The sequence below is a fragment of the Caballeronia glebae genome, from assembly GCF_001545035.1.
Classification (GTDB): Bacteria; Pseudomonadota; Gammaproteobacteria; order Burkholderiales; family Burkholderiaceae; genus Caballeronia; species Caballeronia glebae.
On sequence record NZ_FCOJ02000034.1, the window covers coordinates 1 to 80,875 of the forward strand.

The 80,875-nt window shown below is 60.1% G+C and carries 58 protein-coding genes and 9 pseudogenes; 37 read left to right on the top strand and 30 right to left on the bottom strand.

The window, feature by feature from the left end:
- Positions 1-427 precede the first annotated feature (427 nt).
- Positions 428-661, top strand: a pseudogene (locus AWB82_RS21905) (transposase domain-containing protein); the annotation flags it as partial.
- A 96-nt stretch (positions 662-757) separates the two neighbouring features.
- Here AWB82_RS21905 and AWB82_RS39210 read toward each other — a convergent pair.
- From AWB82_RS39210 to AWB82_RS21955, 11 genes and pseudogenes are all read right to left on the bottom strand, one after another.
- Positions 758-1,069 (bottom strand): hypothetical protein, encoded by a 312-nt coding sequence (locus AWB82_RS39210; RefSeq protein WP_143756810.1) that lies wholly within the window; start codon positions 1,067-1,069, stop codon positions 758-760.
- A gap of 330 nt (positions 1,070-1,399) precedes the next feature.
- Positions 1,400-1,864 (bottom strand): annotated as a pseudogene (locus AWB82_RS21915) (IS21 family transposase); the annotation flags it as partial.
- Between the two features lie 170 nt (positions 1,865-2,034).
- The gene (locus tag AWB82_RS21920; RefSeq protein WP_143756811.1) at positions 2,035-2,628 is read right to left on the bottom strand and encodes a hypothetical protein; all 594 of its coding nucleotides are present in this window, start codon (positions 2,626-2,628) and stop codon (positions 2,035-2,037) included.
- A 363-nt stretch (positions 2,629-2,991) separates the two neighbouring features.
- Complete coding sequence (locus tag AWB82_RS37695; protein ID WP_159462609.1) at positions 2,992-3,147, bottom strand: hypothetical protein; 156 nt, start codon at positions 3,145-3,147, stop codon at positions 2,992-2,994.
- A gap of 626 nt (positions 3,148-3,773) precedes the next feature.
- Positions 3,774-4,529, bottom strand: a complete 756-nt coding sequence (locus tag AWB82_RS21925) for a hypothetical protein (RefSeq protein WP_086970964.1) — start codon at positions 4,527-4,529, stop codon at positions 3,774-3,776.
- On the bottom strand, positions 4,516-5,442 hold the full coding sequence (locus AWB82_RS21930; RefSeq protein ID WP_159462610.1) for a type VI immunity family protein: 927 nt from the start codon (positions 5,440-5,442) through the stop codon (positions 4,516-4,518). Before AWB82_RS21930 ends, AWB82_RS21925 begins: the two co-directional genes overlap by 14 nt.
- A 14-nt stretch (positions 5,443-5,456) precedes the next feature.
- On the bottom strand, positions 5,457-6,416 hold the full coding sequence (locus AWB82_RS21935; protein WP_086970967.1) for a DUF4150 domain-containing protein: 960 nt from the start codon (positions 6,414-6,416) through the stop codon (positions 5,457-5,459).
- Positions 6,404-7,507, bottom strand: coding sequence for a beta-ketoacyl synthase N-terminal-like domain-containing protein (locus AWB82_RS21940; RefSeq protein WP_159462611.1), 1,104 nt, complete (start codon positions 7,505-7,507; stop codon positions 6,404-6,406). Before AWB82_RS21940 ends, AWB82_RS21935 begins: the two co-directional genes overlap by 13 nt.
- Positions 7,504-8,523: a DUF2169 family type VI secretion system accessory protein gene (locus AWB82_RS21945; protein ID WP_086970971.1), complete on the bottom strand. Its 1,020-nt coding sequence runs from the start codon at positions 8,521-8,523 to the stop codon at positions 7,504-7,506. Before AWB82_RS21945 ends, AWB82_RS21940 begins: the two co-directional genes overlap by 4 nt.
- A 266-nt stretch (positions 8,524-8,789) precedes the next feature.
- Entirely contained in the window at positions 8,790-9,995 is a 1,206-nt protein-coding gene (locus AWB82_RS21950; protein ID WP_159462612.1) for a TIGR02270 family protein, read from the bottom strand.
- Positions 9,996-10,090: 95 nt separating this feature from the next.
- A complete protein-coding gene (locus AWB82_RS21955) occupies positions 10,091-10,558 on the bottom strand; it encodes a DUF6484 domain-containing protein (RefSeq protein WP_086970975.1) in 468 nt (155 codons plus the stop codon).
- Positions 10,559-11,160: 602 nt separating this feature from the next.
- On the opposite strand from AWB82_RS21955, the gene AWB82_RS21960 reads away from it, so the two are divergent.
- The 3 genes from AWB82_RS21960 (at position 11,161) to AWB82_RS21970 (ending at position 15,593) form a co-directional block, all read left to right on the top strand.
- Positions 11,161-13,608 (top strand): glycoside hydrolase family 15 protein, encoded by a 2,448-nt coding sequence (locus AWB82_RS21960; protein WP_086970977.1) that lies wholly within the window; start codon positions 11,161-11,163, stop codon positions 13,606-13,608.
- Positions 13,609-14,272: 664 nt separating this feature from the next.
- Positions 14,273-14,860, top strand: a complete 588-nt coding sequence (locus AWB82_RS37700) for a hypothetical protein (RefSeq protein ID WP_159462613.1) — start codon at positions 14,273-14,275, stop codon at positions 14,858-14,860.
- Between the two features lie 367 nt (positions 14,861-15,227).
- Positions 15,228-15,593 carry a DUF1036 domain-containing protein gene (locus AWB82_RS21970; protein WP_159462614.1) on the top strand — a complete coding sequence of 122 codons (366 nt, stop codon included), beginning with the start codon at positions 15,228-15,230 and terminating at the stop codon, positions 15,591-15,593.
- A gap of 419 nt (positions 15,594-16,012) precedes the next feature.
- Here AWB82_RS21970 and AWB82_RS21975 read toward each other — a convergent pair whose 3' ends face one another.
- Both AWB82_RS21975 and AWB82_RS21980 read right to left on the bottom strand, forming a co-directional pair.
- Positions 16,013-16,240: a hypothetical protein gene (locus AWB82_RS21975; protein ID WP_143756815.1), complete on the bottom strand. Its 228-nt coding sequence runs from the start codon at positions 16,238-16,240 to the stop codon at positions 16,013-16,015.
- 386 nt (positions 16,241-16,626) lie between these two features.
- Positions 16,627-17,007, bottom strand: coding sequence for a hypothetical protein (locus AWB82_RS21980; RefSeq protein WP_086970983.1), 381 nt, complete (start codon positions 17,005-17,007; stop codon positions 16,627-16,629).
- 193 nt (positions 17,008-17,200) lie between these two features.
- On the opposite strand from AWB82_RS21980, the gene AWB82_RS21985 reads away from it, so the two are divergent.
- Positions 17,201-18,466 carry a trypsin-like serine peptidase gene (locus AWB82_RS21985; protein WP_235023397.1) on the top strand — a complete coding sequence of 422 codons (1,266 nt, stop codon included), beginning with the start codon at positions 17,201-17,203 and terminating at the stop codon, positions 18,464-18,466.
- Positions 18,467-20,031: 1,565 nt separating this feature from the next.
- Here the strand turns inward: AWB82_RS21985 and AWB82_RS21995 are convergent.
- From AWB82_RS21995 to AWB82_RS22005, 3 genes are read right to left on the bottom strand one after another with little or no spacing between them, the layout of a single operon-like run.
- Positions 20,032-22,164: a S8/S53 family peptidase gene (locus AWB82_RS21995; RefSeq protein ID WP_086970989.1), complete on the bottom strand. Its 2,133-nt coding sequence runs from the start codon at positions 22,162-22,164 to the stop codon at positions 20,032-20,034.
- Positions 22,165-22,173: 9 nt separating this feature from the next.
- A complete protein-coding gene (locus tag AWB82_RS22000) occupies positions 22,174-23,394 on the bottom strand; it encodes a phosphatase PAP2 family protein (protein WP_086970991.1) in 1,221 nt (406 codons plus the stop codon).
- A 56-nt stretch (positions 23,395-23,450) separates the two neighbouring features.
- Complete coding sequence (locus tag AWB82_RS22005) at positions 23,451-25,250, bottom strand: adenylate/guanylate cyclase domain-containing protein (protein ID WP_086970993.1); 1,800 nt, start codon at positions 25,248-25,250, stop codon at positions 23,451-23,453.
- An 813-nt stretch (positions 25,251-26,063) separates the two neighbouring features.
- Here AWB82_RS22005 and AWB82_RS22010 point away from each other — a divergent pair.
- Both AWB82_RS22010 and AWB82_RS37705 read left to right on the top strand, forming a co-directional pair.
- Positions 26,064-27,713: an ABC transporter substrate-binding protein gene (locus AWB82_RS22010; protein WP_086970995.1), complete on the top strand. Its 1,650-nt coding sequence runs from the start codon at positions 26,064-26,066 to the stop codon at positions 27,711-27,713.
- A 242-nt stretch (positions 27,714-27,955) separates the two neighbouring features.
- The gene (locus tag AWB82_RS37705; RefSeq protein WP_159462615.1) at positions 27,956-28,108 is read left to right on the top strand and encodes a hypothetical protein; all 153 of its coding nucleotides are present in this window, start codon (positions 27,956-27,958) and stop codon (positions 28,106-28,108) included.
- A 1,074-nt stretch (positions 28,109-29,182) separates the two neighbouring features.
- Here AWB82_RS37705 and AWB82_RS22020 read toward each other — a convergent pair.
- The 4 genes from AWB82_RS22020 to AWB82_RS22035 form a co-directional block, all read right to left on the bottom strand.
- Positions 29,183-29,386 (bottom strand): cold-shock protein, encoded by a 204-nt coding sequence (locus tag AWB82_RS22020; protein ID WP_086971064.1) that lies wholly within the window; start codon positions 29,384-29,386, stop codon positions 29,183-29,185.
- A gap of 326 nt (positions 29,387-29,712) precedes the next feature.
- On the bottom strand, positions 29,713-30,483 hold the full coding sequence (locus tag AWB82_RS22025) for a flagellar brake protein (RefSeq protein WP_086970999.1): 771 nt from the start codon (positions 30,481-30,483) through the stop codon (positions 29,713-29,715).
- A gap of 163 nt (positions 30,484-30,646) precedes the next feature.
- Entirely contained in the window at positions 30,647-31,201 is a 555-nt protein-coding gene (locus AWB82_RS22030; RefSeq protein WP_086971000.1) for a hypothetical protein, read from the bottom strand.
- 74 nt (positions 31,202-31,275) lie between these two features.
- The gene (locus AWB82_RS22035) at positions 31,276-31,587 is read right to left on the bottom strand and encodes a hypothetical protein (RefSeq protein WP_086971002.1); all 312 of its coding nucleotides are present in this window, start codon (positions 31,585-31,587) and stop codon (positions 31,276-31,278) included.
- A 174-nt stretch (positions 31,588-31,761) separates the two neighbouring features.
- On the opposite strand from AWB82_RS22035, the gene AWB82_RS22040 reads away from it, so the two are divergent.
- Positions 31,762-32,115 carry a hypothetical protein gene (locus AWB82_RS22040; RefSeq protein WP_086971004.1) on the top strand — a complete coding sequence of 118 codons (354 nt, stop codon included), beginning with the start codon at positions 31,762-31,764 and terminating at the stop codon, positions 32,113-32,115.
- A 292-nt stretch (positions 32,116-32,407) separates the two neighbouring features.
- Positions 32,408-34,504: a TonB-dependent receptor gene (locus AWB82_RS22045; RefSeq protein WP_159462616.1), complete on the top strand. Its 2,097-nt coding sequence runs from the start codon at positions 32,408-32,410 to the stop codon at positions 34,502-34,504.
- A gap of 742 nt (positions 34,505-35,246) precedes the next feature.
- Here AWB82_RS22045 and AWB82_RS22050 read toward each other — a convergent pair.
- Positions 35,247-36,239: pseudogene (locus AWB82_RS22050) on the bottom strand (IS91 family transposase); the annotation flags it as partial.
- A gap of 194 nt (positions 36,240-36,433) precedes the next feature.
- On the opposite strand from AWB82_RS22050, the gene AWB82_RS22055 reads away from it, so the two are divergent.
- Together AWB82_RS22055 and AWB82_RS38440 are read left to right on the top strand one after the other, a co-directional pair.
- Positions 36,434-37,681 (top strand): tyrosine-type recombinase/integrase, encoded by a 1,248-nt coding sequence (locus tag AWB82_RS22055; protein WP_200818174.1) that lies wholly within the window; start codon positions 36,434-36,436, stop codon positions 37,679-37,681.
- Entirely contained in the window at positions 37,678-39,000 is a 1,323-nt protein-coding gene (locus AWB82_RS38440; protein WP_086971010.1) for a tyrosine-type recombinase/integrase, read from the top strand. The genes AWB82_RS22055 and AWB82_RS38440 overlap by 4 nt, the downstream gene beginning before the upstream one ends.
- An 81-nt stretch (positions 39,001-39,081) precedes the next feature.
- Here the strand turns inward: AWB82_RS38440 and AWB82_RS22065 are convergent.
- The 5 genes and pseudogenes from AWB82_RS22065 to AWB82_RS22085 all read right to left on the bottom strand — a co-directional run.
- Positions 39,082-39,261: pseudogene (locus AWB82_RS22065) on the bottom strand (transposase zinc-binding domain-containing protein); the annotation flags it as partial.
- A gap of 20 nt (positions 39,262-39,281) precedes the next feature.
- Positions 39,282-40,156: pseudogene (locus AWB82_RS22070) on the bottom strand (tyrosine-type recombinase/integrase).
- A gap of 254 nt (positions 40,157-40,410) precedes the next feature.
- Positions 40,411-41,055, bottom strand: coding sequence for a trimeric intracellular cation channel family protein (locus tag AWB82_RS22075; RefSeq protein ID WP_086971012.1), 645 nt, complete (start codon positions 41,053-41,055; stop codon positions 40,411-40,413).
- Positions 41,052-42,320 (bottom strand): M20 family metallopeptidase, encoded by a 1,269-nt coding sequence (locus AWB82_RS22080; protein ID WP_086971013.1) that lies wholly within the window; start codon positions 42,318-42,320, stop codon positions 41,052-41,054. Before AWB82_RS22080 ends, AWB82_RS22075 begins: the two co-directional genes overlap by 4 nt.
- A 358-nt stretch (positions 42,321-42,678) precedes the next feature.
- A pseudogene (locus AWB82_RS22085) lies at positions 42,679-43,143 on the bottom strand (porin); the annotation flags it as partial.
- 52 nt (positions 43,144-43,195) lie between these two features.
- On the opposite strand from AWB82_RS22085, the gene AWB82_RS39010 reads away from it, so the two are divergent.
- From AWB82_RS39010 to AWB82_RS22190, 20 genes and pseudogenes are all read left to right on the top strand, one after another.
- A complete protein-coding gene (locus AWB82_RS39010) occupies positions 43,196-43,606 on the top strand; it encodes a hypothetical protein (RefSeq protein ID WP_086971016.1) in 411 nt (136 codons plus the stop codon).
- Positions 43,603-45,055: pseudogene (locus tag AWB82_RS22095) on the top strand (NAD-dependent succinate-semialdehyde dehydrogenase). The gene AWB82_RS39010 and the pseudogene AWB82_RS22095 overlap by 4 nt, the downstream one beginning before the upstream one ends.
- 79 nt (positions 45,056-45,134) lie before the next feature.
- The gene (locus AWB82_RS22100; protein ID WP_086971018.1) at positions 45,135-45,956 is read left to right on the top strand and encodes an HpcH/HpaI aldolase/citrate lyase family protein; all 822 of its coding nucleotides are present in this window, start codon (positions 45,135-45,137) and stop codon (positions 45,954-45,956) included.
- Between the two features lie 270 nt (positions 45,957-46,226).
- Positions 46,227-47,120: a LysR family transcriptional regulator gene (locus AWB82_RS22105; protein WP_086971020.1), complete on the top strand. Its 894-nt coding sequence runs from the start codon at positions 46,227-46,229 to the stop codon at positions 47,118-47,120.
- Positions 47,121-47,309: 189 nt separating this feature from the next.
- Complete coding sequence (locus tag AWB82_RS22110; RefSeq protein WP_086971022.1) at positions 47,310-48,632, top strand: MFS transporter; 1,323 nt, start codon at positions 47,310-47,312, stop codon at positions 48,630-48,632.
- Positions 48,633-48,663: 31 nt separating this feature from the next.
- Positions 48,664-49,704 carry an amidohydrolase family protein gene (locus tag AWB82_RS22115; RefSeq protein WP_086971024.1) on the top strand — a complete coding sequence of 347 codons (1,041 nt, stop codon included), beginning with the start codon at positions 48,664-48,666 and terminating at the stop codon, positions 49,702-49,704.
- Positions 49,701-50,369 carry an RraA family protein gene (locus tag AWB82_RS22120; protein WP_086971026.1) on the top strand — a complete coding sequence of 223 codons (669 nt, stop codon included), beginning with the start codon at positions 49,701-49,703 and terminating at the stop codon, positions 50,367-50,369. Before AWB82_RS22115 ends, AWB82_RS22120 begins: the two co-directional genes overlap by 4 nt.
- 78 nt (positions 50,370-50,447) lie before the next feature.
- Positions 50,448-50,852 (top strand): hypothetical protein, encoded by a 405-nt coding sequence (locus AWB82_RS22125; RefSeq protein WP_086971028.1) that lies wholly within the window; start codon positions 50,448-50,450, stop codon positions 50,850-50,852.
- A gap of 983 nt (positions 50,853-51,835) precedes the next feature.
- Positions 51,836-52,741 (top strand): LysR family transcriptional regulator, encoded by a 906-nt coding sequence (locus tag AWB82_RS22135; protein WP_086971029.1) that lies wholly within the window; start codon positions 51,836-51,838, stop codon positions 52,739-52,741.
- 118 nt (positions 52,742-52,859) lie between these two features.
- On the top strand, positions 52,860-54,050 hold the full coding sequence (locus tag AWB82_RS22140; RefSeq protein ID WP_086971031.1) for a CaiB/BaiF CoA transferase family protein: 1,191 nt from the start codon (positions 52,860-52,862) through the stop codon (positions 54,048-54,050).
- A gap of 11 nt (positions 54,051-54,061) precedes the next feature.
- Positions 54,062-55,030 carry a hydroxymethylglutaryl-CoA lyase gene (locus tag AWB82_RS22145; protein WP_086971033.1) on the top strand — a complete coding sequence of 323 codons (969 nt, stop codon included), beginning with the start codon at positions 54,062-54,064 and terminating at the stop codon, positions 55,028-55,030.
- A 1-nt stretch (position 55,031) separates the two neighbouring features.
- Positions 55,032-55,418 carry a VOC family protein gene (locus AWB82_RS22150; RefSeq protein ID WP_086971035.1) on the top strand — a complete coding sequence of 129 codons (387 nt, stop codon included), beginning with the start codon at positions 55,032-55,034 and terminating at the stop codon, positions 55,416-55,418.
- Positions 55,419-55,422: 4 nt separating this feature from the next.
- A complete protein-coding gene (locus AWB82_RS22155; RefSeq protein WP_086971037.1) occupies positions 55,423-56,436 on the top strand; it encodes an SMP-30/gluconolactonase/LRE family protein in 1,014 nt (337 codons plus the stop codon).
- A 71-nt stretch (positions 56,437-56,507) separates the two neighbouring features.
- On the top strand, positions 56,508-57,830 hold the full coding sequence (locus tag AWB82_RS22160) for an MFS transporter (protein ID WP_086971039.1): 1,323 nt from the start codon (positions 56,508-56,510) through the stop codon (positions 57,828-57,830).
- Positions 57,831-58,093: 263 nt separating this feature from the next.
- Complete coding sequence (locus AWB82_RS22165; RefSeq protein WP_086971041.1) at positions 58,094-59,407, top strand: dicarboxylate/amino acid:cation symporter; 1,314 nt, start codon at positions 58,094-58,096, stop codon at positions 59,405-59,407.
- A gap of 178 nt (positions 59,408-59,585) precedes the next feature.
- Positions 59,586-60,608, top strand: a complete 1,023-nt coding sequence (locus AWB82_RS22170) for a D-2-hydroxyacid dehydrogenase (RefSeq protein WP_086971042.1) — start codon at positions 59,586-59,588, stop codon at positions 60,606-60,608.
- Between the two features lie 70 nt (positions 60,609-60,678).
- Positions 60,679-61,605, top strand: a complete 927-nt coding sequence (locus tag AWB82_RS22175) for an NAD(P)-dependent oxidoreductase (protein ID WP_086971044.1) — start codon at positions 60,679-60,681, stop codon at positions 61,603-61,605.
- Between the two features lies 1 nt (position 61,606).
- Positions 61,607-63,301, top strand: a complete 1,695-nt coding sequence (locus AWB82_RS22180) for an IlvD/Edd family dehydratase (protein ID WP_086971045.1) — start codon at positions 61,607-61,609, stop codon at positions 63,299-63,301.
- Positions 63,302-63,331: 30 nt separating this feature from the next.
- A complete protein-coding gene (locus AWB82_RS22185; protein ID WP_086971047.1) occupies positions 63,332-64,672 on the top strand; it encodes an NAD(P)H-dependent oxidoreductase in 1,341 nt (446 codons plus the stop codon).
- 569 nt (positions 64,673-65,241) lie between these two features.
- Positions 65,242-66,456 (top strand): ABC transporter substrate-binding protein, encoded by a 1,215-nt coding sequence (locus AWB82_RS22190; RefSeq protein ID WP_086971048.1) that lies wholly within the window; start codon positions 65,242-65,244, stop codon positions 66,454-66,456.
- Between the two features lie 357 nt (positions 66,457-66,813).
- Here AWB82_RS22190 and AWB82_RS22195 read toward each other — a convergent pair whose 3' ends face one another.
- Positions 66,814-70,164 (bottom strand): ATP-binding protein, encoded by a 3,351-nt coding sequence (locus AWB82_RS22195; RefSeq protein WP_143756819.1) that lies wholly within the window; start codon positions 70,162-70,164, stop codon positions 66,814-66,816.
- A 538-nt stretch (positions 70,165-70,702) separates the two neighbouring features.
- Between AWB82_RS22195 and AWB82_RS22200 the strand changes: the two are divergent.
- Positions 70,703-72,000: pseudogene (locus tag AWB82_RS22200) on the top strand (IS4 family transposase).
- Between the two features lie 129 nt (positions 72,001-72,129).
- Here the strand turns inward: AWB82_RS22200 and AWB82_RS37710 are convergent.
- Positions 72,130-72,750, bottom strand: a complete 621-nt coding sequence (locus AWB82_RS37710; protein ID WP_159462617.1) for a hypothetical protein — start codon at positions 72,748-72,750, stop codon at positions 72,130-72,132.
- A gap of 90 nt (positions 72,751-72,840) precedes the next feature.
- Between AWB82_RS37710 and AWB82_RS22210 the strand changes: the two genes are divergently transcribed.
- The 3 genes and pseudogenes from AWB82_RS22210 to nhaA all read left to right on the top strand — a co-directional run bounded on the left by AWB82_RS22210 (position 72,841) and on the right by nhaA (position 76,710).
- Complete coding sequence (locus AWB82_RS22210) at positions 72,841-73,290, top strand: RidA family protein (RefSeq protein ID WP_086971051.1); 450 nt, start codon at positions 72,841-72,843, stop codon at positions 73,288-73,290.
- Between the two features lie 405 nt (positions 73,291-73,695).
- Entirely contained in the window at positions 73,696-74,868 is a 1,173-nt protein-coding gene (locus AWB82_RS22215) for an ABC transporter substrate-binding protein (protein WP_086971053.1), read from the top strand.
- 938 nt (positions 74,869-75,806) lie between these two features.
- Positions 75,807-76,710, top strand: a pseudogene (nhaA, locus tag AWB82_RS38450) (Na+/H+ antiporter NhaA).
- A gap of 82 nt (positions 76,711-76,792) precedes the next feature.
- Here the strand turns inward: nhaA and AWB82_RS22230 are convergent.
- Complete coding sequence (locus AWB82_RS22230; RefSeq protein ID WP_086971057.1) at positions 76,793-77,077, bottom strand: hypothetical protein; 285 nt, start codon at positions 77,075-77,077, stop codon at positions 76,793-76,795.
- A gap of 404 nt (positions 77,078-77,481) precedes the next feature.
- Between AWB82_RS22230 and AWB82_RS22235 the strand changes: the two genes are divergently transcribed.
- Positions 77,482-78,174: an alpha/beta hydrolase family protein gene (locus tag AWB82_RS22235; RefSeq protein ID WP_086971059.1), complete on the top strand. Its 693-nt coding sequence runs from the start codon at positions 77,482-77,484 to the stop codon at positions 78,172-78,174.
- A gap of 410 nt (positions 78,175-78,584) precedes the next feature.
- Here the strand turns inward: AWB82_RS22235 and pdxR are convergent, their stop codons facing one another.
- Entirely contained in the window at positions 78,585-80,330 is a 1,746-nt protein-coding gene (gene pdxR / locus AWB82_RS39350) for a MocR-like pyridoxine biosynthesis transcription factor PdxR (RefSeq protein ID WP_456061739.1), read from the bottom strand.
- Positions 80,331-80,460: 130 nt separating this feature from the next.
- Here pdxR and AWB82_RS22245 point away from each other — a divergent pair.
- Positions 80,461-80,875: FMN-dependent NADH-azoreductase (locus tag AWB82_RS22245; protein WP_200818178.1), on the top strand; the 415-nt coding region annotated here is incomplete at its 3' end.

Here is an 80,875-nt window from a genome sequence, read left to right on the forward strand (position 1 = left end):
AAGCAACATTCTCAGCTAAACCTCCACCGCCTCCAAATCCCCGCCTCGCCCCGAACACCAGTTTCGACCATAACTCCGACGATTGTTGACCTGCTGGAACGACGTTTGGCAGATTGCCCATTGCGTTTCTCCCGGACGTTGATGGAGCCGTCCTGGGAGTTTCCCCGCAAATGCCGATCGACCAGCAATTGATGCAGGTTATGCAGTGCAGCTACGGAAACTCTCGGTTCGCCGAGAACCATCGCCGAACATGTAGGGGCATCGAGCATCCACATCGCCATCAACTTGACTACGCCACCGTCCGTCTCCACGTGAACGACCGGGCTTCCGCCTCGATGCTCTACATCTCTGACTTTGACGCGACGCCTATATAGCGGATGCCAGCGATAATGAACTTCGACTTCCTGCCCGATATGGGCAGAATGAACGGGCAATAGCCACCAGCAGAAAGGTTTGGCTCTTCAGCGACACGGTCGCCGGAGCAAAAGCCAGCGCCGTCATCTACAGTCTCGTGCTTACATGCCGCGCGTGCAACGTCGAGCCATACGCGTACCTGCTTCACGTACTGACCCAACTGCCTCAACGAGCACAAGACGCCGACATAAGCGACCTACTGCCATTTCGGTTCATGCAGTCTCAGGTTCCGATCGACGCCGGCTGAGCAAAGAAAATCACACGCAAACGTCACGCTTCCACGCCAACAGATTTGCGGCGCTCGGCGAAATTCATGCGCGCGCCGGTGCGCTCAAATTAGCGCTTACAATTGTTCGAGTACCGCCAAGTCCTTGTCCGCATGCGGCAGGGCGATTCCGACCGCGACATCGCGCGCGGCGGCTTGATGGGACGCAAGAAGTTGACGACCGTGCGCCGGGAAGCCGAGGGGCTCGGATGGCTGGATCCGACACAGCCGTTGCCAGATGACGCCACGATCGCTGGCGTTTTCGGTCGCTCGCCGCACTTGCCGCACACCTGCGTGTCGACGGCCGAGCCGTTCCGTGAACAGATCCGCGACTGGGCGGCTGCGGGCGTCCAGGGCACCACCATCCACGCCGCCCTGCAACGCAATCACGGCTACACGGGCAGCTATGACGCCGTGAAGCGCATGCTGCGTCGTCTGGGTGCCGAGCGCAAGCCGGGGACCACAACGACGATCCTAGAGTTTCCTCCGTCGGACGCGGCGCAGGTCGACTTCGGCGCCGGCCCGGTGCTCACAAATGAATCCGGCCTTCCGCTCAAGACGTGGATCTTTGTGATGACGCTTTGCTGGTCGCGTCACCAGTACGCCGAGATCGTGCTCGACCAGACGGTAGAGACGTGGCTGGCCTGCCATCGGCGCGCCTTCGAATGGTTCGGCGGCTGTCCCGGCCGTGGCATATATGATTTTGTGGCCGGCCACAAAATCATATATGCCACGGCGCGGAATGCCGCCCCACGCCACGAACGCGTGGTAGTGAGCGTCGAACAGCATCTCGTGAGTTTGCAGAAGATAGGCACGCAGGAAGAACGCCCGGCTGTGACTGAGCTTGAACTGCGCAACCTGCAGTTTGGTGCGCTCGCCGTTGATCACGGCCCAGTCCTCGCTCCAGTCGAACTGGAATGCTTCACCGGGTGCAAAGGTCAGTGGCACAAAGGTGCCACGTGCTGCGCTCCTTGCCTGCTCCTGCTGCTCCTGTCGCCAGCGACGTGCAAAGGCGGCGACCCGGTCGTAGGAACCGGTGAACCCCAGCACAGTGAGGTCAGCGTGAATCTGCTTGAGGGTTCTGCGCTGCTTGCGCGGCCGGTTGGCTTCCGTCTTTAACCAGCCCGCGAGCTTCGCCGCAAATCCGTCGAGCTTGCTCGGGCTCTGCCGTTCCGCATAGGTGGGCACGACGGTGACGTTGCAGTTGCATTCATAGTTTCGAACACACCCGGATGGCGTGAGGCCGCGTCTACAACCTTCCAAAACCCTGTCTTCTTCTGACGAAGTTGGCTGCGAAATTTCTGGATCGTCAGCCGTCTCTGAACAACTTTGGACGATGCCATAGGTGCCCCCTGTCAGAATTCGTCTTTGAACTCGCTGGCGGTTCTCGCGACGTCGAGAATATTGTATTTCAAACCGTGCATCTCATTTCGTATGCCTTCCATATCTTCTCTAAACTCCTGTAAAGCGCCTTCATCCATTGCATCTGCGCTTTCAAAGGCGTTCTGAAGTACGATCCGAAATTTCGTGAAGTTTGCTGCCATAACCAGCGTCACTTGTACTATCTTCGATGGAAGGCGGCTAATATCAATCGAATTCAGCGTCCGTTCATAGCCGAGTATCTCCGGCATAACTTCGTATGCGTCTTTCTTAGCGATGATTTCCTGCTGAGTAGTCAATGTTTCAGTTAGGTAGTCCTGCCTCCCGACTGCCAGTTCGATGATCTTGACTACGGTTAGCAATCTTTCCCTATCCCTGCGAACCCGTCGCCTAAGTTCCTCATGCGCTGTCTTTCTTGCAGCCCAAACAGCGGTTCCGAAACCGCCTGCGACCGTGATGAAGGTAACTGCTACCAAACCCCAACCCGCCCAATCAGCGGGGGTTACCGGGAGAAAGCCCCGTTCAGCCACGGTACATGCCAATGGCACGGGATTTTGACCAAGCGCCACACACGGCATCCAATACAAGAGAAGTAAGGGTTTACGCACAACGACCCCCTTGCTAGGTAGTTGTTCTGCGAACCCATTATAGGCCGTGTAGAGCGAAGCCCAAGTCCGACAGTCAGGTCAGTCGGAACTACAGACGGTCTAGAACTTGTTCGCAAATAAATCCAGCTTCCCCGCAATGAAAGACTGCACTCCTTCGAGCTTGCCGCACATCACCTGCATCTCGAAGAAAAAACGCATGGAATGCGTCCGAATCCATTGACCTACGATTCCGCAACGGATAATCCAATAGCAACCTGAATAGTTCGAATGTTGATATGACTACAAGCGTGACATGAACTACCTCTGGTGGCCATAGATGGAGTTCTATTCAGGAAACCGCTTGTTCCATACCTTATAGAGGTCAGCGTACTGCGGATGATTTTTAATCAACTCGCGGAACATTGTCATTTTGGTCGTTCCAGCTTCGTCCCGGATCATTTTCAAGTTTTCTGAAAACATCTCATATTCGTAATCGCCCATCAATTCCGTCCTTTTGAACGCATTTTCTACACAAATTCTAAAGTTCGAAAATGATTTCCTGATAAGAATTACCGACCGGACTAGATCGGCTGGCAGCGACGTAGTACGGCCAGGATTCGACTCAGGCGAGCTCATTGGCAATGTTGGATCAGGTTGCAATGAATGGCGTTCAACGGAACGTAGTAGTGGCTTGTCGTGAAGCCATCGGACATCCGTGATTACGGCGGCGGAGCTGAGATCTTTAGACTGGAAGCGTCTCGTGATGCTGGATTCACCGAACCGCCAACAATCTGGACACCCTAGTCGATTGTCCCTTTGTGGCCGGGTTGAGGCAGTGCGCTCCGCAATCCGCTCGCCGGATACCAGCCATTGAGCAAGGGCGAACGAGACCGCGGCCAGCCAAACTGGACGACGACCTCAACCGGCCGTTGCTGGCCGAGATCGGCGGTGCGACCTCGGACGTTCGTCAGCTCTGCCTGCGACGCTCAGCGCCAAATCCGTTCTCGGTCCCACAATTGCTCCAAATTCGATAAAGGCAAGGCTGCCCGGCAAGCGAATGCGAAACGAACACGGAATTTTTTATGTCAATTCCGATGATGCGACCGCAGCGGACCGTCGCCGTCGAGTCACTCGATCTCGACGCTCTCTATCGGAACGCCGCGATCATGAAGCGTCTGCAGCATGTTCACCAGACAATAAAAGCCTGCGTCTGCTATCGATACGCGGCCGTATGCAGCGCCCAGGCCCGTCGAGACGATGCGTAGGTCGTCCTTGACCATCATGCTCGCGTGCCCTGGCCGATACGTGGCATCGGCAAACCCGCCGCGTATGGCGATGCCCTCCCAGGCTCGCCAGGCGATGCGAAAAGGCGCGAGCTTTTCCACGTCCTGCCGGTCCGCGAAGGTCACGTCGACAAGCACCTGCGGATCTTCAAATCCGTACTCGACAGTAAATGGATACGGCTCGAAGTCGCCAGGTAGTTCGCTGCCCACGGAGTCATGGCCAAGCGCAAGCTCGCCGCCGAGACGCAGTGAGGCGACCCCCCCCACTTCGCCGTACTGTGCGTGGATCAAGTTCTCGATCACGAGCAGGCATCCCGGGTCCACGTTGCGTCCAGCAAACGTCCACAGAAGTTCGGGGCGCGATTGAGAACCGGCGGGCGTCAGCAATTTCAGGAACGAGCTGGCAGGAACAAACGTCTGGCCCGCCATCGCACCCCACATGGCCGCGTCCGATAGGTCCCTAAAAACTTGATCGAAGCGGGTTCGGACATGATCAGGCGGGGCCGCGCCATCACGTAACGTGACTAATACCTGCAGGTCGCCGCCACGGCCGGCGAGGCAATGATCGATCTCCGTGACGAATGGTCTAGGAAAGCCCACGATTGCTCCACGGACTGGACGGCAAGTCATCGAACCGGGCGAGCCAGGCGGAGGCATCGAAATTGGGCTCACCGAAGGCGGACATGGACACCCGAGTGGGCTTGAGGAGACGTGCCACGTCGGGCAAACAGCCCAGATCGCGTGCCCCCCGGTTGACATCGCCAACCGGCGGAAGCTCGGCCCCTCGGATCAGCACGCCGCATTTCAGCTTGCGAAGTCCGCACTCGCGCAGTGCCTCGACGATTGTCTCGACACCGCCCAGGCGATCAATGAACCGTGGCCCGACGAAATTCAGCCAGTGCGCGGCGAACGTGCAGCCGCGCAACTTGTATCGAATAAGTGAATAGCACGGATCGAAACCGAGATATCGCGGAAGCCTCGCATGCACGCCAAGCTTCGCTTCCTGCATCGTTCCTTCTGTCCGCTTGAAGGCGAACCCCGCACTGGCGCTATCCGGTTCGATCGCCTCAATCAGTGTCTCGAAGAACGTGAGGAATTCTTCAATCGGACTGTCATCCAGCCAGGTTGCGGGCAGGTCCACACGCAGAAGGTTCGCCCATTCCCCCTCGATCTGCGCGTCCAGCGTGGACGCGGCGAGTGCCACGCCATATGCCCCCGGAACAGGGTCGGAGTCGTAGTCGATATGTGCGCCTTGGTGATCGGCCGGAAATGACTTCAGAAGCCGCAGATCCTTGTCGAGTTGGCGCTGCGTCCACGGTTTCCATCGGCCGTTCGCTGCTGAATACACCGACAGCGCGTTCGGTCCGACATAGGCAACGTAACGTTCGATACCCTCCGCCACGGCGTGCGCTATGTCATGCACAGAGCGATCGAAGTGAAAGAATCCGCATAGACCCGCGACGGCGAGCGGCCGATTATCGTGATCGACGACGGTAAGCTCAGACCAGTCCATTCCAGTTGACCCCCTTAGCATCCCGCGTTGTTGATGATGGCAGGTGGAAATTTTTCGTTATCGATTCCGAGTTGCTGACCCAACGCCACGAACTTGTCTAGCTGCGACGTGCCGTCCTTATATTTGGTCCATGTCGGGTAATCCTGATTGCCATCGCATATACTCCAAGTCTTGTCCTTTTTACGCCGGGAGCGCGTTCCCGCTGGACACCTGAATTTGAAGTCGAAAAGCTGCTTCGGATTGCCCTTCTCATCGAGCAACATCGCATCCGGCCAACAGCTTCGAGGGTTCGCCCTGCTGATATAGGATTGGAACCGCGTCATTTTTATTCGCGTAGCAGGCGGCTTGTATGGATTAGTGTACCCGCGCTCGGGCGCAAGCTGCTCGTGGCGTCCGGGGCCCGTCTTGTTCTTTCGCTTCTGGATTTCCTTGTCGCAACAATCGTGCTTTTGCGTGCCGAGTTCACGGCATGTCGACTGCTTGTTTGGTTGGACCTGCTTGTCGCACTTGCATGCGATTGCTTTCAGGATCTCCTCGAACGTCTGCGGCGACTGCTGGTTGCCAACGCAACCCGAGTTTGCGGGGCTTCCCCCATTGTTCGTCATCGCATCGCCCAAGAGCTGGATATTCTTACCCTCGGCTTTCACGGTCATCGATCCAGGTGCGATGAACTCGGTCTTGCCCTGTGTTTTGGACGAGACAATTCCGCCACCCGTTCCTTGGCTCGCGACGTCGGGCGAAGGCTGGCTCATGTAATGAGAGCCCTTGATCGCAACGGTGTTGCCTTCGATCTTCACAGTGGTCGTCGCATCTTTCAGCCGATCCGCGGATCGCCCCAAATTGGGCAATGGCGTCGGCACGAAGGGTGCGGGAGGCCCCGGCATCTTGCAGACGTTGGGCAAAGTCGCGGGAGCCTGATCGAAGCTGCCCTCAGTCACCGGCGTCTTCGGAGGATTGACCCCTACACTGACCATCGCGGCCTCCGCGCGTCGGCATCGAGTCCGAGCACGGCTGCCGCCCGGTAACCGTCATCCGAACTTGCCCAAAGCAATGGCGTCGGCCCCTTCTCATACCCTCGCTGCCCGGCGCAAATGGCAAGGACTGCGAACAGCACGCCGCTGGCCGCGCCCATGTCGCCCCAGCAACAGGCGGGACACTCGTAATCGTGCGCGTCGACAAACGCTTCCTGCGTTCTCAGCATCGTGTACAGGAGCTCTTCGTTTCTGTACCGTTCCCCGTTGATGTCGCAATACGTGGCGGTGACGAGCCGGCCATCGACGCAGCTTCCTCCGATCGCGGCACGCACCGCCGCGCTTAGGCCCTCGCCCACGCAGACGCGGCCGCAACGAATTGGATGGGGTTCCGTCGCGGTGGCGACCGCCATCACCGTGGCGAGGATGGGCAAGCCGCCGCGCTCGGCAAAGGAACGCGTGGCGAGCAGGCACGCTCCAGCGCCCTCGCCGGGCGGAAAACCGTTGCGGTTCTGGCCCGAGATCAGCGATCCCTCTCTGTCCAGCCATTCGAGCGTTTCCGCGCAGTGGTAGGAGTCGACGCCCGCGACCAAGCAGACGTCGCAGGCACCGCTCGCGATGTCCCGGGCCGCGAGGCGCAGCGCCATCAACGCGCTGGCATGGCCATGCTCGAGCAGAGCGATGCGGGATCGATCGAGCGCGAACGAGTGCGCGACCGACTCCGCGAGCATCTGGCCGATGGACTCGGGCAGACCGGGGCGCGACGCGGGCAGCGCGATGAAGCACCGCAGGCGCTGCGGCACGCCGTCGCCCAATGCTTCGACGACCGCTGGTTCCAGCATCGACCACATGCGTAGGCCAATCGGTGCATCCGCATCCATCGCGGCGTCGAGTGCGACGCGCATCGGTGCACCGGCCTTGTCGATCAAGAACGGATGCATGGCAACCGCTGACAGGCCGCCGCGCACGGCCGCCGCGGACGCAGCCGCGCTGAGTCCGAGCGGCGTGCGGGCGCCGATGGCGCACACGCACACTTCACGGGCCGGTTCTTGCCGCCAGACATGCGTGCGCGTCGTTGCATGCTCGGTGCTCAAAGGACCTCCTTCTCGGTGACGATGGTCCCATCGAGTTCGTCGACGCGATCGTTGCATACCAGCGAGGTCTGCCAGGTCATGATCACGCGGGGCACGTCCGGTTCGAGCAGGACGGTGCAGAGCCGGCCGCGATGCTCGATGCGCTCGCGTCCGATACGGGTTTCGAAGAACGGGTAGACGCGCGGCAAGCGAAACGAGAGCGATCCCGATGCGCTCAGGTTGAGCAAGCGCATCGGTTCACCGCCGCGCAGATACCCCTGCACCTGCTGATCGCCCGGCGCGCACTGGTGATATCGCGGGTCGAAGTCGGTTGCCCACAGCGGCGCACGGGTGCGTTGCCATTCGCCGTCGTACGTGCCGGCGAGTTCGCGGCGCGGCGACCACGCGCAGTCGACCGGACCGAAACCCGCCGGCGTCGGTCGATCCTTCCAGGAAGCGATGAGGCGATCGCCATATTCGAAGTTTGGCAATCGGGTTCCGTCGAGCCCGGCCAGGTTGCACACAAAACCGGTGCCCACTGGATTGCGGCTTTCCAGACGGTGATCGGCCAGATCAGACGCGGTGCGGTCCCAACCGCCGAAGGCTCGCTCGTACTCAAGAGGAATGCGCGAAAACGGGCGCGGCGTGCTCATCGCGATGCCCCGCATGACGGTCCGTTCCCACACTCGATCCCCGAACACTCTCAGGATTTTCCGGACCGGCCCCACAGCGAAGCCGACATCGACGCTCGCTACCGGCCTGCCGTTCGGCGCCCATGCATGGCCATTCACAACGATATCCGTAGCGGGCTTGAGTCCGAGGATGTCCGATTCGTAGATCAGACTGGATTCTCCGAACTTCCCTCGTGGCTGCGCGACGCGCAGAACGGATTCCTGCTTTTCAGCGAGCGACGTGGTTCCGTCGGCCAGAATGTCGAACGTGGCCTTGACGAGAACAAACCAGATCTTGTTCGCGTCCCGGTCCTGTACCCACGTCCGGTCCGCGGCATAAGAGGTGTGGTTGATGACCAGCCACATGCTGACACCCAGTTATTCGACTGTCGCTTCGGGGGAGCACGACTGGCCGGAAGCGTGCCCGATTTCTTCTGCCGAGGTCGACGCCGACGATGCACGGTTCGCGACATGTTGAATCGGCGATCAAGCGTCGAGAACCGGATCTTCCATGCGGCGTCGAGGCGTGCGGCTCTTCAGGGAAGACGAATGAACAGGGTCGAATTCAAAGTGAGCCTTACGTCATTCCTCGTTTTGGTCTACGACGGACCTGCCTGCGCATCAGGCGCGCGTTACGCCATGGCCTGCAATGCGCGCTTCTGACGCCACGCGGGCCCAGCACAGTTGAACAGTACGCTGCGCGGTTCGGCCAGGCGCAGCCGGGTAGCAGCCGCCGAGCGTTGCCGCTGGGTGCCGCTCCTCAAGACTTCGATGCATTGCGTCCTGGTTGGCGGCGCGCCCATCAGATGACACACGTTGCCCGGCATGCGCGCCTTGTTCGCCGCCCACCACGCATGCGCCTTGTCGGGATCGGGCCACGGCACGTCGTCGTCTTCGTCGTTCGTGTCGTCGTCATCCGCCATTGCGGAGGGCGGACATTCGAGCCTGAGCGCGCCAAGATCCGCGCCCGTGATGAGACTGAAGCTCTCACCCGCGAGCCGCGCGAAGCGCGCATCGCCCATTTGACCGATCAGCCATTGCACGTAACGCGGATCGCCAATGAAACCCATGGTGCGAATCGATCTGCGCGCGCCTTCCGGTCGTGCCGCGAGTCGTTCGAGCCAGCGACGCGCGTCCTCGGCCGGCAGACCCATCGCCGCGAGCGCGAGCGCAGCGTCGCCGCACGCCGATGCCGTAAGCGAGATATCGCGAACGACCGCGAGCGCCGCCCGCCGATCGCCGAGCATCAGCGCGGAGCAAGCAGCATGAAAACGACAGGACGCGTCGGGGTCGTCGAGATGGAGCAGACATGCGTCGAGCAGATCGACGCGGCCAATTTCGCCGACGCAACGCAGCGCGCGGGCCCGCAAGACGGCGTCTTCCGACATGAGCGCCGCGTCGAGACGACCTTTCGGATCCACGCGATGCTGCGCGCAAGCTGCGAGCCCGGTGAGTCGCGCGGCCGGATCATCGCTCGCGAGCAGCGTCGATACGACACCGGCGAGCCGGCTGGCGCTCACCCAGCCGAAGGCCGAATGGAGACCCGCGCGAGTATCGGGCACAGCCTCGCCGAGTCCGATCAGCCGCAGAATCGCCGGGATCGAGCGCCCCTCGATGCAGCAGATGGCCGCGGTAAACAGCTCTCCCTTGGCCGTGCGCTCGAGCGCCCGAATGCCCGCGCGCACGCCTTCGCTGCCCGCCACGGCGACGCCGTCGAGGTGTGCCGCGATGCGCTCGTCGAGTCGTGCGAGATCGGGAAGTCGCACATGCGGCGCGCGCACGAGGCGCGAGCGAATCCGCCGCAGCGCGGCGGCGTCCTCAACATGTTGCTCCAGCACGCGCAAAAGGACGCCACTTGCGCTGTCCGCGACCGGCTTGACCGGCGGTCGCCGACAGGGCGCGTGAGGCCACATCGAAGCCATGGCGACGCGCATTAGTTGATCTGCACCGATCCACCGATGATGCGATGGGTGCCGGACGCACTGCTAGATACGCTGGTTCCGCGTATCCGCACATATCCGTCGCGCGTGAGCGTGATGCTCGCCTTTCCGCAGCGCAGCACCAATTCCTCTTTCGCCGTCAGCACGAGTCGCCTGCCGTCGACGTCGACTTCGACTTGCGCGGGCGTATCGTCGAACGGCCAGGATTCGCCGCCGAGCAGACAGCCGATGATGATCGGACGTATCGGATCGCCTGCCTCGAACATCAGCGCGACCCGACGGCCGATGTGTAGGCCGCGCAGATCCGCGACCGTTCGTGCGACGAGCGCCGCGCCCGTCGGCTGGCCAGGGTAGAGGACCAGCGGGGAGGCATCGTCGGCATTGATTCCGACCAACTCTCCGATCCGCACGCCATCGATGGCCGGACAGGGGCCCTGGTCGAGAAAATCGCGTCCGCTCATAACAATCTCCTTTCGATTTGACTGTAAGACGAGCGACGCGGCATCAATTGCAAAGTCCATATTCCGCTTCTACGGCTTGTCCTGGCGATCGGTGTTCGACCGGTGCCAAAACACACGACATTCCAGCTCTTCGGAAAGCCAGTCCTGAAAGCCTTTCATCTTCGCCACATCCACCCGATGACTCAAGCAGGTTCAACTTACCCACTCACATTTCAGCCCGTCTAACCGGGGATCGAGGGCAATAACGGTGATTTCTATGCATCCACCGGATGGGATGCCTGTACCGGGCTGGGTCGGCCGGATGGCACGAAGGTGTAAGGTGCAGTGAGGTGACACTGAACGGCATGCATGCGCTGCCTTGAGTTGCGCAAGCACGAGCCCGTCTTCATTAAGGGCGAAGAAGCCGGCTACGTCGCGTCGAAAACTTCCCGAAGGGCCGAGCTTGGTGAGCTAGTTAGGTCACGACGTGGGCACGAAGGCCTTCGAAATCCACTCGTATCGTCTATGATCATTGGACGCGCTCGCAGCCGGTCTCCCGCCGGTTGGCCTGCTTCGCTCGCACGACGACGTGTTCCGCAGCCCCAACAATAAGGGAACAGACCATGGCAGAGCTACTTGACTCGAATCAGACTCCGGGCGCGCCGGGCAACCCACTAAGTTGGAGCCGCGCGGACAAAGACGCCGTCGGCACGGCGTACTCGCTTTCCAGCCAGGTCTGGTACACCTCGGCCGGCGGCGTTGTTACGGAGATCTACTTTCCGGATGTCGACACCCCTCAGGTTCGCGACTTCCAGTTCATTATCACCGACGGCGCGACCTTCTATCACGACGCGCAGAACGACTTCGACCACCAATGCGAGTGGCCCGACGCGCCTGCCCTATCCTTCCGAATTACATCTCGCGCGAGAGACCAGCCTTACGTCATCGTGCAGGACGTAATAGCCGAAAAGGGTTCGCCGTGCGTGTTGGTTCGCGTGACACTGCAAGGTGATCAGGCATTCCTCGACAAACTGCACATCTATGCGTTGCTGGCGCCTCACGTGGGCGGGTATGGCGCAGGCAACGTCGCGCACCGAGCCAGCACCGCGAATGGCGATCGTCTGGTCGCAACGCGCGGCAACTACTGGCTCGCAATGGGCGCGGACTGCGGGTTCGGTATGACGAGTTGCGGCTTCGTTGGTGTGAATGACGGCTGGACCGACATCATTGCCAACCGGCGCTTGCCGGTCTGGAATTACGACGCAGCAAAGGGCGGATACGTCGCGCTCACCGCGGAGATAGATCGCGCGGGAGAGAACCAGTTCGTGGTGGCGCTTGCGTTCTGCGTCGACGAGCCGACGGACATTACCGCCAGCACACCCAACAAGGCGCTGATCGCCGTTTCCGAGGCGCTGGCCTATCCCTTTGACGACCCTTCGAGCACATATAGCCACCGGGGCGTGTTCCTTGAAGGTTGGCACGGCGCGGTCGAAGCACCGTTTAAGCCCACGGCGGGCGTCACGAGCGACGGCGATGCGCTCTTCGAGCTGAGCCGCAACGTTTTGCTTGCGCATGAAGATAAGACGGCCAACGGCGCGTTCGTGGCGTCCCTCAGCATCCCGTGGGGCGAGATAGTGCGGGATCTCGCTGCCGGCTACCACATGGTTTGGCCACGGGATATGTGCCAAAGTGCGCTGGCATTGCTTGCCGCCGGCGCCCAAGATCCGCCCCTTCGCGGACTCATGTTTCTCGTTGCATCGCAATCGAAACATGGAAGCTTCCCGCAGAAATTTTTTATCGACGGGAACCCGTGGCTGCCAGACGCCAAGCAGCTCGATGAATACTCGTTTCCCATCATCCTCGCCTACCACCTGCGCGAGGCTAATCTGCTAGGCCAGTTCGATCCCGCCGCGATGGTATTAGCCGCAGCCGGCGCGTTGATCGCGAACGGTCCCATGACTACGCAGGAGCGTTGGGAAGAACAGGAAGGCTATTCCCCGTCGACACTCGCCACGAACATCGCCGCGTTGGTCTGTGCGGCACAATGGGCCGATGCTGCAACCGCTCAATTCCTTCTTGAGTATGCGGACTTTTTGGAAGCGCATCTTGAGCCATGGTGCGTGACCACGCAAGGCACACTCGTTCCTGGGATCACACAGCACTACATTCGGATCTTGCCGACCCACAACAGTGGCGGCTTCATTTTTCCGGAAGATCCGAACACCGCCACAATACAGATGCGAGGCTACGGCGGCCAAGCTAACACCGTCGTGGATGCAGGCTTCCTCGAACTCGTGCGCTATGGCGTTCGCGCCGCGAATGACCCAATCATCGTCGACTCTGTCAAGGTAGTCGATGCCGTCATAAGCAAAACGCTGCCACAAGGCCCGGCCTTCTATCGGTACAACCACGACCAATACGGCCAGGGGAATGACGGGCAGGCCTGGTACGACGGCGCGCCTTTCGGAAAGGGTCGCCCTTGGCCGCTACTCTCCGGGGAGCGCGGCCACTACGAACTCGCCGCCGGTGGCGATGCGACGACCTATCTCCGCGCGCTGGAGCAGTTCGCGGGGCCGCGCGGGTTGCTTCCCGAGCAAGTGTGGGATATGCCGGATCTGGCAAATACGAGCTTCGTGCTTGGAGGTCCGACCGGCTCAGCGATGCCGCTTGCGTGGGCGCACGCCGAATACATCAAGCTTGTCCGTTCCGTCTCTGACGGGCGCGTTTTCGACCGCCTCGATGTGGTGGCGGAGCGATATCAGGCTCAACCCGGTCAGCCGCCGCGTGCTCGCCGCGATATCGAAGTCTGGAACTTCGCCCGTCCGGTGCCGACTGTTGCCGCCGGAAAGACACTCCGCATCAACCTACCCTCGCCTTTTAGCCTCCACTGGTCGAGCGACGACTGGGCCACATCAAAAGACCAGGGAGCCACGCAGACGGCCGTCGGCATCTACTATGTAGATCTCGCAACACAAGCAGCTGAGGCCGGCACTTCGCGGGTATTCACTTTCTTTCTCGTCGACAAGCAGCGCTGGCAAGGAGCGAACTATTCCGTCGCCCTGCGCCCCTGAAATGGGGCGCTCGGCGATTCGCTACTTCATGACGGTTGCGCCCGATGCGCCGCTCGCAGAACTCTCCGCGGAAGCGCCTGATACGGGCTTATCGCGGAGCTGCTTCACCAATCCAGCGTCAGGTTTCTCGAGCTTCCCAAGCCGACCCTCAAGAGTCAGACAGGCGGGCTGTGCGAGCGTCTCATTCCTGGGCGACTTGAGACTTCTGGCAACACGGCAAGTTGTCACAGCTCGAGGCCTGCAAGTAACACATGGCATAATGCGCCGCACTCATCTTCACCAGATCAATATCGAATCGTCGGCCTTATGCTGAGCTGTTTCTGTCGGAAGCTGGGCTCCTTTCTGGGATTGCTAACAATCCTGATGGTGACGCTCGCGCCGATGGTTTCGCACGCACTGGCTGACGCACCTTCGACAACGGAGTCTCATCGATCGACCAGTCCCGCTTGAGCGTGACAATATACAGTAACCGCAGGGCGGCAGTGGCCACCACCAGCGTGCTCCGAGCTCGCTGCTCGACCTCGATCAGATGGATCTGATAAGAGCGAATCTCTTCAGAGCCTAGTAGCGCACGCGAGCGTCCACGAGATGTGACGTTGTGATCAGAGCTTCGATCCGCCGTCCACATGCAAGATATCGCCGGTGATCGAGCGCGCTTCGTCGGATGCTCGTTCACCGCGAGCAGGTTGTCGAACTGTTCGACTGTCGTTTCTTCAATTGTCGCCGAGCCGGACATGGCGGCGTGGGCAACCAGTATGTCGAGGCGGCCGCCGACGATCACGCGCGTCCGTTGCGCGAGCAGATGTCGACCCTGCGCAGCGTGCGGGTCGGCAGCAATCTTCTCGGACGTGCCTCCTGCTTGCTTCGCTATTGTCACGCCTGTATCGGCACGTTGAACCGATGGCTTTTTGCTTTGGGAACGTTTCTTTTGCTGCGAAATCCGCGCTCGCCTTCACGCGGAATGCGCACGGTCGGGCTGCCGCTTCGACGAGACCGTGCTTCGCATCCGCATTCGCAATTGCAATTGCAATTGCAATTGCAAGAATCCTCCTTTTGCTGCCCGATGGCTGCGCAATTCCCCTGTGCCAATCTCGCGCGGCACAGGACTCGAGCGCAGCACAACCTTGAGGAAGCGTCGGCTAGGTCCTTGCCTCACCGCTTCCTGCAGCACGCTGTCGAGTTGAACGCCGTGCGGGGCTGTCTGAGACAGACGCACCTCTCTTTCAAAATCATTCGCATGAGTTCGTTCTAGATGACGCGCGGTGAATTTGGAGCCCATTGAGGTTCCAGCAGAGTCGCTGTCGACACGGCAGCGCAGTCGGTGCAGGCTTCGCGGCGACGCGCAAACCGACTGAGTTTCGCCGCGGAACGCCGCATTGTCGATCTTTGCAATTCTGGCTCAGACCAAATCAATCGGGAGGTGCAGGCCATGTCATCACCGAAGTTACCAGCAGGCGACGAGCGCGTTTCCTTGGGACAAAAGTCGCAAGAGACGGGCGATGTCCTGATTCACAAATCGGGACAGGAAAGCGTCGCTGACTACGATGCGCGCCAAGCCGCGCCAAGCAAGAAGCACGCGCACAAACCTGTCGTACGCGACCATTCGAAGGGAGGCTCTCATGCTTAAGTTTGTCAATGCGACAACTCAGGATATCTGGGTGTCTTACATGTTTTATTCACCGGACGTGTGCTCGGACGAAGGCGGCAATTGGCAAGCGATTGGCTGGTATCACATGGCGCCCGGCGGCAGCACCGTTCCATACGCGAACGATCTCGATGACGTGCATAATCGCTACTGGTGTTACTACGCGGAGAATGCGGATCGAAGCGTGGTCTGGGCTGGTCCCTACTCAGTCTACGCCCCGGAAAACGGGGCCGCTTTCAACCGCTGCTACCAGATTGGAGACACGGCGTCGCGCATCATCGGCATGCGATTATTCGACGTCGGGGATAATGACAATTTCACCATGACGCTCACGCGGTAGTTCGGCTTCAGGCGGTTTGAGCGATCATCGGACGCTGCGGCATATCTCCTGCCGCAGCGGAAAAGCGATGGGTTTCGTCGCGCCAAGGCGACTTCGTGAATGATAGTGATATCGTGAGGATCGCCTACAGCACGAAGGAATATCATCTCGAGCGGCTGATCGATCGAGTTGCCTGGGTCGTGCATCTGTCCTTGGCGACAATAAGAATGAGTTCAATGCCGCCCATGAAAATGCGGCACAAGGAAAGTCCTTGAGTCTAGACATTGGCCGGCTAGCGCGCTCGATTGCCCGATGGTCTGAGCCCGCAAGGAAACTGCCATTCAGAGCTGCTAGCCAGCGGGGAGCGCTTTAAAAATTCTCGGATGCTTTTTACAATACGCCTCGGCTCGTCAGCAATATCGCGGGTGGCTGTGTTCTCCTTAGAATCGCGCGTGGCTCCGCTGCGTAGTACCATCATTCGCGAGCAATAAGCTGGCGAGGATCGTCGCAAGCAGGAACCGACCTAACGACGGATAGACACGAAGAACATCGACGGTAAAGGCCCTGCAATACAGAGAGAGGCCGTAGTGTCGCAGGAGTTCCATAGCCTGCCCGGGCACGCTCTGGCCTCCCAGCAGAATGTGCAGTTCGTCGAAGGCTTTGTCCATCATGGTTCCTTTTAGCGTCGCTTTCCTATGGGATCCGCTAAGAATTTTGCAGCCGATCATTTAGCCAGTTTCGACGACTTCGCCGACATACGGACATGAGCGCGTCGAACAGGTGACGAAGCTTTTACGCTCATAACGTGTAAAGGCGACGAACGTCGTCCGTGGACGTGAAGTCGCACCTCACGGAAGCGCGCGTTCGTTAGCATGCGCCACAATTAGACAGGCCTCGAAACATGGCATGCATTGCGTCTTGCACGCTCTCATTTCCTTCGAGAGAAACCCGGAGGTACTCGCTCTATTTACACGAATCTTTCAACATTCACGTGTGCGACTTTTATCGATAGACTTTTTTATGGGACATAACGCTTTCCGTACTGGGGTTGAAATTACTGGGAAACTTGTCTCAACTTTAGTTCGTTTGACGGCGGGATATCGGTCCCGCCGGAAGACGGCAAGGCATTGTCCGATTGTTGCGCGACGGGCGGCTCGGTATCTGGCAGCGGTAGCGGCAGATTCGCGGACACGTTCGCGCCAGCGGATCCTTCGCTGTTCGATCTGTCGCCAACGGGGAAAACAGGAGCGGGATCGGTTGCGGCGGACTCGCCGATTGCGGGCTGGTTGATGCTCGGGTCGGCGGTGCCGCCGCATCCGGCCAACGCGAACGTAAGCGTGGCTATCGCCGATGCGGCAAGCATCCCCATGCGCCAATGCGCAGGCCTAATTAAAAGCTCGTCTTCAGCGCGGCACGCGCTGACATCGTTCTTCATGGTGCTCTCCTTCGGTTTCGTTGAAGTGCGCTACAGCATCGAAGACGATGTTGCGGCCGCGATTTCGAAGGGGCGCGCTCATTTGTTTCGCTAATAAAGCACGCATTATTCAAATTCTGTCGGTACACGTCGTCCTCAATCCTGAGTGGCTCGACGCGATGCGCCCACATCGGCGTTCGCAGCGACTTACGACTTGATCTCGTTCGTCATCCGAGTCGGAGACTACCGAGATGCGCAGGTCGCCGCACGGCAACGCCTACTCGGCGTACGGTTGCGGCGGATGATTTCACGTTCGACCAAACAACAGGTGACGACGATGACAAAATTTGCTTTAAGAACGCCCGCCTTAGCCGCTACGATTGCCTTCGGCATGGCAACCAGCGCGTTCGCTCAACAGGTTCAGGTCCGTGGCGCGGTGGTGCAACTGACCGTGCCGGATACGGAATCCCAAGCCGCTCCCGACTCTAGTTTCGCCACCGTCAAGGCGATGGCGCTGCCACAAGCCGGGACCGCGCCGCCGACGGCGGCGGAGTCGGAGACTCAGGCGCCGAATGTGAACTTCGGCCCCATGGGCTCGTCCGCCGGCGCAACGGGAAGCGGGGTGCAGTCGCCCGTTCGGGTCGCGCCGGCATTGACCGGCGGAGCCCGCTCGCAGGACGCGCAGAGTCAAGAGTTCGGCACGTCGGGACAGCCTTTCAATACTTCGCGAGTCCTGACGCCGAGCACCTACGCGTTCAGCCCGACAGGCTGGCTGACTTTCAGCACGCCCAGCGGCGGATATCGATGCTCCGCGTCGCTCATCAAGCCAGGAGTTGTGGTGACTGCGGCTCACTGCGTCGCCCTCTTCGGCAGCAACAAGCTCTATTCGAACTGGAAGTTCGCGCCTGCGTATAACAACGGCACCGCTCCATATGGCGTCTGGGGCGTGAGCGGCGTCTGGCTGATGACTTCGTACTACAACGGCAGCGATTCATGCGCGCAGCGAGGCGTGATCTGTTCGAACGACCTCGCGGTTCTGAGGCTCACGCCGCAAAACGGGGCCTACCCCGGTTCGAGAACGGGATACTACGGCTACGCTTGGAACGGTTGGGGCCTAAACTCCGCAAAACAGTCGCTCCTAACTCAGCTCGGCTATCCGGCGGGACTCGATTACGGCGTGATCATGCAGCGCAACGATTCTCAGAGCTACGTTTCGGCGAGCCTTTCCAACAATACGATCATCGGTACGGCAATGAACGGGGGATCGAGCGGCGGGCCGTGGATCAACAACTTCGGCCCCGGTGGCGTGCGTAACGGCGTGCCTTACGGCTCGTACTCCGCCCGGGAAATCGTGACAGGCGTGACCAGCTGGGGCTATACCAACCCGAACGTCCTCCAGGCCGGCGCGTCGCCGTTCACGTCGAACAACATCGTGCCGCTCGTGAATGCGGCTTGCACCAACGCCGGAAACGCGTGCTGACGGATTGAAGGCGGCGTGAGAGGGTAATGCATATCGAAGAGGAGCGCGACCGCCCCGTTTGGGCAAGGCGCTGGATTCGTCCAGCACCTTGCTGTTTCACGTTCCACTATTGACCGGTCCGAAGATCGCGTTCGGGCGCGACCTGAACCGGCGACTGCTCACCGCTACCCGCGCTGCCCTCAGCGCTTCCCGTCGGGCCAGGATGGATCCCGGGTGCCAGCCCGCGCGATTGCGCCTCGGATGGAGGCTGGACGTTCGTGTGCGGAAGCGGCATCGGCTGCGCCTGCGAGAAATCGAGCCCCGCGTTCGACTGCGACGTCGGATTGGATGGCCTTACTCCGCCTGTCACGGATTGCACCTGCTGAGGAAAGGCATTGCCGGCGATGCCGAGCGCCATAAGCGCGAGCGACGCCGTTTTCCCTACAGAATTGAAAGAAGCCATTGTCATCACCTCACGGTTCTTCGAGGTCTCGGAGAGATGTGCTCCGCACCTCGATACTGCTCGCGACAACCCTAGCGTGCAATAGCGCCGGTTAAGTCACATGGGGCGTCTGAATTATCCGCCTGCGTCAAAGCGATGAACGGCGCCCAACGTTCCCGGGACGCTCGAATTGAAGGCATTTTCAGAAAGCCTCCAAAAAGGCGAACAACGGATCTGAAGTGTGTAGCATATCGGCGCGACGCAGCTCGCCTCAGATTGTTGTCAAACATGAGCAAGGAGATCGGCCAGTTGGTGGGCCAAGCCCGCTAGAAAAGGATCGATGACGAAAACCACTACGGTGCCGTCGCCTCTCACGGGGCTGAGCAGTGGAAAGTGTATGGGCTCGATAAACCGAAGGAACACCCTTACGTCGCAGGGGTCGAACGCCTTATTTCGGCTGTCTAACTGTCCAATCGTGTTCAATCGTCGGTTCTGTACGCGACGGGAACCGACCTGTATTTGTATCTCCCGCGTAGGCGCTGGGTTGGTCGTCGCGCGCGACGGCTGTCAATTTCCGGTCAATATTGTGGAAGAGCGACATGTCATGCTGACGCAGTCCATATCCACCGCGCCCTTGACAATGTTGAAGCGAAGCGTTTACGGCCTCACGGATCATACGACGAAATGGTTGCCGCGATCGATTTCTCGCTGCAGGGGATCCGATCGCCTTATGGCCGCCCGTGGTGCTACGTATCACCATCTGAGCTGCGATTCTGAAGGAGAGGCAGTGCCTGCCGCGCATGCGCCGCGATTATAAAGTCGAAAGACTCTCCACTTGCCGGGCTGGCCCACACGGTTCATCGAGACCCTCCTGAGCCCGTGCTCGCTCGATTCGGTGAGCCCCGTGCGCACCAATCCGATGAGCCGCACCTTTTGCGACGATGGTAGGTGCGGGATTGTTCACGTGTTCCAGGCACACGATCCATTGAGACTCATGCGTGCGAGAGTCGTTGTCCGAATCGATTGCAACGTGATACTGGCCGTGCCGGGCACACTTTCGCTGTGCATGACCTCCACGCGCGACAACCGATCCAATCGCAACGCAACCTGACCGAAGCGACCAAAAAGACGCAAAAATCGGCATTCAATCATCCTCGATGCCGCACTTATCCGATGCGACATTGCCTGCACCCACGTTCTCCTCCGCGTTGCGGCGTCGCTGTTCGTCTGCGTCGAGCAGGCGGTTATCTGCGGTTGCGATGCCATTGGCGAACGTCTGCCGCTTCGCACGGCCGCGCGAACCGTCGCGGATGTTCGTCGGTGCCATGTTGGGCGCGAACGGACCGCCTGGCACCGCGCTCATGCGCAGGATTTGCGGCGCGGCGGCGCTCGTCCCTTCGAACGGAATGGACGAACTGCTGCGCGTACCGGCGGCCATCACGCCCTTGCGAACGATGGAGCGGTCGGACACGGCCGCGACACTTGGCGCGGCCTGAAAAGACGGATCGCGATGCTGATCGAAGCCCGTCGACGAATACGGCGCGGTCGCCTCGCCGTCTCGCTGATAGCCACCGACGACGCAAGGCTTCGCCCCTGTCGCGATGGAACTGAGCGTGCCCTCGCGACGAATCCAGCTCGCGGGCGACGCGCCGTCGTAGTCCTGCTGCGCCGTGTAGGGGTCGAAGCGCACGTAGTCGTCGTCGTCGAAACGCGACTGGCGGCCGCGCGGCGGAAAGCCATCGGGCGTCTCGTTGCGTTGTACCCACGCTTGCACGGTGACCTGATTCGCGCCGGTATTGGTGAGTTGGATCATCCAGTCGCCGTGAGGCGCGGGCTGCCGCTTTGGGTCGCGCGTCATCGTGGGCGCGAGCGCGACGAGAATCATCGGCGCGGCGCCACGCGCTCCAACGCCGCGATGCACGACCGTGCACAGGCATCTTCCCTGATGCGTCCACGTTCCGACATGCCGAAATGCGATGACGCCGCTCGCCGCGCCGCCCGTTGCTACGGCTTCCGGATCCACATTCGCGGCGCCCGGTGGCACGACGTTCACCTTGATCGTCGCCGGGTCCGCGTCTCCGGGGAGCCAGATCTCGACGAAGCTCGGCGTCAGGCATTCGGGCATCACGCGCCAACGCAGCGTTTTCGTCTTGCCCGCGTCCATCGTCAGCGTGCCATGACAGCGGTCGAGATTGCTGTTGCCGGCAGGAAGGACGATCGAGCACGCGTTGGTGTCGGCGAGTTCGTCCATCGCCTCTTCCAGCATCGAGCTACCGTCATGCGGTCCCGCGAAATAGCCGTAGCTCATATTGATGAACGCCCGGCAATCCGCGCCCGCTATATCCTGCGCGCGCGTGATGATGTAGCGGAACGCGTCCAGCGCTTGCGCGTCGAGCCAGAGGCCGGATGTATCGCGCACGGTCCGCCCGGGCTGGCGGAATTGCACGGCGATCAGGGCGGCGATGGGTGCGGGCACTGCGCTGCCGTCCGGCAAAGGCGGCGGCGGACGCAGCGGATGAGCGCCTGCCGCGAGATCCAGCGTCGCCGTGCCATGCGCCCAACGCCGCGCGACCGACGTGTTGCCCGCCGCGAGATACACCGCATCTTCGTCGATCGCGCCGCCCAGAGCCGCGTTCGTCATAAGCTTGCGCATTTCGGCTTCGAGCATCTCGCGCCCGTAGCCGAGACCGGCCGCAGAGTTGTCGGGATCATCCTGATTCCAGAAGCACCGCACGCGCGACGCCGCGCCTCCCGCGTCGGCATAAAAATGCTGATGGGCAAACGCGATCCCGTCATCGCAGACGCCCACCACGGCCTTGCCGAAAGCGGTGTTCTGCGACGCCGATGCGCGTTGCCGCTGGTCGGACGTATTGACGGCATCACCGCGAAGCGGCTCGCCGGCGAGCACCGGCGTAGCAAGCGTGAAGCGTTCGATCATTCCGTTCAGCTCGACGTCCAGATGTTCGAGAAACGCGAGCGTGACGAAGGCCGTGCAGAAGCGGGTCGCCTCCAGTCCTGCCGGCGGATAGCGATAGAGTTCCGACATCCAGATCCAGTCCTTGCCCGAGGCGATATTGGCGAGGTCCCACGCCCTCGCGACATTCCGTTTCGCTTCAATGGCGATCGGCACGAATCCCGCAGGCATGCCGCCGAGCTCGTCGAAATGCGTCGCGACCGCCCAAACGAGATACGGATCGAGGCGCGGCAACGCCAGCACGGCAGCGTGCGCGGGCGGCAGCCACGCCGCGGCGGTATCCACTTCCCAGACCGGAGCCATGCTGCCTCCCTACGCGCGGTTAGCCTTCAGGCTATTGCCGTTCCACTCGTTCGTGGCCTGTTTCCAGAGCCACGCGAGCATCCGCGAACCATCGCGCGTCTGCCTCGGCTCGTCGATCTCGATGTGCTGATAGTTCGGCACGGCTTTGGGTGAGTTCGCCGGAGGCGGTCCGAACGTGCCTTGCCATTCGAGCGGCTCCTGGTCGGAGAAGTCCTTCGTGCCATCGAAGTTCTCACCCCTAAAAACGCGCGGCACGTAGGTCTTCCGAACCGTCCCGATATCGCAGCGATGCACGAAATACTCGGCGAGCGTCGTGCCGAGCAGGTGTCCCGCCGCCGTGTCCACGGGGAAGTGCACGCCCGCGATGGTCCGGTTGACCGCGACGCGCCGCGCCTGCGCGTAGAGCTGCGTGCGCAGCATGTTCGACTGCACCGCGCCGCCCGAGAGGGATTCCTTTCGAAGATCATCGAAGAACTTGGCCATTACGCCCGCGACGATGTACGCCTGAGTCGAATGGCCGCTCGGCAGCGAGCCATGGCCCGGCGTAGGGATCATCGGCTGAACCTGCGGCGAATAGTCAATCGCGCGGCTGCATGCGAGCGCGTGCTTGAAACGCATCTCCACGGCAATCGCGAAGCGCACCACTGTGCTCAGCAGTTCCAGCGTCTTCGGCGTGCGTTGCGGGCTCAGGAAGAGAATCGTGCCCCAGAACTGCGTCTGCGGGCCCATCTGCAGTAAGGTTTCGTTCGCGCGCTCGCCGCGGAGGTCGGAATAGCGGTCCATGAAGATCAGCTGATCCTCGAAGACTTTCGTACCCGGCCGATGCATCTCGACGACAGGCAGCGGCCCGTCGAACGACGGCTCCGTCCCGTTGGCGTCCATCGTGGCGGCGCGGTGCCACAGCGACACGCCCTTGCGGTCGGGCGACAACGTGAATGCCAGATTCGATATCAGCTCGAAATCGAACACGTTCGCACGCACCCAGTCGTCCCAGCGCCAGAGCTGACCGTTATCGTCGAGATGGTCGATGCCGTCGTTCTCTTCGCTGCCGATTTCGAAGACGTTCTTGTTCCACGGACCGCAAATGCCGTCGCGGTGGCCGATTAGAGCATTCGTCTGCGCTTCGAAGTCGCCGAGGATGTCGCCCGCGCTGCCCACTCCGCCGACGCCCCCTACCCCCCCTACTCCTCCCACGCCGCCTACGCCACCCACACCGCCGAGAGTCGTCATTCGTTCACCTCTTTGCTTTTATTGAGGGGTGCCTCCGGAACAATCGCGCGCCGGCGCTAATGCAGGGGCAATCCGGCGCGCCGCAGCGCGTCCGACCAAATCCGCCCCGTTTCGAATGCGGCGCTCGGCGAGCGTTCGAGAAAACCGTGCACCGTGAGTTGTGGCTCGATCGCAAGCACCTTGTTGATCGTCAGCCGGGCGTCATCGACGAGGCCAAGTTCGGCTTGCGCGATGGCGAGTGCGCGCAGCGTCGATGTGTTGTTCGGACTATTGCGCAACGAGTGTCTGGCGAGTTCGATCACGCGCTCGTACTGACGCGCCGAGAGCGCCGCCGTCGCGCAGAGCGACTCATAGAAGCTGCGCAGCGGATCAAGCGGCGAAAGCGCGAGCGCGCGCCCCGTCGATGCGACGGCTTCCTCCCCTTCGCCCCTGAACGCATGCAGCGTGCCCTTGAGCAGCCACGCGAGCGAGTCGTTCGGGTTGATTTCAAGCGCACGTTCGTAGCAGCTTTCGCCGGCATCGAGCTGCTTCAGCAGATTCGTGCGCACGAAGCCCTCGATCGCCAGCGCCATCGACGAGCGCGAATCGGCATCGAGCGCGCGCCGCGCGCAGGCGAGCGCGGAATGGGCCTCGCCGATCCGGTCCGTCGTCCAGCCGCGGTTAAAACGCAGAACGTGCCACTTCGCGAGCCACGCATACGGCGCCGACTGACGGCGCGCGCGGTCCGCGAGCACGTCGAGCATCTGGCCCGCGCGCTCGAATTCGTCACGCGCGCCGCGATGCATGAGCGCGATGGAACTCAGGAGCAAAGTCGAACTTTCGAGCGTCGGCAACGCCTGGCTGCGTGTGCGGTCCAGTTCGTGCGCGACGATCGCCGTGCACACCGCGGTATGGATGCGCGCGACGAGCGCACTTTCTCCGCCGACCACGGCTTCGATTCTGTCGCCGAGCGTTTCCGCCCAGACCACGGATTCGAGCTTCGCGTCGGCCAGTTCGACCGAAAGCACGATCTTGCCTCCGCACGTCCGATACGCGCCCGAGAGCACGTAGCACGCACCGAGCAGCACGCCCGCCTGCGACGCGCTCGTGTATTGGTCGCGCAACATGCTCGTCGAGAGACGCGAGATCACACGGAGTTCATCGCTGCCCGAAAGACCGGCGATGATGTCGTCGGCGAGAATTTCGCCCAGCACGTCGTGGTCCGCTTCGCGAGCGCGCGACGCAAACGGGATCACCGCGATCGATGGCCGCAGCACGCCGCCGCCCGTCGCATTGGGCGCAATCACCGGTTGCGGTCCCGGGCCGCCGAGCCGGTATGCATGCACCGGCTGGGCGAGATGCCGCAGATGACATTCGCCGAGATCCTCGATACATGAATCGAACACGCCAGCGAGCCGCTCCTGCACGGATGCCGAGATGACGATCTCACCGGGCCCCGCGAGGTTGTAGAGGCGCGCCGCCAGATTCACGCCGCGCCCATAGACATCGCGCTCGTCGGCGAAGAGTTCGGTTTCGTGGAGGCTCTCGCGCAGCATGAGGGGCTCGGCGCGCGTCTCGCTGTCACCGCTCGCGCCCGCGCTCAGCCGGCAGGCTTCCTGGATCTCGAGTGCGCAGCGCGCGGCGGGCAACGCATGCTCGAACAGCATCATGAGGCCGTCGCCCTCGGTGCGGATCAGGCGGCCGTGATGGCCAGGCACGATGCAGCCTTCGATCCGCGCGCGCAAATTGCGCCAGCGCGCGGCGGTGCCCGCCTCGTCGGCTTCCGCCAGCCGGCACGACTCGACGAGATCGGCGAAGAGAATCGTGCGCACGAGTCGTTGCAATACATTGGACGTATCGGCGAGTTCCACATTCATGTGACAAGGCCCGATTGATGGCCGCTTCCGTTCCTAGGAACCGAAGTTCCATGCTCCCACCGTCATCGCAACAATCGCAATAGGACGGCAGTCCCCGGATATCGCGCGGCGTCTTGATGACGATTGGAATGGGCCGCGACGCCCGGCATCTTTTACTTGCGCCGGATGTTTCGGGTGACGAAATGTACGACGCCAAACATAACGTAGTCATTGCGTTAGCGAATAGCAAGTCGGCATTGCATGTCGATGTGATCCGCCGCCGTTTGGGCTGCTTGTTCCAATTTTCCCGCGGTCGCGCGCGTATGAGGCGCACCAGAAAGAGGCGAGCTTATCGAGTGCCGGAGCAGGAGTCCGAAACGATACGAATGTTGCAATTGGCGTCAAAAGACGCGGCGCGCTTGCACTCGTCATCAATGTAAAAGGGCTGGGCAATCGGTGGCCCGTGCTAAAGGCGCTGCTTCACAGCACCGGATGCATCGATGTTCCATTAACCCTCTGATTTCGCTGTTGATCACACGAATGAGCCGCCGATCTCCTTCGTGCGCCTCGATTCTTTAAACGCCGTAAAAACCATCGAGCGATGCGTGGCAAACGCGGCCTCGTCGATATCAGCCTCACGCGATTCGCTCGTCGCGCGTCGCGCGCGGGCAACATCCCTTCTTTCACTGCCACAACTCGAACGTTCGTCATGCGAATTGGAAGTAATGGTGCGATGACGCACACACATGTATCATCCGTGCGGCATCGGCGTTGTATGCGTTTGCTTTGCTGCCTATACTGCGTTCGCCATCAGAGATGCTGCGAGGCACGCATATGACCGGCAAGGACTCGCCCGCGCGACGCGCGATACACCTTCTCGTTTCCGTCGCGATGCTCTTTATCCTTGGCTGCCTCGCCGGTAGCGGCGCGGCACGCGATGCGCACGCCGACATGCCGGCGAAGGGTCTCGTCTACTGCTCGGAAGCCAGTCCGGCGGGCTTCGACGAGGCGCAGTTCACGTCGTCCGTCGAAGCCAGCGCGGCGGGCTATACGGTGTACAACCGACTCGTGGAATTCGACCGCGAGAATGGCGATATCGAACCCGGCCTCGCCGAGAGCTGGGAACGCGCAGCCGACGGTCTCCAGTACACCTTCCATTTGCGCCGCGGCGTCAGATTTCATACGACCAAAGACTTTACGCCGACGCGCGAATTCAATGCCGACGACGTCGTTTTCACATTTGAACGCATGCGCGATCCGGAGCATCCTTTCCGCCGCGCGTACCCCGTCTCTTTTCCGTATTTCCGCGATCTCGGGCTTGCAACGAATGTCCAGCGCGTCGAGGCGCTCGATCCGCATACGGTGCGCTTCACACTGGCGCGAATTGATGGCCCGTTCATGCAAAAGATGGCGATGCCGTTCGCGTCGATCCTCTCGCGCGAATACGCCGACAAGCTTCTCGCATCGGGGAAGGCGAGCGACATCAACTGGCATCCTGTCGGCACGGGACCGTTCGTGTTTCGCGAGTACACGAAGGACGCGACGATCAGCTTCGACGGAAATGTCGACTATTGGAAACCGGACGTCGTCAAACTGAAGTGGCTGAAGTTCGACATCACCACGGATCCCGCGGTACGCCTGCAAAAACTCAGGGCTGGCGAATGCCAGGTGATGAGCTATCCGCGTCCCGCGGATATTGCGTCCATCAAGACCGACGCCCGCATTCGGCCCATGAATCAAGCCGGCTTCAATCTGGGCTATCTCGCCTACAACACGGCGAAAGCGCCGCTAGACGACGTGCGGGTACGCCGCGCGCTCGATATGTCGATCGACAAGCACGCGATTCTCGCCGCGGTTTATCAGGGCACGGGGATCGTCGCGATCAATCCGATGCCGCCGATGCAATGGGGTTATGACTTCGGCATCAGGGATGCGCCCTTCGATCCGGCGCGCGCGAAGGCTCTACTCGCGGAAGCAGGTCATGGCGATGGTCTGAATCTTAAGCTGTGGGCCATGCCGGTATCGCGGCCCTATAATCCGAACGCGCGACTCATGGCGGAGATGATCCAGGCGGACTGGGCGAAGATCGGCGTGCAGGCTCAAATCGTCACCTACGAAATGGGCGAATACGTGCGGCGCGCCCGCAATGGCGAGCATGATGCGCTGCTCATCGGCTGGAGCGGTGACTACGGTGACCCGGACGACTGGCTCGGCGTGCTGCTGGGCTGCGATTCCGTGAAAGGCAGCAACTTCACGAAATGGTGCTACAAGCCGTACGACGATCTCATCAAGCAAGCGCGCGAGACGCTCGACATCGATGCGCGTACCGCGCAGTATTCCCGCGCGCAGCAGATTTTCAAGGAGCAGGTTCCGTTCACGCCCATCGCGCATGCGGTTGTGTATCAGCCGGTCACGCGCAATGTTTCGGGCTTCAGGATCGACCGCTTCGGGATGACGCGCTTCTGGGGCGTCAGCATCGAATAAAAGCCGGGGGCGCTCTCGGGGACCGCCGTCTCTTTTTGCTTAGGCCTCTCGACAGAATGTGAAAAAACTATTCGGATCCGCACACGCGACGCAGACACACCCGCTTTGCCGAATAGATCAAGATCGCTTACAACACCTTTCACAATGATCTGCTCGGACTATCCTGAGAGCGGTCCAGGCATGTGGTGAATCGCTTGCCAAAGCCACCCCTGAGGTCGAGGCGTCGCAAGCGGAAGCCTGCGTTGAGCGCGGTCGTGCTCGCGGGACTGGTCATGTCGTGGTCGCTGCCCGTGCTGCACCCCGCGCAATGGCTTCTCGATGCGCGCGAGCCGTTCGCGAGCGGCTTCATCGACGCGGCGGTCCTCACCGCGCGACAGATGTTCCGGACCGTCTAAAGCAAGGTCGTCCGCATGGGCACGTCGCAGCGTCGAACCCCAACCGCCCTCCCTTGGAACTTGGATCCTTGGGATCCATCACCTGCTTCTGAATTTGACCGTCCGCAACAAGTGCATACAAGTTGTCTCGCACGTCACTGGCCGAAGCCCGCCGCGACGAGTGTGTGCTTACTCGTCGCGGTGCGATGATATAGCAGTCGCCGAGCTTCGCTGACACGGTCGCCGCGGTCTAAGCATAAAGCGCTGGTTCCTGGATCCCCTAACTTCAGATCGGTCTGCTCAGGGCCGCGTTCGATGTCCGCGGCGTCCCGGTATTAGCGCTCAAGAAAGGTTTTCTTTCGCGGCCGGAGGTGGCTTGGAGATGTAGAGGACACCCACTTCCGCTCAGTTGCGCCTCGGTAAGGGCCATTGAGGCTCGGTGGGCACCGATGGATTCGATAGTCGACCAGCGAATTCGAGGCATCCTGCGTAGACGATCTATGTTGACACCACTGCGTGCTTCACGAACCGGAGGTCAACTTGAAATTCGCGCCTCGGCGATAGAGGCACCGCTCGTCCTTCACCTCGTCGTCGTACTTTCCTGGGCCGTATTTGTCGGATTACAACTGCATGATTGGCCAACGCTAGTGCTAAAGCTGAGGCGCAAGGCTTTGCTGCAGTCGTCGTCGCGCATCATGAGCCGACAGCGGCATGAAGTGCTCGCCGGCTTTAGCATATTCACGGGGCGGGGCGTACTAGCCCGCGCGAGTTGCGTGATCAGCCAAGCGGGACAACAGCCGCTCGAGTCGTGAACGTTGTGAGGGTACTAGTCCTGGCGTCGCGCACGCCTTGACGACGCGATTGCGCCAATAAGTTCGACCGAATAAGGAGTTTGCCGCGTCTGCGGTGAGAACGCGCTCGAGATGCTCGATTTCGGTGTCAAGATTTCTAGGCGTGAAGCTGGTCAGTGCGCGAAATGCTGGTGTCATATTGTTATAGATCTCTCAGGTTCATCCTTGCGACGGGGCCCCGAACAACTTTCCGTCGTACCGCTGGAACAGCCGTGCTGGTGCCCGCCGTTGTGTGGGCGTTAGCTCACTGCGGCTGGATATTTGCCGCCTGCTTGCCTTTCGGTCCTTGTTTAATCTCGAAGCTCACCTTCTGGTTTTCCGCCAGTGACTTAAAACCTTCGGTCCGAATCTCGGAGAAGTGCGCGAACAGGTCATCGCCTCCGTCGTCCGGCGTGATAAACCCATAACCCTTTGCGTCGTTAAACCACTTCACAGTCCCTGTTGCCATGCTCGTCCCGTACAAAAGAAAAATGGTGATTGACGAGAATAGCAGCGCCCGGTGCGTCGCGGTATGACGTTTAGCAAATATATTTATCATTTTGATAACGGTAAGGAAATATCTTCCGGCACGATCGATCGTCCCGCGTTTGGCCCGAGATCCTCCGATGTTAGCCGCGAGGCGTGGCCGTCCTTCGTCACGGCATCTCCAATGTCGCCGCTTCACTCGGCCTCACCCGAAAAGACAAGCAGCGAGCCATCCACCGCGACTTGCGTCGTTTCGCGACGCTGATAACGAATTGGTGCGATTGAGACTAAAGCGCGGCGCATGCCGTATCAATCGCGCGCCGCGCGCTCCTTGCGGCGCGTCTCCAGCACCGTGATAGCACGCTGGAGCACGCGCTCCGCACTCGCCTTCAGGTTGAGGAACCGGCAGCCCAGAATGGTCCGATGCTCGCCCGTTGGAGTGACCATCTTCCGGGTTGCGACGACCTCCAGATCGACTAACACGACGCCGAGCCCGCCCACCTGAAGTTTTACGTCGTTCCAGACGGTCCCCGCCGCGAGCCTTTCGAAGCGTGCGTCCCGCGCACGCAGCGCCATGCCGCCGAGCGAAAGGTCGTGCAGTTCGAACCGGAACGCGGCGCCCGCTCCGTCGACTCCGCTCGCGACGAACGGGTCGAACATGGGCGTATCGACGCGATGGAAATCCCGGCGCTGCACGTAATGAAGCAGCGCGGGAAACGGCACTTCGAATGCCGGACGCCCTTCGAACGTCACGACCACGGCGCCGCCCGTCACGAAATGCGTCCGGATGCCCGAAGGCTGGCTGCGGAACGTGAGCTCGTCCGCATCGACCAGCGCGCGGTTGTCCCGCGCCGTGCTGCCGAAATCGAAGAGAAAACGCGCGCGGCGCGAATCGACGTCGAGCAGTTGCGCGACGAACTGCGTGTCGCCGAACTCGACTATTAGGAAATCGCGGCGCGCAAGCGACGCCCGCAGGCATACCGCGATCTGCAGCGTATGCCGCTGCGCATAGCGGTCGTCGGTCTCCCACGCATTCGTTGTCGAGGTGCTTGCTCCGCTCAGGGTAGGTTCGGCAATCATCGTGGTGTCGTTATTCTGCCGGGCGGCCTCCCGGCGTATCGCTCTCTTTGCTATATCTTATCAAATTGATAATCTAATGTACGAACATCACGTGGATAATCATCCTGAATCTTGAAACGAGCGACGCCCCTGGGACGACGGGGTTCATCAATGATCTGGCCGGCTACCCGTTTCCGGGCCGCGGCACCGGCAGAAAATGCAGCAGCGCCTTGAGCGTGTAAATGACGATGACGGTTCCCGCCAGATCGCCGACGAACATCGCGAAAAATCTCGACGTGATGTTCTGCGCGTCGCCCTGAAGATAGAACCAGATGTTGTGCAGCAATGAACCGGCGATCGCGTACGCGACTGTCAGGATCATCAGCCTGCCCGCCGTCAGATTCGACAGCGATGCGTTCAGCCCGTAGGTCTCGCGCGCCAGGCGATAGACCGCATAAGGCGCGGCCGTCGCGATGATGCCGCCGACGAACGACCGCACCGGGTCATTGGGAAAGAAATAGAAGAAGTCGACGACCCAGCTCGCGAGCAGCAGTCCGAGCGCGCCGTCCGCGCCGAGCAGAAGCGTGCTGAGCAGACGGATGCCAGCGGGAAGATAGACCCAGTTCACCCCGCGCACGAACTCGGAATGAACGAAGATTTCCTGGTTGAGCCAGAGCGAACCGACGAAAAACAGCGCCGTCCCGACGACGGAACATAAACGAAGCAGAAACGAAGACATTGGCGTGGCGAGCCAGTAAGCGGCGGAGTATCTTACCGCAGCGCTCATCCGGCCTCACGGGCGGGCAACAAACGTTATGGCCGCGCCTTGCCAAGAGCCCCGCTGTCCGCGTGCGCGTCGGCTGGCGGAAGCTCGCCGTAGCTCGCAGCGGGATCGAGCTGTGCGGCGATTCGCTCCAGCTCAGCGAGCAGCGAGCGCAGCCCTTTCTGCTGGAGCGGCGCGACGGCCGGGGCGTGCCGCAGCTCTTCGATGCGCTCGCGCCAGTACGACACCGGCCACGCGGCGCTTCGATGCCAGTGGCGTGAACGGATCATCCTCGCCAGATGATCGATTTCCTGCTCGATGAAAGTCGGTGTGATGTAAGTGATATCGCGTCGTTGAGCCACGCTCGTGCCCCCGATAGCGGCTCGGGCAAGAGAAAGATCGATGTCTTCGCCAGGCCTTCGCTGTGTGAACTATCTTATCACTTACTTATCACCCTGATAAATACTTGGGCCGCTCTCATAATTCGATTTTCGCCGATGCTATGATGAACGCCGTTCTCATTCAATCGATTCTTCATGGCCAAAAAGCGCGTCTTCGATGCTTATTTTCGCTTCCTGAATCTCGCTCAGGCTGTCCAGGCTTTGCCCTCCGTACCGAAGCTCGATGCCGCCGAGGAACGCTTGCTGGAAGCACTCACAGCGTCCTGGCATGCGGGTCATACGCTGACGGTCACGGAGACGATGGCCCTTTCGGTGGCGGGCGCGCCCGCCACCGTGCATCGCAAGCTGACGAACCTGAGGAACCAGGGTCTCGTGTCCGTCGACGAGAGCAGCGACGATCTGCGCGTCAAGACCGTGGTGCCGACGCGCAAGGCGCTCGACTACTTTGAAAAGCTGGCGGCGTGTCTCGAAGAGGCCAAGAAGCGTTGAACGTCGCGGGACGCCATATCACGAACATCGGCAACGAACGTTATAATTCGTCGCTTTCCCGCGCCATGGCGCAGTAAATTTTTCCACCAGGTCGTATTCCCATCGGAGAGCGGGGACGGCCGGCAGTGTCCGACAGCCTCCGCAGCAATCGCAGGCGTTGTGCTGCACCCAGTCTGCGATTGTCATGTCCGTCCCGCGTTTCGAGGTCGCATCCTGCCGTCGTGCTTCGACGGCCGCGCGTCGTGTCCGTGTCGTTTTCGTTGGCGCGTTCGGGGCTTGCGTCCTTCCATCGTTGAGCGCGTGGGCCGCCGAAAGCGATCCGGCCGCGCAACAGCTCACCCCGATCATCGTCAAGGCCGAAAGGCAGCCCGCCCCCGAGCAGCGCACGCCGATCGCCATGAGCGTCTATGGCGATGCCTTCATCGAAAGCACCGGCGTCAGCGATATCAAGTCCCTCGCCACGATCGCGCCCGACCTCAACTATGCGCAGGTGCAAACCGTCGTGCCGGTGCTCACGATTCGCGGCATCTCGAGCCGCGACACGACCGAGATCGGCGACCCGTCGGTGGTCGTCGTGACGGACGGAAGCTCGAACAATCGGCCGTATGCGCTGAGCGGCACGCTCTACGATCTCGATCACATTTCCGTGCTGCGCGGTCCGCAAGGCACGCTGTACGGGCGCAACGCGGTGGGCGGCATCGTCGATATCGTGACGGCGAAGCCTTCGAGGGCATTCGAGGGCCGCGCATCAATCGATGTCGGCAACTACGCCGCGCGCAATCTGGAAGCGATGGTGAACGTCCCCGTGAACGACGTGCTCCAGTTTCGCGTGGCCGCGATCTCGCGCCGGCATGACGGCTACGTGAACAACGCGCCGCAGGCCGACGGCGACGACGAAGATACGCGCTCGGGACGTCTGTCCGTCGCGCTCGAACCGGCTTCGCATCTGCGCATGCTGTTCACCGCGCAGCAGACGACATTGAAGGGCGTCGAGCCGGTTTCGCTCGACATTCCCTATCTCTACGACGCGAACGGCAATCTCTCGCACGACAAGCCGCCCTTCCCCACCGATCCGCGCACCTTCACCTATGCGACCGCGCAATCGCAGAGCATCGAAGACACGGTCGCGCGCTGGAGCATCGCGTACGACTTCCCGGGTGTCGAACTCAGCTACACGGGCAGCTACGACAACCTCACCTGGCGTCATGCCGCCGACAGCAGCCCGAGCTTCGCCGACCCGGTTTCGTATCGCCAGAACGAGTTTCCGAAGACGCAGACGCACGAAGTGCGCGTGAGTTCGCTGGGCGATGGAAGATGGTCGTGGCAGGCGGGCGTGTCGTACTTCCAAGAGTCTTCGTCGCTGTACAGCGCAAACGAGTCGCCGTTCGATGGCGGCGTCTTTCTGCCCACGCTCGCGTTCGCCTACGGCATTCGCACGACCTCGACTGCGGCGTATGGCCAGTCGTCGTACTGGGTGACCGACAAGATCAGGCTGACCGCCGGCATGCGCGTCACGCACGATGAAAAGAGCCGCGATGGCGAGTACTTCTTCGCGAACTCGAGCGAGCCGCCATTCGACTATACGCACGTGCCGCAGAACGACTCGGGCTCGTGGTCGAAGCCGACCGTCCACCTCGCGGCCGAGTACGCGCCGACCTCGGCGTTGATGAACTACGTGCGCTACGACACCGGCTACAAGTCGGGCGGCTTCTCATCGTCGGGATCATATGCGCCGGAGACGTTGAGAGGCATCGAGATCGGCACGAAGTCGATATGGAACGCGCAGCGCGTGCAGATCAACGCGAGCGTGTTCGACTACGATTACTCGGGCCAGCAGATCGCCCAGCTCGTGCCGTTCGCGGACGGGCGCGTGGGCACGAAGATCGTCAATGCTGGACGCACGCGCATCTACGGCGCGGATGCGGATATTCGCGCGCTGATCGATCCGGTCGGGCTCGTGACGTTGTCGGTGGCGTGGCTGCACGCGCGCTTCACCGATTTCGCCGTCGATGACGGCAGCGGCCAGAACGTGCAGCTGGCCGGCAACGCGCCGCCGCAAAGCCCAGTTTTCACCATCGGGTTCGGGCTCGAACATGCGTGGACCACGGACGCAGGAAAGATCATCGGCCGCGTGAACGCGAAGTTTCAAACGGGCCAGCACTTCACGATCTACAACTATGGCGACGATTATCAGAAGCCGTATCTGAACGCTGACCTGTCGGCGACCTGGATGCCGAACCGCAAGAACGTGGAGCTGATGGCGTACGTGCGCAACGTGACCAACCAGCGTATCTTTACGGCCGCCGAGGAATACGCGTTCGACGACTCGTATCGCTACGCGTTCGCGGCGCCGCGTACATTCGGCGTAAAGGCCACATATTACTGGTGATCGTCGAAGGACTTCTCGACCAAAGGCCGTCCGAGAAGAGTGCTCATGGACCGTTCTTGCGCCCGTGACACGGCTCGATGCCAGAACTTGAAAGGCCGTTTTCCGTGACGAAGCAATTTTTGAACGAAGCGCACGTCGGCCATCCGGCGGCGTCTGGCGATGAACAGCACTCCTGTCCCACGGACCGTGTGACGCAAAATCCATAGCTGCGTTAGTCGCACGGACCGCACGCGCATCGGCGTGTGGCTCACATTCAGTTCGGTCTTGACTGAAACTCGGCCTTTGCGGTCGTTCGGCGCGACCGCGTTGAACGTCAGCAGTATCGCGCGTTGCGGACATCTACAGCACCACATAGCGGCGTGTCTGTTTTAGGCATCCGCCAACTCACACTTTCGTTTAGGTTTGTTCGACGCCTGCCCTCGACCAAAGGCTCACGAGCCAACGATAACGCGTGTGGGCAGGCGTTGAATAAACCTCGAGGAAGGAAACCGCGGAGTGATCCGAGGCGGCCAGCGTCTTCGCTATGGTGATTGATCAGTCTGTCCGGCGTGTGTTGCAGGTCGACGTCGAGCGATGCGAGCACTGGAAGAGACGTCGATGTGGGACGGGAGGCGATGCGGCGTTCGCTTGGGAGTTCGGGATCCGGCTATACAGGTGTGTATGAAGTCGAAGGCGCAACCGTCCACTCTTCGGCCGCGTTGACGCAAAGCCGACGATTGGACGCTAGATAGGAGCGCGACATTCATTGCCGTGTTCCCTCCGGTGGAGCGCGAATTGGTACGGTGCGCGTCAGAATGTCGATGACGAGCATCGGGGCTCCGCAGTGCCGACAGATGAAGGTCGGTTGATCAACGACGGCCGCTTCGTGCGGTGATGAGCTGAGTTTGGGCGCAACGCCGAGCAGCGTGCGAATCTTCGCCAGGTTGGCGCGGCGCACCGGGTTGGCGAGCAGTCCATAGTGGCGAATTCGATGGAAGCCGGTAGGCAACACATGGAGCAGAAAGCGGCGCATGAATTCGCCGGGCTCGAGCGTCATGACCTTGTGGCGGGTGCGACCGTTCTCGCGGTAGTCCTTCCAACGGAAGCTCACGCCACGCTCGTCGAAGGCGAGCAAGCGCTGGTTGGAGATGGCGACGCGATGTGTATAGCGTGAGAGGTACGCGAGCACCGCTTCAGGGCCCGCGAACGGACGCTTGGCATACACGAACCATTCCGAGGCGCGCAGCGGCGCGAGCCACTGCGCGAAAGCCGCTCGGTCAGCGAGCTGCGCGTACTCGCTAAAGAACTGAAGCAGTCCACGCTGATGCGCATCAGTGAGCGCTTCAAGGAAGCGCCTGCGGAACAGGCGCGAGAGCACACGCACGGGCGAGAAGAAGCCATGCCGACAAGCGATCCATCGTTCACCATTGGCTGACAGGCCGCCGCCCGGGACAATGCCGTGCACGTGCGGATGATGCGTGAGCGCTGAGCCCCATGTGTGCAGCACGAGCGTGGCGCCAATGTCGGCGCCTAGGTGTCTGGGGTCCGCCGCGATGGTGCGTAGCGTCTCGGCCGCGATGTCGAACAGCAGCCCGTAGATGACGCGCTTGTTATACCAGGCGATCGCACTGATCGGTGCGGGAAGCGTGAAGACGACGTGATAGTACTCGACCGGCAGCAGATCAGCCTCGCGCGCTTCGAGCCAGCGGCGTGCGGCACTGGCCTGACACTTCGGGCAATGGCGATTCCGACACGTAATGGAGTTCACCCCATTACCTGCCTTATGGGAAGTTCTGTCTAACGGGGAGCGGCAGAGCCGGTTCGGCGCGAAACCTACCGGCTGTATCTGGTTTTGTATCTGACCCGTCGCCATTTAACAACCCATAAAATCGTGCTGCTCCTTTGCTATGGTGGTTTGGCCTTCCCAGGCAACCCTCATAGGAGGATGTGATGCTCGACACCTACCTGGTAGCACCCAAAACCTTGAAACGCCTGCGCTCGGGACCCAGCGGAGTCTTCATCGATGACTTTGCTGACGCGCTCGAACGAGACGGATACTCTGCGACCAGTGCTATACGTTATCTGCGAGCTGCCGACCATCTCGGTCGCTTCATGCTGGCACATGGCGGTACGCTGGTTGATACTGGTCCACAAACCCCGGAAAACTTCTTTCGTCATCTACCAACTTGTACTTGCCCGGAAGTAAAAGGTGGCAGGACCGGCCACCACGTCTATTTCGGCGCCAAACGCTTTCGGGAATACCTGATCGAGATCGGCGTCTGCCAAGGCGACAAGCCCTCGATTGCAGAAATTCGAGAGCCGGCAATCGTGGATGATTTCCGGCGATGGTTGCGAAAGCACCGGGGTGCGAAGGAGCCAACCATTCGGCTCTACTGTCGTGATGCCGCAGTGATCCTGAAAGTGCTCGGCGATGACACCAGCCAGTGGGATCCGAAGCAAATACGCACGTTTCTGCTAAACAGTGCTTGCAGTTGTGGTGCCAGTACAGCTGAAAAGCGGGTCACCAGCGCGCGCGCCTTCTTACGCTACCTCGGTGTTCACGATCTGTGTCGGCCGGGTCTCGATCAGGCGGTTCCGTCGTTGGCGCATTGGCGCCTGGCGTCACTGCCAAGGTGTCTGAGCGCTGACGAAGTTGACCGCCTGATCGCCGCATGCGATGACGATTCACGCAGGCGTCTTCGCGACCGTGCGATCGTCCTCCTGCTTGTGCGACTTGGGGTTCGTGCTGGTGACCTGGCGAACCTTCGCTTCAGCGATATAGAGTGGAACTCCGGAACGCTACGTGTCTTGGGAAAGGGGCGCTATGAAGTTCGCCTTCCGCTGCCGCAGGATGCAGGCGAGGCACTTCTGCGGTATCTCGAATCGCGACCTCAGCTTGCCGGCAGCGACCATGTCTTTGTTAGAAACATCGCACCCGTCAAGCCGTACATCTCAGGCGATGGCATATCTTCGGTAGTGAAGCGCGCACTAAAACGGGCCGGGGTGAGCTCGCCCGCCAAAGGCGCACATCTGCTGCGCCACACGGCGGCGACTGAGATGTTGCGCCACGGGCTTCCTCTCGAGCAGATTGGTCTGATCCTGAGGCATCGCGGCATTGATACCACGGCGTATTACGCCAAGGTCGACGTAGCGCTGCTCAGCCAAATCGCTCAGCCATGGCCGGAGGTGGCGAAATGATGCCGGCCGTGGAGTCCTATCTTGCCGCGCGGCGTGCCGCTGGATTCAAACTGCTTAGCGCAGACTACCTGTTGCGCAGTTTCGCGTGCTTTGCTGTCAAACGCGGTGAAATGCACGTTTGCGCGCAGACAGCAATCGACTGGGCCGGCGAGGCGGCGTCGGTGGCCCAGCGCGACGCAAGGCTAAAGACCGTCTGTCGGTTCGCCCGGTATGTGCGTATGGAAGATCAGGACCATGAACTACCACCCGCCCGGCACTTTAGTTACCGAAAGACGCGTCGCGTTCCGTTCATCTACACGTGCGCCGATATCGAGCGCTTGATCAACACAGCCTTGCAATCGGGCCCTCGCGGCACGTTGCAACCACAAACGTATGCGACATTAATTGCCCTGCTGGTAGCCACGGGCATCCGGATCTCGGAGGCCCTGAACCTGCGCCTTGCCGACATGACTTCCGAAGGACTGCTCATTCGAAAGAGTAAATTCCAGAAGACCCGTATGGTTCCACTGCACGAGACAGCGGTGGCGGGTATGCAGAGGTATTTAGCACTGCGGCGACAAGCCTGCTCGGGTGACGACCATGTGTTCGTTGATAACGACGGACACGCGCTCAGATACACGGTTACTTATTGGATGTTCCAGAAGCTGCTGAAGTTCGCCGGCATCGGCATCACTCACAACGGCCACCGAGCCCGCTTGCATGAGCTCAGACACACGTTCGCCGTCAGGGCACTGGAGGCAAGCCCGGAAGGCCGAGACTGGGTTGGGCGCCACATGTTGGCCCTTGCGACCTACGGCGGCCTGCGTGTATCGGAGCTGACGGGATTGCAAATCGCCGATGTTGTACTCTCGTCGATGAGCATCCGTGTTCACGGCAAAGGTCGGCGGGAGCGCGCGTTGCCCCTGTGGAAGACGACCGCTAACGCGTTGCGTGCCTGGATGGTGGTACGGGGAACTGTCGCAGTACCGGAACTGTTCGTTAATGCACGGGGCGAAGCGATGAGCCGTTGGGGTTTCGCGTATGTCCTTAAATGCCACACAGCAATGGCCAGTCATAAGTGCCCCTCGCTGTCGAAAAAGCAGGTATCACCGCACGTCCTGAGACATACCTGTGCAATGATAGTACTACGAAGCACACAAGATATCAGAAAGGTGTCCCTGTGGCTCGGGCATAGCGATCTGGCGACCACTGAAATCTACACTCGCGCAGATCCAACTGAGAAGCTCGAAGCCCTCAACGCGATCGTCCCGCTGCATTTGCGCAGGGGTTCGTTCCGGCCGTCCGATAAGGTAATCGCCATGCTCAGGGCCAAGCTTTAATGGAGAGATGAACGGGCGCGGAGTTCGCTCCGTGCTCGCTCAGGGGGTGCATTCTCCCCATAGGAAAACACTTCCCATAAGACATGAGTTATAGGCGATCTCGGTTCGTGCACAGCCCGAACAGCGCAACACATGCCCACCCAGCGCCGCGCTGCGGCACTGTTCGATGGCCGACATCACCTTCAACTGCCCCAGGCTCAGTGCTACCGTGCGTCGCCACGTGGCCCCGCAGGCGCGGAAGATGTCCGCGACCTCCACCATCGGGTCTGACCGCGCGTATGTTACTCGGTACGCAGGCGCTCCAGCGGGCTGACGACTTCGTGCAGCAAATCGGTGGCGACCTGGGCGTAAAGCGCTGTCGTTTCAAGCTTCTTATGGCCAAGCAGCACTTGAATCACACGGATATCTACCTTCTGTTCGAGCAGGTGCGTGGCAAAACTGTGGCGCAGCGTATGCTCGATACGCGCTTGTCGATTTGTGCAGCTTCGGCCGCAGCGCGAATCGCGCGATTCAGTTGCCGTGGAGTCAGCGGGTCGACCGGATCGAGTCCCGGGAATAACCAGCCGCCATCGGGCATCTTGCCTTGGGCGCGCGCCACGCGCCACCAGACTCGCAAGCGCTCGAGCAGCACCGGTGAGAGCATCGCGTAGCGATCCTTACGGCCCTTGCCCTGTTCGACGCGCAGCGTCATGCGCTGGCTATCGATGTCGCCCACTTTGAGCGCGACCACTTCGCCGGCACGCAACCCTGTGCCGTAAGCCAGCGACAACGCCGTCTGATGCTTTAAATTTCCGGTTGCCGCGATCAGTCGCCGGACCTCGTCGGGGCTAAGAATAACCGGCAGTATGCGCGGCACACGCACTGGCTGCATTCGAGCCATCAGCTCTGGTTTCTGAAGCGTGATCTCGAAGAAAAACTTCAACCCAGTGATCGCGGCATTGAGGGAGACGGGCGATGTTCCGCGATCGACCAAATACAACTGGTAGTTTCGCAGGTCTTCGACAGTCGCCGTGTCAGGCGAGCGCTTAAGATATCGGGCGAACTCACGCACAATGCGCAAGTAGCCCGCTTGAGTATTGGGAGAAAGCTGGCGCATGCGCATGTCGTCCGTCATGCGCTGACGCAGCGGGCTGACGCCCGGTTGAGTGGAGGTCATGATGCGGCTCCGTTGAGGAACGAGGCGGATTGCCCCGATCATCAACATACGGAATCGCGCTGCTCCCCTCTCAAAGCCCGCCAAGTCGGGCCGTAGCCCCTACCGCGCGAGCGGTTTCGTTCATCGGATGTTAATCGTCACGCACGCAACCGCTAACGACGGCTGGTTCCCGGTGCACATCGAGATCGGGTGGACGTCGCCTGAAGCGCTCGTACGCCGCAGCGGCCCGTACAGGTCGCCGTGCCGCGACACGCCTATTCGTCGTCGCGAATCACACTGGCGCCTTGCCGACGAAACACCGGCAATCGCCAGCCGAAACGAAGCGAGGCGAGCCGAATGGCGACGCACAGGAACGTGGCCAGCCATGGCGTCCACCATTGCGTCCAGTGCGCGTAGGAGAATAAAACCTGCGCACTCGCGCCGACAAGCGCGGCCGATGCATAGATTTCGCGATCCAGGATGGCCGGCAGACGAGAAAGCGCAATGTCACGCATGACGCCGCCACCGACCGCGCTCACGATCCCCAGCAAAATAGCGAGCTCCGCGTTATGCCCAAAGCTCAGGGTCTTTTGCGCACCGGCCACCGCGAACAGGCCGAGCCCGATCGCATCGAAGAAAAGGACGGGCTGTCGCAGACGGCGCACGGGAGCGTACGCGAGAATCGCGATCACGGACGCGAGCAGCGCAGCCGCCAGATAACGCCAGTTCGAAAGCCCCGCAGGCGGAATCGCGCCGATGCAGACATCGCGCACGATTCCGCCACCGCACGCCACCATGAAGGCGACGGAGACGATGCCGAACAGGTCGAGTCGCCTTTGCCGCGCGGCGACGGCTCCGCTGATGGCGAATGCGAATGTCCCGATCAGATCGAGCGCGAGATAGGCGGCGTGCGAATTCACGCCGATACGTCTCCCTTGCTCAGCCACGCTCCCGCCGCGCATAGCATTGCCTCCAGGCCCGTACGCAGCGTCCCGTCGAGCACCGGAGCGAACTTCGGCGAATGGTTGCTTGGAATCTCGTTGAGCTTTTTCTCTTCCACCGCCTTCTGGAACAAGTCTGGATCCGTCCCCCCAATGAACCAGAATGCATAGGGCACGCCCCATTCGCGTCCGAACACGCTGAAGTCCTCGCTTGCCGCGGCCGGCGGAGTTTCGTAGGCACGCTCGCCAAAGTGTGTTTCGAAAGCTTTGCGCACGCGCTCGCTCGTCTGGGCGTCGTTTATCGTCAGCGGGTAGCTCGAAAGCGTCGTGAACTCAGGCTCGCGTGGCGCATTGGAGGCTGTGCATTCCGCACAGCAAATGCGGCGAATTGCGCCGAGCATGTACTCACGCACGTCTTCGTCGAAAGTGCGCATGTTTAGCTTGAGCGTCGCGTCGTCGGGAATGATGTTTTCTTTCGTGCCCGCTTGCAATGCGCCAATGGTCAGGACAGCGCTGTCGCGCGGTGAGATTTCACGTGAGACGATAGTCTGCAGACGCAGCGTCGTTGAAGCCGCCATGATGACCGGGTCGATGGAAGTTTGTGGCTGTGAACCGTGCGAGCCGCGACCGAAGAGCTTGACCTTGAGACTGTCGCCTGCAGAGAGAATCGTGCCGCTTCGATACCCCACGGTGCCAGCAGCGCCCACCATCACGTGCTGCCCGAATATCACGTCGGGTTTCGGAAAACGCGTCGTCATGCCGTCGTCGATCATGCTGCGCGCGCCACGCGCCACTTCCTCGCCGGGCTGAAAGACCGCCATCAGCGTACCGCGCCAGCCATCACGATGCTCGGCCATCAGACGCGCGATACCCAAGAGCCACGTCACGTGCATGTCGTGTCCGCACGAATGCGCGACACCTCCCTCGACGCCCTCCTCATCTTTGGCTCTCACGGTGCTCGCGTACGGCAACCCCGTGGCTTCGGCCATCGGCAGCGCGTCCATGTCCGCGCGCAGCATCACGATTGGCCCGTCACCGTTGCGCAGAACGGCCACGACGCCCGTCACGCCGACTTCGCGCGTGACTTCGTAGCCGAGCTTTTCTGCGTAATTCGCAACGATTTCCGCAGTACGGACTTCCTGCATCGACAATTCCGGATGCTGATGCAGATCCTTGTAGATCGCCTCGAGTTCGGGTAGCAGCGAGTCGATGGACGATGCCATCCCCTTGATCAGTGTCGACATCGACGACCTCCGTAATGACTATGGCGCGCGCCGCGGCGGCCGCGGCAGCATCCCCTCCTGACAAGTGGCATCCCGCGAGCCATCAATCTGCCTACAGCGGCAAGACGGTAGAAGGGCACAAAGGAACCGTAGTCTCTGTAGCGGAAAACCGGCAAGGATTTGTTAGCGAAGAAATGCGCGATACTGGCCCTCAGTGCCCGAGGGGCTCCGACTCGGAGCGGCGTCCCCGAGAAACCTCGACGGGCCACCCGGCGTCAAGATTGCGGGGCGTTCAGGATTTGACCGCCACGTGACCTGCTCATGCCTCGCCGCGCCGTCGGCCAACCGTACCCCGCCTCACCCCTGCCGCTCATCGCACTTAGAACTTGTGGCGAATCGCGAAGCGCAGCGCTGCCTGTCGATCGGTGCTGGAAGGTGTGATCTGACTGATCGACGCCACCGCCGGATTTCCGGTCGAATCGGTCCCGTTCGCCTTTTGATAGACGCCCACCATATAAATGTCCGTGCGCTTGGAGAGGAAGTAATCGACGCCCAGCGCGCCCTGGTGATACCTTGCACTGCTCGCCCCGTCCACTCCGCTGCTCTTGGTAAAGACGTATGCGGCGCCAAGCAGCAGCGCGGGAGTCAGTTGATATCTGAAGTTGACTTCGGCGTTGTTCAACGTGGCGGTTCCGGCGATGCCTGTTAAAGGCGCGGGGCCCGAGGTCGTGTCACCGAGCCCCTTGAATTTCGTGTTGGAGTAGGTCGCGCCGATCGTCGCCGCACCGAAGGTGTACGAAGCACCCGCACCGATCACCTGCAACGTGTGCGCCGAAGCATATCCCACGCCTTCGATGCCGGTCCAATGGCGACAGCGCATTACCCCCGACAGCATCATGCTGTTCCGGTACTCCGCTCTGACGTTCAATGGTCATCGGATCCACTACGACCAGCAGTATGCACATGACGTGGAGGGTTACAAGAACCTCGTGGTACACGGACCTTTGACGGCAACTTTACTGCAAGATTTTGCACAAGACTGCCTGCCGGATTCAAGGCTTGCAAAATTCGAATTCAAGGGTGTGAGCCCCCTTTTTTGCAACGAGACGCTGGAACTTCAGGCCCAAATGGATGAGGACGACCCTGACCGTTTGAACATGCGCGTACTGAATCAAAGCGGCGTGCTCGCGATGACTGCCATCGCGCATCTGGATGCGGATACGACGCACAAAGCAATGTACTCGCGGCCCCGATCCACGAAAGGGCCGTCGCCTCGGTACGATCCAAAGGATGGAGCAAGGCAATGAACCTGACCTGCCCTAGCTTGTTTGAACAATCGACGTATGTCGGCGGAACGTGGATCGAAGCGACCTCCCAGCCAAACGACACCGTCGTCAATCCGGCGAACGGCGAGCCGGTCGGCCGCGTGCCGCGTCTGACTGCAGCTCAGGCAAACGATGCGGTCAGCCACGCCGCGACGGCGTACGACGAATGGCGCGAGTGGAGCGGACGCGAACGCGCGTGCGTGTTGCGCGAATGGGCGCAGGTCGTGAAGACGATTCGCGACGACCTTGCGATCATCCTCAGCTCCGAGCAGGGCAAGCCGATCCACGAGGCACGCGCCGAAATCGCGCAGGCGGCAAACTACATCGAGTGGTTCTCGGAGGAATCACGGCGCATCTACGGCGACAACATGCCCGCCGTGCGGCGCAGTCAGCGCGTTCACGTGATCAGGCCGCCGGTCGGCGTATGCGCGGCGATCACGTCGTGGACGTTTCCTTCGTCGATGGTCGCGCGCAAGGTCGGTGCCGCGCTCGCCGCCGGGTGCACGGTCGTGCTGAAGCCGTCGTCGCAGGCGCCTTTCTCCGCGCTTGCGCTCTGCGTGCTCGCGGAAAACGCGGGTCTGCCGCGCGGCGTGTTCTCAGTGTTGACGGGCGACGATGCGACACTCGTCAAAGCGCTCGTCGACAGCCCTCAGGTCAGGAAAGTCTCGTTCACCGGCAGCATCGCAGCGGGCAAGAAGCTGATGGCGCGCTGCGCGGACACGGTCAAGAAAGTGTCGCTGGAGCTCGGCGCGAGTTCGCCGTTCATCGTCTTCGACGACCCGATCTCGACCTCGCCGTTTCCGGCGCGGTCGCGGCGCGCTTTCGCCACACGGGCCAGGCGGCGATGTGCGCGAACCGCTTCCTGATTCAGGACCGCGTGCACGACGAGTTCGTGCGACGGCTCGCCGGCAAGGTGAAGGCGCTGAAAGTCGGCGACGGCATGCGCGACGATTCGCAGGTCGGCCCGCTCATCGACGGCGCCGCGCTTGCGCGCATCAAGGCAATGGTGGCGCAGGCGGTCGGCGCGGGCGCGAAAGTGGTGGCGGGCGGGCAGCGCCATCCGGCGGGCGCGAACTTCTATCAGCCGACGGTACTGACCGATGCCGTCCCTTCGATGGAGATTTGCGGCGACGAAATACTTGGCCCGGTCGCGAGCGTAATGCGCTTCAGCGACGAAGCCGAAGCGCTGCGCCTGGCGAATCAGCCGCGCACGGGGCTGGCCGCGTACTTCTATACGTCCGATCTGAACCGCTCGTTTCGCGTGGTAGAGGCGCTGGAATGCGGGGCGGTCGGCGTCAACGAGACGCTCGTGTTCAACGAGGCGCGCCGTTCGGCGGCGTGAAGGAATCGGGGATGGGGCGGGAAGGCTCACGCTATGGCGTCGAGGAATATCTCAGCATCAAACATATCTGTTTTGGCAATGTGCACTAGCTAGTCATCGTCGCTAGATCGCCATTTGCTATCACCACACATTCGTGTTGTACCACTTATATTCCAAACGGAGAATCAGATGTCAAATGCCAGGAGGCCGCACTACAGGTCGCTTTTGTTCGTGCCCGGCAGTCAGCCGGAACGCTTCAACAAAGCCATCAACAGTGGAGATGCAGTTGTCATCGATCTCGAGGATGCGGTAGGACCCGGTGCTAAAGCCGATGCTCGTCGCGCGGTGGCGGCATGGCTGACGCCCGAGAGCAGGGTTTTGCTTCGCGTGAACGGCAACGGCACGGCGTGGTTCGCAGAAGATGCCAAAATCGCCAAGCTCCCCGGGGTTGCGGGCATCGTATTGCCGAAGTCTCAAAGCGCCGCCGACGTGGTGGCGTTAGTCTCGCTGACGAAAGCAAAGATACCGATTTTCCCATTGATTGAAACGGCACAAGGCATATGGAACGCATTGGAGATCGCAAGAGCACCATTCGTGCAGCAACTTGTCTTTGGTACCCTCGATTTCATTGCAGACATGGGCATTGAATCGGATGGCGAAGAGCTGGATCCCTATCGTGCACAGTTGGTGACGATCTCGCGGATCGCTGGCATTGAGGCGCCGGTTGATGGCGTGACCGCAGCCATAGACGACGTTGATCGCCTGATCACTGAGACAATGAATGGTAAACGGCGTGGAGTTGGTGGAAAGCTGTGTATTCATCCCAAACAGGTTCCACTCGTGAATCAATGCTATGCCCCATCCGAAATCGACGTCGCGTGGGCTACAAGAGTCCTGGAGGCATCAACAAACGCGCACGGAGCGGCGATATCAATCGACGGAAAAATGGTCGACAAGCCAGTGGTGCTGCGCGCGCAGCAAATTGTTCAGTTAGCGCGCATGCCACTGTAATTATCTGGCTCCGAATGGCAGCGCGGAAGCAGTCGCTCCGGCTGCAAAAAACAACAGCACGCCGAAGTCCACAACGCCCATTGCTTGAGAGGCCACGCAGCCTTGATCTGGTGGCACCGTGGACGACCCGCAGAGCATCCCTCGAGCTCGCGGAGCCTTATCGGCACCCAGCCTTATGACATCATTACATTCCCGGAACCTCAAACGGTGTGCATTGCCCCCGAGTGGAGTGCTGACGCGCGCCGCTTACTGAACGCCAGGAACGTCGACATGAATTTCAGGTCCTTGCAGTGCTTCGTCATCCTCGCCGAGGAACTGAACTTCAGTCGCGCGGCTGAGCGGCTGCATATCGCGCAACCCGCATTGAGCCAACAGATCCGCCTGCTGGAAGACCGGCTCGGCACTCAGCTCGTCGATCGCGCCAGGCGACCTCTGCGACTCACCGAAGCGGGCCACTATTTCTGCACCGAGGCGCGCCAACTTCTTGGATCGTGGGAGCAGGCGAGCCTGGGCGCACACGAAATCGGCATTGGTCGGCGCGGCTGGCTTTCGATCGGCTTTACTCGATCCGCTATGTATAGCATCCTGCCTCCCGCACTCAAGGCTTTTCATCACGCCTATCCCCAGGTCGAGTTGAAGCTCTTCGAATTGCTGACGGAGGAACAGGCTGACGCGCTGCGCGACATGCGCATCCACGTCGGCATCGGACGGCAGCCGGTCGCGATTCCTGGTTGCACGTCGTACCCGCTCTTGCGTGAGCATATAGTCGTCGCACTTGCGCCCGATCATCCCTTGGCAGCGCACAAAAAGGTGCGCGTCGATGAACTCGCCGACACGCCACTCATCCTTTACCCGAAGCATCATAACGCCCAGTTTAAGCGGACCGTCCAGTCGCTATATCGCGACGCGGGCGTGACGCCGTTCGTCGCGCATCAGGCCTACGAAATCCAGACGGCGATCGCGCTCGTCGCCGCCGGGCTCGGCGTGACGTTCGTCGGCGAGTCGGTGGCGCGGCATGGGCGCACGGACGTCGTGTTTCGCCATCTCTCGGGGCCGGGCGCCTGGTCGACGCTAGCCGCAACGTTTCGCACAATCGATGATTCGCCCCATCTGCATGCTTTTCTAGGCTGCCTTCCCGCGCCGCTCGGCGACGCTGCACTATAGGAAAAGACTTATAGAAGAATAAGGAACTCGTCTTGGACGTGGGCCGCTCCAATTCTTATCATCGGTTTCATGCTTCGAACAGGCTCGCCATGTATGCACGGCCGTTCTGAGCAAGCGGGCGGCGAAGGCCGTTTGTAAAGCGCGGGCCCCAAAGCTCTCGCGACCCGACGAAAAGAACGTGGAGACGGCATGACCCCTTTCAACGAAGCAGCAACAATGCGAAAAGTGTACGGGCGGCTGATGCCCCTGCTCTTCGCGATGATGTTTTTCAACTACCTCGACCGGATCAACATCGGCTTCGCAGCGCTTGACATGAACAAGGCACTGGGTTTCAGCCCCGCCGTGTTCGGCTTTGCAGGCAGCATCTTTTTTGTCGGCTACATGCTGCTCGAAGTGCCGAGTAACCTTCTGCTTCATCGTGTGGGGGCGCGCCGTTGGATCGCCCGCATTTTGCTGACCTGGGGTGCGGTGGCCGCCGTCACCGCGTTCGTCTTCAACGACAAGAGCTTCTATGTCCTGCGCTTTCTGCTGGGTGTGATGGAAGCTGGCTTCTTGCCGGGCGTCGCGGTCTACCTGACAAAATGGTTTCCCGAGCGCTACCGAGCGCGCGCGGTGGGTGGTTACATTATCGCGGGCTCGTTTTCGGCGGTGCTCGGCGGTCCGATTTCGACCGCGCTGATGACTTACGCGAATGGCGTCTTCGGCCTGCAGGGATGGCAATGGATGTTCATCCTCGAAGGCGTCCCAGCGATGCTGCTCGGCCTGCTCACGCTGCGCATCATGACGGAGCGCCCGGCCGATGCCGACTGGCTCGCTGACGACGAAAAGCAATGGCTCGAGTCGACGCTCGCGGCAGAGCGTGAAGCGGTCGGCGGCAACGCGCATTTCCCGCTTCTTCGTATAGCCAGCGACATCCGCGTTTGGAGCCTCGCTTGTCTTTTTGGCTGCGCACTGGTCGGCATATATGGCCTATTTCTTTGGCTGCCGCAGATCGTCAAGAGCCTCGGTCAGCTGAGCAACATTGAGGTTGGCTTTCTCTCAGCGGCGCCGCCGCTGCTCGGAGTGCTGGGCACATTCATCATCAGTCGGAGTTCGGACCGCACTGGCGACCGCAAGAAACACCTCGCGTTTGTCTATGGAATGAGCGCCATCGCGATCGCAGGTAGTGCGTATGCGCCGAATCCTATCGTCGCGTACGCGCTGCTGTGCGTGACCGGCCTCTTCATCTACGCGGGCAACCCGCTCTTCTGGAGCCTCGCCTCGTCGTTCAGAACCGGCGCGGCGGGTGCGGCGACGATCGCGCTAATCAATACGATCGCTCAGTTTGGCGGGCTCGTCGGGCCGTGGAGTATCGGCCTCGTGCGCGGCGCAACGGGAAATTTCAAGCTCGCGTTGTTGACCATCGCCGCGTTTCTCGTTGTGGCGACGGTGATCGCGCTCGTGATGCGCGTGAAGCCCGCCAACGATGAAGCCGCAATGCTTTCCGCGACAGATCCGGCAGCGCACACCTAAACAAGCACGCAACGACACTGGAATTTACGACATGATTATTGATTGCCACGGTCACTACACCACGTCTCCGCCGCAGCACGAAGCGTGGCGCGCGAAACAGATCGCTGCGCTCAAGGACGGCACCTCGCCGCCGCCGCGCCCGCCCATCACCGACGAAGAAATCCGCGAAAGCATCGAGGGCGGCCAACTTCGCATCCAACGCGAGCGCGGCACTGATCTCACGATCTTTTCGCCACGCGCTGCGAGTATGGGGCATCACCTCGCGACCGCTGAAGCAAACGCGGCCTGGTCGAGTGAATGCAACGACCTTGTGCATCGCGTGTGCGCGCTCTTTCCGCGCAACTTCGTAGGCGTGTGCCAATTGCCACAGGCACCGGGCGTCCCGCCCGAAAACTGCATTGCAGAGTTGCGGCGCTGCGTGCAAGAACTTGGTTTTATTGGCTGCAACCTGAATCCGGACCCTTCTGGCGGCCACTGGTCGGGACTGCCGCTGACCGACCGCTCGTGGTATCCGCTCTATGAAGCGATGGTCGAGCTTGACGTGCCGGCAATGGTCCACGTTTCGTCGTCATGCAATCCGAATTTCCACGCGACCGGCGCCCATTACATCAACGGCGACACTTCAGCGTTCATGCAGTTGCTGACGGCCGATCTATTCGCGGATTTCCCGACGCTCAAGTTGATCATCCCGCATGGCGGAGGTGCGGTGCCCTACCACTGGGGACGCTATCGGGGACTTGCGCAGGACATGAACCGGCCGCTACTCAGCGAGTATCTGCTGAAAAACGTGTTCTTCGACACCTGCGTCTACCACCAGCCAGGTGCCGAGCTGCTCGCCAAGGTGATTCCGGCCGAGAACATCCTGTTCGCTTCCGAGACGATCGGCGCCGTGCAGGGCATTGACCCGGAGACCGGTCATTTTTACGATGACACGCGTCGCTACATCGACGCCATTCCATGGCTTAACGGCGCGGAGCGCCAGAAAATCTACGAAGACAACGCCCGTGCGGTGTATGGACGACTGTCCGGACAAATCGAACGTCAACGATCAATAGAAGGAGCGACCTTATGAATCCGGCAGGATGGCGGGAACACGAATCGGCTGCGCAGGCGAGCACCGCGACGCTCGACGCCTTGCGCGAACTCGCGGTATCGCTTTTGAGCGACAACATGGCCCGTGTGAGCGGCACGACAGGCTTGCGCCCTTTTCACCGACCGAAGCCGATGGCTGGAACAGCCGTCACGGTCCGCACGCGTGGCGGCGACAACCTTGCGATCCATCGCGCGTTCGACTATTGCCGCCCGGGCGACGTGCTAGTGATTGATGGTGCGGGCGAACTCACTCAGGCACTGATGGGCGACATCATGGCCAGCTTCGCCGAACACCTCGGCGTGCAAGGCCTCGTAATCGACGGCGCCATCCGCGATGTCGGCGCCCTTAGCCAGCGGGATTTTCCGGTGTACGCACGCGGCGTCACGCATCGCGGACCGTACAAGAACGGGCCAGGAGAAATCAACGTGCCCGTGACGGTCGGTGGAATGGTAGTGTTTCCGGGAGACATCATCGTCGGCGATGAGGACGGCGTTCTCGCTATCGCGCCCACGGATGTACAAGCGGTAATTGAAGGCGCTCGCCGGCAGGCGAGAAAAGAAGCCGCGGCGCTGCAATCGATTGCGGAGGGGCGCTTCGACCGTTCGTGGGTGGCCGCGCAGCGCGACCGAATGATGAACGGCTGACGGCTTGCAGAAGGCAGTGGGCTCGCGCATCATGGCGCATTCGCTTCTCGGCTTCTACTTTGAAATCGACTGATCGTCATGTCATTTGACTGCCTGGACGCAACGGCTCTCATCGACCTCGCGCGACGCGCGGAATCGAAAGCGCCCGTCCCTTGCGCCTGTACAAAGACGCCGCTTGACGGCTGGCAATCCCAGCCGCTGTCTCTCGACGAAACGCAGCTCCGTGAGATCGGCACGCTGATGCTGAAGGACGAACTGGAGCCCACGTTTGCCGAATATCTGCCCGGCAAGACCAATTACTGGTCGGCCGATGCACCTATCGCCCCGCGCTACTTTCCGTACAACCGCTGCGCCGTGTGGGAATGTTCCGTTTGCGGGCGTCTCTACCTTCGCTACACGGAAGGCGGCGGCTATTTCGTCGATCGCAGAATCCGGGCGGTGCATGGGGCCCTGATTGAGGACATTCCTCGCCCTGAATCCTGAACAAAGTCGGAAGCGGGACAGGAGTTCGACGCGTAAGTCGTACGATTCGTCAACTAATGAGAGAGTTTTCGACTTTGCAGAAAACAGAAGCACTTCCCCAGCGGGACAGCATTCATGGGATTCACGTGGGAAGTGCTCGGCTGCATCCACGCGCGCGAATTCGTAAGCAGTCTAAAGACGGGGGCCTTCCGTCGCGCGAGGAGTTTCTCAGAGGACACGTGCCCATGTTCGACGACGTGGGGACGCGTGTACTGAACGAACAGGACGATTTGCGCAACCGCCCGCCTGGTGGTTGGTCGCAAGCGGGATGGTCGGCGAAAGTATGAAGAAGCGGCCAAGTGGGAACTGATACAAGCGTGTTCGAAGCCAGCGGTGTCAATAGCGCGGATAGCCGCGGCGAACAGGATCAATCCAACCTGATCGGGATCATGTTCCACCCGCAAGTGTTGTCCTTGTGCTCGCTTATGTGGGAAGGTAGCGGCGATCAACGGCCTGTCCCTTTGGTAGCCGCAGACCATCGGGGGCTTCGGGCTTATCAATACCCAGGCGGGCTGGGTGAACGCAGTAGCGCTTGTGATCGCGTCCGTCGCGATGATCTATGGAGTGCTCTGGACGGAAAGCGAGAACGCGTTTGGATTCTGCGTTGCCGCTCGCGTTGTCGGCCCTTGCGCTTGCCGCCTGCACGATGAGTACACAACTTGTGCTCGAGGTAATCTGTCTCATCTTGACACTCGTTGGCACGTAGGCGTTCATGGGCCCGTTCTGGCTTGGCCCACCCCCCGAGCGCCCTGTCGCATCGGCGTGATTCACGAAACTATCGGCAGCTTCGCCATTGCGCTCACGCTTCGAGTGGTCGCTAGCTGTTTGCTTGTCGCCATCGAACAGACGTCCGATCTCAACGCGTCACGCCTGAGCGGTTCTGCCTTACAGTGTCGATACGTGGCGTGCGGCGCGCGCCCTCCGTCCGCTCGTGTAGTCACATCATGCCAAACTACTTTCAATACGATCTTCAGTCACTGCGCCTTTTCATCGTCGTTGCTGAAGTCGGCAGCCTGACAAAAGCAGCCGATCGCACGAACATGACCCTTTCGGCGGTCAGCAAGCGGATTGCCGAGCTTGAAAGCAGCACCGGGTGCATGCTTCTTGTGCGGCAGCCACGTGGCGTCGAGCTAACGGCTGCCGGCAAGGGTCTTCTGGCACACGCGCGGCAAGTTATCGAGCGCGTCAACCGCATGGCGACCGAAATGAGCGACTACGCGGTCGGTGTACGCGGCCATGTCCGCATGTGGGCAAATACCTCGGCAATCGTGCAGTTCCTCCCGCGTGATGTACGCGAGTTCCTTTCACAAAATCCCAGCGTCAAGATTTCGCTAGAAGAACGCCTCAGTGGAGAGATCGTTGCGGCAATTGCCAACGGCGACGCCGATCTTGGCGTCTTTGCAGACAATGTTGCTGCACCGGGTATCGAAAAAGCCGCGTATCACCGGGACAGACTTGTTCTATTGGTACCGAACGATCATCCGCTCGCTGCGCTCGAAGAAGTTTCCTTCGGCGATACGCTGGATTTTGAGTTTGTCGGTCTTAATGAGGGCAGTTCTCTGCTTGCGAGGCTGCTCGAAGCCGCCTACAGCGCTGAGCGCACACTCAAAGTTCGCATTCAGGTAAGCAGTTTCGATGGCATTTGCCGGATGATCGAGCAGGGCCTTGGGATTGGCGTACTGCCAGAAGTTGCGGTCCGCAATGAGATCCTGGCGGCAGGCCTACGCCCGGTGCGTCTTACTGACCGCTGGGCTGACCGCACCTTGTGGGTGGGCACCCGTTCGCGAAGCGCCCTATCGCCCGAAGCCGCACGGTTATTCGATTTCATGTCCGGTACGAAGCACGCCTGATAGGGTTTTCCCCACGCTTTCTTGCGGGGAAAGGGTCATTGAAAATTCAATGATTATCAAGAAGTGTGGTTTGTCGCAAAGTGAGGCATCAAGAAACGATGCTTCACAGGAGACAACCATGACGAAGCCACTTCAGGGCATCCGCGTGCTCGAAATGGGTCAGCTCATCGCTGGGCCATTTGCAGGAAAGATGCTCGCTGAATTCGGCGCGCAGGTCACCAAAGTCGAACCCCCGGTTACGGGCGATCCCTTGCGCAAATGGCGTCTCCTTCACGAAGGAACGTCGGTATGGTGGGCAGCACAGTCGCGCAACAAAGAATCGCTGACGCTTGATCTTCGCTCCCCGGAAGGACAGGACGTTATTCGCAAGCTCGTCGCAGACAGCGACGTACTCATTGAGAATTTCCGGCCGGGCACGCTCGAAGGCTGGGGCCTTGGCTGGGATGAATTGCATGCGCGGAACCCTGGTCTCATCATGCTGCGCGTATCGGGCTACGGTCAGACGGGACCTTACCGTGATCGTCCAGGCTTTGGCGTCGTCGCGGAAGCAATGGGCGGCTTGCGTCATCTGAGTGGCGAGCCAGGCCGCACGCCTGTGCGGGTGGGTATTTCAATTGGCGACTCGCTTTCCGCCCTGCACGGCGTGATCGGCATTTTGCTCGCGCTGCGGCACCGTGATCAGAACGGCGGAGAAGGCCAAATGATCGACGTCGCTCTCTATGAGTCGGTTTTCAACATGATGGAAAGCCTTCTCCCGGAATACTCGACATTCGGCACAGTACGTCAGCCGGCCGGCAGCAGTCTGCCGGGCATCGCGCCCTCGAACGCTTACCGCTGCTCCGACGGCAAATATGCGCTGATCGCCGGCAACGGTGACAGCATTTTCCGACGCCTCATGGACCTGATCGGACGCCGCGATCTCGGCGAAGATCCCGCGCTCGCGCAGAACGACGGTCGCGTGAAGAGCGTCGAGCGCATCGATGCGGCGATCGCTGAATGGACAAGCACTCAGACGCTCGAAAACGTCCTCGCCGCGCTCAATGAAGCACGCATCCCCGCGGGGAAGATTTACGACGTCGCGGACATTGCAGACGACCCTCACTACCGTGCGCGCGACATGATCCTTGAGACACAGCTGCCGGATGGCACGCCCGTGAAGGTGCCGGGCGTGGTACCGAAGCTGAGCGCAACGCCCGGTACGGTCGATACGTTGGCACCGACGCTTGGCGAGCATACGGACACAGTTCTCGGGCGGATCGGGATTGACACCCAAACCCGCGACGCCTGGCGCGCGCGCGGCATCATTTGAAGGAGCGTGCCATGAGCGGCAGCAAGCGTATCTATATTCACGAAGTCGCGACTCGAGACGGCTTTCAAAATGAAGCACAATTTGTCGACACCGATGCGAAGATCGCCTTGATCGATCGTCTGAGCGCATGCGGGTACGCCAAGATCGAAATCACCTCGTTCACCTCCCCGAAAGCCATTCCCGCGTTGCGTGATGCCGAAGCAGTGATGCACGGCATCGCCAGACACGATCGTGTTGTTTATACAGTTCTCGTGCCCAACATCAAGGGCGCCGAACGTGCATTGTCGTGCGGCGTGGATGAAGTCAACCTCGTGATGTCGGTAAGCGAGAGTCACAACCGCACGAATTTGCGCATGAACCGCGAGCAGTCGTTCGCGCAACTGCGCGATGTAATCAGCGTTGTAAAGCAGACTAACGTGGCCATCAATGTCTCCCTTTCTACAGCGATGGGCTGTCCGATGGAAGGCGACATCGCACAGGCAGAGGTTCTCGACTGGATGCAGCGCTTTGCTGATCTGGGCGTCCATGGCGTTACGCTTTGCGATACCACGGGCATGGCCTTTCCTTCACAAGTTGGCGCGCTGTGCGCGGCCGCCACAAAGCGCTTCTCCACGTTGGATCTCACTTTACATTTCCACAACACCCGCGGTATGGCACTCGCGAATACGCTGGCCGCCCTGGATGCGGGGATCGATAGGTTTGATGCTTCACTCGGCGGCCTTGGCGGCTGCCCGTACGCACCCGGTGCGACGGGAAATGTTTGCACCGAAGAGCTGGTGCATATGCTGGAACTGGATGGTTACGATACGCGCGTCGATTTAAAGGCTTTGCTCTCTGCGTCGGCTTTGCTTCCGAGCCTCATTGGCCACGACGTGCCAAGCCAATTGCTGAAATCTGGACAGCGACTTGACCTGCACGCCATCCCCTGCGTCTCAAGTGACGGCCTTCCAGAGCAACGTGCCTTTGCTGAGAAAGCGTGAAATGCCGCTTATCGATCACCTTGACCATCTTGTGATGACCTGCATCGACGTACGTACTACGACTCGCTTTTACGTCGAAGTCCTCCAAATGCAGGTGGAAACATTCGGCGAAGGACGCACGGCCCTGCGCTTTGGCGACCAGAAGATTAACTTGCACCAGCGAGGCGCTGAGTTCGCACCAAGGGCGCATCTTCCCGTCCCCGGAGCGCTTGATCTTTGCTTCATGGCCGCGGTACCGCTCGTGGATGTTGTTACTCATCTAAAGCGCTGTAATTGGCCAATTGTTGAGGGCCCCGTCATTCGCACGGGAGCCACAAAAAAGATCCGGTCGATCTACGTTCGCGACCCGGATTTAAACCTTGTTGAAATTTCCGTACCGATCGAGTGAAGCGATGGAACACTACCCTCTTTCCCGTGACTTCCAAGTGACGTTCGACGATTTGCGAGTCGTGGCACGAGGCCTGACGCGGCCGGAATGCGTTCTTGCGCTCGACAACGACACCTTAATTGCAGCGCACGGCGCGGGCGGCTATTCAGTCGTGACCTCAGACGGCGCCGTCTCCCATCGCCTGATCGATTCCGAGACCAACTTCGCTCGCACCTATGTGCCCAACGGGATCGCGCTTGCACAGGACGGCCGAGTGCTTTTCGCCGATCTTGGGAAAACCCACGGCGGACTTTTTTCCGTTGACCGTCGCGGCCAGATGGACACCGTGCTGGACGCGGTCGACGGAGTGCCACTTCCGCCAAGCAACTTCTTGACCGAAGATGAATATCGTGTGCTCTGGTTCACCGTCAGCACCCGCAAAATCCCCCGAAGCCAAGCTTGGAATCACGAAGTTACCGACGGCTTCATTGGCGTGATCGATGCTGCGGGGGCCCGCATCGTGGCAGACGGCCTCGGCTACACAAATGAAGTCGCGATTTCTCCAGATCGACGATGGCTCTATGTCAACGAGACGTACGCTCAACGCGTGAGCCGTTTTCCGCTTCTCGGCACTCCGACTGCTCCGGTACTTGGGACTCGCGAGACAGTAGCGACGCTGAACGGGGCAGATCTTCCCGACGGGCTTGCATTCGATGTGCACGGTGGACTGTGGCTGACATGTATCGCAAGTAACCGCGTGTTGCTTGTGCGCCCAGATGGCGATGTCCAAATCATCCTCGCCGACACCGACTACGACCACGCCCGGCTAGTCGCTCGACGCGCGCGCGAGGCGACGCTACAGCATGCAGACATGCAGACGGCTGGAAAGTCCCGTCTCGGTAACGTATCCAGCATCGCGTTCGGAGGTCGCTCGATGTGCACCGCCTACCTCGGCTGTCTCCTCGACGACTGCATCCGCTCATTCGAGAGCCCGGTCGCCGGCCTTCCATTGCCTCACCGAACGCGCCGCGTTGCCTGAAAGTACATAACCATTGATCGCAAAAGCCCGAGAGCGTAGCCGATCCCACACTGACTTCGCAGGAGACAGGCATGACAGACATTGAATCGCGGACCATGCGCAAAATTTTGCGCCGCTTTGCCCCCCTTCTAACCATCTGCTTCGTAGTTGCCTTTTTGGATCGCGTGAATGTCGGTTTCGCCGCTCTTACGATGAACCGTGACCTCGGACTTTCCGCTTCTGCTTTCGGTCTTGCAGCGGGGCTATTCTTCGTCAGCTATTTTGTTTTCGAAGTTCCTTCGAACATCTTGCTCGAGCGGGTCGGAGCGCGGCGCTGGATTGCTCGCATCATGTTCACATGGGGTTTGTGCTCGGCAGCAACTGCCTTTGTGCAAGGCGAGTGGTCTTTCTACGTTGTGCGGGTGCTGCTTGGCGCGGCAGAAGCCGGTTTCTTTCCAGGCGTTGTGTTCTTCCTTACGCTGTGGGTCCCAGCGACCTATCGCGCCCGCGTGATCGGCCGCTTCATGGCCGCGATGCCGCTCGCTAGCGTGATTGGCTCGCCCCTGTCAGGCTATTTAATGAGCCTTCACGGATGGCTCGGCCTTGCGGGCTGGCAGATCATGTTTCTCCTCGAGGCGGTGCCCTCACTCGTGCTCGCTCTTGTGGTACTGCGCGTGTTGCGCGATTCACCGAAGGATGCCGAATGGCTTGACGATAGCGAGCGAGCCTGGCTTGAGTCAACGCTTGCTGATGAACGCCAGAATCGCGTGACTGCTGTGGAACATGGCGTGTTGAATTTGTTAAAGAGCCCGGTGATCCTGTTCACCGCCGCTGCTTACTTCGGCGTAACAGGTTTCAACTATGGGCTGAGTTTTTTCCTGCCTCAGATCGTTCGAGCTTTTGACCTCAGCATCCAGCAAGTCGGATTCGTTAGCGCGCTTCCCTTTATCGCTGGTGCTATCGGGATGATCGTCGTGGGCCGTCATTCAGATCGCACTAACGAGCGCCGCTACCATCTACTGCTTCCTCTTGCCTTGGCAGTGATCGGTCTTGCGGGATCGACGCTTGTGACAGCCCCTGTGGGAAAGCTTGCGTTACTGTGCCTTGCTGCTTTTGGCGTTTTCTCTGCTCTGCCTGTTTTTTGGGTTGTCGCACCGCGTCTTCTTGGACCGGCAGCAGCGGCAGCGGGTATTGCGTTGATCAACTCGCTTGGCAACCTGTCAGGATTTGTTAATCCCTATGCAGTGGGATTGATTAAAGATGCAACCGGAAGTTTTAACGGCGGCCTTCAACTCATCGCCGCTTTTGGAACGCTTGCGTTGATTATTCTGTTCTTCGTTACAACGCGCATCGCAAAAAGAGACAGAGGTGAGCATTCCGCCTCATCGTCTGTCCCATATAAGACCGAAAGCTAGAGCAAACGCATCCTTAGAGCAAGCCCCCGCGCATTGTAAGCACAACGGCTATTCAGCAGAGCCTCTCGCGCGGCATTCTGGGATTAAGCGAATGCCGGTAGATCTTGTCGCTGCCAGCGCTGCGCAGCGCGGGGATGAACGCATTCTAAAGGCGCGAATGACCATTTAGGTTTTGACGTAAGTTGCCTAAGTAATCACCCCGACGTGGCAAGCGGAGCATAAGCCGACCCACACTTAATCAAGCATTATCGAAGGAGACAGTAATGACTATTTCCACCTCTGTGTCGGCCGCGCCCGAGCCTGTGGTACAGCCACGCAAGCGCTGGTATCGCCACCTCTACGTGCAGGTTCTGATTGCTGTAATCATCGGCATTCTGCTGGGGCATTTCTATCCGTCGGTCGGCACAGCGATGAAGCCGCTCGGCGACAACTTTCTTAAGCTGATCAAGCTGATGGTTGCGCCGCTGATCTTCTGCACAGTGGTTCATGGCATCGCCAGCATGAGTGATATCAAGGCTGTCGGCCGCGTGGGCGTGAAGTCGCTGATTTATTTTGAGGTGATGACGACGTTGGCGCTCGCAATTGGGCTAATCGCGGTCAACTTGATGAAGCCTGGTACGGGGATGCACATCGATCCGAGCACTCTTGATGTCTCTTCCATTGCAGCCTACACAAAAGCCGCCCACGATCAGACCGTCACGGGATTCCTTTCGCACATCATTCCATCGACAGTCTTCGGAGCGTTCGCAGAGGGCGACATTCTCCAGGTCCTATTCATTTCGATAATCTTTGCGTTCGGTCTGCAGATGCTCGGCGAGCGCGGAAAACCGCTTCTTTCGGTGATCGATGCAGGCGCGAATACTTTCTTCAACATGGTGCGCATCGTAATGTACGTCTCGCCCATCGGTGCATTTGGGGCGATCGCGTTCACGATCGGAAAGTACGGTGTGACATCGCTTGCTTCCTACGGACAGCTTCTGTTTACATACTACACGACGGGCGTGATTTTTGTGGTCGTCGTACTCGGCTTGGTCTGTCGGCTTGCTGGCTTCAGCCTGTTCGCCTTTCTTCGGTACATCCGGGAAGAATTGCTGATCGTTCTGGGGACCTCGTCGTCTGAGTCTGCGCTACCCCGCTTGATGTTGAAGCTAGAAAGGCTTGGATGCGAAAAGTCCGTCGTCGGGCTCGTTGTTCCGGCAGGGTACTCGTTCAATCTGGACGGGAGCTGCATCAATATGACGGTACTTGCGATGTTCATTGCGCAGGCGACGGACAGCGCCTTGAGCCTTGGACATCAAATAACCCTCTTAGTGGTGCTGCTGCTTACTTCGAAGGGTGCGGCAAGCGTCAGCGGGGGAGCCTTTATTGTGCTCGCAGCTACGCTCAGCTCCGTGCCCGGCATACCGGTCGCAGGTCTCGTCCTCGTTCTTGGCGTGTATCGCTTCATTTCTGAGGGCGGTGCGATCATCAATGTCATTGGCAACGGAATCGCGACGATCGTCGTTGCGAAGTGGGAAAAAGCTCTCGATAAAGATGTGTTTCGTACACAGCTAGCGCAAGGACCTGGTGACGATTGAACCGCCATGTGCCGGACTTGATCCGGCACGCCATTACCGGACCGGTGCCCTGAACCTCGAAGGCCTAGCGCCCACGCAACCTCTCCTTCTCATAGCGTAGCAAGATCGCCAATAAAACCGCTTCGTCGTCTCAATAGTCGATGCACATATCTGAACAAAACAGAGTCTTGGAATAAACATGCGTCCTCAATCTGCTTCACTTAAAGTAGTCTTTCTTGACCGTTCAACTATCCCTGCCTCGACAAAACTTAAGGAACTACCATTTCCCCACGCCTTAGAGGTGTTCGAATCGACCGCTCCCGATCAGTTGCTGGACCGGATTAGCGACGCGGACATAGTTATCACTAACAAAGTGAAATTGAACGGAGAAGCACTGAAGCAAGCGAAAAACTTGAGATTGATTGCGATAGCCGCAACCGGGACCGACAATGTTGATCTTGGGACCTGCAATGAGATGGGAATAGCGGCATGCAACGTGCGGGAATACGCGGGTCACACTGTTCCGGAACACACCTTTGCTTTAATTTTTGCACTTCGTCGAAGCTTGGTTGCATACCGAACAGCCGTGCAAGCGGGTCGTTGGCAAGAGTCGGGGCAGTTTTGCTTTTTTGATTTTCCTATCAAAGATCTGGCTGGGTCCACACTGGGCATCATTGGGGATGGGGTCCTAGGAAAGGCGACCGCAGCAATTGGAAGGTCGCTTGGACTGAATGTCTTATTCGCCGCGTTCAAAGGTCGCGATGACATGGGCATGCTCTATACCCCCTTCGAGAGGGTCCTCGAGGAATCAGACATCATCACGCTTCATTGCCCGCTCAATAGCGAGACACGCGACCTTATTAGCGACGCCGAATTCGCAAAGATGAAGCGGCAACCCCTGCTGATCAATACGGCGCGTGGCGGGCTCGTCAATGAAGCGGCACTAGTCAAAGCCCTCAAATCCAACACCGTCTCTGGTGCAGGGTTCGACGTGGTTACCGAAGAACCACTTCCGGCTGGCAATCCACTGCACGAGGTGCTTGACCACCCCAGCTTCATCCTAACTCCTCACGTTGCGTGGGCGAGTGAGCAGGCTATTCAAACCTTGGCCGACCAACTCATGGATAAGATTGCGGCCTTCGTACGCGGCGCGCCTTCCAATATCGTCAATAGGCCACGCCTACAAGCTGTAGAGAGCGTGCAAGTGGGTGGCGACCGATGAACACCCATTTGGGCCACTTCCGCCTCACAACTTGTACCCCCATAAATGACATATCGGAATGGACTGAATTATGACATCCCAGGAATCTAAGCGCACGATTGTGGGCTTCATCGGGCTCGGCCAGATGGGTAAGCCGATGGCCTTGCGTCTTCTTAACGCGGATACCGAATTGCGCGTGACGTCGAAAATACAAGATGCCTATGCTGAGTTACAGGCTGCCGGCGCCACGACTGTCGATTCGCTCGCCGGCCTCTCAGACGCCGAAATCGTGTTGCTGAGTTTGCCTGGCACCGCGGCCGTCCTCGAAGTCCTATTTGGCGATGGAGGCCTAGCGAGCAAGCTGCGGCCCGGCTCTATTGTCGTAGATACCAGCACGATGGAGCACGGCGCAACTCTAGATATCCACTCCCGCCTGGCGTCGGCAAACATACGCTTTCTCGATGCTCCCGTTTCCGGGATGCAATCGCGCGCCGAAGACGGTTCATTGACCGTTATGTGTGGTGGTTCGCTGGAAGTTTTTGAAACAGTGCATCCGTGGCTCGCGCGCATGGGTAACAACGTCCTCTACATGGGCGAGGCTGGCAGTGGCCAGCTAACAAAACTAGTCAATCAGTTGCTCTTCGATATCAACTGCGCGGCGCTTGCTGAAATCCTTCCCATGTCGCGACGCATGGGCCTTGACCCGGAAAAGATCGCGTCTGTTATCAACAGCGGTACCGGACGAAGTTACGCATCGGAGTTCTTCCTTCCCCGAATCTTGAGCCGCCATTTCAGCGATGGCTACCCGCTCCAAGCGGCCTACAAGGACCTTGTCAGCGCGGCTGAATTAGGCGCGCGCCATTGCATCCCGATGCCCGTGCTTGCCGCAGCAACAGCAACTTACCAGATGAGCCTTTTAACCGGCAACCAAGCCACCGATAAGGGTTCGATGACACGATTTTTTGAAGACATGCTGGGCGTGCAATTTAGCGCCGCAGCTTCTCACACGGAGAAATAAGATGGCTGAAACACTTGGCCTTGACAATGGGCTGACCAACTACGGCGACCGCGATTTTGCTCGTTACCTGCGCCGCTCGATGGCGCACTCGATGGGCATCTCTTCAGAACTTCTCGCGCGTCCCGTGATCGGCATCGCTGCGTCCCCTAGCGACTTCAACAACTGCCATCGCTACATGCCTCAACTCGTAGAGGCCGTTTCACGTGGCGTCCTTGCTGCGGGTGGTCTGCCTCGCATGTTCCCGACCGTATCGCTAGGCGAAGTGTTCCTCAATCCGACCAGTATGGTGTACCGCAACCTGATGTCGATGGACGTCGAAGAGATGGTGCGGGCGCAGCCTATGGATGCAGTCGTGCTGATTGGCGGCTGCGACAAGACCGTCCCCGCTCAACTCATGGGGGCCGCCTCGGCGAACCGTCCGGCAATCCAACTGGTGACTGGCCCAATGTCCACGGGCCGGCACAAGGGAGAGCGCCTGGGCGCGTGTACGGACTGTCGCCGCTTCTGGGGTAAGTTTCGCGCCGGTGAGATCGATGCGGCCGAAATTCAGCTTGTAGAAACGCGTCTGGCCACTACCGCCGGAACCTGCGCCGTCATGGGCACGGCAAGTACGATGGCGTGCATCGCGGAGGCTTTGGGTATGTCGTTACCGGGAACGGCGGCAATACCTGCGGTCGATTCGCAACGTTTGGTCGCTGCCGAAGAGAGCGGCAAAGCCGCGGTGCGCCTCGCACGTTCGCCCATTCTGCCGTCGCAGATCATTACGGAGCAGTCCGTCGAAAATGCGTTCCGCGTGCTGATGGCGTTGGGTGGCTCGACTAACGCCATTATTCACCTTACAGCGGTTGCTGGCCGACTCGGCATTCGCATTAGTCCGCAACGTCTGAACGAAATTTCCGACGAAACTCCGGTTTTGGTCGACCTTAAACCGGTTGGCGAAGGCTACATGGAAGATTTTCATGCGGCCGGAGGTATGGGGGCCGTGCTCCGAGAACTGCGTCCATTGTTGAATCTCGACTGCTTGACAATTGACGGCCGCACGCTTAAAGAACGGCTGGATGAGCGAGCTGGCTGGGTTGACCGGAAGGTCATCCGCGCCTTCACAGATCCTGTGAGCGATGTCGGCGGGCTTATTTCCCTGCACGGCAGCCTTGCACCTGACGGCGCCATCTTCAAACGCGCCGCTGCCACGCCCGCTCTCTTCGAGAAGGAAGGCCGCGCTGTGGTATTTGAAAGTCTCGAAGATCTGTCAGAGCGCGTGGATTCGCCAGACCTCGACGTCACCGCGGATGACATCTTAGTGTTGAAGAATGCTGGGCCGCTGGCTTCCGGCATGCCGGAAGCCGGCTACTTGCCCATCCCGTCGAAGCTTGCCAAGGCTGGCGTCAAGGACATGGTGCGCATCTCAGATGCGCGCATGAGCGGGACCGCCTATGGAACCATCGTTTTGCATGTCTCTCCGGAAGCCGCCGCCGGGGGTCCACTCGAAGCGGTTCGTAACGGAGACCGAATTCGGCTCTCAGTGTCGAAAAAGACAATCGATTTGCTCGTTGAGCCGGCCGAAATCGCGCGTCGGTTAGTAGAGCGTAAGCCTCACCCACAGAAGCGCGGCGGATATCAGGAACTGTATCAACGCACGGTGACGCAAGCGCCTGAGGGGTGCGACCTCGACTTCCTCGCCCAGCCTCGTAGCTAACGCCTTTTCCTTAAAGGAGATAAATTCCTTATGAACTTCCATTCGCAATTACTCGCCCGCGCCGAGCAGGGAAATCCCATCCGGGTGGGTCTCATTGGCGCAGGAAAATTCGGTTCGATGTACCTGGCTCAGGTCCCACGAACACCAGGCGTGCATATGGTCGGCATCGCTGATCTAGCTCCCGCAAACGCCCACGCCGCTTTGGCGCGCGTCGGCTGGGAGGCAGACCGTGCGCAAGCATCGTCGCTCGACGACGCCGTTCGCTCGGGAAAGACGCACGTCGGTGACGACTGGCAAGCGTTGGTGGCCCATCCAGGTGTCGATATCATCATTGAGTGCACGGGCAATCCAATTGCTGCAGTTGACCACTGCTTAGCCGCGTTTAAACACGGCAAGCATGTTATCAACGTGACGGTAGAGGCAGATGCGTTCTGCGGGCCCTTGCTAGCACATCGCGCCCGCGAGGCCGTTGTCGTGTACTCGCTTGCTTACGGTGACCAGCCTGGTTTGGCTTGTGAGCTTGTCGACTGGGCGAAGACCTGTGGTTTTCCCATTATTGCGGCTGGGCGAGGCCATAAGTGGCTTCCGAAATTCCGCGAATCGACGCCTGATACGGTCTGGGACCATTGGGGCGTGACAGCAGAGCAGGCTCGTATCGGAGGCATGAACCCGAAGATGTTCAATGCCTTTCTCGATGGTTCAAAACCAGCTATCGAAAGCACGGCAATCGCAAATGCCACGGGACTCCAGGTGCAGGCCGAAGGCATTACCTTCGCGCCTGCTTCAGTCGAACAGATTCCCACGGTTATGCGGCTCAAGTCCGATGGGGGGGTACTGTCTGCTAAGGGCGTGGTCGACGTGGTGTCCTCATTGAACACCGACGGTACGTCCGTAGGCTATGACATCCGCAAGGGCGTGTGGGTCTGTGTCGAAGCCCCTAATGACTATATCCAGCGATGCTTCAAGGAGTATCAGGTATTCACTGACCCCGACGGCCGCTGCATGGTGCAGTACAAGAAGTGGCACCTCATCGGACTGGAACTTGGAATTTCGGTAGCCAGCGTGGGATTGCGTCGAGAGCCCACCGGAGTGGCCCAGCATTTCAATGCGGATGTCGTTGCCACGGCAAAGCGGAACCTGAAGGCGGGTGAACTGCTTGATGGCGAAGGCGGTTACACGGTCTTCGGGAAGCTGTCTCCTGCCAAGGTGTCGCTTGAGGTCGGTAGTTTGCCTCTTGGCCTTGCCCATCATCTGAAGCTGCGTCGTGACGTTGCGAAGGACCAGTCGCTCACGTGGGACGACGTCGTCATTGACGAGGAACAACCGGCATATCGCGTACGCAAAGAGATGGAGGCGCTGTTCCAGAAGTAAATGGCTCCCGGTGCTAGAGCCGGGATCGCGACGCCGCGTCCCGGCGAAGGCTCCGCCGCATAAAAGTCAGCATCATACGAATAATGATGCGAAGCGAAAAATCGATTGCTGAGCGTGAGGCAAGACTCAATCTTCCGGTGATGACAAGCGCTTGTTCCTCCGTCCGTTTCCGAAGTGATGCGGTCGTTCCAACGGCCGACGAGCGTGCTTGACGAATGGCCGCTGGTGGCCGGTCCTGTCCTCCCGCAAAATGCGCAACCCGCCCGGCGTCCATACAATCGAAAGGGGCACTTACTTAGCGATGCCGTGCTACGGCGCCGGATACAACCTGTGCATGATTCTCAGGAGGCTGCGGTCTTATTACGCCCTCATCCTTGTGATATTTTATCGCGCCTTCGACGCGTTGCACGCAAACAATTAAAAAACATAGTTTAGCCGGCACTGCGTTACGCAACGATGCTCGTCACGTCGGCCCCGCGAACGTCGGTCCTGAATATTCAATTTGTCGTCACGCCTGATTACCTCTAGATTGCCTCTGGTAATTGCAAGTGAAGAAACAGGAGACAGGAATGAAAAGGACTGTACTCGCACGGCTGACCACACTATGTTTCGCGGCAGCGACCAGCGTCGCGCTGACGGTCGGTAGCGCGCAAGCTGCGGACGAGGCGGTCAAGATCGGCTATATCACAGACTTGTCGGGTCTGTACGCGGACATCGACGGCCCCGGTGGTCTCGAAGCGGTCAAAATGGCGATCGCCGACTTCGGCGGCAAGGTCAACGGTAAGCTGATCGAACTGGTCTACGCAGATCACCAGAACAAGGCCGACATCGCCGCTTCGCGTGCGCGTGAATGGTTCGATCGCGACGGCGTCGATATGCTGCTCGGCGGTACGAATTCGGCGGCGGGTTTGTCGATGAGCCAGGTGGCGGGGGAAAAGCACAAGGTCTACATCAACGTGGGCGCGGGTGCGGATACGCTGACCAACGAACAATGCACGCCGTACTCGATCCACTATGCGTACGACACCACGGCGCTTGCCAACGGCACGGGTTCGGCGGTGACGAAGCAGGGCGGCAAGACCTGGTATTTCCTGACTGCGGACACTGCGTTCGGCAAGGCGCTTGAAACGGCGACCTCGCATGTCGTGAAGGCGAACGGCGGACAGGTGATCGGCGAAGTGCGCCATCCGGTGTCGGCGTCGGACTTCTCGTCGTTCCTGCTGCAGGCGCAAGCATCCAAGGCGCAGATTCTCGGTCTCGCCAACGCGGGCGGCGACACAGTCAACTCGATCAAGGCGGCTAAGGAATTCGGCATCCAGAAGACCATGAAGATCGCCGCATTGCTGGTGTTCATCGACAATATCCACAGCCTGGGTCTGGAAACCACGCAAGGTCTGGTGCTGACTGACAGCTGGTACTGGAACAAGGACGCTCGGACGCGCGGTTGGGCACAGCGTTACCTCGACAAAACAAAGAAGATGCCGTCGAGCCTTCAGGCCGCCGACTACTCGGCGATCACGACCTATCTGAAGGCCGTGCAAGCTGTCGGCTCGACCGACTCTGACAAGATCATGACACAGTTGCGCAAGCAGAAGATCGACGACTTTTACGCGAAGGGCTACATCCGTCGGGATGGCAGCATGATCCACGACATGTACCTGATGCAGGTGAAGACGCCGGCGGAATCAAAAGAGCCGTGGGACTACTACAAGATCACCGCGACCATCCCAGGCGAGCAGGCCTTCACGACCAAGGCGCAAACGCGCTGCGCGTTGTGGAATTAAGCTTGAGTTTAAGTAAGCGTTTGGTTCTCAATGCGTGGCGACATGGAATTTAGCGTCACGCAGACGGATCGACGGCCTTACGTTTCTCGTGCCGCGCGCGACCGGTGGTTGACCGGCGCGCCGGCACTTACGGCAGAGCTGCTCCACATGGTGCAGGCGCCTAAGAAGCGGTGAGCAGGTCGGCGTTGTGAAGGCAGGCGATTCGAGGCAATCGTCCGTTCCGTGCCAAATCCGGCGCTTTGCGAGGTCCGCGTCGGGCGTGCAGCTTCCCTGGCTTGTCGGATCGACCGCCTGCGGCTCATTGCCAGAAAGTTGCGACGCAATCCTGACACGGTGGTTTTCAGTGGTGCCGCTCGATCAAAGTTCGTCGAGCAGTGCCCGCGCGTCAATCAGATCGCGTGTGTCGAACCCCTCGGTGAACCAGCCGAAAACGGAAGCGAGTACGCCCCGTGCCTCCGCACGCCTGCCTTGTTCCCGCTGCAGACGCGCGAGGCTGGTTGCGACGCGCAATTCGGACGACTTCGCCTGCTGGCGACGAGCGATCGCAAGGGCATCGGTGAAACAGGCCTCAACCAGACCCGTCGGCTGCTGCGCGCGCAGCCGTAGCTCGCCCTCGAGCTGATGGAGTTCCGCTTCGAACAGGTGTATATCCGTGCGTGCGATTTCCTCATATCCCGTCTTCAGGATCTGCAAGCCGGTGTCCGGATCACCGAGACGGCCGTGTATTTCCGCGAGTACGCAGAGGTGATGCGGCCGGTGGAATACGGCGCCCAACGCATCCAGTTCCGCCGCCCCCTGACGGACGCACGTTACGCCTTCATCGAGACGTCCCGCTTCGGCAGCCGCCCAGCCGCATGCAATCAGACCGTAGCCCCGCCACATCGGCATGTCATGCTCGGCCGCGAGGGTCCTCGCGGCCTCTCCATAGCGCCGCGCTGCGGACTCATCGCGTAGGAATTGGGCGAGTTCGGCTCCGGCATGGCAGAGAAGGTGGCCCGTGGTATTTGCATGCCGCAGCTCCGCAGCTCGCCGCGATCCTTCGGCCGCCGTCCGCCTCGCTTGGTCGACATATCCCAGCTTCCATAGCACGAGGGCCAGCAGGGAAAGTCCGGAGGCGCAAGGGTCGGTGATGCATTGAGCGGCGAGGCCGCCATCGCGCTCGGCCACGTAGAGTGCGGGGATTGCCTCGAATTCCAGGCGAGCCTCGTCAAGCGCGCCGAGTTGCATCAGCGCAGTACCCTTCGCCCGGTGAGCGAGCAGCCGGTCCACGGGGTCCCGTCCGCCTGCCGCGGCCCGCTCACAGCGCTCCGCGAGATCCAGCGCCATTCGCGTTTGACCTCGAACGATGCGATTGCTATAGAGACCGAAGAGCGTACGCACCAGGCGCCCCGTTTCGCCAAGGCGTTCACATATCTCGCCGGCCCGTTCATACGCCGCTGCGACGGCCGGGTCACTCCAGGCTGACAATGCAATCAGCGGCGTGCCGATCGCAAGCTGAAAATCAAGTTCCGCGCGATCGCGCTCGATTGACGCAGGCAAACCGGCCAGCGCGCGAAGACCGCTGCGAAGATGGCTGACTGCCTCCCGGTCCGCGGAGCGGCCTGCGGCACGGCGCCCCGCCTCCAGCCAATAGCGCATCGCCGCTGCGGGCTCGCCCGCCTCCGTCAAATGGTGTGCAAGCAGTTCGGGGGTCCGCTCGGCGAGTTCCGGGAAGGTTTCCTCAAGTGTGCACGCCACCGCGGCATGGAGTCGTCTCCGCTGCTCTCGCAGTAGCGTACCGTATGCAACGTCGCGTACCAGCGCGTGCTTAAAGTAATAGCTGAGCTCTGCGCCATCGCCTCGCCTGAATGCCAGTCCGACGTCGACGAGACGCTCGACCGCCGCCGCCAGACTCCCTTCGTCCAGATCCGCCACGGCGGCCAGTAACTCGTAGGAGAATTCACGACCGATCACCGCACCTGCCTGTGCGGTGATCCTGGTCGCTGCGTCGAGCCGATCGAGCCGCGCCATCAACGAGGCGTGCAGAGTTGCTGGAACCGTCATCGCGGCCAGTGGCACTGCGCTAACGGTGTTGCTCGCGGCTGTCTCGAGCAGCGCCTTCGTAAGCTCTTCCACGAACAATGGGATCCCGTCCGTGCGTTCGACAACCTCGGCGACGAGCGCGTCAGACAGTGCGATGCCTCTTGTGATTTGCCGTGCGAGTTCGGCAGCCTCCCTGCTGTTGAAGCGCTGGAGCCTTACGTCCTCCACGTGCGGTTGATCGGTCCAGGGCGCCTTGAATTCAGACCGGCAGGTGATCAGCAGCAGAAGCGGCAAGCGGGCCGCGGATTCGACGGCGAGACGCAGCAGTTCGAGCGAGCTTGGATCGATCCAGTGCACATCCTCGAAGACCATGAGGACCGGCCGTCGATTCGATAACCGCTCGATCCATCGCATTAGCGCTTCGAACGTCCGTGCCCTTTTCTGATCGGAGACGAGCCGCGAGCCGTCGCGATCCTCGGGGCGCAGAGATAGCAAGTCGGCGATGAGCGTCAAGTCCTCCGGGCGCGGCGAGGTCGGCGCCAACAGCGCCTGCAGTTTGTCCAAACGCTCGCCCGGCGGATCGCCACGAACAAAGCCCGCCATACGCTCCAGTTGCGCGATGACCGGCAGCAGGGGACTATCCTCGTGACCCGGCGAGCAGAAGTAGCGCAAACAGGCGTACGGCTTCTCACCGAGGCCATCCATCACGGCCGCCACGAGACGCGACTTGCCGATGCCAGCCTCGCCCGACAGTACGACAACGCTACCCTCGCCGCCCCGCGCCCTTTCCCAGCGACGTAACAGCAGGGCCGTCTCCTCCTCGCGACCGACCAGCGTGGGAGGCTTGGTGTGCAACGCCTCGAACCGACTCGCGACCGAGCCGCGCCCGAGCACGCGGTACGCCCGTATCGGCTCTACGAAACCTTTAACCTCAACCGCCCCAAGGTCTATGCACTCGAAGAGGTCGCCGACCAAACGGTGCGTCGCATCCGCGATCACGACGCTGTCAGGCTCGGCCAATGCCTGAAGTCGAGCTGCCAGATTCGGAGTTTGTCCGAGGACGACTGCGCGCCGCTGTGTGGGGCCACTACCGAGCACGTCGCCCACCACCACCAGCCCGGTCGCAATTCCGACGCGGATCCGCAACGCCGTCCCGTCCACCATTTCCAGCCCGCCGACCACCGCGACTGACTCAAGTCCGGCGTGAATCGCACGCTCGGGATCGTCCTCGTGAGCCTGCGGGTAGCCAAAATAGGCAAGAACGCCATCGCCCAAAAATTGGGCGACGAACCCACCGACTCGTTCGATAACCGCCGCAATGCGGCTTTCATAGACGGCAATCAATTCGCGGTAATCCTCCGCGTCGAGTCGGGTCGAAAGGGCTGTAGAACCGACCAGGTCAACGAACGCCACCGTGAGGTAACGCCGCTCGGCGCACGGCGCTCCGGATGCGAGATCTTCGCCATACGCGAAAGGTGCAGCGCTATTTTCAGAAAGACCTTCGTCCCGCGACCGAAGTGTGTGCGTCGCCCGCAGCATCCGCCGGCGATCGCCGAGCGACAAGCCAAGCCCCTTCAGGTCGGCGTCCGTCAGATCAGGCAAGACGTCGAGACTGATGTCGTTACTGCGAAAGATCGTTGTGTATCGGTCCAGGCCATGACGGCCCAACCAATCCTCAAGGTCCACACACCCCTCTCTCAAGGCCGCGATGGTCGAAAGCTCAAGCTACTGCCACAGGAACCCCCCGACACCAGTAAGTGTAGTTGACGCGACATGCAGTCGTGTCGGTGCGGTGTTGCGCAGTTCGTAGTCGGCGCTAGCGGTTTCCGCGGTTTTCTCCCGCGATGGAACCGCCTGCCCCTTAAAGCGAAGCGGGCGGCATAAGCGGCACGTTATGACGCCACGCCTTCGTCACCGTGAGGGTGGCGCGAGCAGCAGTTTCAACGGCGAGTGAAAACGCAACGCTCCTTCGCGAATCGAATGGCCGATCTCCGGGCGGAGCCGAGTTCCGAACGCCCGAACGACAAAGTGCTCGAATGACCCTTCATGGCCGGTTGCCGAAGATCGCAGTAAGCGCGCCGCGTCTCCGGCCACCTTGGCCCGAACTTACCGACTCGACCCTAACGACCCCTTCAGCCACAGTTGTCTACCACTGCTACGAGTAGTATGCCTGCCGTTGGCAAGTTCCCCGTATCACGTCAAGCGCCTGCACGGCGGGCCGTGAGTGATCGAAGCTCAGGAGCCGGCCGATCTGCGACGGTTGGCCGAGCATCTTCCCTACGAGTGGATCAAACGTGCGGTCCAGGCAACCGGCACAGCCAGCATCCGGCGGCGCCGTGCGCCGGCTGAGCAGGTCGTATGGCTAGTCATCGCGCTGGCGATGTACCGGCACTGGTCGATCAGTGAAGTACTCGACAGTCTCGATCTGGCCTTGCCCGACGAGGCAGCGCCATTTGTCAGCAAGAGCGCCGTGGCGCAGGCGCGCCAACGGGTTGGCGAGGCGCCGATGGCGTGGCTGTTCGAGCAGACGGCACCGGCGTGGACCACTCAGGACGCGGCTCATCATGCGTTCAAGGGCTTAAGTCTTTGGGCGAAGGACGGCACCACGTTGCGCGTACCCGACAGTGCGGCCAACCGTGAGCGCTTTGGCGCGCAAGGTTATGCCAGCGGCAAGGTGGCCAGTTATCCGCAGGTGCGCGCCGTGACGCTCACCGCCATTCCGACGCATCTGGTCGCCGATATCAATTTCGGTCGCTATGACACCAACGAAATGATCTACGCCAAAAGCCTGCTGCCGCAGATTCCGCAAGCCTCGCTGACGGTGTTCGACAAGGGCTTGGCTGCTGAAATAATGTGTGGTCTGACGATGAACGCGTCCAATCGCCACTTCCTGATTCCGACCAAAGCGAATACTGCTGGGAAGTGGTCTCGGGTACTGCTGGCGATGCGACGGTGCGCATGCGCGTCTCGCCGCAGGCGCGCAAAAAGTGGCCGGCTTTGCCCGAATTCTGGAATGCGCGAGCGATCCGAACTATCGACGCGCGTGGACGCGAACGCGTGCTGTTGACTTCCCTCAGAGATCGGCGACGCTTCAAACCCGCCGATATCGTGGCCTGTTACGAGCGCCGCTGGCAGATCGAAACCAGTTACGGGGAGCTCAAGCAATCGATGCTGGTTCGGAGTTGACCTTGCGCAGCCGCACCGTCGAAGGCGTGTATCAGGAGATATGGGGTGCGCTGATCGCCTAACCTGATTCGCCGTGAGATCGCCTGCGCCGCATGGGAGGCGAAACTCGCACCGACCGACATTAGCTTCGTGCGCGCCCTCCATACCATTCAGCACGAACTCATGTGGGCCGCTCTTACGCCGGCCTATGCAAAGTTGCCTGCATGCCTTCGGCGCCTGCGCGAACGGCTCAAGTCTCTTCCAAACGAAAAACGACCCGGGCGCGCATGCGACCGGGTCGTCAAATCCCGCCCTTCACGTTACTCCGTTCGGTACCTTAGAAAAAACCTTAACTGAACGGCATTACCACCCAGGCAGGCTCTTCATCCTCGGTCTGCTCGTGGCGGAAAGCGAGGCCCTTCAGGCGCTGCCCCGCAGCTAGATAAAAGAAAGGCTCCGCGACAATGGCCATACCTGAGCGCGTGGCTAACGGCAGCAGAGCCAACCGCCTTGATGAGACATGCCGTAGCTGCCGGCATCACCCGCGCCATCGCCGAACGAACTTGCGCCGCCCACGCTCGGTGCCGCAATCGTCATGCGCGCGGCCGGCGCGCGGTCGACGCTGCGGTTCTGGACGTTGATCTGAACGGCGAGAAGTTGTATCCGGTGGCCGATGCGCTGGCTTTGCGGGACATCCGTTTCATTTTCCCGACGAGCTATGACATCGATGCCGTGGCCGAAGGCCATCGACACTATCCGCGTTGCCAGAAGCCATTTGATCACCAAGCAATCTTGAAGGCACTGAACGGATAACGCGAACGAAGCGCCACACGGACCGTGCGGCATAATCGGATCGCTTCCTTCAATCGCTATCAGTATGGGTGACGTTCCGGTCGAGTGGCCGGGTACCTGACCCAACACAGTAGCGCTTTGAAGACCTGCAATTGCCGTTGTTTTGGTTACGCCGGATGCCTGAACTTCAATGTCTCCGTGCCGCTGGATGACAGATTGTGGCCGATGTCCGCCGTTCCGATACAGAACTGATTGGGGTATTCGCTGACCACCATTTGCTTTCTTTGGGTTCGGTTGACTAGTCGCCAGAATCACCTACTATTCCTTGTAGTCACGCGAGGTCATGAACTAAGGGCCGTTCGACGTTCTTTACTGCCAGACAATCTCGAAGCGAGGAGCGCGATCATGTCAACAGCTCGTGCGCGGCTGACTGTACTCGTGTGCCTTGCCGGATTTGCCGCTGCCTGCGCGGGACCTGAAAGTCACCAGTCGACACGAAGCGTTGTGTTGCCTGCCGGAGCGATCCAAGGAGCGACTCCATATTCGCCCGGTATACGCGTAGGCAACCTTATCTATGTGTCGGGACAGGTTTCGGGCGATGTGGGACCCGACATTCGTCTTCAAACAGATCTTGTTCTCAAGAAGGTCCAGGCCATCGTTGAGGCCGCTGGATCCTCAATGGCAAACGTCGACAAATGTACGGTTTTTCTCACCCGCCAAGCGGATTTCGCGGCCATGAACGAGGCTTGGCACAACACATTCCCGTCGAATTCACCGGCCCGCTCGACGGTCATCGTTGCGGCACTTCCGCGCCCCGAGTTTCTCATCGAACTCGAGTGCATAGCTCACACATAGGAAATGTGGGCGATGGGCCATCGTCAGTGACATCTGCGACAGCCGATTCTCCGCTGCTGCGCATGCGGCGATAGAACTTTCGCCAGATTGACGCGTCCCCGCTGACCCGACTCGCGCAACTCATCGACATGGAGGCGCTGGCCTGGTTGCCGCTGCGCTTCAACGGATCGGCCGTCTGAATTCGATTGCTCGACGCCTGCCAGCAAGGCGTGGGCGAACTAGCATGGAGAAAGACCGCGCGATGCGCACGTTCGACGCCCTTCAGAATCCTGGTTCAGGGTGGCGTGCTTCGCTGGCGTGAGACGCGGAGTAGAAACCCCGCGCAGGTAAAAGTACCTGGAGGCCGCGATGTACCTGAGAGCACCTGTGCTTCCTCTGCTTGGGATTGCGACGACTGTCTGCGCAATGCTGATGAACAGCGACGCTCGCGCAGCTGGCGATGCAGTGACCATCGCATTCCTCACGGACTTTTCGGGGCTGTACTCCGAGGGCGATGGCCAGGGCGGCCTCGAGGCCATTCGGATGGCCATTGCCGATTTCGGCGGCCAAGTCAACGGCATTCCGATCAGGGTGCTGTATGCAGACCATCAGAACAAGGCCGATATCGCGGCATCGGTCGCGCGGCAATGGATAGATCGAGACAGTGTCAATGTGATCATCGGCGGGACGAATTCGGCAACCGCACTTTCCACCAATCAGATCGCCGGAGAAAAGAAAATTCCCTACATCAACGTAGGAGCCGGCGCGGATACGCTGACCAATGAGCAATGCACGCCTTATACGGTTCACTACGCGTACGACACGATGGCCCTTGCGAAAGGAACCGCTTCGGCAGTGCTCAAACGGGGCGGGAAAACATGGTATTTCCTCACGGCCGACTATGCGTTCGGCAAGGCGCTCGAGAAAAACGCCTCTGATGTCGTGAACGCAAATGGCGGACACGTGCTGGGAGCGGTTCATCATCCGCTTTCCGCGTCGGACTTTTCTTCGTTTCTCGTTCAGGCACAGCAATCGAAAGCTCAGGTCCTTGGACTCGCGAACGCGGGCGGCGATGCTGTCAACGCAATCAAGGCTGCGAATCAGTTCGGCGTGACCAAAACAATGACGCTGGCCGCGCTGCTCGTCTTCATTAATGACATCAACAGTTTGGGTCTTGCGACGGCGCAACACCTCGTGCTGACGGATAGCTGGTACTGGAACAAGGATGCACAAACACGCAAGTGGTCGCAACGCTACTTTGAGAAAATGAACAGGATGCCGTCGAGTCTGCAGGCTGCGGACTACTCGGCAACGACGACCTATCTGAAGGCAGTGCAGGCTGTCGGCTCGACGAACCCGCCCGCGGTCATGACTCAGCTAAAGAAACAGCAGATCGACGACGTCTATGCGAAAGGGTATATCCGCGAAGATGGCAGCATGATTCACAACATGTACCTGATGCAGGTGAAAACGCCGGACGAATCGAAGCAGCCGTGGGACTACTACAATATCCTCGAAACGATTCCTGGTGAAGAGGCATTCGGCAGCAAAGCCGAGTCTCGCTGCGTGTTATGGAAAAAAACAGTTGGCTCCGACTGACCTCACGCTTGGTCCTCTATCGAGCCGCGCTGGGCAACTGACGTCCCGCTCGCGTTGGCGGCTGCTTCGCATTCGTCGGCATGGAAGTCCGCTGTCAGACTCGAAACGGTCGCGTGGAAGGTAGCGCGACGATGACGGCGACTAGCCGTAACTGGCCGCGTGCTGGCCCGCGGTCGATCGTCTTATGCGTCAGCCCTCAGCGATCGGCGTTCTGCCATCGCGGCGAGTCAGCGACGCGATCGCTCGGACCTACAAGATGGCAACGCATTGATTCAAATGTGTCGAACCATCGTCAATTGCAAGCCGGCGGACTACGATCACTTGATCGGGCAGAGCTTCGAGGATGATTTCATCGAGAATGGAGATGCGCGACCACAACACGAGCAGTACGCAGGGAAACAGATTCCCGGACGGGCGGCGCTGCACTTCCGTCGTGGAGTTCGAACGCAATACGATAAACCTCTTCATGTCCCTTTGGCAGCTGAGTATGGCCCCAAATTGTTGCTTTCATCCTTGTGCGCCGTGAAAATGTTTCTCGCAACACAAGCAATCGAGGTGCCGCAATGCGCTACCCGCACCTCTCACCGAAGTCGAATCGACACGCGGGTGTCGTAGGACGGACGTCGGGCGCGGGTTCTCCCGTAATGGCGGCGGCGAGCGCGATACGGGTTATCGAATACACTCGGGACCTTCGACACGGAACTTTGCCGCCGATGTTTAGCCGATCGAATACGAAAAAATGGGTGTCGACGCTGCACGTGCACTAACATCGTTCAATGCAGCGACACTGCCGGAATCACTCAGTTCATGGCGCCGGCCTATCTTCGAAAGTTGTTTGCGTACCCCCGAAGGGGCACCGAATGGATGAGTCGCTTCCTAAGGCAACAAACGGCATCTCTGACTTCCTCAAACTGGAATCTGCGGGCGGCTTGCTGCTCATGGCCGCAGCGGTCCTCGCGCTGATCTGCAGCAACTCGCCAATCCGGCACGCCTATGACGATCTACTCAAGATCCCTGTCGAGCTGCGCTTTGGATCGTTCGTCCTTGCCAAGCCGCTTCTGCTCTGGATCAACGATGGGTTGATGGCCATTTTTTCTTGTTGATCGGGCTGGAGGTAAAGCGGGAAGTCATCCAAGGAGAATTGTCCACTCCCGCGCAGGTAGTCCTACCCATTGCTGCCGGCTTGGGCGGAATGTTGGTCCCGGCACTTATTTATGTCCTTATAAATCGTGGGGATAGCACGGCCTTGAACGGCTGGGCGATCCCCACGGTTACCGACATTGCCTTTGCGCTCGGCATTCTGTCTCTCCTCGGCAATCGGGTCCCCGCGTCGTTGAAGATTTTCTTGACTGCGGTGGCGATTGCCGACGACCTGGGCGCAATCGTCATCATTGCGCTGTTCTATACCGCTGACCTTTCCCTCCCGATGCTGTTCTTGGCGGCCGTAGCCATTGCGACGCTGATCGTTTTGAATTGGCAGAAAATCACGCGGATCGCGCCTTACATGATCGTTGGCGTGATCCTATGGTTTTCGTTTTGAAGTCCGGTGTTCATGCGACCCTCGCCGGCGTCGCGACCGCTTTCGCCGTCCCCCTAAAGGCAACGGACACCCGCTGCCACGCTCCGCTGCACCGGCTTGAACACAGCCTTCACCCTTGGGTGACCTTTGCCATATTGCCCATTTTCGCCTTCACTAATGCTGGAGTTTCCTTCGGCGACATTTCACCTACGGCGCCAGCTGAGCCGTTGCCTCGCTGTCCGGCATTACGGGTTATCTGCTACTCAGAGTCGGGTCGGAGCATTCGAGGACGAACTCGTAGCGGCCTTTGGGCGCACGTGTAGCTCCTGCAAAGCAGCGAACCAACTCCCAAATCAGAACGCCAAGCTACCCGGACAGCGGTGGTCGAAGAGTAGCAGTATCTGTTTAATTGCATCCCTGATTATTCGCTGTCTTAACGCACGTCTTGCCGCTTGGGCTCTTGTATATGCCCTTACCATTTTTGGTCTTGGCTTCTCCGCCCTTGCTCGTCTGGGTTGTGGTGACGCCGCCCGAATCCTTCTCAGACTTCCACCCGGTCCCCGTATTGCTGTTATAGCCGCCGGCTTTCTGCCCGTTGTCGCACACTGTGCGCCCGGTGGCGCTTGTTCTGCACTCGGCGAACACATTAGCAGAAAGTACTACACATGCCATCAGCACCATGATTTTCATAGTCGTCTCCGGACGTGGTCGGCACAAGACGTTGATTGGCGTGTGCGTGGCTGAATGGTAGTGCATCGCCGACGTTGACTGGATTAAAAGAGAGGGCCGCCGGTAGCGCCGCGCCTGCGAGCACCATTCGCTCGCACGGTTCCGCCTTGGCAATCCTCGTGCGGCAAGCTCCACCGACAGGAGTCAGTTGCGGTGTCGAAAGTCGGTGCAAACGGTTCGCTTGTTACGACAATGGCGACGGCACCATTCAATGCGATCGCGCCGTTCACGATGGGCGCGCGCTCCATGGATCGGCCGGGAAACTCCACCTGCCCAGTGCTTTGCCGGAGGTCGCCACGAACGCTCTCCGATGCCCCAGTGATGCAGAATGGGCGCAAAGGCCACAACGACACGACCTGAATACGATGGACGACCCAGAATCGCTTTCCCTGGCACTGCCCGACGGCACTAAGGTCTCTGCGCTCCTCCGAGTGCCGGAGGACGCGCGAGCCCTGTATGTCTTCGCGCACGGTGCCGGGGCGGGCATGCAGCACGCCGGCATGTCGTCATTGGCCGACGCGCTTGCGGCGGCCAATGTCGCCACATTGCGCTACCAGTTTCCGTACATGGAGCGGGGCTCCAAGTGGGTGGACTCGCCGGCCGTGGCACATGCTGCCGTGCAGGCAGCCGTCGCAGAGGCCCGCCGGCGGCTGCCAGCCCTGCCGCTCTTCGCGGGAGGCAGGTCGTTCGGCGGCCGCATGACGTCCCAGGCCCAAGCCATCTCCCCGCTAGACGGCGTGCGTGGCCTCGCTTTCGTCGCGTTCCCGCTGCACCCGGCGGGCGCGCCCGGCGTGGAGCGGGCACAGCACCTGGCGGACGTCACGGTGCCGATTCTCTTCCTGCAGGGCACGCGCGACAAGCTGGCCGAGCTCCACCTGCTGAGGTCGGTCGTCGAGACGCTGGGGCCACGCGCCACGCTGCATGTGGTGGACGACGCAGATCATTCGTTCCACGTGCGCGCGTCCTCCGGCCGGACCGACGCGGAGGTCGTGCTCGAGCTGGCGCGGACGATGTCGGCGTGGTTCTTCGCCGAAGGAGAGTTCGTGCGCGTTACCTGAGCAAGCGCAGGAATGCTCTGTAGCAGAGTCGGGACGGGGTGCCGGCGAACTCGCCGTGCTGGGCTCGCCCGCTCAATCCATTCGCTATCCGCAGATGGTCTGAGTCGCATAGCCACGATAAGCGACGCCTGTCGCGTCGGCGTCGTTTTCCCAGTGCCGAGTGAGTGAATTTGTCAGATCCGCTTGCGGTGATCCGCCCCGGAATCGCGGAGGGCATCTGCTTTGATTTGGCCGGCGCCGATCCGTGAGTGACCGCTTAGGGATGCAGCCCAAACCAGACTGGCGGAGCGTCGAACAACGCGCATTGGCCGGTCGCTGCCCGACGCGGTCGCCCGAAACCGACCCAACGCCGACGCTCGCCATGACAACTATTTGAAGGCAGATAACCGAGGGGTCCGGTCAGTCAAGCCTCATTGCCGATATTGGTCAATGATTTCGAACAGTCTGCGACACGATGCGGCAAGGTACCGTTCGGGCGCTGTAGCAACGCCAAGCAACAGGCCGCTCACAGTCCAGGACGGGTTTCCAAACCACATCGACAAAGGCGACGGTGCCATGCCAGCCGTCATTGCTTCTCGGACTATTCGGACGTCGGAAGCGCCTTCGGGAAGTCGCAAAAGCACAGCCAAGCCAGCATTGATCCACTCGGCGTCGTACATACGCAATTGCCCACAGAGGCCGTCTCGTTGCGCAGTGTATAGGCGCTTTAGCCGACGCACCCGCCGAATGTAATGACCTTCGCGCATGAATTGGGCCGCGGCGAGCTGGACGACCGGCGAAGGCGCGGGAGCCAATGTTGCTGCGACCTCCGAGAAATTATTGACGAGCTCTGTTGGCGCGACAACGAATCCAAGTCTCAGAGCCGGACTGACAGTCTTGCTGAAAGAACCGATATGGATGACTCGCTTGCCATCACCCAGCGATGCCATCGCCGGGGCTGGCCTGCCTTCGAGTTGTAACTCCCCAAGATAGTCGTCTTCAATTATCCAAGCGCGCGTTGAGGAGGCCCACTCTAGCAACTGAAGTCGTCGCCGAAGAGACAGCGTTGGACCCAACGGCGCCTGCTGCCCGGGTGTCAGCACCACCAGTGCCGCATCCGCGGCAGTATCGAGACCGTGATCAACATTAAGACCGTCCGCGTCTACGGGCACTAATACGACATTCAGCCGGGCAAGCTCCAAGCCCTTTCGCGTGACCATGAAACCGGGCTCTTCCATCCACACCTTCTTTCCATCTAGACCTAACACTCGTAGAGCCAAGCCCAATCCCGAGCTATACCCCGAAGTGACGAACACTTGCTCCGGATGGCAATGAAAGCTTCGGGCAATTGAGAGATGACTTGCGATCTCCCGCCGCAGTTCGAACTCGCCTCTCGGATCGGGGTAAAGCAACGTCGTTAAGTGGCCGGTCTTCAGCAGATTAGAGGAGCGGGCTCGGGAAAACAGCTTATCTGGTAATCCTTCGAACGCCGGCACTCCCAACTGGAATATTGCTGGCCCGGCGTTCATTTCCTCATACGCCCGCATGAACCCTCCAAGGCGCGGCACGACGGCTCGCGCGCCCGCAACGTAGGGACGCGGGGCCACTCTTGTTCCCCCTGCACCGAAGGTCTCGACCAGTTGTGCATCTGCCAACCGTTCATAGGCGGTTTGAATTGTCCCGCGTGCCACCCCGAGCTGGGCTGCTAGGTCCTGCCACGAGGGCAGTCGAGTTCCAGGCGCAAGTAGCCCGGACTCGATCGCCCTGCTGATGGTCTGCCTTATCTGTTCGACGAGGGACAGCGGTGCCGTCCGGTCAAGTCGTATCTCGAAGTCTGGATTCACGATCTTGGTACACACAGAAGTTGGGATTCTTGGTTCTATTGTCCGCACCGTCGATGGTACAGAATCGCTGCACAGTCTTTGGTATAGCCGTACACGACGGCAATGCATCAGAGCGAAGGGTGCGGCGAGACAACGCTTTACTCCCCGTCGTTGCGGAAACTCGCTGCGGTGCGGCCGTGATAAACGATGCGCGGCTGATAAGCGGTTGCCGTGCGTTAGACAACAACCCGGGATAAACAGATTGTATTTTGCACTCCATATTGCTTGCCAACCAATAGGATAGGTCATGTTCAACGCCGTCGTCGAGTAAATCTTGGATTTCATAGCGGCCATGCATTCGCGGGTGCTTTCGCATCAAGCGCTAGACGACCGTGCCCAAGAAGGTCGGTCGCTTCATCGACGTACGGACACCCATGGGGCGCGATGCGCCTTTGCTTTTGATTCAATCCGCTGGAGCAACGCCATGAACATCCTGCATATTGATTGCAGCCCGAGACTGAAGTCGCATAGTAGATTACTGTCGGCGGCGATCGTCGAGAGGCTTCTCGCGGTTGTGCCAAACGCACGCGTTGCACGTAGGGATCTCGGAATCGAACCAATTCCTCACACAGAAGCGGCATATGCCGCCGCGCTTTCGACGCCAAGGTCGCTGGCTGACGCGGGGCGTACCGCCCATGCTGTGCTGCCTGCTGAGCGGCTCATCAAAGAGGTCGAGCGTGCAGACGTACTGGTCATAGGCACACCGATGAATAACTTCACCGTGCCGTCCGTTTTGAAGGCCTGGATAGATCAGATCCTTAGCAGGCCGCTGAAATACACTCGAGTTGAAGCGGCCTCGCTCCAATCACAAGGCTTTCGCCGCGAGGTTTTCGCATTGT

What these genes read in the sequence shown, in the direction of transcription:
- AWB82_RS22170 (WP_086971042.1), top strand. Translation starts at nt 59,586, where the DNA reads ATGCGTCCTCAATCTGCTTCACTTAAAGTAGTCTTTCTTGACCGTTCA.
- AWB82_RS37695 (WP_159462609.1), bottom strand. Translation starts at nt 3,147, where the DNA reads ATGGGCGATTACGAATATGAGATGTTTTCAGAAAACTTGAAAATGATC.
- AWB82_RS21970 (WP_159462614.1), top strand. Translation starts at nt 15,228, where the DNA reads ATGCTTAAGTTTGTCAATGCGACAACTCAGGATATCTGGGTGTCTTAC.
- AWB82_RS22030 (WP_086971000.1), bottom strand. Translation starts at nt 31,201, where the DNA reads ATGTCTTCGTTTCTGCTTCGTTTATGTTCCGTCGTCGGGACGGCGCTG.
- AWB82_RS21955 (WP_086970975.1), bottom strand. Translation starts at nt 10,558, where the DNA reads ATGAGCGGACGCGATTTTCTCGACCAGGGCCCCTGTCCGGCCATCGAT.
- AWB82_RS22145 (WP_086971033.1), top strand. Translation starts at nt 54,062, where the DNA reads ATGAGCGGCAGCAAGCGTATCTATATTCACGAAGTCGCGACTCGAGAC.
- AWB82_RS37700 (WP_159462613.1), top strand. Translation starts at nt 14,273, where the DNA reads ATGCTCGTTCACCGCGAGCAGGTTGTCGAACTGTTCGACTGTCGTTTC.
- AWB82_RS22185 (WP_086971047.1), top strand. Translation starts at nt 63,332, where the DNA reads ATGAACTTCCATTCGCAATTACTCGCCCGCGCCGAGCAGGGAAATCCC.
- AWB82_RS22140 (WP_086971031.1), top strand. Translation starts at nt 52,860, where the DNA reads ATGACGAAGCCACTTCAGGGCATCCGCGTGCTCGAAATGGGTCAGCTC.
- AWB82_RS22155 (WP_086971037.1), top strand. Translation starts at nt 55,423, where the DNA reads ATGGAACACTACCCTCTTTCCCGTGACTTCCAAGTGACGTTCGACGAT.
- AWB82_RS22080 (WP_086971013.1), bottom strand. Translation starts at nt 42,320, where the DNA reads ATGTCGACACTGATCAAGGGGATGGCATCGTCCATCGACTCGCTGCTA.
- AWB82_RS21975 (WP_143756815.1), bottom strand. Translation starts at nt 16,240, where the DNA reads ATGGACAAAGCCTTCGACGAACTGCACATTCTGCTGGGAGGCCAGAGC.
- AWB82_RS22230 (WP_086971057.1), bottom strand. Translation starts at nt 77,077, where the DNA reads ATGAAAATCATGGTGCTGATGGCATGTGTAGTACTTTCTGCTAATGTG.
- AWB82_RS22235 (WP_086971059.1), top strand. Translation starts at nt 77,482, where the DNA reads ATGGACGACCCAGAATCGCTTTCCCTGGCACTGCCCGACGGCACTAAG.
- AWB82_RS22010 (WP_086970995.1), top strand. Translation starts at nt 26,064, where the DNA reads ATGACCGGCAAGGACTCGCCCGCGCGACGCGCGATACACCTTCTCGTT.
- AWB82_RS22160 (WP_086971039.1), top strand. Translation starts at nt 56,508, where the DNA reads ATGACAGACATTGAATCGCGGACCATGCGCAAAATTTTGCGCCGCTTT.
- AWB82_RS39010 (WP_086971016.1), top strand. Translation starts at nt 43,196, where the DNA reads ATGCTGTTCCGGTACTCCGCTCTGACGTTCAATGGTCATCGGATCCAC.
- AWB82_RS22115 (WP_086971024.1), top strand. Translation starts at nt 48,664, where the DNA reads ATGATTATTGATTGCCACGGTCACTACACCACGTCTCCGCCGCAGCAC.
- AWB82_RS22025 (WP_086970999.1), bottom strand. Translation starts at nt 30,483, where the DNA reads ATGATTGCCGAACCTACCCTGAGCGGAGCAAGCACCTCGACAACGAAT.
- AWB82_RS38440 (WP_086971010.1), top strand. Translation starts at nt 37,678, where the DNA reads ATGATGCCGGCCGTGGAGTCCTATCTTGCCGCGCGGCGTGCCGCTGGA.
- AWB82_RS21930 (WP_159462610.1), bottom strand. Translation starts at nt 5,442, where the DNA reads ATGGACTGGTCTGAGCTTACCGTCGTCGATCACGATAATCGGCCGCTC.
- AWB82_RS22190 (WP_086971048.1), top strand. Translation starts at nt 65,242, where the DNA reads ATGAAAAGGACTGTACTCGCACGGCTGACCACACTATGTTTCGCGGCA.
- AWB82_RS22000 (WP_086970991.1), bottom strand. Translation starts at nt 23,394, where the DNA reads ATGACGACTCTCGGCGGTGTGGGTGGCGTAGGCGGCGTGGGAGGAGTA.
- AWB82_RS21935 (WP_086970967.1), bottom strand. Translation starts at nt 6,416, where the DNA reads ATGGTCAGTGTAGGGGTCAATCCTCCGAAGACGCCGGTGACTGAGGGC.
- AWB82_RS21995 (WP_086970989.1), bottom strand. Translation starts at nt 22,164, where the DNA reads ATGGCTCCGGTCTGGGAAGTGGATACCGCCGCGGCGTGGCTGCCGCCC.
- AWB82_RS22180 (WP_086971045.1), top strand. Translation starts at nt 61,607, where the DNA reads ATGGCTGAAACACTTGGCCTTGACAATGGGCTGACCAACTACGGCGAC.
- AWB82_RS22105 (WP_086971020.1), top strand. Translation starts at nt 46,227, where the DNA reads ATGAATTTCAGGTCCTTGCAGTGCTTCGTCATCCTCGCCGAGGAACTG.
- AWB82_RS22100 (WP_086971018.1), top strand. Translation starts at nt 45,135, where the DNA reads ATGTCAAATGCCAGGAGGCCGCACTACAGGTCGCTTTTGTTCGTGCCC.
- AWB82_RS22165 (WP_086971041.1), top strand. Translation starts at nt 58,094, where the DNA reads ATGACTATTTCCACCTCTGTGTCGGCCGCGCCCGAGCCTGTGGTACAG.
- AWB82_RS22040 (WP_086971004.1), top strand. Translation starts at nt 31,762, where the DNA reads ATGGCCAAAAAGCGCGTCTTCGATGCTTATTTTCGCTTCCTGAATCTC.
- AWB82_RS21980 (WP_086970983.1), bottom strand. Translation starts at nt 17,007, where the DNA reads ATGAAGAACGATGTCAGCGCGTGCCGCGCTGAAGACGAGCTTTTAATT.
- AWB82_RS21960 (WP_086970977.1), top strand. Translation starts at nt 11,161, where the DNA reads ATGGCAGAGCTACTTGACTCGAATCAGACTCCGGGCGCGCCGGGCAAC.
- AWB82_RS22110 (WP_086971022.1), top strand. Translation starts at nt 47,310, where the DNA reads ATGACCCCTTTCAACGAAGCAGCAACAATGCGAAAAGTGTACGGGCGG.
- AWB82_RS22005 (WP_086970993.1), bottom strand. Translation starts at nt 25,250, where the DNA reads ATGAATGTGGAACTCGCCGATACGTCCAATGTATTGCAACGACTCGTG.
- AWB82_RS22135 (WP_086971029.1), top strand. Translation starts at nt 51,836, where the DNA reads ATGCCAAACTACTTTCAATACGATCTTCAGTCACTGCGCCTTTTCATC.
- AWB82_RS22175 (WP_086971044.1), top strand. Translation starts at nt 60,679, where the DNA reads ATGACATCCCAGGAATCTAAGCGCACGATTGTGGGCTTCATCGGGCTC.
- AWB82_RS22215 (WP_086971053.1), top strand. Translation starts at nt 73,696, where the DNA reads ATGCTGATGAACAGCGACGCTCGCGCAGCTGGCGATGCAGTGACCATC.
- AWB82_RS22210 (WP_086971051.1), top strand. Translation starts at nt 72,841, where the DNA reads ATGTCAACAGCTCGTGCGCGGCTGACTGTACTCGTGTGCCTTGCCGGA.
- AWB82_RS22055 (WP_200818174.1), top strand. Translation starts at nt 36,434, where the DNA reads ATGCTCGACACCTACCTGGTAGCACCCAAAACCTTGAAACGCCTGCGC.
- AWB82_RS22150 (WP_086971035.1), top strand. Translation starts at nt 55,032, where the DNA reads ATGCCGCTTATCGATCACCTTGACCATCTTGTGATGACCTGCATCGAC.
- AWB82_RS22020 (WP_086971064.1), bottom strand. Translation starts at nt 29,386, where the DNA reads ATGGCAACAGGGACTGTGAAGTGGTTTAACGACGCAAAGGGTTATGGG.
- pdxR (WP_456061739.1), bottom strand. Translation starts at nt 80,330, where the DNA reads ATGGCCGCTATGAAATCCAAGATTTACTCGACGACGGCGTTGAACATG.
- AWB82_RS21945 (WP_086970971.1), bottom strand. Translation starts at nt 8,523, where the DNA reads ATGTGGCTGGTCATCAACCACACCTCTTATGCCGCGGACCGGACGTGG.
- AWB82_RS22120 (WP_086971026.1), top strand. Translation starts at nt 49,701, where the DNA reads ATGAATCCGGCAGGATGGCGGGAACACGAATCGGCTGCGCAGGCGAGC.
- AWB82_RS22125 (WP_086971028.1), top strand. Translation starts at nt 50,448, where the DNA reads ATGTCATTTGACTGCCTGGACGCAACGGCTCTCATCGACCTCGCGCGA.